Origin of the sequence: Paenibacillus sp. GP183 (genome assembly GCF_900104695.1) — a bacterium.
Taxonomy (GTDB): domain Bacteria; phylum Bacillota; class Bacilli; order Paenibacillales; family NBRC-103111; genus Paenibacillus_AI.
Map to the genome: position 1 here is coordinate 692,059 of NZ_FNSW01000001.1, position 115,343 is coordinate 807,401.

Here is a 115,343-nt window from a genome sequence, read left to right on the forward strand (position 1 = left end):
AACCTCCCAGAATTAGGCGGGCCGGACCGATCACTCGGCTGTCCAACCGCCATCGATTGTTATCGCGGAGCCCGTCATGAAGCTGGATGCATCGGAAGCCAAGTACAGGATGAGCCCCGTCAGCTCTTGCGGATCGCCCCATCGTTTCACGGGAAGGTGATCCAGGAAATATTGATTGGCTTGTGGGTTATTGATCACACTCTTATTCATCTCGGTAGCGAATGGTCCTGGACATACCGCATTGGCGGTAATCCCGAACGGCGCCCATTCCAGCGCCATGACCTTGGTCAACTGAATCAGGCCGCCCTTGCTCGAGCAGTAGGCAGATCGTTCCGGAAGCGCGATCTGTCCCAGCATGGACGACATGTTGATAATGCGACCGAACCTTTGGCGAATCATATACGGCGCGGCAGCCTTGGCGCACAGAAACGGCGCCTTCAGGTTCGTGCCCAATACGGCATCCCAGTCGCTCTCCTCATATTCGACAATCGCTCTGCGCACGTTGATCCCGGCGTTGTTGACGAGAATATCCAAGCGGCCAAAGCGGCTGACGGCCTGCTCTATCATCTCCTTAACCTGCTCGGATTGCGTAACATCTACCGCGATTCCGAGCGTCTCGGCCTCCGACTCCGCAGCCAATTGCTGCGCGCCCGCGTCAGCCTTCTCTTCGGAGCGGCTCGTCACGATGACGCTCGCTCCGGCGGCGGCTAGCGTCCGGGCGAATTCATACCCGAGTCCTTGCACGCCGCCTGTAATGAGAGCGACTTTCCCCGTAAGATTGAACATGTCGTTTGCCACTTCTGCAGCACCCTTTCGCGATAAGCTAATTTTATCCCGCTTTCATCGGCCCGTTGCGCCAGTAGGAGCTTACCGTGGCCGTCTGCCAGATGTCTTCAAAGCGCTGTGGATCTTTGCCGATCAGGAACGGCTTCAGGTATTCATCGATGGCCGTCGCCACAGCCAAATAACGCTGGATAAAGGTGGCGCAGCCGAGTCCGTACAAGCCGGGCTCGGACGTTTCGATCTTGACGAAGACAGATTAATGCCGTCCGGAGCCGTCAGAATCGTCTTCACATCTCGTATCGTTAGCGCGGGCTCATGGCTCTTGATCTCTTCTCTTATTCGATTGATGGGCTCCCCAATAACTGACTCCGTCCTCCGGCATTCCCGGCACGATCAGTCCGCCGTCGACGCGCAGCGTCGTCCCGGTTACATAGGACGCGGCGTCAGAGACGAGCCACGCCGCCGCTCGGCCGATATCATCGGGCAGTCCCATTCGGCCGAGCGGAATCGCTTCGCCGAGCTTGTCGTGACGCGGCGTCCGCTCGCGAACGAGAATGGCGCCGGGAGCGAGGCAGTTGACCCGGATCCCGTAAGGGGCGAGATCCATCGCCGCGGATTCGGAGGCTCTCTTCAAACCGGCCTTCAAGCCGCCGTATACAGCATCCCGAGGGTAGGCTCTCTCCGCGCGGGACGACGTGATATTGACAATACTGCCGCGAATGCCGAGCCGGATCATATGCCGGGATACGTTTCTCATCAGAAGAAGCGGCGCGCGGAAGTTCAGGAATATCGTGTCGTCCAGACGCTCGACGGATAGCTCATCGACCGGATCGAACAGGCTGATGCCGGCATTGTTGACCAGGACGTCGATCCGTCCCATCACCTCTATCGCCGCTTGAACCGTCGCTTCGACAATGCCGAGGACGCGGAGATCGCCGGGAAGGACGAAGCAGTCTTTCCCCGAAGCGAGCCGGACTTCTTCCGCAGTCGATGCGGCCGGCCCGTCGTCCCCGTAATGCGTAATCGCAAGCGTATATCCTTCATGGGCCAACGAAAGGGCGATGCCGCGTCCGATCCCGCGGCTGCCTCCCGTTACGAGAGCGGTTCTTCCGTCTCCGGTGCTTCTCGCCATACGGTCACTCCTTCGCCTCTGTCGGATGGCTTTGCCGCAATACCTGCTGACCAGCATTCAAAACTTCGAGTATCCGGTCCACATCGTAAATGCTTCCTCGCCAGGTGCCGCCGCTTGCGGCCTGCAGCGCCGCCCACAAGCGCGTATCGTCCGGAAGCTGCGGATCGGCGGCCATGGCAGGATGGGCGGTCCTTTTGGCAAGAATTCGTGCTCCTTCTTCGGGAGAGACCCGGGACTCTGCGATGCCTACGAAATGGATCGTTCCCTCGAGCCGGTTCAGGTCGATCTCGATTTCCACGATATCGCCGTCGCACAGCTTGCCGATCGGGCCTCCGGAAAGCCCCTCGGGCCCTACGTGCCCGATACAGGCACCTGTGGATACTCCCGAGAACCGCGCATCCGTTATCAGCGTCACATGCTTGCCGAACGGCAGCACCTTTAACGCCGACGTCAACTGATATGTCTCTTCCATGCCGGTGCCGGACGGCCCTCTTCCGATCAGCGCCATAATGTCTCCTGCGGCGATGCCGCCGTCCTTGATCGCCTTCACCGCCGCCCGCTCTGTCGTGAACACTTTTACCGTCCCGGTATGTCGATATACGCCGTCCGCCCCGACAACGGACGGATCGATCGCCGTAGACTTGATGACCGAGCCCTCCGGCGCAAGGTTCCCCATCGGGAACGTAACGGTCGAGGTCAATCCCCTCCGTTTAGCCTGATCCGGACTCATAATGACCTGGTCTGCCTGAACGTTGTCCAATTCGAGCAAACGCTTCTTCATCTCGAACCTGCGCTCCGACTGCTCCCACCAATCCAGCACAGCGGACAGCTTATCGCCGCCGGCCGTGTTCACCGATTCGTCGAGCAGCCCGAGCTTGCGCAGGTGCAGCATCACTTCCGGAACGCCGCCGGCCATAAACACCCGCACGGTCGGATGATGCTCAGGACCGTTCGGCAACACGCTGACAAGACGCGGGACGCTGCGGTTGACCCGGTTCCAGTCGGCGACATCGGGAATGCGGAGCTTGGCGGCATGAGCGATCGCCGGAATGTGAAGCAGCAAGTTCGTTGATCCGCCAAACGCGGCATGGACGATCATTGCATTCTCGATCGATGCATCCGACAAAATATGCTTCATAGCGATGCCGTTCATCGTCATCCAATGCACAGCTCTGGCCGATTGCCGGGCGATGTTCAGCCATATCGGCTGCCCCGACGGTGCCAAGGCGGAATGGGGGAGCGCCATGCCGAGCGCTTCGGCGACGACCTGGGCTGTGCCCGCCGTCCCGAGAAATTGGCAGCCGCCTCCGGGCGTCGCGCAGGCTCGGCAGCCCATATCCGCCGCTTCCTGCAGCGTAATTTGGTCCTGCGCATAACGGGCGCCGATCGTCTGAACCTTCGCCGCATCCTCGCCGTGCGTCGGGGGCAGTGTGACGCCTCCGGGCACGATAACGCAGGGCAGCTCGTGCATCGCCGCAAGCGCGATCATCATCGCCGGCAGCCCTTTGTCGCAAGTGGCGACCCCGATGACGCCGTTACGGGTCGGCAGCGAGCGGATCAAGCGTCGGTAGACGATCGCCGCATCGTTGCGGTAAGGAAGCGAATCGAACATCCCGGTCGTGCCTTGCGTACGGCCGTCGCACGGATCGCTGACATACCCGGCGAATGGAATGCCGCCAAGGGCTCTGATCTCCAGCGCCGCCTCCTTCGTCAGCAGACCGACTTCCCAGTGGCCGGTATGGTATCCAAGCGCGACGGGCGTCCCGTCCTCGGCGCGCAAGCCGCCCTGCGTGCTGAGGATGAGCACCTGCTTGCCGTTCAGCCGGTCCGCCTGCCACCCCATACCGACGTTCTGGCTGAGCCCGAACAGATCGCCGCTCGGAGCATGCAGCAGCATCTCGTCGGTCAGGGGCAAAGATCCCGGAGGTCCGGCGGCATGCGTCTGAAGCGAGTACATCGTGCTATCTTCGTCCCCGATTATGTACGATAAGCCCGATTTCATACTTCACCCCTCCATGTTATTTCCAGCATACGATCGTTTCTCCCGAGAGCGCATCCGACTGCGGGCCGCACAGGAACATAACGATATCCGACATATCCTTGGGCTCTGCGATTCGCTGCAGCCGGGATAGCTCCTCTTGCCCGCGCACCGTCCGCGTCGCGAGGAAACGGGCCGTATACGTCGGCGCTGGCGCGATGCAGTTCACATTTACATCGAAAGGGCGAAGCTGTTCGGCAAGGGAACGCGTATATTGCGAAATGCCCATCTTTGCTGCGGCGTAAATAATGCCCTGTTTGACGGGAATATGGCCGGCGATTGAGCCGACATTCACAATTTTGCCGGCACGTCTGTCGCGCATATGCAGACCCGCGTATTTGCAGGCATACATCGTGGACAGTAAATTCCGTTCCACGACCGATTGGATATCCGCGATCGGGATATCCAGCGCATCGTTCGGGTCCGGGCGAGGCGCCGCCGCACCGATGTCGCCGCCCGCATTGTTAACCAAGATGTCGATCGACCCCAGCAGCTCGATGGAGCTGTCGATGAGCCGCTTCACTTGCGATGGATCGGCCAGGTCGGCGGCGAGGAAAACCGCCTTCACCCCGAATCGCTCGGCAATCTCCGCGGCCACGGCGCTGCCGGACTCCGCTTCGTCAAACTGTGCGGCCGCTTCTTCGTTGACGTCGTGAATGACAACATTGGCGCCGGCATCGGCGAGATCGAGCGCATACTGCTTTCCCAGGCCCCGGCTGGAACCGGTAACGAGCGCATTTTTGCCGCTCAAATCAAATCCTTTCATCAACATCACCTCAAAGACGGAATGTGAAACGTCCAAGCGAATTATGGATAAAGGAGAACCTAAGCCGTCATAGGAGACTTAGGTTCTCACTTTCGAATCGACGCAATCAATCAGAACGACTTACTTGCCGATCTCATCCATATATTTTTTCCACTGTTCAATGTAGGCTTTCTGGATTTTCTCGAGACCGGCAGCCTTGGCTTTCTCCATGAATTGCTTCAGACCGGCTTCGACATCCTCCACATTGCCTGCTTCAAGAGGCTTGAGATACTGCGTACTGACTTGCTCCAGCGCGGCTCTCTCCGCTTGATAGGACGAGTAGTCTTCTGCGAAACCGCTGAAGTAAGCAGGCTTATACATCGTATCCATCTTCTTGAACATATCCAGCACTTGATCGAAGCTCTTATCGAAAAGCATGTAATTGGGATTGCGCCACGCCCAAGAATTCATCCCCTCGCGAGGAAAGCCGTTCGTGCTGCTGTCGCCGATCATCTCGTAATGGCCGTCGACCACCTTGTAGTTCTTTCCTTCGATGCCGTAGGACGTCAGCAGATTGTACCTCTTATCCGTAACAAGCTTCTCGTAGAACGCAAGCGCTCTTTCCGGATTTTTGCTGCTCTTTGGAATGGCGTAGCCGTTGCCGATCGGCGGGTTCGGTACAGCGAAGCCGCGAAATTCCGTATAAGGGAAATACCCGATCTCCCAGTCCGGATGGACAGATTTAATTTTCGTCACACTGTCATTGAAGCGGACCGGGTTCTCGCCCTGAAGGGCAATTGCCGCTTTGCCGCTGGCGAATACATCGTGTCCGCCGGCAGTGGCGTTCAATTGATTGCGGGACCAGAAGCCTTTGTCGGCCCATCGTTTGTACAGCTTCAGCATTTGCAGATGCTCGGGCGAACCCCAGTACGAATTGATGCCGCGCGGATTGTCGTAGCTGAACTGCAGTCCGTAATTTTTCAGCCAATCACCAGTCAAATTGTTCTTGAGCGCCGGCAGCAATTGGTACAATCCGAGCGCGAAGGCGTTCTGTGTGTCTGATACCGGAATAAGCCCCGGCTCGTTCTTCTTGATCCCGTCCAGATAAGCCTCGATCGTCTCGAGCGATTCCGGCTTAGGCAAATTGTACTTCTTGCGAAGATCTTCCCTGTACGGGGCGCCGTCCGGTGTGTATTCCTTGAAGGTGGACGGTACGGTGAAAATTTTACCGTCGATCTTGGCGTTGTTCCACATCTCGGGAGTCACATGTTTATTCAGAACCGGCGCTATCTTCGGCAGCATTTCATCGAGCGGCAGGAATGCTCCTTTCTTGGCATACGTCTGGTATTGCAGCCAGGTCGCCGTATAGATCAGATCGATCGGCTGGCCGGAAGTGAGCAGCAGCTTGTATTTTTGCTCATATTCGGTCCAAGTCGTGTAGTTGAATTTCACGGTCGCGTTCAGATCCGCCAAGGCCAGCTTGTTGACCTCCGCTTCAATGACCGGCAAATCCTTCGGGGCATCCCCGACCATATAAAATTGCAGTTCCACCCGCTTGGATTTATCCAGATTCGACGATCCCTTGGTACTGCTTTGTGCCGTTCCCGTTGTCGGTGTATTGTTCCCGCTGCAGGCTGCCAGTACGCCCATCAATACCGAGGCTGCCAAACCCGCCAGCAGAAGCCTGGAAAACTTGCGTCCCATTGTTTACCCTCCCGTAATATGCTTTTTTATGTTAGCCACCGGTCCCGCGCTAGGATCGACGGTTCTAACCTTTCACAGCTCCGATCGTCAAGCCTTTCACAAAATAACGCTGGACGAACGGATAAATCAGAATCGCCGGGCCTGTTACGATGATGGACATCGCCATCTTGACCGTTTCCGCTGGCACGTCCCTGGTAATGGACACACCGCTTTGCGACAGCTGGTTCATGGCGGTCACGTTGTTGATGAAATTGTACAAATAGAACTGCAACTGATATTTGTGCGGGTCGTTGATGTATAAGGACGACAGGAACCAGTCGTTCCAGTAGCCGATAGCCAGGAACAGGCCGATCGTAGCGATGCCGGGCATCGCGATAAAGATGATGATCCGGTAAAAAATAACGAAATCGTTGGCCCCGTCGATTTTGCCGGATTCGATAATTTCATCGGGGATCGTCGATCTCATGAAACTCTTCATCAAGATGATGAGGAACGGATTCATCAGCAGCGGCATAATCAGCGCCCACATGCTGTCGGTAAGCATCAAATATTTGGTGATCAGGATGTACCACGGAACGAGACCGCCGCTAAACATCGTCGTAAAGTAGATGAAGAACGAGAAGCCGTTGCGGTATTTGAAATCTTTGCGCTGCAGAACGTAGCCAGCCATCGTGATGCACAGAAGGCCGATGGTGGTGCCGACTAAGGTTGTAAAGATCGTAACGCCGTACGCACGCAAGACGGTATCTGGAAAGGCGAACACGGTAGCGTAGCCATCCAGGGAAAACACTTTCGGAATCAAGTGGTAGCCGTCCTTTAAGATAGAGTTGTTATCGGTAAGCGAGCCAGAAAGAATCAGGACTATCGGAAATAAGCATGCGATGCTGACGATCACGATGACGAAGACGGCAACGATATTGAACGCCCGCGTATAGCCCGAAGCTCGAATCTTCATGCCGGCGGTCACTCCTCTCTGCAATGGACTAGAATAGCGCGTAATCTTCGTTAATTTTTCTGACGATGTAATTCACGGTCATAATGAGCACGAAACCGAAAAAGGATTGGTACAATCCAGCTGCCGTCGCGCTGCCGATATCGAAGTTGACCCTCAGGGAGCGGTATACGTACGTGTCGATAATGTCGGTGACGTTGAAGAGCAAACCGTTCTGCCCGACCAGCTGGTAGAACAGCTCGAATTGTCCTTTCATGATGCTGCCCACGGAGAACAGCAGTAGAATAATAAAGGTCGGCTTCAGCATCGGTACGGTGATGAACCAGATTTTCTGAAAAATGTTTGCTCCGTCCAGATCGGCAGCTTCATAATAATCGTGGCTGATACCTGTGATTGCCGCCAAGTAAATGACGGAGTGGTAACCGATCGTTTTCCACAAGTAAAAGGAGGTGATCAAGTACGGCCACATCCAGGGCGTGTTGTAAATATCAACGCGCTCCATTCCCAGCGTTTTCATGGTAGCGTTTACAAATCCCGTTTCGAAATTGAACGTATTGTAAGCGATCGCGCTCAGCAGGACAAACGACACGAAGTAGGGCAGGAACATAATCGATTGGGATATTTTCTTGAACCACTTACCGGTCACGTCGCTGAGCATGATGGCGATCACCATCGCGAGTACGTTCCCGAGAATAACGAAGACAACGTTGTAGCCGACCGTATTGAACGTGATGCGCAGCAGATCACCTGACTTTGTCAGGAATTTGAAGTTTTCAATGCCGACGAACGGACTTCCGAACAAGCCTCCGTTAAAATCGAAACGGGTAAACGCGAAATAGATGCCCGCCATGGGAAGGTACGAATTGATAATAAAAAATACGAGGGTTGGCAGCAGCATCAGAAACATGATTTTGTTCTTGTTGAGCTCGTACCAGAAGCCTTTCTTCGGCATTCGCGAGCTCAGGTCCACCGGACGGCTCAGGCTTGCGGGCTTGGTTCCCATTGTCCGACTACCTCCACAGTTTGGATTGGTGTTGTGCACATCATAGCGATTGGGGGGCGGATCTGTACACTGTACAATTCTCGTATTCGTGTACAATCCGTGAAAATCGAAAGTGAATTATTGTGGATTTTATAAAGAAAGCCGCGTTTTTTACGACCTGGTCGTCGGACAGCGGCAATCGGCAGGTACCTTGTATTCGGAACTGAAGTTATTTGTTCGGTAAGGCACCCCGATGCATCTTGCGATAATCGTTGGGCGTAATGCTGAAGGCTCGTTTGAACATTCGAAAAAAATAAGAAGGCGTGGCGAATCCGGCTTTCTCGGCCAGCTCGGCGACGGGGATATCTGTCTTCAGAAGCAGCTCCTTCGCTTTGCTCAGCCTCACATCATTGATCGCGTCGGTCATCGAGTGTAGCGTAAACTGTTTGTACAAACGGCTTATGTACGCCGGCGTCATCCCCATTTTATCCGCAATCACATTTAGATTCAGGTCCGGGTTCATATAATCTTGCTCGATCCAATGGTTAATATTGCGAATAAGATCGTCGTGCTTCAGATTCCGCTTGGCCTCTAGCTTGCAGCCGATCTCCTCGAACAAACGGTAAAACAGCTCCTTGATCTCTTCCACACTCTCGAACTGCTGCAGCAAGATAAGCGTAGAATCGAGCTCCGACTCGACCCGGAAGGCGTTGTTCGTCTGAACCGCTTGAATGATGCCGTTCATCGTCACGCATAGATGGGAGACGGCCAGCTGCAAGACCGCGTAGGAATATTTCCCGGTTTCGTCCAGTATTTCAGTTAACAGCAGCTTCGACTCATCAACCTTGCCGATCATGACCAGCTCCGCGAGCTGCTTCTCCTTAGCAGCCGGATATGCGTAAGATTTGCTCTTCAGAGCCAGAATCGTCTCCGCATGCAGCTGGCACCCTCTTCCCTCGAACATTCGATGAAAGGATGCTTCGTACACTTGCTTATACAGATTGTTGATCTGGCCGATCTCGGTACAGACGGGACCGATGGTGATCGAGACCGACAGGTTCAGGTAGTCGTTCAAGGCGAGCAGCAGCTTGCTGCAGGCCTCTTTTGTGTATACGCTTTCATTAATTTCGATGTTTTCAGTCCCTACATGATACGGCGTGAGCAGCAGAAGAACGCAATCCTCCCCCATATCGACGCTCTCTATCTCGCAGAAAGGGCGCCAAATTTCCCCCGCAATGTTTTGTATAGCGAATTTCATCAGCCTTTGTTCATTCGTATCGTATTTCTCGCAAAACTGCGCAAATCGATCTACTCTTAGCATCATGATGCGGAACCGATGGCGTAAGTTGACGTTCACTTGATAGTAGGCGAGCTTCTTCTGAAGGGTCGGACGGAGAAGCGTCTCTCTGCCTAGGAGTATATTCCGAAGAAATTCCTGCTTAAGCAATTGATGATTTGTTCTTGTCTCCGCTTCGAGAAATTTGAGTTTCTCCAACGCTTGAGAGATCGGACTGTACAATTTGCGTGATAGAATCAAGGAGATGATCAAACCGGCCAAAATAATCGATAAGCTGATCATCGCGGTCGTCAGGCGCATGGAGGTAATTTTGCTCGTAATAGCTTGGTAGGGGTTCACTCGGACGAATCGCCATCCGATTTCGTTCGGTGCGGTGTAGGAGATCAACGACTTCGTACCGTCTATGGTGTCCACGAAGTAATCGGAGGATGCCGTGAAGCCGAGCAGCTTGCGGATATAAGGGAGCGGCGTCTGCGACTCGTCGCCAGGTCCAGCAACCAGCCTTCCCTTTGGATCGACGATAAGCGTATACGCCGACCTGTTCGGATCGCTCATATTTTGGTTCAGCCATGCTTCGGAAATATTCACGATGACGGCGTTATCCAATCGCTCTCCGTTGGATAAATTGTCATAGCCCAGATATGTGTAGCTTCGTGTCTTCGTTTGCTTGTCTTCGACCTGGTACGTTCGCGGGATTGGCACATAAGGCAAATACTCTTTGTAACGGTTCAATATGTCCAATATTCCGCTATCGTCCAAGTTGCCGATTTCCTGCCTGCCGTTTCGCTGCGAATAGTTGGAGCATATGTAGAACGTTCCGAGATGTCCGTTATACACGTACACTGATTCGATGAACGGCATCGACATGCTATAATTGCGCAGCTGAATCATGGCTGCAGCCTCGTCATACACGTTCATGTCCGTGTAATACAGCAGCTTGGATATAGTCAAATCATTGTATATTTGCGAAGTCAGCGACTTGGCGATCTGCGTCATATTATCGACCTCACGGCTGATCTGGTTCAAGCTATTCACGTCGGATCGGTACACTTGGCTGAGTGCGATATTCTCGAAGTTGTAATACAAGATCATCGACGAGACCAGCAAGGTGCCGGCAATGGAGACGAAGATGGAGATCAACAGCTTTTGGAAGTAGCTTTTGTTTCGTTTCATGACGAACGAGCGTTTCAGGATTTTCTCCTCCTATCCCTTGGGAAAGCGTGCATTCCTGCTCATGTGAACTCACAAAATATTGATCTATGTATTTATTCGCGAAGTTCGTAAAATATCCTCTTAAGGATAAATTTATGACTCCTTTAGATCATATTTGATGCCAGCACCAGCGGACGAACCCGCTTAATAAGTTCATCCAGAAATTGATCTGTTCGGGCAAAAGCCGCAAGATGGCCAGCATTCTTAATAAGCACAAATTCCTTATAAGGAGTTTCAATTTCGTCAAAGTACTCCTTGGCTATTGCTGTAGGTGTTACTGAATCGGTATCACCTTGGAAGATGAAGAACGGCAGTTCAAATCTTAGCCCTAGTTTGTGGACATCAAAGGCCAGTAGTTCGTCAAAGAGTAGATTAAGGGAATAGTTCATGCCTTTGAAGATATCAATGAAATCATGTATCGTGTGGTCTGGTGACGAGAGCATAGCTGGCAAAATTATGTCCGTAATCATATTGGGAACAGTTGTGATGGCTTTGATAGTCCATTGGTTCTTTTGGTTGAAGTCTTTTCGACTCCAGCGAGTTGGATCTGGTCCAATTCTCTCAACTGCCTGCACACCCTTTGTATTACCCGCAGCACGAAGCCCGTCCAGTGTCATCTGGTACGAAAGCTTTTGAGATTCTGGGCTGACGTTCTGATCAGTACCGACATAGGCATGAAATAAGTCAGGGCGTCGTTTTGCCATAATTGTACCTATAAAGCTACCCACGGAGCTGCCGACAAGAATTAATTTTTCTTGGTCGAGATGATCAAGCAGGTGTTCTGCGACCTCGATCCCATCTAGGGTGAGGCGGTCAAAGGTAATTGTGCCGCTGCCATCCTTGCCGTTTTTGCGGAACGTTTTACCTGCACCACGCTGATCCCACTGGACGATGGTAAAGTGCTTCTCCCATGATCGCAGCAACGGACTGAAGATGGAATAAGTTGCTGCTGGCCCACCATGTATAAAGAACAATACAGGGTTGTTGCGATCTTCGCCACGTATGGTGACCCATTGGTCAATGCCGCCAATCTTAACGAATCGTTCTTCAACGATGCAATTTGGCGTATTAATGATAAGTTTCTGAGCATTCTTGCGTTGATTGCTCTTACGTAGGACTAGCTCCATAAATATATTGTTTTTACTCATAATTCTTTCTCCTCTTCAATGATTTTAAAATAAGTGCTTATGTTCTTCTTACTATGGTGAGATCTTTTTATTTGTAATGGCATTCCGATTCTACCTTTTTCTCTTCACTCTTCAAGTATAGATCCACATGGCGAATCAATCGTCAGACGCAGGATTTAATTGTTCTCAGTCTAGAGAAGTAATTTATGCAACGAAGCGAAGGGCGGCCATGTGGTCATACCCCAGTCAAGTAGACAAGTAAAAAAGATCATTTAGGCTACGATCGCTTTCCGGTATTCAACTGGTGAGCGATCTTTTAATTTTTTCTGGAACCGTCCGTAGTTGTAAAATTGGATATACTCTTCTACGGCTTTTCGGTCTTTAGGTGAGAGAAGAAGGATTCGATGCAGGCATTGTCTAGACAGTTGTCCCGTCTGGAATGACTGCCGATGAGCACATGCTTTTGCAACATCCCGTTGTACGGCTTGGTCAGAATGTAGAATGGTTTACGTATCTTTGGAAGCGAACGCAAAAGGCCTTGTAGCCGGGAACGTATCGTCCCGGACAGCAAGGCCTTGTCCGTTTACTCTTACCTCATTATGTTTACGGTTTAGACTAGGTGCGCGCCACCGTCGATAATCACCGTCGTGCCTGTCGTAAACCCGTTTTTCGCCAGATAGACGTAGGTTTCGCCGATATCCTCCGCCTGCGCGATCCGGCCGACAGGCAACTGGGCCCCCATCCTTTCGAACATCGCCTTGCGGTTCTGCTCGGGAATGCCGGCATAAGCCGGTGTTTCTACGATGCCCGGCGAGACGACGTTGATCCGGATCGGAGCTAGATCGACCGCAAGGCCTCGCACGAGACCCTCGATTGCCGAGTTGATTGCGGCAAGCGTCGACGCACCTTTTGACGGACGTCTGCCGTATACGCCCGAAGTCAAAGTGATGGATCCGCTTTTATGTAGATAAGGAAGCGCGGATTTAACGACGACATACTGTCCCCAGAACTTGCTTTCGAATGCTGCTTTGGCTTTGTCCAGTGGCAATTCGCTAAATGGGCCCATAGCGCCTTCCCCGGCCGTAACGACCAGGTGATCGAAGGTCCCGATTTGACCGAACAGCTCGGCTGATTTCGCAGTGTCTCGGAAATCGAGCTCATAGCCTTCCACCCTGCCGCCCAGCGACTGCTTCGCCTCCGCCAGCTTGGAAGCGGATCGGCTGGCGATGACAACGTTGGCGGATTCTGCGATAAACGCTTTCGCGGCAGCCAAACCGATTCCGGACGTACCGCCAACGACGACGACGCGTTGTCCTTGCATTGACATGGGACTACCTCCTTAAAATTCTTTTTTTAGCCAGATGATTTAGTGGGTTTCAAATTCAGTATACATTTTAAATCCACAATATGTAAAATATTCTGCGCAGCGAAGACAGCCCTGTCATTGTTCAACTTTGTATTCGTTTAAGCAATTACCTCAATTATCTATTATCCGAAAACGATGATATAACCATCAGGATCTTTTATGTAGATATTCTTAAATGTCACGCCGTTGCTATGAGTGTTTTCAATTGGCCCCAAAATAATATTGGCTTCATTCGTTCTCAATTCTTCTAATAAAGAATCAAACTCGTCATAATTGATATGGATAAATGTGTCCCATGCTAGATCGGGTCCTTTCCAATCAGTTGGATAATTGTCCCGTTTTTCCGATGTTTGATTGGGCATGACATCGCTCGATTGCTTAGCTTGTTGGATGATTAATTTCATTCCGCCTCTGATCGCATGCCCCCAGTAGTTGACTTCACAACCTAGTACATCTCGATACCATGATAACGATTTTTCAAAATCTGATACAATCCTCACTTGCAAACTATCGTAAAACGTTGCTTTCGTCTTGATATTCTTCTTTTGTTCATTCATAGCCGCAGCCTCCTGAAAGAATATTGTCCCGTTTCCTCCAATCACTTTTAATGCATTTGGTACAGCTTTTGGTTTGTAACCGTCGAAATTTCGATTGTTTACAAAATTACTCTGTTTGAGTTCCTTAGCACTCTCTCCCATCAATAATTACCTCCCCTTCATTATCAGCTTTTTTAATTTTATAGTTTTGTTCCATCTTTTGTTCTCCCTCAGTAAACCCTAATGCTATTCGCGGCAAATCATTAATTTGTTGCCGTCCGGATCCTTCACGACGAACCAATGGTCGTGTTCAATTTCCGTCACGAGCTCCACACCGAGCTCTTTCATAAATTCAAGTGAACCCTTCAAATCTTCGGTTAACAGCATAAAAGCAGGGGTCTCGATTGAGGGCGCTCCACCAGGCCGGTCACCACCCCACTTCGGCATCGTATCCAGAATGACTCCGGTCCCTTCCATTGGCAAAGGGCACAAATGGCCTGAAAGAATTTCGCAATCATCCTCATTCAGCCCGAGAACCCGGCAGTACCAGCTGCGGGAATTCTCAATATTTCTAACCGGGATAAAAATACTTCCTACTTTGTTCTTGATCGGGCTGTTATGAGCGGAACCATCTTTGGCTAGCTGTTGCTCGTTCATCGATTTCCCTCCATGAATTATTTTTAGCGCTTTCGGAACAGCAACAGGTAGGTAACTTTCCGACGTCTCTTTTCGATTTGGCACTTTGCTCATGGTCCATCCTCCGACTTTTTTCGTAAAATAACAGGCACATAGCACTCCACATTCACCGATCGTTCAAAGTCCGTACTCGCCCACGCATTTTTATCGAAATTGCTATAAGTAACGTAGTATGCGTACCAGGATCGCTCTCCATCTGGCACATAATCGGTGGATGTACCGAGCCAGCGGTAAATCCGCTCGAGAATGCCCGTCATCGTGCCGTAAGCGCCAGTCCTCAAGCAGGCATATATCCCGCCTTTCAACTGGGAGATTCGGTGCGCCTCCTCTTGGGAAAAGACAAATCCTTCCGGTGGCCCGATGGAGACTTCATACGCATAGCTTTCACCTGGTGGAATGCCGTAGCTGCAAGTCATAAATACTTGAAGACGACTATCGCCGACAAACCCACTGCGAATTAGCCAATCAACTGAAGCCTCATCGGCCCGTGCTGCACAATTTATGCCTTCGGCTCGAAAGGATATCACCTTAACCGGTGGACGCTCCACGACCTCGATCGTCTCCGTCTCCTGACGTCGCCTTACGGGAAGAAAAAGCTTCAAGCGAGTGATCTTGCCGCAATATTGCTGGTATTCCTCCAGGAATCCATGTTCTCCGAGCTCGAACGTACTCCGCGGTAACCATTCCGATAGCAGAAGGTTCCAAGCGGCGATGATAGTTGAACCGGACCCAGCCGGAGTTCGGGTCACCGCATAAAGACCGCCAGGCAGTTCCACTGGCCGTAAGTCCGGATGCTCAACATTGCCCTCTGTCTCACTCACAGCAACTATTTGATAACCATAAATCTGTGATCTCACATTTAGATTGATATTCAAGCCGAACAGCTTCATCTTGTTTGCGTCGAGTCCGCTCTGTGCCAAGAAGGCTCGAAACTGACTAAGTGCCGCATCTTCCAAACCATCCTCCCGATTGGCGGTATGCAAATAACCGACACCCTTTTGGGGAGTGAGCCGTATGACCCTCACGTCCGGGTAACGTTCGGATACCTCACGATCTTCAAAGTAAGGTACACGTTCGTGCAGGTTAATTCGTTCGAAACTATAAATTAACTCCGATTTTCGGTACAAGCCTGGGGTTAATCCGGTGTACCGTTTGAATGTTTTGATAAAGGTCTGGTATGTATCAAAACCGAATCCGAACCCGACGTCGATAGTTGGAAGGTCAGTTTGACGCAGGAGGAAGGCCGCCTCATTTGTTCTTCGTTTGCGTATGTATTCTTTGATGGGGTGACCCGTCATGGCATAAAACATGCGGTATAAATTGGGCACCGACATTGCGGCTGCCTCGGCAATCTGCTCCAGTCCAAGGGGCTCGTTAAGGTTTTCCTCAATATAATCGATCGCTTGCTGGACAATTTCGGCTGTATGCATATCAGCCCCCTTTTCATATCGTTGTTGTTGTTGTATGGAATATATTCTTTCGCTGAACTTATCATAGCAAATTGTTTTTGCAATGGAGTGTATTATTTTATCAAAAACATAAGAAATTGATTAAAAAAGTAGGTGTACAATGCAACTACCCATTCGCAGAATAGGGCTACCTCGCTGCAACCCTTACCACCACTAACGTTATCCGTTATCTTAAAGAAATACTTATTTATTTGAATGCTCTGCTGGTGAAAAAAACACCAGGGTAGTTAGGTCTTCATTGACATCATAGAATCTATGTTCTTTGTTAGCTTCTACGAATAGGATATCACCTTTACTAATTTCAATAATTGTATTTCCATTCTGAAACGAAGCTTTACCTTCAATTATTAGATAAATCTCATCTTCTGTATGTGGCTTTTGTTTATCCTTTTCGCCTTTATTCAGTTTGTAAAGACCTACACTCATTGAAGATACCCTCAAAAATTCATAATACGAAGTGCTTTCTAATTCTTTTAACTGATTTAGATGATTATGTAAGTCAACTATTTTAAAATTCAAAGTATACTCCCCTTTTATTCATTTGTAAGGCCAATTTATACGCAACTTCTGTAGGCAATCAGCCTAAATCGCCGAACAACTTGACTTGTGGTGCATTTGCTAGTTTTTAAATCTGCATAACCTCTCACTCCACACGTCCATTAGTCAATTTATGATACAAAAATCATGAACCTACTCTTTTGCTCCAAAGAATTTTTCCAGCTTCCACCTTGGATAGGTGACTCAAATCATAACTGGACCCGGTCTCTTTGGCCTTCTGACGAATTTCCTCAATTTGCGTCTCAGTAGCAGGTTGGTTACGAATGATGGAGTCGAGGTTATTGTGTGCGATTTTTTGTGCCAGTGCAGGGTCGCCAAGCTTATCTAATACCTGATACATCGCACCAATTGCAGCCTCCTCACTTTCAACACCGTACCCAGAGTCCGTACTCAACATAAACCGATCAGGAAATTGTTTCATGACAGGAATAAAGTCCTCCAACTTATTGCTGCTAGCTGGATTAAGAGTAGTAAAACCCGCAAAAAAATCCGCATACAAATTTGGGTGCTTTTCAAGCAAATATTTAATATTCTCCGGAGAATTAAAAGCGTTAGCATGACCGAAAATGATGTTTGTGTTAGGATGCTTGTCGAGTGCCTCCTCCAACTTTTCCATAACCATTCCATTCGGCGGGTCAATATGCAACAAAATAGGAGCTTTGTACTTTGCACATATATCATAAATATCCGGTAAATAACCATCCATCGGATCTTTACCTTTCCATACCACTTTCGAAACCACAGGTGAGTATAAAGAAGCAGCTGCAATTTCACCTAAACCAAAATATCCTTTCTCCAGGTTTGTCCTAACAACATCAAGACTCGACTTATCATGCATATCGAAGCCTGAGAAGTAAGGAATAATCACCTCAGGATTCGCTTGATAAGCTTCCCATGAGGTCTGGTCGGTCATTATCGCACTCGGCTCTGATACATCTCCAAAGAGTACAACTTGATTAACAAAATCACGTTTCCAAACTTCCTGCATACTTAGATACTTGGAACCTGACGCATCATGATTATGAGAATCGATGAGTTTCAAATCACGGTATTGCTCGACTAACTCAAGGATTGTTTTCTCTGTCGATTTCTCAACGGGTACAAGAGTGCTTAGGGTAGGTTCTGCTTTTATCGGGTTGAAATTTTTTTCTGGATTCGAAGAGAATAGCCAAATCCCTAGCATTATGCTTCCCGTCACCATAATCGCAATTAGAAGAAGATGTTTCTTCATCCTTAATCCCCATTTCTAGAGTTACAAGTGCTAGTAAAACATAGAAAAATCATACCATATTTTACCTATTTTTAAATACAACAAATTTTATATAACAAAATGGACTTCTATCTAATGATATCAGCCTATACCATTTTGGCTACTTCACATTATATAAATATGAATCTCAAGACAAGGAAAGGTTGTTGCCATCTATGTACAAAAGAATTCAACAGAATGGAAAGAGTTGTTACGGTAAGCATTTGCTGCTGCACATGGTGAACTGTAACGAGAATTTAACCAGCATTCAAGCAGTAAAAGAATTTATCACTCAACTTGTACTGGATATTGATATGGTTCCGTTTGGCGAATGCCATTGTTATCGATTCGGAGAAGGGGAAGAAATCGGTTTGTCAGCCGTTCAATTGATTTATACCAGCAGTATTACGTTGCACACCAATGATTTACATCGAGAGGGGTATTTAGATGTCTTTAGTTGCAAAGATTTTTCAGAAAATCAAGTTACCGAAAGCGTTAAACAAGTATTTTCACCTGAACGAGTTGAGTATCAAACGATTATCAGAGAATAACAGATTTTATCCCGGACACATTGCGAAACATAAGGATGAGCCGGTAAAAGATAAATTTCAGATTGCTCATCACCCTGTCTACGGAGAAGGAGTAGTATCAAAGGTATTCTTTAGCTGTGGTCAGCTATTATTTCGTTTTGACGGAAGCTTACGTCATGATCAGACTTTATACACACTGCAAATAGAGCCAGGACTTTATATTGAAGACCTCTACTTTATGGGTAAGGTTTTACATTCATGTGAGCCTAACACTTTTATCGATATGAAGAGTCAAGAGTGCTGGTGTAGCAGACCGATCCAGCCTGGGGATTTTGTCACCATCGATTATGAAGCTACAGAAGATGAACTTTTTCGAAGTTTTCAATGCCAATGCGGATCCAGTAATTGTCGTGGACAAATTGTAGGTCGAAATAAAATCACAATTACTGCACTAGCAGTTCCCTTAACAGACTCTAAAGTCACATAACTTTGGAAGTAACAAACTCTATCGCTTCTTCCGCCAAAAAGAGCCATTCCTTCAGTGACGTTGGTTCCAAAGTTAACCATTCTTTCATTAAACGGCCCTGGCCTGTGTCAAAGCGTTCGATGCCCCACTTCATAAATTCAAACAAGATTGGCAATAAATCAATTCCCTTTTGCTTATTGCTTTCTTTTTTCAAGTTATTTTTCTTTCTTGAAGCAGACGTTTTATTGAACTATGAGTTATCTCACAAATTCTTTACTTTCATTTCAATATCTCTTCCGATAAAATCTGTACTAATTTGTGTTATTCCTAATTCTCTTGCCCAAATTGATAACTGACCAATATGATGAATTTCATGAGCTATTACATGCCGTAGTAGTTCTCCTTTTTTATAGGTATCACTCATCCATGATGGTTTTACAATTTCATTTTCGTTATCTATTTTCCATTGTTCAAGATATTCTTTTAATTCATTCCTATAATTATTAGATAACTCTATGACAGAGTTCAAATCTCTACATGCAAGGCGGCCCACTCAACGCTACAGAAGAAGAACTAGCGGCCTTTGAAGAAATGCGGCCGATGGTACAGCAAGGTTTCGGCGGCACGTTCGATCAACTTGAAGGTTACCTGGAAGCCAGAAATAATTCGCTACAGCTATCGAATGCATCCGGAGATAATGGCAACCGCCGTTTCTTCGTGGTGCTTTTATTTTAAACAACTTATTGAAAATGCTGGAGGCGTGTGGAAACTTATTTATTTGAAAGTCGAACCAATTGAATTACGTCAACGACTTAGTATCCGAAGCCAACGATTTGACGCAAATGCTGCTTTTACTATTAAAGATGCAATTCTTTAGCAAAGTCTTTCCATCTTCTTCGGTGAGAGTCAAGATGTTAATGATCTCTAGGCAGATCCAATCGGTCTTCCCACATACTGCGGAATGAAGCCAGCCAGGAGTCCATTTCTTGAAGAGGCTCTGGCCGCAGTTTGTAGATTCGGCGATTTGCAATCGGACTCACCTCGACGATATGGGCTTCGTTGAGTACTTTCAAATGCTTGGAAACCTGCGGTTGTCGAACATGAAGCCGATCAGCGATTTCTCCTACGGTAAGGGGACCGTCTCGAAGCAGTTCGACCATTTGTAATCGGTTGGGTTCGGCGAGCGCACTCAAAGTTGTAGAATTCATATCTTCCCACTCCGATCTTTTCTTTAGAGAGCAGCGGATGCCTGAACAAGAAGCCCGGCCAGCATGCTGTAATCAGGCAAATCCCCTTCACGAATTTTGAGCCATTTCCGCTCTGCGGGGCCTTCAAAACCCTTCGGGACTTCCAGACCGGTAGCATTCATAATCATAAACGCAATGGCGTCCTTAGAAGCGGAAATCACCGCGGCGTAATGCCCATTCTTAAGGAAGTGCGGTTTCTTGTATTGAATCCGTTCTTCGACCTGAGGAATGGATTCATGGACCATCTGGCGAAGTTGGTTGGACACTTCAACCTGCCACGGCTGATTAAGGCTTTCGATAAAAGTGGTGACCTCTTGGTTCATTACTGCACATCTCCTTGCTTCTAATTTGTGATCTCAAATCTTGGCTAGTTGTTCGGCAAACAGTTCCGTGGAATAGATCGCGCCTTTTTCCCATTCCGGATGTTCATCCTCCTCATAGAATATTTTTCCATAATACAAATATACTGTATAAAGAATATTCCCGTCAAGGAATTTAGTTCGTGCAATAAAAGGCTGCCGCAGCAGCCTTTTATTTATTAAGCTATCGTTATCCGTATTTTATGATTTTCTTGCAAGCTTAAGGAAGTGGTTTAGAATTCCTGTAAAACGAATCATCTGGTCTTTGCAAAAAAACGAGAGCCTCGGTACGATGGGATTGCGCACGAGGTCAAAGCCTCAAAAAGCCCCTCATCTAGGAGGTCACTCTACTATGAAGTTTAAATCGCAGAACAAGCAAAATCATCTTTCAAGCTGAGCAAAGTCATCGTCGGCAAGGAACCTACCGGCCACTTCTGGCTGAGCCTGGCTCGCTGGCTTTCAGGCAAAGGAATTGAGGCTGCCCTCGTGAATCCCCACAGCCTGCTTGATCATTGTTATGGAGCTATCGTACCCGTTAGTTTTGTCTCAATTAGTAAATTTCCTTTGCATCTTGGGGAAGAATTCTTATGTGCTGAAGAAAATTACTTACACGTTTGTCATCCATAGCAGGATAATCATATTGATAATAGTTTGCCACATCCAAGGCAATTTCTCTAAATAGATCACACATTATAAAAAGTGCTTGCCAAATGTTTTCGTATTCTGCATCAGGATAGCTTTTAACAAAAGCCTCCCAATGCTTAGGTTCCAGAAACTTCTCATAGTATTTCCCCAGTTTACCGGAATCAACAGCAAAATTGGTACGTAAACCAATATGCCACTTAAGCATTAATATGAGCATATCTCGTACTGGTCGATCATACATAAACTTCACATAAGAAAGCTCTCGACGCCATAACCCTTTTGCAATATACGTACTAACCCACCAGAATTCGTTGCAACATTCGGCAAATTGTTGAGCTGTTGGTGGCTTGGCCAAATAATCTTTATTACTTGGGGGAGATAGGGTTCCAACTATGTCATCCTTATCAAGGAGTAGTAGACTTAGGCTGTCATGTTCAAAACTAGAAATTTTTTCGACAGGATAAAGGGTAAGATCAATGCGGTTTCCATCCGTAAATAACATGAGAAAAGCAAAATTGTTATTAAGATCCAGTGAGGGAACCCCATGTTCATCCGGCGTTTGCATAATGATCAATTCACCGAAGTTACTACCAATCCAGCTACGCTCAACTACAAAGCCTTCAACTGAGGACACAATAAACTCGATGTCATAATCCTGAAATATATCACGATGCACTTCCGGATTGACACGTGAACCATTTAAAATAACAGCTCGTACTCGTTCGTCATCATTTGCAAATCTAAGAATTAAATCAAGCATTTCCTTTTCGCTTCTCATTCACTTTTACTCCTCATATTATTTTTTTAAAGATGTCTATCGGCAATTCACAAGGTAGAGACAAAACTTATAAAAGCCCAGGTTAAAGCTCTGAAATCTTAAGCATAATTAACAGAAATAGTCCTTGTGTAACCACTTAACTACTGGGGCTGCCCCAGCACCAAATATGAGAAGATGGCTGAACATCGGCTGTTGAATCACGACTTGTATCCCGAAAAAGTGGACAATTGGTAGATCAATCCATAGAGTCTTATGATAAAATATTCTTCAGGAGGTGTCCCCTATGCAAAAAATACTTGTTTTGGGCGGAACGAGGTTTTTCGGAAAAAAATTGGTAGAGCAATTGATTCGCGAAGAAGAGGATGTAACCATCGTAACAAGGGGGCAGGTCTCCGATCCGTTCGGCGACGCCGTGAAACGGCTGAAGGCCGATCGTACGGATCGAACCGCTCTGGCCAATGTATTGGGCTCTTCGACGTATGACGTTGTCTATGACAACATTTGCTATACGCCGCAAGAGGCTGAGGATGCGGTGGAATTATTTGCGGGGCGCACAGGGAGATACATTTTAACTTCAACGCAAAGCGTTTACCCGTCCGGCGAGTATCGAAAAAGTGAGAACGATTATAACCCATACCGCTATCCTCTCCCGGAACCTTATCCGTTAGAGGTAGAGTACGGGGAAGGAAAACGGCTGGTCGAAGCTGTCATGTTTCAAAAAGCGCCGTTCCCGGTGGCCGCGGTACGGATTCCCATCGTTCTGGGGTATGACGATTATACTCGGCGGCTGCATAAACACATTGAGTCCGTACAACAAGGGCTGCAGCTTGGAATACCGAATCCGGAGGCGTGGATGTGTTTCATCCTCTCGGATGAAGCAGCCTCGTTTCTCGCCTGGCTGCGCCAATCCAACCTGGAAGGACCGGTGAACGCCTGCTCTGAAGGGGATCTGTCCGCCGGGCAAATTCTCTCTCTCATCACGGAAGCCGCGGGCAAGCAGGCGAACATTCTCAGCGAAACGGAACAGAAATCGCCTTTCGGTCCCGCCGTTTCAAGGTATATGGATACGGCCAAAGCGGTGCAAGCAGGCTACACGTTCCAGCCACTGACCGATTGGATGCCGAAATTGATCCGGGAGATAATTGCGTAACCGAACGATTTCATGTTTCATTCCCCTGACGAAAATCAAGGAGCTGCCCTCGAGAGTCCTACCTCACGGGGCTTTTTCCTTGAATTCCCGATGTAGTGGATCTCAAACTAATTTATGCTTATACCACTTTTTCCCCTGGTAACGCCATAGAAATAAAGCGCCCCGCACGCCCCATTCGCAGTTCATCGCAATCCAAACACCAATGATGCCAAAACCCAGCATGATTCCAAGAACATACCCTAGCACAATACGGAAAAGCCACATTGTCAGCATCGAAGTAAGTGAAGTGAAGCGCGAGTCTCCCGCCGCACGCAATCCCGAAGGCAGGATAAAGCTGATCGACCAGAGCGGAATCTGTGCCACTGCGTTGATTAGCAGCACCCAAAAGATATCCTTGACGATTTCAGCAGGTGGATGAAACAAACTTACCAAAGGGTAGAAAAGCGGCATCAGGATGATAGTCATCAAAACAAACGAAAAGGACGCCAGCCAGAGAAACGATTTGATGAACTTTCGGGCATCTTCAATATTTCGTCCGCCCATGCATTGACCGACCACCGTCACGAGGGTCATGGACAAGGCCACGGCTGGAATTTGGTACACCATGGCAATGGTGCCGCTAATGGCGTTGGTTGCTATGGCGTAGGTACCAAGACTAACAATGAAAACCTGTGTCAGCATTTTTCCCCCGTTAAAAAACATCTGCTCTGCAGCAAACGGAAGTCCGATAGCCATAATTTTCTTGAGCATCGTCAACGGTACATAGAAAAGTTCACGAAGACCCAGATGAAGCGATGCATCCATTTTGAACACATAAATAAGGGCGCATATTGCCGCCGCAAACCGCGCGACATTCACCGCGATTGTCATGCCCAGTACACCCATGTGCAGTTGGTTAATGAAGACGAGATTCAAAAGCACGTACAAAACATTCATGATCAGAGAAAGAACCATCGACACCCGGGATCCCCCGATCCCTCGCATTACTCCGCTAACCGCCTGGACAATTCCTATGCCTAGGAATGAGGTACAGCTGCCGATCAGGTATACTTTGGCATTTGCCAACACATCCGCCGATGCGGATCCCAGGAGAAGCTCTAACAAAGGGTTATACATTACCATCACCAGTAAGCCGATACCTAAGGCAATAATGGAAACCGAAGAGATGCTTGCGCTAGCTGCTTTGGAAACCATTGAATCATTGCCGCTGCCTTTGTACTGCGCAACAACAACCGTTCCACCGGTAGCGATGGCGACGAACACATTAATTAAGAAAATATTCAGCGAATCAATGGTGCTAACCGCGCTGACCGCCGCTACCCCCGCTGAGCTGATCATAGCTGTGTTCACCAAATTAAGTCCAATAATAAAGGCCTGATCGATCAATATCGGAAGATAAAGGGCGATTACTTTCCTGTAATCCATCGAGGCCCCGGATAAATACTTATCCAGCAAGCCTTGTGTTCGTACCCATACTTGAGGTTGAGACACTGACATCACATTCTTTTCTGCGAAATATGTAATTCATTTACCTAGTTAGTATTTTTCTATAATATCATATTTCGCTCGAGTCATTAGTGAAATCTGCCCGTTAGAGTCATTCTATACTGCATGCTCTGGCTGTCACGACCAGACAAGTATCAATCCGCCGGAGTATACTTTATTTGAGAAGGGTGAAAACTAAGCATGTTGTTAAAATATTCTTAGATTCGGAGATGTGAATTTTGCATGACGAAAGAACGAATTATAGAAGCTTCAGTATGGGTCATTATGATAATTGCCCTCTTGATATTCGTTCCAAAAAATAGAATACGCGAAGCTCAGGTTGTATATCTCTTTAAGTTGTTTTTGACTTGGGGCTTGGGACTTTTCGTCGTACAAATGAAATGGATTGAATATCCCATTCGATTCATTTTCCCATACTGGCTCACCCTCATAAGACGGCAACGGTGTTCCATCCCCGGTATAAGTGGAAATACAGTGTCCTACACCGGATAAAGCCTGGTTGTAAGAAAATATACTCCTCACACACACGGATGGATTATTATACAAAGATTTTATTATCGATAGCTTGTATATGTTGTATTTGTCATTTAGATCAACAATTCCAGAAATTCGGGGTGTGTAATTTGGGGCATCAGGTTCAAACTCACGTTTATTTATTGCCTCTTCGAATGTTCCACCCTCTGAAATATTATCAAATATTGTGTTAGTCTGATCTCCGTTTGAAACAATATGTATATTATCTTTTGATTTAATTGGATGATAAATGATTAGTGAAGGATCCGTCAGCTTCTTCTCATCAAAAGCTTTATTCCTCACATCCAAATTTTCCTCGAGTACAAACACTCTGTTGCGACTATTTTTACTTCGTCCCATAATCCAATAAATCTGATAGATTGTCATTTCATCAGGTGATAGACCAATAATAATCCCCCTTCCAGGGTATGAGTTTAACCTCAGATTTTCAACATTCTTCCTTAATGTTTTCTGCATCATTAATGTCCCTTCTGTTTTAGGTTCTCAAACAATATTATCAACCGTATTTTACCACATTATGGGGTTGCACTAAGGATTGCTTGTTCCCAATTGGATTTGTCTAATCAGCATAGTATCTTTTTAATAGCTCTTCTACTTTTGCTTGCATGGACAGCAAGGTTGTTTTCCTATATTGAATACCAAGCCGAAGTACCTTCATTTGCTGTCTACGGGAAAGCCTTCGAAAACGATGTTCCTGTTTCAGAAAAGTACGAATGATAGACCAGCTGTTGATTGCAATCCGATCCGGTTTAATGTAAGGAACATCATAAGGCAGTTGTCGTTTCCGGAAACGATGAACAAGTGTTCCAACGATAGCTGAAATCTTGCTTTCATCTACAAGACACACTGCGCATTTTTTATTTGTGTGTTTTTGGAGGTAATCGAAATGATGATGTCCGTCTAGGATGATATAACCACCTTCTTTTCTGCTTTTACGCACAACCAATAGGTGCATAAGATCCTGTGAAACTTTTTTTAATTCCTTTTTTCGTAGTGAGGTCTTAGTGGTGATATTTTCAGTCCTAATCTTACTTAGAGGTATATATTGCAATGTATATCTCAACGGTAGCCCCCCTTAAAGTAATTTATTCCAAGCACCTAATTCACAGTTTGCAATAACAATGTATGTGTGTCAGAGAAAGTGAGATGCTTGCCTAATCGAATTGGGCCGGAAAATCAGGCACTAGCGGATGAAGGGGCCAATCGCCTTACACTCTTTCACTGATTATTGGTAAACCAGCAGCAAAAAAATGCCAGCCAGAAAACACTGGCTGACCTGATAATCATTCTGACTGGATTGCATAGATTCGTTAAGTACCGGTGGCAATTTTATTACTTCCTGAATCGACAAGATCCGAATCAACAGTAGCAGTAGCACTGAAAAGATTACTGTCTATGCGAAAGTCGCCAACATTGCTGCTGCCAGAGCCCTCATAAGTTTTGAGGCTGACGGTAGGTGAAACTACTAAGTTATCTCCGTAAATAAAGCTTCCCACATTACTCACTACTTTAACAGCTCCCGCAAAAGATGGCATAGCTTAATCAGCTCCTTTTCCTAATGTGCTATAGTCTATGCCCAGAAGAGGGAAGGGTGCTTTTGCGTTTTGGCGGGATTCATTCCCCTTGTAAACTAAATCTTCTCTTGAGTCGATTCGCGAATGACAATTTCCGGCCATAACACTGTTCTTTGCTTCAATTGCTTTTTTTCTTTTATGCTTTCTACGATGAGATCAACCGCCAGCTTGCCCATTTGCTCCATGGGCTGGGCAATGGTCGTCAAAGGAGGATTCGTTACCGAGGAAAGAATTGTATTGTCAAAGCTGATAATAGAAATTGCACTTGGAACGCCGATATTCATTTCTTTTGCTGCCTGCAGCGCGCCTATGGCAAGCATATCATTACAAGCAAAAATTGCAGTTGGTCGTTCAACTCCCTGTAAAAGCTCCAACGCTTTACTTTTCCCGTCCTCTACTTTATAATCACAAATCTTTAAAAACTGCTCTTTGAATAACAGTCCTGCTTCCGACATGGTTTGCTTAAAGCCTCTCATCCGTTCACGGCTGCTGTTCACCTTCTGGCTTTCTGCTAGAATGGCGATATCCGTATGTCCCAGTTCCAGCAAATGCTTGGCCGCCATACAACCGCCAATATAATCGTCGACAACAACTGTGTCCACAGCGAGCATGGGCAATTCTCTCGCAATGAGCACAATCGGTAGTCCCCTTGCCATCAATTGCTCCAGAATTTCCTTCTTCTCAATACCAGTGGCAATAATAATGCCGTCTACGCTTTTTTGAAGCAGTAAAGATATATATCTTTCTACCTTTTCGTCTTTATTGTCTGTATTGCACATGACAACGCTATAGCCGAGTTGATGGCCCTGATCCTCAATGGCACGGGCAATTTCAGCGAAAAAAGGGTTCGAGATATCAGGGACCAGAAGACCCAAAGTAAACGTCTTTTTCCCCGTCAATGCAGAAGCAATGACACTGGGTTGAAAATCAAGACGTTCCATGATGGCAAACACAGCATTTCGCGTTTCTGCACTAATCTTGCCCTTACCGTTGATAACCTTGGAAACCGTTGCAATCGAAACTCCGGCTTCGCTGGCGATATCATAGATCGTTGCTTTCATTCCTTTTCCTCTTCTACTTTACTGGTTTAGGGGGAGTCATTATCCAAGCGTGTGCAGGATCATTTTGAAATTTCCATATCCGGTTAGGGCCAGCCATCACATTTAAATAGTAGACCTCATAGCCTGGAGGCGCCGATACCGGATGATAGCCTTTTGGAACAAGTACAGCCTCCCCATCTTTCACAATCAATGTTTCGTTTAACGATTCATCATCAGTATATACTCGCTGCACCGCAAAGCCTTGCTTCGGTTCAATGTGATAGTAATACGTTTCTTCCAATAAGGATTCGACTGGCAGCCGATCCTGGTCATGCTTATGCGGGGGATAACTGGACCAATGCCCGCTTGGAGTGAACACCTCGACGACCAATAAACTATCCGCTGGCTCGGAATCTGGCAGAATATTGTGAATTTGCCGTTCCAAATTGCCGTAACCTCGAGTTTCCACACTCATATGCTCCGGATGAATAAGTCGAGCTTCATAGGTTTTATTCCCAGGAGCACGGCAAACCGCAATTTCCAATGCAGTAGTCGCTTTAATCTCAAAAAAGTCGCCGGCGGGTACATAAACAGCATATGGAGGAATTTTCTCAAAAACGTTCATTCTCCTCCCAACTTGTTTCCAAGCTGCTCGACTCGTCGAGACGTCACCTATTCCCGATAAAAACACAAGACATACTTCGCATTCAGCCGTATTTTGATACAGCAGCTGATCTTCTTTTAATAAAAAAACCTGAAATCCAACATAATCCCAGCCTGCTGAATCAGGGGTAATCGTCATCACATTACCATGGTCGTCGGGAACTTTTTGCCCGCTTACAATTAAATCCGCCACTGAAATTCCTCCTTTACAATGTAACCTGTGATAAGGCGATAACATCCTTCAGCTTCACAGGCTTACCCAATCTACAGGAGAGCTGAGCCGCTTTGGCAATAAGCTCTGCTTGCAATCCATCATTACCATTTACTTTTACATCAGTATTCCTTTGAATCGATTCGATAAATAATTGCGTTTCTTCAATATAAGCTTCATTATATCGTTCCAAAAAGAAATTTAGCGGTTTATCGCGATAAATTTTGTCCGCTGTGCTAATTTCAACCGTATTGGGAAAATCATTATTGGCGGCCAAGCTCCCCTTGCTTCCAAAAACCTCAACACGTTGATCATATCCATACACAGCCTGACGGCTGTTATCAATGACTCCAATAGCTCCATTAGCAAACTTTAGGGTGATGATAGCCGTATCCACATCCTCGTATTGAGCAAACACAGGGTTGACCAATACAGTTCCAATCGCAAACACTTCCTCCACATCGCTGCCGCATACGAAACGGGCCATATCAAAATCGTGAATAGCCATATCCATGAAAATTCCGCCGGACCCTTTAATGTAACCTTCATCGGGAGGGTTTGGATCTCTGGATGTAATCTTAACAATATGCGGAGTACCGATCTCCCCTGCTTGCACTCCAGCCTGGATACGTTTGAAATTATGATCAAAGCGCCGATTAAAGCCAATTTGCAGCTTGACTCCGCATTCACGCGCGGTATCTACTGCTTTTTGGGTTTGCGCAATATCCATGCTTACTGGCTTTTCGCAAAAAATATGCTTTCCGGCTCTTGCAGCTTCCATAATCAATGGCCCATGCGTATCCGTAATGGAACAAATAAAGATGGCATCAATCTCCGGATTGTGGATGATCTCCATATTGTCCTTCGTCACATGAGGAATACCGCGCTCATCGGCCCAATCTTGTAAGGCTTCATTCGCATACAAATCAGCAATGCCTATCATTTTCACTCGGGGTAATCTGAGCAGATTGGCCGCGTGTATTTTACCAATTCTGCCAGCTCCGATAACACCAACTTTAACACTATTCATCCCGCTTCATCCTTTCATTTTTCCAGAGGAGCCTAGCCCATGATTACCAACGTGCAGTGACCATCTTCTTTCGAGTATAAAATTCAACACCATCTGTCCCATTGGCATGGAGATCGCCGTAAAACGAGTTTTTCCAGCCCGAGAAAGGGAAGAATGCCATGGGTGCAGGCACGCCTAGATTAATGCCCAGCATCCCGGCATCGATTTGTTCACGGAACTGGCGAACGTTGCTGCCATCCTGCGTAAATAAACAAGCGCCATTGGCAAATTCCGAACGATTCGTAAGCTCAATCGCCTCCGTTAAGTTTGCTGCCCTGACGACTGACAAAACGGGAGCAAATATTTCATCCTTCCATATTTTCATGCCCACTTGTACGTTATCAAAAATGGACGGTCCTACGAAGTAGCCCTTGTCTCCTGCAGCCGCATCCTTACGGCCGTCACGAACAAGGCTGGCCCCTTCACTTTCACCTATTTTAATGTATTCCAGGGCTCTATCCTTTTGCGAACCGCGGATAACGGGGCCGAGGAAAATATCCTCATCCATCCCGTTTCCGATCCGGATTTGATCACTGGCTTCAATCAATTTACGCACCAGTGGATCGGCAACTTCGCCAACAGCAACGACAACCGCACAAGCCATACACCGTTCCCCTGCCGAACCGAATGCTGCTGTGATGATTTGCTGTACTGTGTTGTCTAAATCTGCGTCTGGCATGACGATCGAATGATTCTTGGCTCCCGCAAGCGCTTGAACTCTTTTGCCGTGCGAGGTTCCTGTCTTGTAGACATATTCCGCTACAGGCTGTGAACCGACAAAAGATATTGCTTTCACCTGCGGATGCTCGAGCAATCCGTTAACTACATCGTGAGCGCCATGTACAACGTTTAACACGCCTTGGGGCAGTCCCGCTTCCGTAAATAACTCAGCAAGCCGATTCGCCAGCATCGGGGTGCGTTCGGACGGCTTTAATACGAACGTATTCCCACAGGCGATGGCCAGGGGAAACATCCAGCAAGGGACCATCATGGGGAAGTTAAACGGGGTAATCCCGCCAACGACGCCAATGGGATAACGATACATGCCGGATTCTATATTCGTGGCAATGTCAGGCAGCTGCTTCCCCATCATTAAGGTTGGTGCTCCGGCTGCAAACTCAACGCATTCGATGCCGCGAAGCACTTCTCCAAACGCTTCGTTGTAGCTTTTTCCATTTTCCAGGGTCACAATCTTGGCCAATTCTTCCCAATGCTCAACGAGCAGCTGCTGGAATTTGAATAGAATGCGAGCCCTGCGCGGCACAGGAGTTTGACTCCAGCTTTTAAAAGCTTCTGCCGCCGAAGCGACTGCCGAATTCACATCTTCTTTGGAGGAAAAAGGTACATGTGCGATAATCTCTTCCGTGGCTGGGTTAAAAACGGGCTCGGAGCGTATCGAACTGGATTCACCCCATTCGCCGTTGATAAAATTTTTCAAAGTAGGTATGTTAACTGACATAATCTTCATCTCCTCTAAACATTGTTCAAACCATTTCACCATTCCGGCATTGCTGCATGTAGGAGTTCACCTGATCCACTGTTGGCATCGCGTCCGAACAGCTGTGGCTGGATATGACTATGGATGCCGCAGCTCCGCCAAATGCCATGCAGTCGGAAATCTCCCAGCCTTGCATGAGCCCATATAAAAATCCGGCAGCATAAGAATCTCCAGCACCAAAGGTTTTAATCACTTTCGCCGGGAAAATCGAGCCTTTATGGCTTAATCCATCCTTTGTGTAAGCAATAGAACCATCTTTACCATGCTTGATGACCACAATTTTGGCGTTATAACGAAACCATTTGCTTGCTGTCGTTTCATCATCATTAGCAGTACCTTCAAAACGCTCCATCATATCGAATTCTTCTCGAGTGCCAAGGATGACATCACATTTTTCCGCTGCCAAATTATAATACGTGGCTGTTTCCTCACGGGATTTCCACGTATAAGGGCGATAATCCAGATCAAAAACAAGGATGGCACCATGCTTTCGAGCATATTCAATAGTAAGAAATACCGCTTCACGGGAAGGACTTTGCGCCAGCGCAGTTCCAGAAATCAAGACAACCTTGGCTTCCGCAACAAAGTCCTCTGAAACTTCTTCCGGCGAAAGCAATAGATCCGCTGCATTATCACGATACATCAGGATGCTGCAATCGGTTGGGCTTTTAATTTCAGTAAAAGCAAGCCCTGTTACAGCACCTGTGTGATCGGTTACTACTTGCGTGGCATCGATTTGATTTTTTTGCAAATAGTCAACAATAAAGCGGCCCATCTGATCGTTGGCGACCTTGCCGATAAAACTCGTCTTCATGCCGAGTCGCGCCATCCCGATACAAATATTAGCCGGCGATCCGCCCACATATTTCGTAAACGTCATCGTCTGTTCCATGGGCCGATTAATCTCATTGGCATTTAAATCGATGCAAACTCTACCAATCGATATAAAATCCAATCGCTTCTCCTGATTAAATTCCAGAACGTTCATACCTATTCTCCCTTCTTTGATTAATCTATTAACGAATCTATATATTCGAGCGAACGTTTTGCATATTCATAAGCTGGATGCACCGCGGGATCCTGCTCGCCCTCCAACAGCGCCCAACCGGAGTACCCTCGGTCGATAAGTTCTTTGAAAATTGGCTTGAAATCAAGACAGCCATCACCCGGAACGGTAAATACCCCTTTTCGGATACAGGTTGCAAAGTCTACCCCTTCTGCCCTTGCCTCGTCCAGCACCACTTGCCGAATATCCTTAAGATGGACATAGGCAATGCGGTCATAATGCTTTCGCAGCAAGTGGAGCGGATCGCTGCCGCCATAATACGCATGCCCGGTATCATACAACAAGTAAACCAAGCTTGGATCTGTCAGCTCCAACAATCGATCGATTTCTTCCGGCCTTTCAACTACAGTACCGCCGTGATGATGGTAGGTTAATTTCATTCCGTGCTCCTGAGCGATTGCACCTGCAAGATTCAGTCCTTCAGCCAAGCTGCGCCAGCCCGCCTCATCCAAACGCGCAACCTCACGCTCATTCGGTGTTCTTCTGGGATCCCAATGTAAGGAACCGCCAATTTCCGCTGTACTGATTACTTTACTGCCCATCTCCTTGAGAAACAGCACATGCTTTCGATAATCCTCTAATTCTGCATCGCGACGGGATGGCTCAGAGAAAAAAACGGATTTCCACTGGGAGACAAGCTGTATATGCTTATCTTCAAGCTTCTTCTTGAGCACAGCGATATCAGTTGGAAATTTCCGTCCCATTTCCGTCCCTTTCAGTCCCAAAGCCTCAATATCCGTAATAATCTGCTCGAATGTACAAGCGTCTCCATGCTCCTTTACATCTTCACCCACCCAATTGATAGGATGAATGCCCAAGCTAAACGGCAGTTTTCTCAACCTATAGCCACCCCTTTGGTTAAATTGTTTTCGCTGATTGGATGTCATGCTGCATTTGTTGATGTGATTCAAGCACATCTGTGCTCTTGGAAACCTCGGGTACGCCAACTCTCCACCAGGATTCGTAACCCGAGGTGTTTGTATTTGGAAGCACAGGGATATGGATAAGCGTTGAAATCTTCTCGCCTTTTGCTTGATTTAACGCTGTCTGAAGCTCTGCTGGCGTAGATGCCGTATACGCTTTAGCTCCCAAGCTGCGAGCATGTGCTGCGAAATCTATGGGCATATAACCTTCCGTCAATAATCCGGTATCTTCGGAACGATAACGAAATTCGTTGCCAAAGCCCCGGCTTCCATGACCGCGCTGCAGATTATGGATGCATTGAAAGCCATGATTGTCTAATAAAAGAACCGTCACCTTCGTCCGTTCTTGTAAGCTGGTAAAGAGCTCCGAGTGCAGCATGAGGTAGCTTCCGTCACCGACAATGGCGTATACCTCTCGATCGGGTTCTGCCAATGAAACGCCGAAGGCTCCACTAACCTCATAACCCATACATGAAAATCCATACTCCATATGATAGGTTTTCGGTTCTGCGCAGCGCCATAAACGGTGCAAATCTCCAGGCAGACTTCCCGCTGCACAGACCACAACATCCCTCGGATCCACAAAACGGTTGATTTCACCAAGTACACGGGTTTGAGATAACCCTTCTTGAAGCTCCATCTCATATAAACGATCTGTCTCTTGATTCCAAGCATCTCTAAGAGCACCAATCGTTTCAATCTCATGAGCCGAACGATACTGCCGCTGCTCCAATGCCGATTTTAAAGAAATCAATGCTTCTTTAGCATCCGCCACAAGCTGAATCCCATTAAGTTTAACAGTATCAAAAGTACTCACATTTATATTTAAGAATTGAACATTCTCATGCTGAAAAGCTGATTTGGAAGAGGTTGTAAAATCGGAATATCTCGTGCCGACGCCAATAATTAAATCAGCTTCTTTGGCCAATCGATTGGCAGCCAGGGCTCCGGTCACTCCGACTCCCCCAACATACAGGGGATGATTCCAAGCCACTGCGCTCTTGCCAGCTTGAGTTTCAGCTATTGGAATTCCGAAAGCTTCAGCAAACGCGATAAGCTCCTGAATTGCGGCCGAATAATGAACCCCGCCGCCTACAATTAGCAGAGGTTTCTTTTTCTGTATGACAAGCGCCGCTGCCCTTTCTACGGCATCCTTGACGGGTGGCCTTCTTTCCAAATAATGAACTCTCTTCATAAAAAACTCTTCCGGGTAATCATAAGCTTCTGCTTGAACATCCTGGGGAAAAGCAAGCGTCACAGCTCCTGTTTCTGCAGGGTCCGTCAAAACACGCATAGCTTGAATCGCTGAGCTCATCAGTTGTTCGGGACGTTCGATGCGGTCCCAGAATTTACTAACCGGTTTGAAAGCGTCCGTTGCAGATACCGTATAATCATGCGGCACTTCCATTTGCTGCAGCACGGGATCAGGCTGTCTGCAGGCGAAATTATCTCCCGGCAGCAGCAAAACCGGAATCCGGTTGACGGTGGCAGTCGCCGCAGCGGTAACCATATTGAGCGCACCTGGTCCGATTGAGCTGGTACACGCATAGATTTGCAAGCGATTTTTCTGCTTGGCATAAGCTGTGGCGGCATGAACCATTCCTTGTTCATTTTTGCCTTGAATGTAGACCAGTTCGCCAGCGTCATTCTCTAATGCTTCCCCAAGCCCCGTTACATTGCCATGACCAAAAATGCCCATGACGCCTTTAAAAAACTTGGTTTCCGTACCATCATAGCTGATATATTGCTGATCCATAAAACGTAATAAGGCTTGTGCAGCTGTAAGTCTGATTTTATTTTTATTCACAGGCCAATCCTCCTTGATACTAGGCATGAATAGGTAAAGCGCTTTCCCTGATACAAATATTTTTTCATAATTTTTTTAAATCGTCAATATATAAAGATATATTGAAATTGTAAATCGGTCTCGCATTTCGATTGATTGCCAAACCATTCTCCTCCTTAAAATGCTGCTTGTCGTGACTCTAATTAAGCGTTGCCAACGTTGTTTAGCACTTTTTTCAATTCGGATACATAATCAGAAATTCGTACTGTTTCACCTGTCATTCTTGAATGCTCTGCAGCAAAGACACTAAGGTGTCCCTGTACAGACTCGGCAACAGAATCCGGTTGTCTGCCCTGGGCGATTTCCTGAAGCTGTTTGACAAAATATTTCATGATCCCTTCGTCGCCACCGCTGTGTCCGCTCTCAGAGTTTTCCGGGGTTATAGATTCTTTGCGTCCATCGAATCGGGAGATTTCTATCTCATTTTTCTCAAGGTGACCTCGGATCTCGCCTTCAGTTCCCATAATTTTGAATGTTCGGGTGTTTTCATAGGACAACCCGCTTAATGTAAATGCAACAGTAACTCCATTTAAAAATTCGAAATTCACCACCTGGTGATCGGCTACATCATTATCGCAGCGGTATACACAGCGACCGTACGGCCCTTCCTGAATGGCTTTTAGCCTCGCTTCCAAGCTCGTATCCACGCTTATTGCTTTTTGTATAAATGTCGATTTTTCGTTGTAATACCATTTAAGGGCCGAATATGGTCATTCTGCTTCTAACGCACAGCCATCCGTGCATCTTGCCGTTGAGCCCGCCGGGGCATGCTCCTCATTAAAATAAGCAAGGCCTCCAAAGCTAGACACTTTATGAACATCGCTCCCAACCAACCAATGAAGCAAATCGATATCGTGGCAGCATTTTGCCAGCAGGATCGGACTTGATTCCGCCGTATTACGCCAATTCCCCCGTACATAGCTGTGGGCGAAATGCCAGTAGCCGACATTTTCATTCCATTGAATCGTAACCGGTTTGCCAATCGCCCCGCTGCTCAAAAGTTTCTTTAACTCTCTAAAATAAGAGGTATATCTCAATACATGCCCTACTAGGAGAAGTTTCCCGGCTCTATTAGCCGCTTCTTCCAGTTGAAGAACCTCAAGTGGATTTGGAGAGATCGGTTTTTCAAGAAGAACGTGATAGCCTTGGGACAGAGCTTTCATGGCAGGCTCGAAATGCATCCGGTCTGATGTGCAGATAATGACGGCATCGCAAAATTTCGGTTGTGCAAGCAGGTCCTCCCATGATGCAAATTGGTTGGTAACGGCAATCTGATGCTCTATAGAGAAAATATTTCTTTTCCTTTCATCAAGGTCTGCAACAGCGACTATGTTAATCTCGCTTGGTCGATTTTTGGCATATGCGCCGTAAGCAAATCTTCCCCGGTTGCCGGCTCCAATCACTGCGGCTTTTATCAAGATTATTCCTCCGTTTCCTATCTATCCATTTCCTGTTCGGATTCCGGCTGGACGAATCCCATTGGTTTGCCATCTGATAAGGTTAATAACACAAACTCCATACCGGTGATCTGCTCAATCGCGGTCATAAATTTTATGGGATTGTGCACCTTTAAGCCAAAGCGAAGCAGCATGGTTTGCTTGAGACCATACTCAGGTGTTGCCTCCTCAGGGATCATAGCTACTTTGATGATCTGAATGCCCTGGTGACCTAATGCAGAAGCAACTTTCCCTAACATACCTGGATGATCTACAACTTTGACGGTAAGTTCATGGTTCCTGCGATTGCGCATCAAATATTTTTCCCATTTGTTCAATACAAGCAGACTGATCAACACAAGTGCTGTTGAGAAGACAGCTGCGTACAAAAAACCTGCCCCGACGCATAACCCAATCGCTGCTACTGCCCAAACCGAAGCAGCTGTGGTCAAGCCGCTGACCGCAGAGCCGTTGCGCAGAATGGCCCCTGCACCCAGAAAGCCAATACCGCTAATAACCTGAGCGGCAAGACGAGCCGGATCAATTCTTACATTGGGTTCATTGACGAATTCAGAAAAGCCATAAATCGAAAGAAGCATAATGGTTGCTGAACCGAGACATACCAAAATGTGAGTGCGAAACCCGGCTGGGTGGTTGTGCCATTCCCGTTCCATCCCTACGAAACCTCCAAATAAAACCGCCAATACCATACGGAGCAGCAATTCTCCATGGCTTATAAACCATATACTCGATATTCCAGCCATGTTAATCCACCTCTTCAAAGTAAATTGCATTCGTGAAACCAATACGTGTATGGGTGCCGCAAAATGTACCGAATAATTCCGCCCTGACCCAGCTGATACCGGCTGCATCCAGCTTATATTCGGCATGCGGTTGTTCCGATGAAAGTTCCAAGGAGGCTAACTCTCCTTTGTTGCTCATCAGCCTCATTTTCATCAATTGATCAGGGAGGTTCCACAAACCCTCGCGAGCTGAAAAATCGATAGCAATTTGAATCACGGGTGCATGTTCAGACATGTTCCATTCCACTACATCCCCTAATTCAGCCGTATGGCCTCCGAACGATCTTACGGACATCATGGGCAATGGACCCATCGAAATAGCCACAGCACCTCGTCTTAGCGCGTTTAATGCTGCAGACACAAGATCCTGATACCCTTCCCGGATTCCTAAATAAGTTACGGAAATGGGTTCAGTCACAGGATCAGATACATGCCAATCCCTTCCGCAGGTAGCTGCAATACGATACCCTTTGTTGAGCAAATCCGTCCACATGTCGAAGGCTCGTATATTATTCCTGCGAATGGAAGGAAACAGACCTGACCAGACCTCGATATAATCCACCTGTTTCCAATCGGAAACCTCGAATTCCCAAAAACAGCCCGTACACATTGGACTGCCAACCCGAAAGGGATGAGCTATGCCCACTAGGCCTCCCTGTTTATGAACCGCTTCTATACCTCGGTGAATATGGAATGGGCTTAGATTTCGCCAATCTACATATTCCGTGATTCCAAGGGTGAGCATATGACCAAAAAAAGTCGTCCATTCTAACCCCGGGATTATTTCCACACCCGTATTGGCAACAACGGAATCCCTGTCCAATAATCCCGTCATTGTATTATGATCCGTTAATGCCACACCGCAAAGTCCCAAATCTTTGGCGGCGGACGCAAGCTCGGCTAATGATTGTTTACCATCGCTGTGAAACGTATGGCAATGCAGTTCAAAGGGCAGCCAATTTGTCACTTTGCCTCACCGGCTTCCCATACATGCAGTTGATACCTGCACTCTTCGGATACAACGCAGTGAACATTGATCATAAGCCTTAATTGCCCTCGCGGGACAATCCCCGGGATTAAGCCAGGTGATGCCTCGTCAGCTGCTATTATCATATGCTGAACAGAATCATGACGATGCCCTGCACCACGAAATCCATGCTCGTCATCAAATGAAAGTGTAAGCAGGTTTTGCAGCGGCAGGAAATCCATATAATGCTCCCTATAGGAACCCAGATGCTCCTGCAAAATAAACTGGGGCAATGCTTCCAGAATAAGTGCTTCTGCCCGCGCATCGTCTTCCAGTTTCTTTGGAGAGTAGGCAAATTCCACATGCAGCTCTCGGCATTCCTGATGCAGATGAATGGTATAAGTAATATGGCACTTTGAACAGCTTGGCGTTACAGTGCCGTTAGTCCTCAGCAATGTATTCATAGTTCTTCCCCCGTAATACCAGGACGCCGTCCTGATTAAATTCCACTAGAGCCCAGATCCGAAGCTCTGGAAAAAAGCACCTTTCCCATTAGGGAAAGGTGCACTCAGTTAAGAATGACTTGAGAGCTTATCATCTTTTATCATGGTACGAATGTAGAAATAACCCATAATGGAGCACAAGACGAACATAAAGACTGCATTGGCACTTGCCAGCTGCGTTTCCTGATAGACTGAGAAAATTTGCCGCATAGCAACTCCCAGTACTTGCGGAGAGTTCGGCCCGAGCAGATAAGGCGCTGTAAAACCGCCAATGATACCCATGAAGATAAAGGTGACAGCGACCCACATTGTTCGATAGGAAAGCGGCAAAATGAACTTGTAAAAGATTTGGAGGCGGCTTGCTCCTACATCCTTCGCGCTTTCAATAATCGCATTGGGAATACCCGACAGAGCGGATGACAGGAGCATGGTTGTAAACGGTATATTGAACCAAAGATTAGCTAAAATAATGCCTTTATAATCAAAAATTATTTTAGGGAAAGCTTCAGTGCCCATCAATGTCAAAATGCGAGACAACCAACCATGGTTGCCATACATATTGATGATCCCATAGGAAGCAATGACGGAAGGGATAAACATGGGAATCATGTACATCCTTTTGATCCATTTAACTATAGTCCCTCCGCTAAATCTCATATAAACGGCGAGAGAGTATCCGATCAGAAGCACCAGAATAACAGATATGATCGTCAGCTTAAGGGTGAACATAATGTTTTGAGTCATGACCTTATCTGTAAAAAGGTAAATGTAATATTCCATGGTGTACTGACCGTCATCATTTTTAAAGCTTTCGTTAATCGCAAGAAAGATTGGAATAATAACGACAAAACATAAGATAAGGAATGAGGGGATGACAAGCAAGAGACCAAAGATCCCTTGTTTTACATTTTTGGTCATTGTCCAGCAACATCCTTTTGCCAGCGCTTCTGAATCTCCTTGCCCAAGTCCCCAAGGCTGAATGTGCGATATCCTCCCGCTACATCTTTAAACTTGGTTTTCAATTCTTGAGGCATCTCATCCCACTTGATTCCCGGATATCCGAACATTTTTTCAACGATTACTTTTTGTGCATCCGGTGTTAATACGAAATTAAGGAATGTCGCCACAGAATCTTGATGTTCAGAAAGCTTAGGAGCCATCAAATAGGTAGGTCCGCCTGTGAAGGAAGGATCAATTTGTGTCATTTTGATTGTATCGGGCAGGAGCTTTTTGTCTAATGCCTCTAAGGCCTGATCTGACCATGCCGGAATCATATCCACCTCTCCATTATTGAGCAGGTCAAGCGTTCCCTGGTTTTTCTTCGGATAGACGCCTTTCTGGTACATATATGGATGAAGTTCCTTTAACAGTGCAAAGCCTTTATCCCATTGGCTCATCATGGAAGGATCTGAATTTGTAGTAGCCTCCGGCGGCAGGAAGTTATAAATAGCCGTCTGCACAAACGAGTCGCCGGAACCACCGGTAGAAGGATCATTATACGCAAATCGGCCCGGGTTTTTACGGATCCAATCATACAAATCATTTGCCGTTTTTGGAGGGGTCTTGACCTTCGCACTGTTATAAGCCAGAATAACCGCGGAAGCACGATAAGGAATTCCTTCTCCTTTCAAATTCTTCCATTTGTTCTCATCAATTTTACTAAGGTTAGGTATCTTTTTGGTATCAAAAGACGTCCAAAGCTCATTTTTGGTACCCTTGAGCACATCACTCAGACCTGCTTCATAAAGATCTACATCGCCGGATTTTTGATTGGCTTGTTTGGCGGCAATGATGCGGTCAAGTGTAGATGCCCCGCCTGTACCTGAGTCAATATAAACCATTTTAACCTTAATATTCGGATTTGCTTTCTCAAACATGGGAACTAGGGTTTCCCAAAGATTTTTCACGTTAAGAGAACCTGTGAAATAAAACGAAAATTCGTCTTGCTTTTTAGACGATGCTGTCTTGGCTCCCGTAGAGCCGCAGCCTGCCAAAGCGCTTGCTATTAACATTGAAGCTAAAGCCAAACTGACGCCCTTTTTTAATCCGACCATACATGATTCCTCCTTAAAATAGTTAATATTTAGGTTGTCTTGTATGAGAGTGCTTTGGTAAATGACAATCCTGCTGATTGTCCCGGAACCAAATCTTTTACAGAGTCGCGAGGCAGAAATGCTTTTATCAATCCGCTCTCGGTTTCAAAAGAAACCTCGGCATAATGCCCCAAAACCATTACTTGACGAATGGTCGCCGGAAGTCCGTTCTCGGGCTTCAAGGATATATCCTCGGGCCGAACAGCGACCGTCACATCCCCCTCCAGATTCTGGGCATTCGGAAATTCCAAGTGCTTCACATAGACTTTATTGCCATCCACCCTCCCTTTGATAAAGTTCATCTTGCCAATAAATTGGGCTACGAAAAGAGAACGAGGGTGATCATAGATTTCCTGCGGCGTCGCAATTTGCTCAACCAGTCCCGAGTTCATCACCACTATTTGGTCAGAAATGGATAGCGCTTCCTCTTGATCATGCGTGACGAATACCATGGTTAAACCAGTGGCGGACTGGATATCACGCAGTTCCTCGCGCATCTCGTGGCGTAGCTTGGCATCCAGCGCCGAGAAAGGCTCATCCAGCAGCAAAACCGCTGGCTCGAGCAAGAAAGCTCTAGCTACGGCAACACGCTGCTGCTGGCCACCGGACAGCTCACTAGGAAATTTCTTCTGAGATCCCGGAAGACGAACCAAGTCCAGCACGCGTTTAACCGCTTGTTCAATTTCATTGTTATTTTTCTTGCGGATTTTCAAGCCAAAGGCAAGGTTATTGTATACATTCATATGGGGCCAAAGGTTATAGCCTTGAAACACCATACCGGTTGGACGCTTTTCGGGCGGTAGGTTAAGGACGCTTTTGCCTTCGATCTGAATATCTCCAGAATCCGGCTCCAGAAAGCCTCCAATGCTTCGGAGCAAGGTTGTCTTGCCGCAGCCCGAGGGTCCAAGTAAAGTGACCAACTCCCCTTTTTTGACATCCAGGGATATGTTCGAAACTCCTTCTCCTGTCTTATAGCGTTTCGTGAGATTTTGAATCGATAGCTGAATCATAGGTTCCTCCCCATAGCTCAATCGCAATCTTATTTCATTTGGAATCCGCTCGACATCACGTCAGCAGAGACAAATCTTTGTGCAGCAAGCAGCAAAACAATCGTAGGTAAAGTCAAGATAATGGAGAAGACGGCACCTGCAGTGCTTGGGTAGTCAGATATGATGGAATACATGACAACCGGCATTGTGCGAAAATCCGGGATCCCGACCAGATACGTGCCTTGAGCCTCATCTAAAGAGTGAAGGAATGTAAAAATGGAAGCCACCGTGATTCCCGGTAAGGCCATTGGGAATGTAATGTTCCAAAATACGCGAAAGGGGCTGGCACCTACATCTCTCGCTGACTCTTCCTGGGCTTTATGGACATTCCGGAAAGCTGCCGATGGTATCCATGTCATGAACATCAAGGTATTCACAATATGAATCAAAACAACACCCATAAATGTGTTGATTAAGCCGATTTTGTAAAACAAAACAGCAATCGATACGTACAATCCCATTTTCGGAAAAGCTTGAGTCAGCAAAAATGAAAATAAAAAGTATTTGCTGAGCGGAAACCGGATTCTGGCAAAAGCATAAGCAGCCGGTATACAAATAACGATCGATAAAGCGGTTACAATAGTAGCAATCAAAAACGAAAGACCAATCGAATGAATGACCTCTGGCTTAGAGAGTACAAACTGCCACCAGCTAAATGACCAGGACTGCGGAAGAGCTGCAGGGTACTGCCATCTTCCTGTAAACGCTAACAACAATAGATTTAATAAAGGCCCCATAAAGAAAACGACAAATACAACAAGTATGATAAACTCGACCAGCTTGCGTTTGCCCAGCGCTTTAAAATACCATGTCATTTAAATCCAATCTCCCCTTTCATACCAAGGTTCAAAGACAATTAAAGCGATTTCATATCTAAGTTGTAAACATAAACATTTAACTCTTTTGATGAATTCTAAAAAGTGAGTTAAGCGCTTACCTGAATAATTAAAATTATAACCGATGCCCTTCAATTGTCAACAAAATTTTCCAAGCGACACCAAGGAATTTCTTGTTCTTGGCCTTGGACAAGAACTTCCATCCATAAATTAAAAAACCGCGCATGGGCGCGGGTTTCAATAGGTGTATGTTCGTAGCCATTGAGCCCTCCTCTCTTTTTTTTAAAACCGGATTATTAAACCGGTTTAATAATCCGGTTTAATACGCACTCAACCTCGCCTTTCAAGTGGAGCCCTCAACCAACTATTCCGATCACGCCCCCTAAAAAAACTTAAATTAGCTATAAGTGTTATATATATGTATTGTGTAAGCGCTTAACCTGGTCCTATAACAATTCTGTGTCGCGCATGAACAACAAGAACTTGCACCGATTGTCGAAGAAATGATATTGACAAACTCTTATCACGGCGTGTGAAGGCAGAATCACTCCTCCGCTTCTGATTTCCTAATACCAGTTCTGCCGCTCGCGAAGCTTCGTTATTTGCGCGGTATGATGAAGATTGTGCCACGCAAAAAACGAAAGGGCTGCGTCCAGCGTCCAAACGCCGTTCACTGGGTGCCGGTAGGTGCGGGCGAAATCGGCCGCAGGGGTCGAGCGCAGCAGGAACACTAAACGACAGTTCAACTGCTCGATCAGCGCAAGCGATATATCGACCGGCAAAATTTTGCTGTCCGGCAGCTCCGCCCACCCCTCCTCTTCGAACGGCTTGACCATAGGCTCGATTTCTGTCAGCGCCAGCTTCGTGCGGAAATATAAGTTCATGTTGCCGTCCGCCAAATGATGGACAACCTGCCTCACTGCTCACCCGTCCGGCCGGTAAGGCGTATCGAGCTGTCCGATCGACAGGTCGGAGACCGCCTCCGACAGCATTACGGGCGCTAACTCTAACACCGCGATGAAATCTGCCCTTGTCACTTCGTCAAGTGAATCCCGCCATTTGAACGGACCGATGGGATAACGCAGCTCCTCCATGGTTACAACTCCTCCTTTTGTTTGTGTTATCACCCATTATATCCCATCGCTGGACGAAAATGTAAGCGGACAATCTCAGCTGAATAATCGATCATTAGAGTATTCCGTGTTCCATTTATCGGTGGGAGCCCACATAACAGGAAATCCAGGCATCAAATGTTCCTTTATGACTTCATCGTTGATATCGTCGAAGCCAAGTCCGGGTTTTTCCGACACTCGTATGAACCCGTTTTTTATGACATTCCCATCAAAGCCAGTAATAATATCGTTCCACCATGGTACATCCGGCGCATTGAACTCGGTCGCGATAAAGTTCTCTGTTGCTACACCCATATGTGCTGTGGCCAGTGCCGCAACGGGTGTTTCACACATATGCATGGCCATCGCAACGTGATAACGTTGAGCCAGGTCACCTATTTTCTTGGTCTCAAAAATGCCGGAAGAACAAATGTCGGGATGTATAAGGGGTACTGCCCTATTAACAATCAGTTCTTCAAAACTTTCTATTGACGAAAGATCCTCGCCTGTGGCTAATGGTGTTGAGGTTAGCTGACTTAAACGCTTATATTCCTCCGTATATGTACAAGGCAGCATGTCTTCTGCCCACAAAAGATTGTATTTCTCCAATCGGCGCAGCAGACGTACGGCATCTTCAAGATTTAAATAGCCTAGGTGATCGATGGCTAAAGGTATTTTATATCCAAGGATTTCTCGCATATGCGCAACCTCCTCTTCATACCGGTCCAAACCGCGTTCAGTCATTCGGAATATGGTGAAAGGGGATTGCGTATTAACCATGTCATAAGCACGGTTACGTTTTTGGAACTCTGGCCCATACGGAGTATCTCGACGGTTTTTGATGAAATCAAAGTTATATTGGGCAGCCTTGAGATATTCCTGTACATAGTTGCCAGGTGCAGAAATCAACTCTTCGTCTGGATAGAGTAACTGGAGGCTTTCTACACCCAAGACGGCTTTAACCATGGTGAAACCAGCTTCATCAACAAACTGTTTCAGGCGTTTGCCCATCGAATAGCCGTCGCCTTTAAGCCCTGGCGTATTGACCCCAAGATCACAATAAACACGCACTTCATCGCGGAACTTCCCCCCCAGCATCTGATAAACCGGAACGCCGAATGCCTTGCCGGCTAGGTCCCATAGTGCAATTTCGATACCGGCGACACCGCCTGATTGCCTTCCTGAACCCATGAATTGTTTGATCCTGCGAAACAGTTTATCTACATTGCACGGATTTTCCCCCAGTAAACGGCCTTTCAGCATTTCCGCATAAGTGCGGCTTCCAAAGTCTCTTAGTTCTCCGATCCCTGTTATCCCTTGATTGGTGTAGATTTTTACGAGGGTACAATGCATCGGCGCTCCCGCTAGATCGACAAATCGCATATCTGTGATTTTGAGCTCTGAGGGTCTTGAATATGTGTTTACGTAGTTTAACGTAGATTCGAAATTATCGGACACGCTTTGTCTCCTCCTATCAATTAAATGCTGTCTACGTCTTCCCAAGTAAGGGATTCTATGGATCTGCTTACCGCATCCAAGACTTTATTGCACATCCAGCCATCATGAAAATTGGGTTGTACTTGATTCTTGGTAACGATTGCATGAATAAAGTCGGCAAATTGGTTGACAAACGTATTCTCATAACCAATCAGATGGCCCGGTGGCCACCAAGCTTTCATATATGGATGAACATCCTCTGTCGCTATGATCGTCCGGAAGCCCTGAACATCAAGTCCGTCATCCTTGGACCAAAACTCCAACTCGTTCATTCTTTCGAAATTGAATGATATGGAACCCTTGCTTCCATTTATCTCTATACGTTCATGGTTCTTCCTTCCGCTTGCCATACGCGATGCTTCAAATGTCCCTATTGAGCTGTTTTTAAATTTTGCGAGAAAAACGGTGCTGTCATCGACAGTGACATCTTCGAGCTGAATGGAAGGACTCGGATGTGATATCTGATCTCCATAAGCCTTTGCACGTTTTTTGACAAAGGTTTTTTCCATGCCTATCACTTGGTCGATTTCTCCAACAAGATACCTGGCCAAATCAATTAAATGAGAGTTTAAATCCCCGTGCGAGCCTGATCCAGCAATTTTTTTATCTAATCTCCAACTCATCGAATAATCGGGATCGGATAACCAGTCTTGAAGGTATACACCGCGAAAATGATAGATTTCTCCGATTTTGCCATCGTCTATAAGCCGCTTGGCCAGCGCGATGGCTGGAACTCTTCGATAATTGTGCCCAACCATATTCACAACGCCCGCTTGTTTTGCCGCATCCCACATTTGTTTCGCATCCACCGCGTTCATTCCAAGGGGCTTTTCGCACAATATGTGTTTTCCAGCTTTAGCAGCTGCGATTGCTATTTCCATATGTGATGAGGTCGGAGTTGCTATGCATATGACATCAATGTCGTTTCTGTCAATTACGTCTTTCCAATCTGTGGCATATTCCTGCCAACCGAAGTCTTCAGCAGCCTTTTTAAGCAAATGCTCGGTACGACCGACTAGCACCTTTTTTACAGGTTTGATTTCTTGCTGAAAAAAGAATGCCACATTTCCTATTGAATAGCTGTGAGCCTTTCCCATAAAATTGTATCCAATTAATGCTATGTTTACTTCACGCATAATATCATTCCTTTTTGTTCAGAAGGATAAGGAAAGGGCAGGTCGAATGAATGCATTCGTCTGCCCTCTCAACAATTAAAATAATCAATTTTTTCTAATCAATGTCGAGAAGTTCGAGAATGACACCCAAATCGTCTGTGCTTTCCACATAAGCATATTTATTGCCGTTTTGAATAAGCGGGAAGCCGAATTCCTCCAGCTTAGCTGCTGTTTCAAGCATTCTGTTCTTCGCTTTGAATGCGATGTGATGAACTCCAGGACCTTTTGTATTCAGAAATTCCTTCCATGTAGTCGGGTCCTCTGTAGGTTCAATGAACTCTACAACCAGATTCTCCATGTGAAAGAAAGACAGCCTTACCCTTCCTTTCGTGGGCTGCCCCATATATGAAACCGTATCACTTCCATCTTCATTTGCCATAATGACGGAAGGAGCAGGAACACCTAAAAGCTCGGCAAAGCGACGAGTAGCCTTTTCCACATCACGAACGATCATTGCAACCTGACAAACTAGGGTTGTGCCAAGAATAGTGTTATCCATTTTTCTTCTCCTTTATTTTGGTATTGTAAATTTGCATTTTCATAATAACTCCTCCCTATTCCTTCAGCTTGTAGCTGACAAAAGCCAATTGCCTGCTGTCTGGCGACCAAGAATTGACGTTGATGGTGCCCTGTCCGCCAAACAGCTTGACAAGCGTACGGAATTCGCCGCCGGAGCTGGGCATTACACGAATTTCTACATTCTTGTTTGCGGGATGGTCGCCGGGAGCTACATCGCCCTTGCGATAAGTAATATATGCCACCAAATCTCCATTAGGAGATATATGCGGGAACCAATTATTGCTCTCGTCGAACGTCATCTGGACCTGTTCGCTGCCGTCGGCATTCATGCGCCACACTTGCATCAGACCTGTTCGTACCGAGTTGAACCAAATGTGCTTGCCGTCCGGTGAATATTCGGGACCGTCATTCAGTCCGGTTGTATCCGTTAACTTTGTTTCTAAGCCGCCATTTACAGGAATGATGTAGATGTCGTACTCACCGTTCCGCTCTGCGCAATAAGCTAGCGTGTTTCCGTCCGGTGACCACCCGTGCAAATAGCTGGGGGCCATTGGCGTGATAAGGATCGGATGGCCACCCTGCAAAGGGAAAATATAGATACGAGATTGGCCATCTTCACAGGTATGATGGCTTACCGCGACTTGAGAGTTATCAGGTGAAAGCACATGGTCGTTATTGCATTGGATCGCATAACCGGAATTGATGGCCGTACTTTCCCCCGAAGTGAGGTTAAAAGTGTAAAGACGACCCAAGCTGTTATATACGAGATGCTTGCCATCGCGGGTCCAATTAGGCGCCTCAATCAGAAAATCGAATTCGGCTATGACTCTGCGTTCGCCGGTATAAACATCCACCATTTCCAGGATACTGATCACATTTCTTCCATCTACCTTGCGAGGTTCTTTTAATGTATTCATCGCTTAATCTCCATTAGTTTTATTTTTTCCCGATCCTATTCTTGGTTAGTCGCTAACCTTACGGCCTGCCGAATGGCCAGTAAATCACGCTCGACTTCCTGGTACTCATCGGAGCCGCCACGGAATTCCAATGACCAGCATCCCCGATAACCGGCCCCACACAACAGCTGTACTTTTTGAAGCAGCTCAGTTCCGGTAAAATCCACAAACGCCCGATCAAACTGGGCATGAATCGTGAAGGGCGCTACAAGCGCATCTCCGATTTCCTTGTCCATGATCCAACGGTTGACATTGAGTATTATCCCGAACCCGGGCGCGGAAATTTCATTAGAAATCCGCTTCAGGTTTCGAGGAGACTGGGCAGCCGGCTGATGTGTCTGCGGGCCTACACGAAAACCATGATCAGTGGCAATTTGTGCATATTCCCGGTATCGGTTGACGCAAAACTCAAACTGTTCATCGGTCATTTCTACCGTGTTTCCCCCCATATCGATCCGCAGCGTTTGAACTCCCCACCGGCGTGCTATATCAAGGTACAGTAGCGCCTTTTGATGGTTTCGTTCACGAACGGCGGTGTCGTGATGCCAGACGTCGGCACCGTCCACTGCGAGGTTCGCGACAGTCAATCCTTCTTCAACCAAAGTATCCTTGACGCTCTGGATATAGTCATCCTCAGTGGAGAGAAGCATTCCGTTCCAAATATCTGCATGACGGAGTTGATAGCGGTACTTCAGACTCTCCAAATAGCCAAACAAGCTCATTTTCCCCGATTTGCACAGTGCATGGAATGACCATGATCCAATTGAATAATCTGACATGTAGTTCCTCCTAGAAATATGTGATTAGCATCCCTTACTGGCAGCATCAAATGGGCATCGGTTCTCCTTTATAACTGATAAAGAAGGATTCAGGATCTATATCTTTTTTCCTCTCGACAATATCTATGATGCTAGCAGCACTTTCGGCAGGATCTCCTGGAGCTTTCTCCCCGCCCATGTCTGTCTCGATCCATCCTGGATGAATGGCATACACCCGGATTCCTCTGTTTTTGACATACTTTTTAAGCTGTTTCGAGAACATGTTGATCGCAGTTTTGGAGATCGCATAGGGATAATCCCCGCCATACGCATTGGACAAGCTGCCTGCTTCTGATGAAATGTTAATGATAGCTCGTGAGTCCCCGCCATCCGACATAAGCGGAAGTAAATGCTTGATCACCATCATAGGACCAAACAAATTAATCTCGAAAGTCTGGATGATAACCTCCATCGGCATTTCTTCTATCGCGACACCTCTGCCTAATAAGATGCCGGCATTGTTAATGATTGCATCAACCGTCTGTCGTTCTGCCAGAAGCTTTTCCGATAAGCGGGCTATCGTTTCTTCAATGCATACATCAAGTTGGACTGGGTCAATTTGATCGGGAAAACGGCCAATCAGATCCAGAAATTTTCCCTTGGGCTCAGGCGAACGAATTCCGGCTATTACCTTGTGACCTCTTTGTGCTGCAGCAAGTGTCAGCTCGTAGCCAAGACCGCGATTCGCGCCGGTAATCACAATATTCATTGCTGCTCCTCCCTCTTGGCCATGCCACGTACTCCAAATCAATTTACAACTCCAAAGTGCTCAGGTATTGAATATGCTTCTTTAAGTACTCTTCTGCCTTGAAAGCATACCCAAAGGTATTCTTGATTAGTGAGACATCTATAGGGGTGCCCTCTGGCAAGGGTCGCCCTTTGTCCACCAGTGTAATTTGACTTTTGGAACCAAAGAGGTCTACCGCCATTTCCGCGACCTGAGCCCATGTGCGGAATTCAGTGCTCACAGCGGTATAATAACCGCGATCCAATTCATCGGAATTGAGCAAAGCTGAGTATACTTTTGCCAGGTCACCCGCCCAGATAAATTGCGTTCCGTCATTTTTGGTAAAGGACATGGACTCGTTTGCCAGGGCGCTTTTTACCATATTTACAATCTTGCGGTCGGGATAGAGAGGCCCTCCCTCCACGCAGGGATTGCCAAAAGTGTAACCCGGCCGCACGACATTGGCTTTAAGGTGATACTGAGAGGCTATAGCCATGAGATAAGCTTCTGTCGCAGCCTTGGTGGCGCCGTAATAAGTATTTGGCTTTATAAAACCCATATCATTATGAGGTGCTGAACCAAAGCTGGCAATGGAAGAGGTGTAGATGATTTTTTTAACCCCTGCTTCAGCAGCCTTTTGGAACAGGCGGACAGAGGGCATAGTTTCATGGACTAACGTTTCTTCCGCAGTTCCGTCCAACCAAGATAGCGCTACATGGACGCAAGCATCCTGTCCAGCAACCGCTTTAGCGATTGCGTTGGCATCGTCCATTTGTCCTGTAACAAAACGGATATGATCATGCTCAACAAAACCTGGGACCTTGCTTGCATTTCTGGCAAAGAGCGTGATCTCGTGTCCATACAAAAGCAGCTCCTTGACAACATACGAGCCGATAAAACCGGTACCTCCGGTAACCAATACTTTCATTTTTTCACTTCTTTCTGCATCATTCTTTTACGCTGCCCATCACAAGTCCAGTTGTAAAATACTTTTGCAGGTACGGATAGATACACAGAATCGGGATCATCGCCAAAAACATTTGCGCTGCGCCTGTAGTGCGGGCGCTGACCATAGACAAATATTTGGATAAATTGCCGCTGAGATCGGTGTTGTTGCGTATAAACTCTTCCGGATTCACGACAACCGTTTGCAAGTATGTTTGGAGCGGATAGTTTTGGATCTTATTCATGTAAATCATGCCGTCGAACCAGCTGTTCCAATGATCTACAAACGAAAACAGCGTTACGGTTGCGATCGTCGGTGCACAGACTGGCAAAACAACTCTGATCAGCGACTGTACATGACTCGCTCCGTCGATGTACGCCGCCTCCAGCAATTCCTTCGGCAGGCTGCGCATATAGTTCATCACGACCAGCATGCTGAATACGGGAAGAGCGCCCGGTAAAACAAGCGACCATATCGTGTTCATCAACCCGGTATTCCTCACTACCATATAAGTAGGAATCAAACCTGCGTTGAAGAGTATGGTTACAACAAAGAACCATGAGAAAATGCTCCTGGCCCCAAAATCCTCTTTTGATTTGGAAAGAGGATAAGCTGTCAGAATGATCAACAGCAGATTGATCGGCACGCCTATCGCCACACGCTTGATTGAGACCAGGAGAGACATGAAAAACTTCGAGGTATTCGTAATAAATTGATATGAGATCGTTGTAAATCCGACAGGAAAAAATGTAACCTCTCCTGCAGCGACTGCGACTTTATCGGAAAAAGATACCGCCAGCAGGTTGATAAATGGCAATATGCATAAAAGTACAATAATCAGTAGGAAAACCGTATTGCATACAAGGAATATTTTACGTGGCATGGATTCCTTAAATCCCATTTTCCTGTCCCCCATTAGAAGACTCGATATCCGGTCAATTTGTCAGCCAAATAATAAGACACAACGATAAAAATCAATGATACTCCGGACTTAAAAAGGCCAGCAGCCGTTGAGAGAGAGTATTGAGCCTGCTCAATGCCCAGCCGGAACACGAATGTATCCAAAATATCGCCGGTGGAATAAACCACAGGGCTGTACATATTATAGATTTGATCGAATCCGCCGTTAAGGATATTGGCAAGACCCAGCACGGACATCAGCACAACAATAGATGAAATGCCAGGCAGGGTGATGTGCCATGTCTGCTTCCATCGGTTTGCGCCGTCGATAACTGCGGCTTCATAAAGAGCAGGGTCTATGCCAGTCAGGGCGGCCAGATAAATGACCGATCCGAATCCAAAGGTCTTCCAGATATCGGCCACTACCATCGTGGCTGGAAACACGTTCGGATTGCCAAGGAAAAAGATTGGTTTTATTCCAAGCATGGATAGGAATATATTGACAATGCCAGCTTCCGGTGACAAAAGATTGATCAGGATACCGGATAATATGACCCACGAGAGGAAATGCGGCAGATAGACCATCGTCTGGAAAATGCGCTTTGCTAAAACATTCTTGACTTCGTTGAGCAGCAACGCAAACACGACCGGAACAATGATGCCTGCAATCATTTTACACAATGCAATAATGATCGTATTTCGTATGACCAGCCCTATATTGGGCATAGAAAACAACGTATAGAAATTTTGAAGACCTAACCATTGCTGGTGTCCGAACATCCCTTTTGCCGGAACAAATTTCTGGAACGCGATGATAACGCCGGCCATAGAGCCATAGCTGAAGATTGCCACCAGAACGACTGCCGGGAGCAGCATGATATACAAGGGAAGCTGTCTGATCATCTTGTCTTTTCGCTTTAGACTTTCTAACACCGGTTCTCCACCACCTGTTAATGTATTAGATCGAGTTCGATTAGAATGACTTATTTTGCCGGATACATTTTGTCAAGTTCGTCGAGAGTCTTTTGACCGCCAGCCTTCAGCCACTGCTGCACAAAGGTGTCGAAATAATCGGCAGGCTTGGCGCCAGTAATGATATCAGTAAAGGTTGTTATCGTGAGCGTATCCAGCGAAGCAACGTTAGTCAACCACACGTCGGGCCTTTGAATGCCCAAGATACTCTGGACGATCGCCTTGTCGGGCAGGTACTTGTTCAATACGATTGGCAGAGAGCCTGACTTGGACATCTGGCCCCAGGTACCGAAAGCATTGTCGTCTTTGGCAAGAGATCCGTTCTCAAAGCCTGTAATGTAATCGTATAAGGGCTTTGCCGCAGGTGGAAGTCCGTCAGAGGAGCCTTTGTCGAGGGCTTTCTGAAGATCGGCTGCAAAAACCTCACCCGGTTGATCGATGTATATCGGGGAGAGCCTATACTGTTCATTCGCCCAATACTTGGTGTATTCATCCTTCGTTGAGTAATTGACAGTCTGATCGTACAGATTGAGCATCTTGATTACCGCTTCGGGATTTTTGTACTTCGCGCTGACCATCGTCATCTGGCCAACGGCATTGCTCTCGATACCAATCTTGTAATCGTAACCGGATTGTGTGGGAATGGGATATGGATGTACGATAACGCCATCCTTTTTGTAAACATTATTGTATGGATACCAAGTGCCCCAGTTGCTGCCGAAAGCCATACCGATCTTGCCGCTGGTAATATCTTCAACCAGTGCGGATTCGTTTTTGGCGGTAAAATCCTTGTTAATAAGGCCTTTCTTATACATATCTGCCAGAAGGGAAAGCGCTGCTTTCATATTTGGCTGGATCCAGGCAAAAGTCATCTTGCCATTATTATCGCGGTAGAACATACTCTCATCACGACCGGGAACGCCAAATGCGGAAACTAAACCAAGAATGCTGCCATGGTTTTGTCTGATGAGATCCTTGTTGAGGGCAAGACCGACGCCACCCATGTCAGAGAACTTCTTGGCAAGAGCGACCATTTCTTCGATGGTCTTCGGGGGTTGAGAATTGGTTTTCTTAAGCCAGTCTTCACGTATCCAGAGAAACGGCGCCTCGTGGAAGTTGTCGTTCATCCGCGGTATAGCGTAAAGCTTGCCGTTAATCGTAGCGCCCTTGAACGAATCGGCAAATCTTTTCTGATATTCCTTGATGGAATCTGTTGCATATTTGCTATAGACATCGGTGAGGTCAGCGAGCTGCCCATTCTGTGCCAACTGCAAAAATACGTTAGGATCCTGGGTTTTGAATACATCCGGCAAATCGCCTGAAGCAATAATTGCATTCAGCTTGTTTTTGTATGCGTCGGTGCTGCTGTCAGCTGTGAAGGCTATCTTGAGATCGATATTGAGCTTGTCTTTGAACAAGCGGCTCCATCGGTTATCTTCCCAGGTTTCTTTGTCAAGGAGCTTCGAAGCTGCAGCAGTTTGAACAGCCCATGTCACCGTTACCGGTTTCTGATACTTTCCAAGGGGTTCAATTTTTTCAGAAGTATTGCTGGCAGTGGCTGCATTATCTTTGGACCCTGTGGATGCGCTTTCACAAGCTGAAATAATAATCGTCATCAGTGAGGCCACCAGCACGATAGGTAGAACTTTTCTGGAATTTAGCTTCTTCACGTTCAATTCCTCCTTTATTTTTTTAATTGCTGATGTGACACAGCTCCCCTACCCTATTTTTCATGGATTAAGCGATTGAAATGATCATCACTTTTTTCGATTTTTTATCAATTGTATACGCATACAAATTACGATGATACGAACTCCCCTTCTTGAAAACATTAGCCGCTGAATACGCGCGACATCACCCCTCTCATACATTAGCATTATTGTAAACGCGCGTTTATAATTCCGAAAAAAAACTCGAAAATATACTATAAAACATACATCTTTAAACGCGCGTTTATTCCATGGTAAAAAAATTTAGATTCTTCTGCACGAGTCTCTGACAACCAGACTGCAATCAATCGTGATCTCTTTAATATCCGTCGTCCCCCGTTCGATTTTAGCAATCACGTCTGTGGTCAAATGCTTCAGCATATCGCTGAAATCGACGCGTATAGTTGTTAGTGCGGGATGATGCATTTCACTCAGCACATGATCGTCAAAACCGATGACCGAAATATCCTCCGGTACCTGCAAGCCATGTTCCTTCAGTGCGCGAATTGCACCGAAAGCTACGCTGTCATTGGCTGCAATAATGGCAGTCGGCAAGTCGCTTGTATTACGCAAAAGTGTTTGAATTGCATCATAGCCGCTTATTTTATGAAAATTGCCCGGCAATACCCAATCCGGATTGGTATTCAGATTGCACATGCTCATCGCTTTTTGGAAGCCCTCGTATTTCGTTTGGCCAGACAGGCGTTTCATATCACCATTGATGACGCCGATCCTGGTATGGCCGAGGCCAGCCAAATACGCCACAGCCTGTTTCATACCCGAATCATTGTTAAAATTGGCAACAATCCGATTGGGCTGGGGATATTCTTGATGCTTTTGATCAACGATGCCGACAACGAATCCTCCTGCTGTCAATTCTTCAATGAGTGGTTCACGTATCGCTGCGCCAATGAAGATACCTCCATCGATCCTGTTTTGGATGAAAATTTCTTTTACGCTTTTTATCGTATCCGTATTCTTGGTGTCGCGAATAATGTTTGTCAAGACATAATAGCCGTGCTCTGAAGCATTCTCTATAACGCTGACAAGTAACTTATTCGTCAGGCTATCGCTGGAAACATTGCCGGGTTCGATAAGAAACAGACCAATCGTGCACACCCGTTTGCCAGCAAGGACTTGGGCAGAAACAGAAGGAAAATAATTGTAGTCTTGAATCACTTTCATGACTTTGTCATGCGTTTCAGCAGGTACGTTCGAATATTTATTGATTACTCTGCTGACCGTACTTCTGGATACCCCGGCTATCCGGGCTATCTCCTCACTTTTAATCTTTGAATTTTTCAATGATGTTTGACCTCTTTCGTAAACACGCGTTTATGTATATATAATACATAGATCATTTAAGCGCTGTCAATCCTTATTCTTAGCACAAAATAAAAATAATTATTCATGTTTGATAAACCTTATTGAATGAACGCGCGTTTATGATATACTTGCACAAAGCGAATATTTCGTCATATCTAAACAACTGAACGAAGGATGGGATTCCAATGCGGCTTGGCGGCCAGGTGTTTCTTGAACAAAAAAATCCGGAGAGTTGGTTGAATGCGCTCAAGGAAGCGGGCTTTCGTGCAAAACCTGCCCCATTAGCGGAGATGAAGACAGCGTTGAACTTGAAGGTTATTTGAAAGCGGCTACACAAAATGATATCTTAATTTCCGAGGTTGGCGCCTGGAGCAACCCGATAAGCCGGAATGAAGACATTAGACGCAATGCCATAAACTATTGTATTAAAAGACTGGAACTTGCTGAGCGGATTAACGCTCAATGCTGCGTCAATATCGCTGGTTCGCGAGGCGAGCAATGGGATGGTCCGGATCCGGACAACTTCAGCGACGAAACGTTTGAACTGATTGTAGAGACGACGCGGGAAATCATTGATGCCGTAAAACCAGAGCGCACGATTTTTGCGTTAGAAATGATGCCGTGGGTATTCCCGGATTCTTCGGACTCCTACCTTTCGCTCATCAAGGCCATCGACCGCAAAGGCTTCGGCGTGCACTTCGACCCAGTGAATATCATCAGCAGCCCTCGAATTTATTACAGTAACAGCGACATGATACGTGACTTTTTCAAAAAGCTCGGTCCCTATATTCGAAACTGTCATGCAAAGGACATTCTTCTGAGGGGTAAATTAACAGTTCATCTGGAAGAAGTTATACCGGGTCAAGGTATTTTGGATTATCGAACATTCCTCACGGAATTGAACAAGCTGCACCCCGATACTACACTGATTATCGAGCATTTGTCGACTAACGAAGAGTATCGTCAAGCTTCAGCTTACATCCGAAGGATTGCCTCGGAACTCAATATTCCCTTGTGATGAAAGGTGTGTAAACTCATGACAGACGAACAGCTGTTGGAAGAATTGCTGCAGGAGGAGAATGAATTACAATTCGAATCTTTCTCGAATGAAACGGCGCTGCATATCGGGATGGACATTATTGACCGAGCTAAGGCTGAAGGTAAATCGATAACGGTCGATATACACATAGGCGAGCAGCAGGTGTTTCACTATGCATGTCCGGGCACTTCAGCAGACAACGATGCCTGGACCGCACGGAAAGCACGCATCGTTAATCGCTTCGGTCGTAGCTCTTACTATATGGAAGTCGAGCTAAGAGCCGCAGGCAAAACGATTTTAGATCGATATTTTCTGGATCCGTCTCGATACGCTGCATTTAACGGGGCGTTTCCTATCAGAGTTCGCGGAGCCGGCGTAATCGGTTCGGTTGTCGTTTCCGGCTTGCCCGGAGATCAAGATCATAAGCTTGTTACAGCGGTTTTGAGACAATTTATTGAAGAATCCGCAGACAGGAGGCATCATGTCTAAAAATGACGCAACATTTACTCCAATCTTTGACGGAAAAACACTCGCGGGGTGGCATTCCGTTCCTCGCCTGACTGTTCCCCGCGCCCCCGGCGAATCTGGACCGGATACTACAACCGAGAAATACCGACGCGCTGCGCAAACATCGGGAAAATGGACTGTTGAGGATGGTGCAATCACGGGACGGCAGGACCCGCCCGGGTGCGGTTACGGTGGTTATCTCCTCAGTGATGGGGTGTATGGCGATTTCGAATTGGCCTTCGAAGCAAATCCTGACTGGCCGGCGGATACCGGCATTTTGGTGCGAGCATCTGCCCTCGGCTCTCAAGGGTTCCAAATCCTTCTGGATCACCGCCGTTCGGGAAATATAGGCGGTATTTACGGCAATGGCATCGGCGGCTTCCATGGCATCAATTTTACCCTCGATGCGAAGTACGATGAGCAAGGTAATCCCACAGGGCTGAGACTGGAAGACCCAGCGACCACCATCGAGCCCATGACACCCGACAAAACGGCACTTCTTGAATATGCGGCAACCGGTGACCAGTTCTTATCAATATGGAATTGGAACAGTTGGAATGAATTCAAGATTCGCGTCGAAGGGCTGTCTCCGCGGATCATTGTCTATATCAACGATATGAAAATTTCTGAAATTGATACGGCAACCTTGAAGCACCCATTGTATAACGCTGCGGCGGTCAGGGATCTGCTGAGTCCGAAAGGACACATCGCCTTTGAAATCCATGATAACGATGTCGGTATGGGCGAAGCACGCTGGGCACCGAATGCGGCTTGCAGGTGGCGCAATTTACAGATATGCGAGATTTAGACGACCGCAGTAAGTTGGACTACTCCTTCCCCACTTCCTCATAGAGAACGATTAAACATTTTATGACTGCAAATATTTCTTAAATCCCTTACTTACTGTTCCATTAAATCCATTTGCCTCGAAAAACTTATGAGCATCTACACGAAACGAATTGCTAAGAAGCATGATCTTCGTACAATTCTGCTCCCTGCAAACCATATCAATATGATCTAACAACTTCTTGCCTATTCCTCTACCACGTACTGAATCGTCAACAACAATATTTTCAACTAAAGCATATGGTTGTAAACCAAACATGGGGTCTAAGAAAAATGACAGAAATACTGTAGCTTTCACTTGTCCATCAACATCGTAGACGTAAAGAAAGTTGTTGGTATCATTATTGATTTCAGCAATCCTCTCTGGCAAAACATTTATGGGTTCATCTGGGCAAAGGACTTCGTATAAGTGCTGAATTACATCTCTATCCTGAGGTATGGCTTCTCTAATCAAAATAATCTCTCCCTATTCCAAATAAATTATCTGCGATTTACCAACTGACGAAGACCCTCAATAAAAATATCTGCCTCCTCTTCCGTATTGTAAGGAGCAAGCCCGGCACGAACCCATCCACCCGTCCTGTTTATATCCAGTTTATCGGCAAGGGTAGTGGCATAAAAGTCGCCATCCGCTATAAAAACGCCATACTCCTCGGACATTATCTGACAAACTTCCTGAGGACTGAATTTCTCCACCCTGAAGGCTATCGTCGGTGTCCTTGGCACTTGGTCATCAGCTTGGTATAAAGTGATCCCTTTCATTTCTGAAAGAGCCTTCCGAATTTTGGCAGCTAGAACATTTTCATAATCTTCAATATTCCTAAACCCGGATTCGATTTTTTCTTTTCTTGTTGTACCTTCCCCTAGTGAAGCTATGAATTCAATGGCCGGCTTAATTCCAGCAATTCCTTCATGATTTTGTGTACCTGTTTCCAATTTATCCGGAATATATTTGGGTGCTGGGGCCAATTTATAGGTGTTAAGCTGCTCAAATAATTCTTCCCGAATCACGGCAATCCCGACATGAGGGCCAAAAAATTTATAAGCAGAACAAAGCAGTATATCTGCTTCCAATTGATCGCGGTTAATTGAGAAATGTGGAGCGGCATGCACTGCATCGACAGCAACAATGGCATTGAACTTGTGAGCTTGCGAGGCAATGTATCTTACATCATTAATAGTACCTACTGCGTTAGAAGCGAGACCAACTGCAACCAAACGGGTATTGGAGTTGATGATTTTATCCAGATCATTGAGGTCCAAAGTTAATGTTTGCGGATTCACAGGAATCCATCGAACGGTTACTCCCCGGTCAACAGCCATCGCTAACCACGGATCCACATTAGCCCGGTGATCCAATTCGGAAAGAACAATCTCATCCCCTGCTTTTAGAAAACGGCCTATCGCTCTACTAATGGCGAAGTTGAGTGTCGTCATATTGGCCCCAAAGGCAACTTCCTGTTCTTTAACTCCAAACAAGTCAGCTACGGCCAGCTTAGAATCCGAAATGATCGCCTCGGTTTCCCTACTGGATGGGAAGGAGCCATGAAGATTGGCGCCTCCTTGAGCCATGTAGCCAAAAATAGCGTCCATAGCGGATTTAACCACCTGCGAACCACCTGGTCCGTCAAAGTAAACAACTGACTTACCTTTATATACTCGATTTAAAGCTGGAAATTGGGAGCGGACTAGTTTTATTGGGAATGGCTGTTTGGTTGAGTTCATCTTTTTCTTCCTCTCATTTTTGAATTATTTAAAATCCTTTTATGATCAAGGTAATTCTCTAACTTTAGCTGAAAACCCTGCTTGTATTAAACTGCTCGTTATCTCCATTTTACTATGTTTCAGTCAAGAAGGAAGATTAATTACTTTATCCTGCCCTTACGGCATTATGGGAAGTATGCAACATTTATTTATATGCTTCGTTTAATAGTTTGAATTGACAATTAGGAGGAATTAACTTATATGAAAAAATGGCTTGTTCCTCCGTTAGTACTTATTTGCTTTTTAATATTTGTGGGTTGCAAAAATGTTTCCGAGCTGCCCTTTGTAAAAGTAAGCGACATCCAATCTTTCCAATACGAAATTGTAATGCACAAAGAGAATAACCCCGTACCACTCTTACCAAGCAATACTAAGGATAAAGTCATTATCGAAAAAATCACAAGTTGGATGGGCCAAGCCAAGTCCGAAGGGTTGGATAATCAAGTAACCACTCAGTCAATCCCACCTAATTTTCTAACAATAAAACTTACAAATGGATCTACTTACAGATTATCCCCTGGAGGCAATAATGATATCGTGTATGTTCAAATCGTGGACACAAATAAAACACTCCGTTTGCGTTCTTCTGACCTCCATACATGGTTGTGGACTGGCTGGGAAATAGACATTCAAAATACAAAAACCGATTATATACCAAAGGAACTGTCCTTCCTTCCAATATCCGAGAAAAATGTTTCCAATATTAAGGTTTGGGGACGTGGGATAGATGGAAGAGAAGCAACCTCGGAAGAGACCCAGAACATTCTAAAATGGGTTAACAGTGTAAAGCATTTTGAAAAAGAAGAGAACCTTCCAGGTGAAAGAAAAGCACCAATGTCTGAAATCAGAATTTATTTGAAAACGAACCAAGAGATTTCGATTCACCGTTGGGGCAAAAATTTAGAAATAAATTGGTCTTATCAATTCGCTCAAACAGATTTAGAAAAGTTTCTTGATGGACTTGCAAGCCCTACTACTTTGAAATAACATAAATTCCAAAGTTTATACCTCCTCAGTCGGGAGGTGTTTTTATATGTCAAAGATCAACAGAATAGTTAAACATAGATTACTTTATAAATACATAGTAAGAGGTTAGGAAAAGAACAGTAGAAAATACTTTATTTTCTTCAGACACTTGCAGGATAAAAGAAGATTCGTGTCGTATTGTGGTAATTAATATACAATAGCTAATTGATCTAGGAGGTAAAGGGTGGTGATCATGATCAAGGAAAAAAGGTTCTGGAACGGAATCAAAAAGTTACGCAAGATGAATGTCAGGTCTGTTCGATCACGGTTAATTGTATCCTTTATGTTAATTTTATTGGTGCCGAGCATATGCATCGGCTATTTCTCCTTTCAAAGCGCGGAGCAACAGCTTAGGGCTAAAATGTCAAGCGCCGCGAAATCGAGCGTGGAGCTCGTCAATAAGACGATTGATCAGTATATCGGCCCGGTTATGGCCGATGCCGACGTACTTGCCGGGCAGCTAAACGCAGCAGCGGTAGATAACAAAGATCCGGGTGTGCGCAAGCTTGTCGACGGCTTTATCGCGAAACATCCCGAACTCGAGCTGGTGACGATCGGCAACGAAAAAGGCAATTGGATGAAGGCTCCGGATCCCGGCAAGCAAGACTACGATCCGCGCAAACGGGACTGGTATATCGGCGCGATGAATAATCAAGGCAAGGTGTTTGTGTCCAAGCCCTATATTTCGGTCACAAGCAAAAATATGGTCGTTACCGTTGCGCAGGTTTTTCCCGACGGCAAAGGCGTTTTAGGGCTGAACCTGGACTTGAGTAAACTGAACGGGATGCTGAGGGACGTGAAAATCGGGGTGCAAGGCTATGTCTATCTATTGGACAGCGACAGCAAATATATCGCACACCCTACTAACGCGCCGGGTTTTGAAGCCAAAGGTCCCCAATATGAATATATGCACAAAAACGACCACGACTTTATCCAATACATATTGAATGGGGTAAATAAAGAAGCGTATTTCGCCACTAACACGCTGACCGGCTGGAAGGTCGTCGGTTCTATGATCGTCGCGGAGTACGCACAAGCGGCAAAGCCGATTCTGATTCGTACGCTTATCGTCGTTCTTGCTGCCATAATCATTTCTTCTCTTATCATCTGGTTTATCCTTCGTTCGATTCTGAACCCGATGCGGGAGCTGCAGCGCGGTACGGAACGAATCAAGGTCGGTGATTTAACCGGACGCATCCGGATCAAACATAGAGACGAATTCGGTGCACTAGCGAACGATTTCAACGCGATGGCAGAGTCGCTGTATTCGCTCGTCAGCGAAATGTCGGAGACTTCTGGCCAATTGGCCGCGTCGTCGCAGGAAATGACGGCGATCACAGATCAAACCGCCGACTCCTTGCAGCATGTCAATTCGTCGATCATGCTGGTTGCCGAAGCGACGGTTACCCAATCTCGGTCTACTGAAGAAACGTCGCGTGCGGTCGAGGAAATGTCGTCCGGCATTCAAAAAATCGCGATGGCGGCCGGTGAAATCGTTTATTCAGCGGCGAGAACGGACCAGGACGTACAGGCGGGAAGCGGTACCGTGCAGGAAGTGATCAAGCAAATGGCCAGCATTTTGCAATCCGTGGGCGAATCGTCCGCCATCATATCCAATCTGTCCGAGCTTTCATCGCAAATCCGGGACATGAATGCCGCGATTTCCGACATCGCCGGAAAAACGAATCTGCTCTCACTGAACGCCGCAATTGAAGCCGCACGCGCCGGCGAGCAGGGCCGAGGCTTTGCCGTCGTGGCCAGTGAAATCCGCAAATTGGCGGACCAATCTAAACGAACGGCAGACGAGATTCATTCGGTCATTTCACAAATGACCGGGATGATCGATACCGCTGCCCAAGTCATGAACGTGAAGGTGGTAACGGAAGTGGACAAGGGCATGGCGATTTCCGAAAAGGCGGGAGCGGCGTTCATCCAGATCGAACACTCCACCGGGCATATCGTGGAACAAATTCACGATATTTCCTCGATTGCGGAGCAAATGTCCGCAAGCTCCGAACAAGTGGCGGCTTCGATGGAAGAAATGACTTCGACAGCAATGCTTTCCGCAAGCAATGTCCAGAGCGTATCCGCTTCATCGGAGGAGCAGCTTGCTTCGATTCAAGAAATTAATTCTTCATCGGCACATCTGTCTGCCATGGCCGAGCAGCTGCAGCGGATGGTCGAGCGCTTTAAACTATAACATCATTCAAGGAAATAACAGCCTATTCGTTACTTGTAAACTTTGACCCGCAAGAAGGACATTTTGAAAAAAGTGACCCTCTTACGGGTCATTCTTTAATCATTTATAGATTTGAGCCAATAGATGACACTGGTTCTAACTTGACTCTCCTAAAGTTTTTCGAAGTGTTAAGGATTGAAAATGTGGTGTATCTGGTTTCAATGGAACAACATGGAAATCAATGACTTCAAAGAATTGTTCCACTGTATTTAATATATGTTCATCTAAGTACATGCTGAAAAAGCGTTTAGGTTCATAAGAATCATGCTCCCAAAGCCCTTCTGAATCTTGTCCTCCATAGACACCCAAGAAAAAAAGACCATCCGATTTTAAAACGCGACGAATCTCAAGTAGAACCTCACCTAAATTTGCTTTAGGTACATGAAGGAGACAATTCAATGCATAAACCGCATCGAATTTATCATCAGGAAAATCAAGCCTGTAAAAATCCATCGTCCGTGCATCGAGTCCTTTACTTCGGCAAATACTTATCATCTCTTCCGATAAATCAATACAAACGATATTTAAACCGTTATCTTTGAAATATAAACTATCACGTCCAGTACCGGATCCAATTTCTAGAAGAGATGACTTCCTTTCATCTTTCAGCAATGATAAAAAAGAATCCCGCTCTTCAGCTTTCCAAGGTTCAATCGGGACTTTATCTCTGATCTCGGCAAAATTATTATAAGCTTCCTTCAAATTGCTTTTTTCAAAATTTCCCATTTAATTACTCCCATCCTTTATACGAATCACTTGCTGCACGATTATCGATAATTCTACATGAATAGTCAATTGTCCTGCCTTTTATCGACGACTGATATTGCTTCCGTCGAACAATAGCAATAATATTTCTTTAATGTTGAAGGAAATCGAACACGACGAATGGAAATATACCTTTTGTATAGAAAAACTACAAAGATTCGGAGTGTTTCTCAGTTATGAATACCTTGTCGACCGATTTCCAAATGTTCACAGCCCGAGACGGGGCAAAGCTACCTTACAGATACTTTGGAGGACCATCCGATTGTGTGCTGATTTTTTTGCACGGCATTACCGAACCGAGCCTGTATTTAAGGGAATTAGGACAATATGTAGCAAAACATAATCTTGCCACCGTCTACCTGCCGGATCTGCGCGGTTATGGCGATAACCCGATACGTCGAGGCGACATCGATTACATCGGGCAACTGGACGATGATATCGATGATTTGTTCCGTCACGTCCAAGCTCGTCATCCGGACTCTCGAATCATTCTCGGCGGCCATTCCGCCGGCGGAGCGACTGCTCTGCGGCAAACGATCCGCCCGATTCACAAGGATATTCACGCTTACTTGCTGCTTTCCCCAGCTCTAAGTCCTAATTCGCCTCTAGAGCGCAAAGACGGCAACGGTAACGAATCCAAAGTCAACGTCACGAAATATGTGCTGCTAATGGCACTTAATGCGCTTGGTATCCATCAATTTGACCATACTGTCGTTTATCGTAGGCTGACACCTCCGGAGAAGCTCCATGGAACCGAATCCTGCAATCTTAGCTATCGCCTGGCATTGTCGCGCATGGTCGACAATCAATACGCGAAGTACCTCTCCCGGTTGACCCAACCGACCTTCGTTCTCATAGGCGAGGACGATGAAGTGTTCCGCGCCGATGCGTACGAACAAATCTACAGCAAGTACTGCAACGCTGAGGTCCGCGTCATCCCCGGCCATAATCACGACGCGGTCGTGACAACTAGTGAGGCACACACCATCGTGGGTCAGTGGCTGCAAAAGGTATTGGAGAACTGATAGAACTGCTATTCTTCCCGTTCAGCATAGAAAAAGGGATCGTTGACTGCGAAACAGCCGGCGATCCCTTTTTAATAAATTCCATTATCCTTCAATATATTTAATATCGTTAATTAGTAGTGACATTGTATCTTCTCAGTACCGTGGGAACACGGATATTTCACCTTCTCCTATAGGCTACATAAAATATATTACAGTAAAGAGAAGCTTCGAGGAGGATTATTGTGATATATCTTTGTCCCATTTGTGGTGAATGGTGTGAATACTACAGTCATGGTCATAGTAGTTACTGGCTTCAGGCAATCAACCAGGTTAGAGTAAAGGATCCAACAATCATCGATGAATGGAATTCGGTCCTCATTCCTCCTGCACCTAAATTGAAACCAGTCACAGTTGATCCCAAAACTACCGCATTATTAGTTTTAGATATGGAAACCACCATTTGCAAAAGTCCTCGTTGTGTAGCCTCTATCGTCAAGATTAAAGAACTATTGTCTGAAGCCCGCGAAATGGGGATGCTAGTGGTCTATAGCCTCACTCCTATGGGAAGTCCCTCTGATATTGCCGGGCAGATTTCTCCCTCAAAAGTTGATCCAATTGTGAAATCCGATGTTGATAAGTTTTACCAAACCAACTTAGAACAGATATTACAAAACCATGGTATTAAAACAGTGCTTATAACTGGTTTTGCCGCCAATGGTGCAGTCCTTCATACAGCCACTAGTTCAGCTTTCCGAGGTTATAATGTGATTGTTCCCGTTGATGGCATGTCCGCAAATAATCCATATGCCGAGCAGTACACAGCTTGGCATATGCTTAACAGTCCTGGAACCCGAAACCGCGCAACTCTAACGAAAATAAATATGATAGGCTTTTAAGAGCCTAAAAAATAGGTGTCCATTTCTTGCTCATTAACCGTATCATTCATATTGACTCTATAAGCCTTGGCTTTCGGCCTGGAACTTACAATTTTACTGATCTCCTGATCGATAAAATGGATGGCAACTCCGTCATCAGCAGCAAGACCAGCTTGTATTTCCCCTGTACGAATAAATTTATGGTACGCGGGTCTTCTTTCTAATTCATTATCGTAATGAGGACAATTGCTGCCTTTCAAAAAGCCTAAACATTTTAAAGGTTCAAGTCCATTGCCAAATGAATCCGTAATTCCTTCATCGAACCAACATATCGAACCAGCACTGATTCCAGCTAAAACAATGCCTTGATTCCAAGCTTTTTCTAAAATGAAATTTAGACTCCAGTCTTTCCATAAAGCTAATAGATTCTTTGTATTACCGCCACCGACGTAAATAATGTCCTTATTTAGAATAAAATCCTCCAAATCTCTTGTTGGTGGTTTGAATAATGATAAATGAGATGGCTTACAATTCTGATTTTGAAAGAAGCTATAAAACCTTGAGATGTAGTTTTCAGAATCACCACTGGCAGTTGGAATAAAACAGATGTTTGGATTATGATTATTTGATTGTTTAAGGATGTATGTATCTAACAAAGGGTTTACTGGTTCCATGGAGAACCCTCCGCCTCCAAGAGCAATTATTTGTCGCATTTTTGATCTCCCTTTCATCGCAAAAGTATCTCTGTTAGCGAATTTTTCACCAGAATGACCTGAATTACATGCCCCACTCCGGTATGAAACAGACCTTCGTCTCTCCTTTGTTCTCCGTAGAAGAAATGTAGAACCTCAAACCCGCTAGTCCACGCTAGTACTTCTTCAGGACTATAAAGCAAATCAACTGCTTTAGGGCCGCCTGTTTGATAACGAATTTGCTCTTCCGAGTAAACCTCCATCATAATAATACCACCTGGTTTCACGACGGCGAGCAATTTGTCAAACACCTTTCTTTGTTCCGCTTTTGGGAAGTGACCAAACACCATAATGGCACCGTCATAAACTTCTGAAGGCACTGGATCATAAAGCAAATCTTTTTTCTCGGTTACCACCTTTACTTGGAATCGTTCCGCCAGCTTTTCTGTTTTCTTCAATCCATTCTCCGCATAATCCCATGCCGTCACCTGATATCCTTGCCTTGCCAGAAACACGGCATTCCTGCCTTCTCCTTCAGCAAATGCCACGATTCGCTTCCCATTGAACCGGTGAGCTTGGGCTTCGATAAAGGCATTGGGTTGCTCGCCATACATGTACTCGTCCGCTCCGAAACGTTCATTCCATTGATCCAGCATCCTAACAGCTCCTAATTTTTATAAATTATTTTACTATATTATAGAGTAACATAGCCATGGGAGTCGAACCCTACAACGAACCCTTTAATGTGCCCATTTCTTTCTGAATTTTGATCGTTCAGGATCTCATTGTTTAGTTTCCAGTTTGTAGTGACCTTCTTCCCGTTTAAAACCATGTATATTGTCAATTCTCGTATACGCGATGTTATTGTTATCCACCCAGTGTTGGGGGAGAAAAGAGTAACGGGCGTTTTCTGTCAGCAAAAGATGTTCCAGTTTCAGCGTATCCAGATGGAATACGGATAAATTGAAAGTATCATCGGGATCGACAGGGGAGTTAGGAATTTTCAGACCGCTTTGGAAACCGATCGCCAAATTTTTCGAATCGGATGAAAATATAGCTTTTCCCATAAAATTGAATGAAAGTACAGTTCGCATCGTTATAGTTGAGATGAGTTGACCGAATCTGAGCGGAGATGTGCCTGAATCCGCCAGCATAAATTTGCTGTCCGGTGACCAATTAAATTCCTTTATTTGAATGCCTCCATTTATTATTTGAAAGGGTCGATCCTCATTTACTTTCCAAATATAAGCGTCCCCGGATTGGTCATTGGGATTTCCTTTTAGGAAGGCAACCATTTTATGATTCGGTGACCATGTAACCAGCATGTCGTTGACTACGCCTGAATGGTTATCGTGTCCTTTACTTGCATCATAGACTTTAGGGCTGGTTGCCAGCGCATTGATTTTCCAAACGCCATGCTCTTTGACGACGCCGACGTATCTTTCATTACTCCCCTTCCCCCATGATCCATTCTTATCAGGAACGACATCCAGATTCACAACAAAATGTACGGATGGTTTGTCCGCATTTTCTTTTGGTTCCTGAAGCCGATGGTAAGGTTCAATGGAAATCATTTTTATGGATTCAATTCCAAAATGGCCTTTTTCTGCCTCTTCTTTTGAAAAGTTCGTTGTCATAGAGGTAGACATCATCGCATATGCACCATCTACATCACGCTTCCCAATTGCGTCAAAATAGGCGGCGATCAATTTGCGGACAGCTATTTCATCGTCCATAGTGGCGGGGAAAAACTGAACAGTCGAGGTACCGCTTGCGGTTGGCGACGCTTTCGGCGTATTGATTGCATTAGGTGTAACTGTCTGCATAATCCCTGTTGTTGGAGAGTCGGTTAAGATTGGGGTTTTTCCTGGCGATGTTGTTTCCGATCGAGCATCGCAGGCTGATACAGCAAAAATAATCATCGCCCAAGCAAATATTTTTTTCCGCATGAAATCTTCTCCCTATAGCTCAGTCAACGTTAAATTATTCAGTTTGGGTTCTATCAAATTTTTTAGGGATCTAATATCTTTGCTTGCCTCAGTAATTAGTTTATTACCGTTGCAAAGAGTTGTTGATTCTTTTCCTTTCAAATTCTCTGTAAAAACTAAATATTTATTTCCTTTTTCAAATTCAGTTCCACACATTCCAAAGAAACCACTAAACACATAACCATTTGCCAGGTTGCCCTTCCAGACCTTATCCACGCTAAAAATATTATTAATATAGACGAATATTGGAAAATATAGTTGCGTGATCCTGCCAGTTTAGCATTCGTAACCTGATGAAAATAAGTATCCCTTACTTTTAAAATATTCTTCTAACTCTTCTTCAGAGAGAAAGAATGCGGTTTTTGGTCTTTTGATATTCATCATTAATAATTCATCACAATCCAAAGCATTCCATGGTTCAAGTCCGTAATACGCTTCTGCTAGACTCGTTAAAATGCCAGCTGAATATGATTGTGAACCATCTTCATGGTGCATTTGAGCCACTTGTTTTTTATCAATCTTTACTTGTGAGTTGCCAATAATTTTCCAATCAAAGCTATTCAAGCATACCGAACCTAGATTCAAAACGGAAATAACTGGTGAAGAAACGATGTTATCAATCGATGGAATGTCTTTGCCCCTACACTCAAATAGTGCGCAATGCGGTGACGTTTTGTATTTTTCCCAAACAACTTGCCCGAAAGACAAAGAACCGTCAGACAATGGAATAGAAAATATATCACCTAGCTTCCATTTTTGAGGTTTCGGTCTATTCCATGTGTTAATGATTAGTCTAACCTCTTCGAGATAAAAAGGTTCAATTTTTACCGAGTTTGTTGCAAGGTCATTTATTAATAATGCTACTTTAAGAATCTCTTCTGCTCTTTTCGAGCTGGCTTTTATCAAGACAAAGCTATCTTCATAATCAATTTTCACCATCTTGATTAATTCATTATTTAACTTTCGTAACGCCGCACGAAGTTTCTTTACTGCCTCGCTATTTGTAGATACCTGAAATTCATTTTTCAGACTTTGGATAATCATAAAACCAGGAGTATTGTGGTCAGGTAAGTGGAGTTTAATCATTCCTACTTGGATTGAAAAATCTTGCATAATCATCATTCAATGTTTCCTCATCTCAAACCATATTACTCAAAATTTCTTTTTACATAGATTAGTATTATAACCACCAAGGAGGTGAATAAATATGGCTGTTTTTTCATTAGGAGCGGTATCCAACCTTGCTGGAACTACAATCCTATCAACATCTGTTGAATTACGTGTTACCAACACAACTGCCGCGCCGCTGACTCCAATCATAGTAAATGCTTATAGCGCTCCCGGAGGAGCGCCAGGTGGTGCAGTTGAAACATTATATTTCACGACTACATTTGCATTGGGTGCACCTAATGCAGTGGTGATCCTCAATATTCCTACAACGGTACCAGCTTATGAAATTCGTGTTTCCTCTCCTGCTGCTGCTGGTTTCATAAGTGATATTTCACTATATGCCCAAGGAAAAGATAGTGCAGGAAACTTTGTACCCGTGCATGCATTTCCGTTTGGTGATTGGAATATAGTTACTACTGAATAATTATGAACGTCCAAGCAGAAATGAGAATACTTGAATATATTATTATTATTATTATTAGAAAATCGACCCATTTCTATTCACCTCGGCACCCTATATTTGATAGGGTGCTTTTCAATTTGTAAGTAGATTTGAGTTTGTTATCATTTTTTGTTATGGCAGCAGATCGTAGCAAATGCATGATTGTGTTGTGGTATTATTATTACCTATGTAAAATGTATAAAATATCCATGTAACACTTATAAAGCTCCTGCATCCTGGACAATTTTCAGCGCTTTATCATAATCATCCTCTTCTATTACAAGAGTTAATAATATGTCATACCCTGTCACCATATTATCTGGACCACCTGAGCTAAATCCGCTTGCGCTGACACTGGTTGCAGCCAAGATACCTGAGTTTCGATCTGTAAAATCTCCTCCTAGGGTTAAATTACTCAAACTCGGAAAATCGCTGGTCAATGGGTTCATGATGTGATCCATCCCATCCCCGGGATACCCGTCGAACCGATCAATCGCACTATCCACGAGCTTTAGTGATTTCACTTTTGCCAAAGCTTCTTTCGCTTGCTCCGGACTCTTGAAATATGCAAGGATACTTCTTTCTGCCACATCATTCACTCCCAATTCTATATTTAATCGGTGGAAAAATCATTTCTAAGGAGATAAGCTGGAAGGTGAAGGTACATTGCTCTTTAAATCAAAATGTTCTATTGGCGGGGTTTCTTCCTCTTGTAAGCTTTGATGCTCAATCTCACTGCTTAAATCCATTAATTTTTCGGAAATTTCTTGAGACTTATCCTTAAGAAGATTTATTTTATGAAATCTCTGTAAAGCATTATATCCATCAGGATGAGCATTTTTCTGTTCTGATTCACTCAGTTTTTCAAAAGCTTCTTTTTGATCACCTAAAGCGGAACGGTACGCATCAACACTAGATCTTAATTTTGATTCAAGCAGAGACATGCTCTTTCGTATTTCCAATCGAAGTAAGGCAAATTCATTACGAATTTCTTGAATATGTTTATTTCCTAAGTCATCATTCAACATCGGTTTGTAGCATTTACCAATGACTTCATTGATGTTAATTAAAGTGCTTGAATAGGCATACGAAATTTCGGGTTCACTTCTCAAATATTCCTGGATTTGATTGACATCATTTTCTAAACTTTTCAACTTGTTGCTGATGGTTATTATCATTATGGAACCTCCACTGCAAAAAATTCTCTAGTATTATTTTACAGATGAGAACTTTCTATGCAGGATGTGTGGAATAACAGCAACTGTCGATCAATCCACATACACTCGTATTTTATGTACGGCATTATTTGCATATCCTTTCTTATTCCAATCAGGTTCAACTCTTTGCGTATTGCCCGCAGCATCCGTTGCTTTAACCATTAGATCATATGTCCCGGCATGACGGGCATTCCATTTCCATGACCAACGTCTCCATGAAGAAGGCACAGCAAGATCTAACCATGATGCCAAGTTCCAAGTCTCCCCTCCATCCGTGCTTATATGGACCTGAACAACCGGATAAACCCCAGACCATGCTACCCCTGCTATCCAATGTTCCCCTCTCGTCAAAATCTCTTGATCAGAAGGCCGGGCAATTGTCGAATTCACTTTGATGACGTTTAAAGGTTGACCATCGGTGACCGACTCATCTTTATAAAATACATAATCTACTGCTTGAAATGGACCTGCAAATGGACGATCTGTGACATGGATTCGATGCAGCCATTTAACTGATGCCATTCCATACCACCCCGGAACGATGAGCCGAGCAGGAAATCCATGCTGGTATGGTAACGGCTTTCCATTCATATACAACGCTATGATCGTATTAAGCGGCATTGCCTCTCTAAGCGGAAGGCTTCTTGAGTATGAAAATATCCCTGGCATATCGGTGCGCTCTCCATAATCCACGGCTTCAAAAACAACCTCGACCGCGTTTTGCTGAATACCGCAATATTCGAGAACATTCTTCAGAGGGACACCGGTCCAAACGGCATGACTTATCGCTCCAAGCTCCCACTGTTCACCCCGAGTTTTCGGATGAAATAAAGCTCTTTTGTCGCCAGCACATTCTAAGGTCACAGGCAGTGTAATTTGAGGCATTCTAATTAGATTTTGATACGTAAATTGATTAGGCCAGTTCACGCATCCTTCAACACTTAAATACCAAGAGCGCATGTCTATAACCGGATACATGAAGTGATTGCGGTTGAAGAAAAGATGTTCCGGTGTTATCCAATTTGAAATTGAAAATATCGGAAACTCTTGATTTTCCGGGGCGATTTTACGCGTTATTTGATGAGGCGAATACAGCAAAACAAACCCCCCTTTCACACTGTTTCCTTACAATGTATGGGTTGCTAACTTGACTGATTCATTCCTGGCTATTCGGTTAACGGATAAATTGTTCAAATCTGAGAAAAGCTAACGCGAATAAAACTAAGTGAATGAAAGGACATACATCACATGCAGCCACAAACCTCTCCAACGCAACAACACGGACAAGCTATATTGGAACAGCCTCCACAAGTCATTACAACAAAAGATTTTCTTTATCTAAAGGATCAATTGTCATGGGAACTCCTGGCTATGAAAAAATGTCATCATTTTGCTCAAGAGTGCTCTGATCCCGATATTAGACAAGCAATTGATGAAGCTGGCCAAATGCATCAACGGCACTACCAGCTCTTTCTCAAACACATGCAAAACAATAATACTGTTGAAATGTCCAATGTTCAGCAATTGCAGGAAATCATGGAGGGGAAATCCAAATGACTCAAAATCAGAATCAAAATCAGAACCAAGACCCTTCAACTATCAAAAATCCTAAACCATCGTATGAGCCGCAAGTGAAAGGGCCGGAAATGACTGATCGAGATCGACTTAACGACATACTTGCCTTGGAAAAATATTTAACCGACAGCTTCAACATATCGGCTAGGGAAGCAAGTCACGTTTTCCTGCATCAAGACATCATGACGGTGTTAAACGAGACGCACCAATGCCAGTATGAAATGTATCTGATGATGTTCAGAAAAGGACATTACAAATTGGAAGCGGAGCAGCAGTTGAAGCTCGATAATGCCTATCAGCAGTTTAGTAACTATTCAACACAATTTCCATATCAACAAACATTTGTACAATAATAATAAAACAGTCAACTTGCTGCTTCGGGAAAATTATTAATTATGTATGATGAGGAGGTCTTTTGCATTGAAAAAAATGATGACTCTCTTTGCAACTACAAGTTTAATCGTGACAGTCATTGGGGGATGTGGAAAGGCCTCAGCACCTGACAACATAATGAAGAGCAAGTCGGCGGATCCTCCCGTTACCATGCAGGCGACAGGAGTACCTCCTGTCAGCGGATTATCTGCCGCTCAGCAGCAGTTTAGAACAGAACTAATAAAGAAATATGGCAACCAGACACCTACTCGGTGGGGTGAAAATGTGCCTGGTGTGCTTACCCGCATGGTGACAAACGACAAAGTGATCGCCCTTACGTTTGACGCCTGCGGAGGCACAGGGGGCAGTGGATATGATAGAGTGCTGATCGATTATTTGATCAAGGAAAGCGTCCCGGCCACACTTTTCATTAATGCTAGATGGATCGACGCCAACCCGCAGACTTTCATGTTGCTTGCGAAAAACCATTTGTTTGAAATTGAAAACCATGGTTATCTGCACCGCCCATTATCGGTGAAAGGTAATGCCGCTTGGGGTATATCCGGTACCAAAAATGTCGGTGAAGTTGTCGACGAAGTGCTGATAAACACAATGAAAATTCAAAAACTAACTGGCAGACGTCCAATCTTTTTTCGCTCGGGAACAGCTTTTTACGATGAGGTCTCCACTAAGATCGTTAATGATTTAGGGCTGAGCGCGGTGAATTTTAGCGTGTTGGGAGATGCGGGAGCCACTTTTAATCAGTCCCAAATCAAAAACGCGCTGTTATCATCCAAAAATGGCTCTGTTGTAATATGCCACATGAATCATCCGGAAAAAGCAACCGCAAAAGGGGTAATGGCCGCCATTCCCGACCTGAAAAGAAGAGGATTTCGCTTCGTCAAATTAACAACATACCCACTTATGTGAAATGAGAAACCGGACTATTGCTTGTCAGTCGAAGCTTCAATCGGTTGAGCGTGCCGGTTCTTCGTCCTTATGCGGCTGAATGGCATGTATAAGAGTATGAAGATAACGAGCGCGATTCCCTCTTCCGAGAGCAAATAATAAGGGTAGTTCCCCAACAAATCTAACACCGAGGCGGTATCGGGCTTGTGCAGCAAGAACATGTAGTTGGCGCCCAACAAATAATCTGTTAAGCCGACCAGAACAGCAAGTCCGTTCAAAAACAGCATGGTTAGACCGACCGAACGCAGTGTCGGTTTCATGTTCCCGATCCATGTCATGTAAAGCGGCGCCAGTATAATGGCACTGTGGACGACGAAGAAATGGAGGAACCGAAAATGAGGGAACGGATAGTCGAGATTCGGCGTTAAGATCGCCTGCATTGCCCCACCCATCCCAGCGAAAAATAAAAACTGGTAAAGAAAGTAACTGCGTTTCATTAACATCACAATGGAGAGAATCAAGCTGATACTGCATAATTCAAGTGGAAGTGTGTGCCTAAAATCCCAAATCCCGTTCAAGACATACCAGATATTCAGACCGACTTCCGGCACCAGCAAGGCAGCGATCAGCAAGTAACGGACTGCAGCTGCGCGAGAATGTATAGCCAATCGGTGCCGGCCGGCGTACAGCCCGATGATCGCAGCAGCCAGCAGCGCAATGCATATCAGATGTGAGGCTGAGAACATCACAAAATAGTTCGATATTTCCGGCCGAAAGAAAGCGTTAAACTTCATCTCTACTCCCCTCTCCTCCCATTTACACTAAATCACTGCTTCTTTGTTAATTTAAACACCAGAAACAGTTGACACGGCTCATTGGTTATAACTTCAATCTAATCCATTAAATCCTGCTAAGATAGTTCTATTTTTTGATAGTACCCCCAGACATATTTACAAAATCTAATAGTTTTGTAAAGACGAAAAAAGAGTTGCCCACGGCAGCCCTTTCGCCATTTTGTTCCTCACCTTTTTTAGAAGAAAGTCACTTCATAACATTTTTTTGCATTTTGCATAGAGTCATTAAGTACCGGTGGCAACTTTATTACTTCCTGTATCGACAGCATCTGAATCCACTACACCGGTAATACTGAAAACATTACTGGATATCCTAAAGTCGCCTACGTTGGCGCTGCCAGAGCCCTCATAAGCTTTTGTGCTTGCGGTAGGTGAAACCACCAAGTTATCTCCGTTAACAAAGCTCCCCACATTACTCACTATTTTAACAACTCCTGCAAAAGAGGGCATAGCTATCAGCTCCTTATCCTAATGTGCTTTAGTGTATGCCTTAATGCTGGGAAGGGTGCTGTTTGTCTTTTGAAGTAATTTTGATGTCTAAGTGTATTCTAATGTTCTTTTCTTCTTACAAACCCAGCTCTTCTTGTACGGCCATCTTCATGTTTCGTGATTTTTGCGCCAAGCCGAAGTAAGCCAGCAGCGCTAACACACTTGTCGACAGGATAATCACGCCCATGGGAACGGCTGAATATTCTCCGGCAATGCCAACCAACGGAGAAGTGATTGCGCCAAGCAGGAACGGAAGCACACCCAGTATCGCCGATGCGCTTCCCGCCATATGGCTTTGAGATTCCATGGCCAGCGAGAACGAGGCTGTGGACGTCATCCCGATCGACGTGACAAAACAGAACAGCGGCGCAACCAGGGCGATCAGCGGACCGTGCAGCAGAATAACCATCAGGGCCGTCAGGCTGGCCGCGGCTGACAATAGCAGTCCGAAAACAAGGAACCGGCGCTCCGAAATGAGGTGATTCAAGCGGCCCACAAGCTGGGAGCCAATGATCAAGCTGATCCCGTTCGAGGCGAACAATAACGCAAACAGCTGCGGCGATGCCCCATAAATCTTCTGGTAAATAAAAGGCGTCCCGGAGACATACGCGAAGACGCCACCGATCATAATACCCTGAGCCAGTGCGAACCCTAGAAATTGACGATCGCCAATCAGGGATTGAATCCCTTTAAACAGCTCGACAAAATTGCTGGAGATCCGTTTCTCTGGAAGGAGTGTCTCTTTCAGTCCAGCGGTCGCCAAAACAACCAGCACGATCCCCACCACACCCAAAACGATAAAAACGCCAACCCAAGTCGTAAACGAGATAACACCGCTTCCCGCTAGCGGCGCAATGAGCGGAAATAGATTGTTCACCAGCATTAGCAAGGAAAAGAAGCGGGTCAACTCTGGTCCACTGTACAAATCGCGAACGACCGCCCTTGAAATCACAATACCTGCAGAGGCGGCGAAACCCTGTATAAAACGCGCGACAATAAAAAAATAAATATTCGGTGAAATCGCACAGACAAATGAAGCGGCCAAATAAAGAATCAGCGATAAAATAACGGGTCTGCGCCTTCCATACATATCGCTAAGTGGGCCCATAATAATCTGCCCCAGTCCGAGGCCGATCAGGCAGGCCGTCAAACTCAGCTGCACCAATGATGCCTGCGTTCCGAAAAATGCCGTAATTTCAGGAAAAGAAGGCAAATACATATCGATCGTCAGCGGCCCCAAAGCCGAAAAAGCGCCTAACAGCAGGACAAGTCTCCAGCGGTTACTATTTTTCTCTTGTTGCATGTTTTGATTTTCTCCAATCCTTTTTCTTTATCTGTATATAGAGGTTTATGTTCTCAGTGATTATACATCAGTCGTTCGACGCTTTGAAAGTTAATTTTGCGTAGACAGCTTGGATTTACCTTGCGATTTAAGTCACCCAGGCTACAATTTGATTTTATTTTAAATAAGGTGCTGCAAGCTTTCTTACGCGCTCAATGCCTTCCCACATATCGCCAGATCCGTCAAAAACAAGAGTTATAGGACCTTCATAGCCAGCTTGCTTGGCAATTTCCATACAGCGAATAAACTCAGCTTCATCCGGATATCCATCCGCATTCGTTTGTGCTTTTGCATGGATCGACTCACTGCGTGGAATCGTTTTGGTAAGTTCACCATATTTCTCTGGTCCTTTGAAATTGCCATAATCCGAGGTTAGCCCAAGGAACTCCCCGCATCCTTCTAATAAAGCAAGGCAATTATCCGCGATTGATGTTAATGAGTGAAAGTTTTCTGTAACAACGCGTACTCCTTTCGCTGCAGCATAATGACTTAGTTCCCGAAACGCATTAACTGATCTCTTCAAGGCTTCTTGATCCGTTGGGTCCGCATAACCGGCTATCACGCGCACTCTTTCAGCTCCTGATCGTGCAGCAATATCGATCCATCCTTTGATCCACACGATGTCCGATTGTCTGCGGAACTCATCCGAACTGGAAATATCACCGTATTCAATCAGCAGTGTGTAAAACCGGAGGCCTGCTTCCATGAATGAGTGTTTCAATCCTTGCAAATAAGCTTCACTTGTATCCGGAAAATGAAAATGACACACTTCCAGTGATTTAAACCCTTTCTTTGCAAGAACCGCCGGTAATTCCAGGAGAGAGATGAGTTCAGGTTCTTCTTGGGTATCTGTTATTTGAGTACGTGTTTTTTTATCCCAGCGGGTCCAATGCAATGGCCCTAGATTCCGATGTAAGCTCCAACTTGTTAATGATAAAAATGGCATACCTTCCACCCTTTCGTAACTATTGTTTGGTAGTATCTTATCAGAGCATTGCGGTGATCACAATATTTGAAAACACAGATATATCTCTTATTGTGCTGTATTTGTACCGATCGTGGGAAATGAACTACTACATGACAAAACAGACCGCCTTCAGCGGTCTGTTCATAACTGCTACTGATGATCTTCTAATTGAAATAACATTAGAGTTCAATGATCTTTGTAGCAATATTTTTGCAAAATTCATGGTCATGCTCTACAAAAAGAATGGTTGGTGAGTATTCAAGCAGTAACTCTTCAATTTGCATGCGAGAAATAACATCAATAAAATTAAGCGGTTCATCCCAAATTTGCAAATGAACCTTCTCACACAGACTTTTTGCAATCAGCACTTTCTTCTTTTGACCGCCGCTAAAAGCTGAAATATCCTTTTCAAATTGAACTCTTGAAAAATCAAGCTTTCTTAAAATAGATTTAAAAAGGCTCTCATCAATTCCGTTGCTTATAGCGTAGTCCGTTAAATTGCCCTGCAAGTGTGAGGTGTCCTGTGAAACAGAGGATATTTTAAGCTGACTTCCCCTTCTGAAAGTGCCTGTATAGTTTATATTCTCGCCGCAAATAAGTTTGATAATACTTGATTTTCCGGAGCCGTTTTTACCTTTAAGCGCAATTCGATCACCTTGCTCAATAGTAAAACTTATATCTGTGCAAACCATCTTCTCCCCGTAATAAATCGAAACTTTGTCAAGTTCAGCTAGTTGGCTTTTATGATAAGCAAGTTGTTTGATCTTTAAGCTGTCTGAGCTTTCAATATTATTAAGGAGCTTAGACCTTTCATCAATAGCTGCTTGTTGTCTATGCTCAATTGATTTAGAACGTTTCATCATTTTAGCAGCCTTGTGGCCAATATACCCTTTATCTACCCTGGAACCGGAATTTCTTGTACCGTTTTTAGTTTTTTCCACTTCATCTGACCAGCTACTCGTACGTTTTGCAGAATCCGACAAGCGTTTAATGTCTTTTCTTAGCTTTTCATTCTCTGTAAGCTCAAAGTCATCTTGTCGCTTTTTATTTTCCCACCAATCGGAGAAATTGCCTTTTTGTACTTCTATGTTGGTCTTATTGATGGAAAGGATGTGATCTACGCAGTTATCAAGAAATGATCTGTCGTGAGAAACCAGAATAAATCCACTTTTGGAATTAAGATAATCACTGACCAGTTTTCTTGCATTCATGTCCAGATGATTGGTTGGTTCATCTATTAATAAAAAGCTATTTTCCTTAAGAAATAATGCAGCGAGCAGCACTTTCGTTTGCTCTCCGCTCGACAATGACTCAAAGGGCCGATATAAAACATCTTCAGAAACCTTTAGCAATGAAAGTTCACGCATTAATTCCCAGTGATGATAGTCCGGATAAATGGCGTTGATCACATCAATGGTATTATTTTCCTTGTATTCGACATGGTAAGGGAAATATTCAAAACTGACATTAGCGGAAATATTTCCGCTGTATTCATAATTACCATGGAGCAAGCTCAGAAATGTAGTCTTACCTCTACCGTTTCTTCCCGTAAATCCTAATTTCCAATCGGTATCCAATTGAAAATTCACGCTTTCAAATATGTTATCGTAACTGCCATCATAGGCAAACGTCAGGTTTGTAACATTGATTAATGACATTAAATTATCCTCCTGCATGATAAATATAAAGCTACAAGAAAATTACTTTCTTGTAGCTCAAATAAATACAGTTAATCCAACCCACTATGGAGCAAGATAAGGATATATTGTTTGAGTGAAAAGATTTAGTAATTTTCTTGCATATAAAGAATAAAACATGCGAAAAAAACCGCTTTTATTGTTTTATTATTTTATGTAATTAGCAAGAAAAATACATTATCCTTTTCAACTCCAATCTTTAAATAAAAGTAATCTTATCATACCCATTTTTTAATTTCAATAAATTTATGAGTATTTACTATCTAATAAGTAGTGAAGATTTTCTTTTACATTTGGCCATTCTGTATCAATAATGCTATAAAATATATTGTCATGAATGGTACCGTCCGGTTTTATTCTGTGCTTGCGAAAGACTCCTTCTTTTTTGGCCCCTATTCGTTCAACAGCTCTTTGCGATCTTAAATTTTGGCCGCTAATAGAAAACTGTACGCGGATAACTTTCAGATCCTCAAAACAATATTGAAGCAGAAGATACTTACATTCTGTATTTACACTTGTTCTCCAAAAAACGGGTGATAACCATGTCCATCCTATTTCGACATTCATATTGTTCAAATCTATATCACCAATACGAGTTGTTCCAATAATCTTTCCAGAAGCTCGTTCCACAATCGTAAAAGGAATTTGAGAATCTTTGCTTTTATTTTCTAACGCATTAGTTAACAGATGATCTATTTCTTCGGATGTATTAATTGTTCTCCATGTATATTCCCATATTTCAGGGGAAATCAATACATTAGATAACTCTGGTTTATGACTATCCTCCATCGGAACAAGGTGAATGGTTTTGCCTTCCAAAATGCCATTGGTACTTATTTGCATACCGAGCAATCTCCTTTAGATTAGTTTTGCTATAAGTTACTCCAAGTTTAACCCCCACCAAACAGCAATCAAATAGATTCTACTGCTCTTTTTTTGTGTTGTACAACATATTTAATCTCATTAAGTATCTAGCCTCATATTTTCCCATAATAAAAACCGGCTATAGGCGCCGGCAAAAATCAATATCAACCACAGAAAAATCAGATATATCCAGCCCATTCTACATGAATTACATCGTTTTCCTCTTCTGCAGCTTCTTCCTCTTCCGCGCCCGCCACTTCTTGACCCTCATTTAGATCTGAAGGTTCAGCCGATTCAAGATCATCGGATTTCATACAAAACCTCCTTCTGCTTTTAGATAGGTACAATGTTAGTATTTACAATTTATATTTATCGAATGCTGATCCAAAGATGAATTGATCTATAACTTATTATCATCATATGTAATAGTTACCTGATCCCTTACCGATACTGCGGTGATCTTCCAACCGTTTGAGATTGATATCGAAATTGGATCGAAAGCATCGACTAGCACATCCCAATAGATCCTCCACCTTTAGTTCAAGCAAATGCCTATTTCGCGCACACAAAAACCCGACCTCTTGCGGTCGGGTTTTTTGAAGTAACAGCCTGTTCTCATACTGCAGATTTTTTTGGGTGCTTCTCGCTCGTTTGCTCCATGAAAATTTGATGCAGATAATCCATCAACTGCGGCCTTAGCTCCTCCCGCCGCAATCCCATTTCAACGATTGCTTTCATGTACCCGAATTTATCTCCGATATCGTAGCGGCTTCCCTTCAGTTCCAGTGCGAGCAATCCATCTCGATGGCAAGCTTCGCGCAAAGCGTCGGTGAGCTGATACTCATTGCCCGCTCCTCTTTCAATTGTTTGCAAGATCTCAAATATCGAAGGGTTCAAAATATATCTACCCATAATCGCCATATTGGATGGGGCTTGGTGAGGAGCGGGTTTTTCGATTAAATCCTGCACCGTATAGATCCGATTCTGCTGACCTGAAGCCGAAATGATTCCATATTTGCCCACTTCCGACAAAGGTACATGCTGAACACCTACGACTGGCTGTTGACAGGTATCAAAGAGTTGGATCATTTGCTGCAAGGCGGGTGGATCAGACACCATGATATCATCTCCCAGCAGAACGGCAAACGGCTCATCGCCGATAAATTGTTCAGCGCAAAGAATGGCATGGCCCAAACCGAGCGGTTCCTTTTGGCGGATAAAATGAATTTTGGCCATGTCGTGAATGCTCCGGATTTCTTGCAGCATGTCCAGCTTTCCTTTTTCGAGAAGGGTCTGTTCTAATTCCACGGATTTGTCAAAGTGGTCTTCAATCGACTTTTTATTTCTTCCGGTGACAATAATGATGCTTTCAATGCCGGATAGAACCGCTTCTTCTACAATATATTGAATCGCCGGTTTGTCAACGATAGGCAGCATTTCCTTAGGTTGGGCTTTGGTCGCCGGTAAAAATCTCGTGCCTAGTCCTGCTGCAGGGATTACTGCTTTTCTTATTTTCATGATAATTCACTCCTCTTCATCTGGTTAGTCTCTCGAAACACCCATAAACGGCTGCCTGCAAAATTTACGATTAAGCTCATTCCTGTTGCGATAAGTTTACTGAAAAGCATAGACCATCCTACATACCGGTTAAACAAGACCAGCAAGCCGTACGTGATCAGCATCATGAGCAAATATACAGCGATAAACTTGATCAATTGCCCAGTATATTGGCCGCGGTGTTGAAACGTCCAAGTACGGTTCAAGATAAAACTGTTCAATACCCCGTAGGCGTAGGATATGCATTGCGCGATCAGCAAAGGCACATCCCACAGGGTAAGGACGGTAAAAACCGCAAAATCGACTCCCGTATTGAGCAGGCCTACAACCCCGAATTTGAGCATCGCAGCCATTCGGTTATTCATAATCGATTACCCGCTTTTTTACCGTCAGTTCTCCTTTCGTCAAGCCGTGGCATTCCCGCACAATGTAGAGCGGCCGCCCTTTGGTCTCATCATAAATCCGTCCGACATATTCGCCAAGAATACCCAGCATAGCCAGAACAAATCCGTTAAAGATCAGCATGATCCCTATGAGAGACGGCCAGCCTTTGTTGGTAGCATCTGTAAAAAGAGCGAGATACAGCACATAAATCAGGTACAGAAACCCCGCGCCGGATAAAATTCCTCCCGCGTATCCCGCCAGCTTAAGCGGTTTGTAGGAAAATGAAGTGATGCCGTCCAGACAAAGCTTGAGCATTCGTTTAAGCGGATATTTCGTTTCGCCCGCAAGCCGTTCGTGGCGTTCGTACTCAATGGCAGTTTGACGGAATCCAACCCAGCTTACGAGTCCTCGAACAAAACGATTGTTTTCGTTCAGGCGTTTCATCTCATCGCAAACCTTACGGTCCATCAAGCGAAAATCGCCAGTATCAACGGGAATGTCAATCTCGGTTGATGCGCGCAGCACCCGGTAAAAAAGGCTTGCAGACCATTTCTTGAACCACGTTTCTCCTTGGCGCTTTACCCTTTTGGCGTAAACAACCTCATAGCCTTGCTTCCATTTATCGATCATCTGCAAAATGAGTTCCGGAGGATCCTGCAGGTCAGCATCAATAATGATGACCGCATCGCCTGCCGAATAGTCCATACCGGCCGTTATCGCGATTTGGTGTCCAAAGTTGCGGGAAAAATCGATTAACTTAACAGTCTCGTCCCAGTTGCCGTATTCCTTGATCATTGCAGCGCATCGATCTTGGCTTCCGTCGTTGACAAAGAGAAGCTCATAGGATTCTCCCGTTGCATTCATAACTTGCTTCAGCCGTCTGTATGTTTCCTGGATAACGGCTTCTTCGTTATACATCGGAATGATAATGGAATAGCGCACTTTAACTCTCATTGGTAATCTCTCCTTTATCATAACTTCACTTCATAGAGGGTCATATTGCCCCCGCCATCTATGGATCCGGCATTGCCGTTACCACTGCTCGTTGACTGCCAATTCGCGGGCGGGACTATCGTTCCGTGCTGGGAAATCCATTGCGTCAGTTCGGAATTGCTGTCGCCTGCCATGCCTCCGCCACCTCCGCCGATAACGAAATATTTCACTTCGCCTTTGGCCACCATAGCTTCTAATTTAGCTGCTGTATAGACCGGGTCCGAGGCCTTGAAACCTTGCAAGATAACGACCGATGCTCTCGCGTCGATCATGTAAGGAGCCGCCGTTTTGTAGTTCATCGCGGCAAACAAATACTTTTCTCCCGTGTTATTCGTTTCTAAATAAGCCAACAATTTTTCGTCTACACCGCTTTGATTGTTGTCCATGCCGGGCACGCCGTTTTGGCGCATAGCGTCTTGATTCGTACCGCCTTGGTTCATATCGACAAGACTATTACCCCCTGGGTTCGTACCCCTTTGTTTTATACCGCCAGGACCATTGCCCCCTGGGTTCATGCCCCCAAAGCCTTTGCTTGTTCCTGGACCGGCTATGGGCGTCTGACTGTTTATGCCGTAAGTGATCGGCGTCGCCGCCCAATACAGCGGTCCGATAAACAGCACCAGCAATCCGGCTATCGCCGTGAAACGGGAGATTTTCAAATTACTTGGCTTCAGCTTCAACATAACTAGCAGAATCGTTAAAATCACACCTGCTCCCGCAATCCCGATCGACCAACCACTGCCGATTTTGCTGTCAAAAGGATGAATAATATACCATTGTAGAGGCACAGTGAGCGCTACTGCAGCCGGCAGCAGCCAAGATTTCCATCCCGACCGGTTACGGTAGCTATCCCAAAGCTCGGACCAGCCCGCACCGACAAGCGCCGCGACCGGAGGAGCAAGCATAATCAGGTAATATTGATGGAAGAAGCCGGCCATACTGAAGAAAATCATTCCTGGGATCAGCCATGCGAGCCAGAATAGCGTTTCCTTATGCTTTTGGGTAAGGTTCCTTCTTCGCAAACCCGCTAGCAATAAGACAGAGCCGATCGCCGCGAACGGAATGAGCCAGCTGGCTTGACCTGACAAGCCAGATTGGAACAAACGGAGCGGACCTTTCTGTCCAGTGCCGAACGAGTTGCCTCCTGGGCCACCTGGGCCACCTGGGCCACCCGGTCCACCGTTTCCGCCTTGACCTCCTGGACTACCAGTACCGCCGTTTCCGCCCTGACCGAATTTTCCATTTGGTCCGCCGCTGCCTCCTGGACCGCCAGAACCACCGTTTCCGCCCTGACTGAAATTTCCATTTGGTCCGCCGTTGCCTCCTGGACCGCCAGAACCGCCGTTTCCGCCCTGACCGCCAGAACCACCCTTTCCGCCTGGAGCTTGATTGCCGTTCTGAACCGCAGAGCCGCCATTTCCGTTCGCTCCAGCTGCACCGTTTCCGCTTAAATTCTTCGTACCATCGCTCTGGCTTGGCGTGCCTCCTGCATTGCCCCCGCTTCGATCGCCTGTTAAACGGGAAATCCCGTTATAGCCCAGGGCAAGCTCCAATACCGAGTTGGTGTTACTGCTTCCGATATATGGACGCGCACTCGCCGGAATGGAATCCACGATGATGGCCCACGACAAGGATATGACCAACATGATCGCCGTGGCTCCAGCAAGAACGCCGATTTTCTTTTTCCAACCCATTTTTACAGCCAAGAGATAGAGGAGATACAAGGCCGGAAGCACCATGTAAGCTTGTATCATTTTCATATTGAACGCCAATCCGACCACTGCGAAAGCGCCCAGCAAACTCCATGAGCTGCTTCGCTTGATGCCTCTGTATAAGAGTGAGGCTGCGACTAACAGTGTGAATACGAGCATGCTGTCGATATTGTTCGTTCGGCTAACAGCCGCTGCAACAGGGGTACATGCCATCGCGAGCGCGCTGATTCTGGCTGCCGCCAAACCGAAGGTGGGCTTCACCATTCGATACAAGAGCAGCACGCAGCCTACACCTGCCAACGCTTGCGGCAGGATCACACTCCAGCCATGCAGACCGAAAATATAGGCGCTGATCGTTTGTATCCAGAAAGTGAGGGGCGTTTTATCTATCGTGACAGAGCCTGCGGAGTCAAGGGAAGCAAAGAAAAAATTATGGAAATTTTCCAGCATGCTTGCAACCGCGGTAGTGTAATACGTATTGACATACTTATCTGTCCAAATATTGTACCCATTCAAAAATGCCGCGAGCAGTACGATCAGTATCAATGGAATATCCGCTCGGATTTTTTTTGCTAAGTTCATTTTAATAACCACTCCTTCATTTATTCTGGTTGTATTTCGAACCCTTTCTTTGCCACTAGTTTGCAGGTTCGTTTGATATATCTCATATTGTCATACGTTGCTTAACTGCTTCTGAGCGACCGCTGAATGTTTGCTGAGTGTTGATAGATTAAATGTTTTGTTTCTTACGGTAATGTCCCATACAACTTTAACAAGATAAAAAAAGAAAACTACGTTAAGAAGCGAAGTGATGAACAATGGAAAATTATAAGGGACGCCTCCATTTGGAGATCCATAGTAAATCGTATACGTATTGATAAAAATAGTGGCGCTGTATCCTGCCGATAACCATAGCAGTCTTTTATCCCTGAGTAAGATACAAGAGATTAGAGCCAATGCAGCGGCCGGAAACAAGTATCTCTCGTGCATGCTGCTAGAGAACGTAAATACGCCGGCAATCTGGAGCAGCGCTGCAGCGGAGGCATATGTCGCATTTCGTCCCTTGATATAAATAAAGAATGAAAGAGCGGTAACCAAGACGATAAAAATCATGCCCCATGTATGATAGCTGAATATAAACAGCGTAGACGAAGCCTGCTTATAATTCGCTCTTAGAAGGCTGAAGAAATTGAACGCATTGACAGAGGCATAAGGATATTCTCCTAACGTTTTGGAAAAAAGCTTAATGATCCAAAGCGGTTGTTGATTATATGAAAAGGGCAAAATGATGACAAGCGCAGTGCCTAACATAGTAACAGCCGCCGTCAAAAAACGTTTTACACTTTTCAGCCGTACCAGCTCGAAGAACAACACCGGCAGGAAAATGATCCCTTGTGGTTTCATGAGCACGGCTGCCGTAAACAATGCGGCTGACAAGCTTACCTTTTTCTCCGTTAATAGGAGTACCGCTAAGACAACGATCATTGCAAAGAATGAATCCACCTGTCCCCAGAACGTGGAATTAATGAAAACGGCCGGATTAAAGATATATGCCGCGGATATCATTAGGCTCCATTCTAGAGAGAGATACTTGACCGCCAACCTGTAGATGAAATACGCGGTTGCAATATCCGCTAATATGGAAGGCAATTTGATAAGCAAAGTAAAATAAGAGCTCAATGCGGGCAAGGAAGCCAATTTTCCTACTAAAAATAAAACGTAGATATAAAAAGGCGGGTAATCGCTGAAACCGTGGGTATAAAATCCGCCAAGATTTTGGGCCGCTGAAGTTGCCCAACTACTAAAGAGTCTGATGTCCGTTGGAAACCCGCCGATCCATGGAGCGGCAGCAACTCTCAAGAAAAGTCCTGTTCCCAATAGGGTAAATACGATTATCTTTTTATCAACGTGCCTGATTTTAAGGTTTTTTCGGGAAATCAGATAGTATGAACCGGCCAATAGCCCGAAAAACAGCAAACCATATACAGAAAGAGACGTTGCGTATTTTGTTTCTGAATTTGCCGAGCCTCTAACCATATTCCCATTCGATTTACCTTTCGGATTACCGTCCGAATTGCTATTCGGCGGATTCATATTTCCCTCCAGGAGATGCCCTGCCGCGTTTTGAATTTTGGGAAGGAACGTTATTTCCGGGAGGTGCTGGATTCGTGTCATTGAAGTTATTATCTTGCCTGAACCCTTGCTGCGGCCTCTGGTTTGCCATGGATGTAGTACTGCTGCCTTGATAATGCCATATAGAATAAATACTCAATAAAACTGTGATGATAAGGATCAAAAGCAATCCTATATTTTTATACGCAAGTTTATAATCGATTTTGTTCTCCATTTGTTTACTCGACCTCCATTCTCAATACAATAAAGGCTTTTAATTAATCGGGCATTAATGCCAACTGAGCGTTGACTGAAGGAATGCTGAAAATTCGCTGAAGAAATAACAAAAAAACGGCTCTATTCGCCGTGTTAGCGAACAAAGCCGTTTTCCAAATTCTAATCGTGTTTCCGTGTATCGTTTCCCGTTCTTTGATGGATTAAGGATAAATTTTTTCGCCCTTCTCAAGCATCAATACAAACTGTTGAATTCGTTTTGCCCGTGTTTCTTGCTTCTTGACATTATGGATTCTGAACAGGATTGCATATTTATTTTGTCTATCCAACTTATCATAGAATGCCTTCTCCTTTACATTACGCTCCAGTTCAATTGCGAAATCTTCTGGCATAGAGGCGTTACTTTGCGATTCATAGGCCTTATCCCATAATCCGTTCTGTTTGGCAGCTTCAATCACTTTGAATCCAGAGGGCTTCATTCTTCCATTTTTGATAAGCAGCTCAGCTTTTTCTTTATTAATTTTTGACCATATGCTCTTTGCCCCACGCGGACCAAATCGTTGAACCCACATTTTATCATCAAACTTTTCCTTTTGGCTGTCTACCCATCCATAACACAATGCGCTTTCGAGAGCTTCATCATAGGATACAGAAACCACGCCGGAATTTTTTTTCGCGATTTGCAACCGGATTCTCAGTGAAGTGTCATGATTGTTCTCAAGCCAATTCTCGAAAGATTGCTGGTCGCCAAAAAACATATGCGGTATTTCATTGGATTTATGGTTCACTTGATTCGCCTCCTAATTGTAGTGTATAACAGTTCCCCATATCCTAAATTTATTTCAGCTGAATTAACGTTTCCTCACACCACTGTATGTTTGCGCGAACTTGCAATAATCCATAATTAAGTGTTATTAACCAATATTTGCTGTTTTCATCCTGAGGCTCGCAGTCAAGTATGTTTTTTTGAACATCCAGATAGACTGACAATAGTGTTTTTAATTTCTCCAAAAACTTTTCAATATGCAGGATATTCACTTCTCCCGGTACGTTTAACCCAAAAAACAATTTCAGCAGCAATTCATTTTTTTGTTCTATCGGATATTGTCCTATTGGCCCAGAAAGCCAATCTATTAAAGTTTGTCTGCCTTTCTCATTAATCGAATATACTTTACGGTCAGGTTTTCCTTCCTGTTCAATGACCTGCATGGTCACATCGTTCGTTTTCAACAATTGATTTAAGGCAGGATAAATCTGACCGTAATTTTCACTCCAAAAATACCCTGTACTCTGTTCCATAAGTTTCTTAATATCATAGCCAGAATGGGGTCCTAAGCTCAATATTCCCAAAATAGCGTTTGTGGTGTTCTCATTTGCCATTTTTCACTCACCTATATTCTAATTGGATTGCGGGTTATCAGGGGTTGGAACAGCAGGCACATTATCTCCGCCTAGTCGTTTTCTTGCTGTTTCCATTTTGCCGGTTGCCGATACATGCTCTCCTGCTTTGGCTAAACCAAACTTTGGCATATTCCCATAAATAGATTCATATTTACCGCTTTCGATTATATATGATTCGTGATAAATGCCCACTGTTCCTTCCGTGCCGATCGATTGATTGAATTTTTTCCAAGCTGTTAAATGAATTCCTCCTCGTGAATATTTCTCCAGATGCTCGTAGGATTTCCAATATTGAACCAGCGTAATTCCTCGCCAATTGAAGAAAAACTCTGTGCTTAGAAATCCAGTTTCAGGGTTATTGTACAGTTCATTGATCATTGGCCCCATTGCCTTGACAACGGGAACCCATTTTTGAAAAGCAAAAAGTCGATTCACCCTCATCCCAATAATAAAAACGACAAAGGAACCGTCCATGCGTGCCGCAAATCTTCCAGGAATAACTTTAGCCACATTCATCACTCCATATATATATTTAATAAATATATATTATTATAATATATGATTAAATGCTACTAATAATTTGGTCTTTATTCAATCAGGCAATAAAAAAAGTCGCGATTTAAGCGACTTTAGTGAGACATAAATATCTTTATGCTAAAGCTAGATCAGGTAGCGATCGAGCCTCCATTTACGAAAATAATTTGCCCCGATATGTATGAAGCATCGTCCGAAGCCAGCAGTACATAAGCAGGAGCCAACTCAAACGGTTGCCCCGGGCGCCTCAATGGAACCTCCGTTCCAAATGTTGTCACTTCTTCTGCCGTAAACGCAGATGGGATTAAAGGCGTCCAAATCGGTCCTGGGGCTACCGCGTTAACTCGAATGCCTTGATCGGCAAGCGAGAGGGATAAAGAGCGGGTAAAGGAAACAATGGCTCCTTTGGAGGCCGTATAATCAATCATGAAGCCCATTCCTGAAAAGGCGGTATCTGAGGTCGTATTAATGATGGAGCTACCTGCGCGAAGATGGGGCAAAGCGGCTTTCGTCATATCAAAAAACGAAATAATATTGGTTTGGAACGTATTCATCAGCTGCTCTCTGGTAATATCCATAATGCTTCTTTGATGAAACTGTACACCGTGATTGTTAACTAGAATATCGAATCGTCCATAGTTTTTTATCGCTGTTTGCACAACAGCATGGCAGTTTTCCTCCTGTCTTAAATCTCCAGCAATGGGCACACATTGACGCCCGAGATTGTTAATGATTTGCCTCGTTTCTGCCGCATCCTGGTGTTCATCGAGATAGGCAATAACCAGATCCGCACCTTCCTTGGCAAAAGCTATAGCGACCGCCCGTCCAATCCCGCTATCCCCCCCTGTAATAATCGCCACTTTATTTTTCAACTTCCCGCTGCCTGTATAGGCAGGATTATCTGATAACGGACGAGGATTCATCAAATATTCAAACCCTGGATGCCTATTTTGATGCTGCGGCGGAAAGACGACAGGGATGTTGGTACTTTGCTGCTTCCAACCGATATACGGATATATGAAATAAGTCATAATCATCTCTTCCTCTCGGTTTCGATTTCATATCACACTTTATTCCATTGGATTTAAAAAATGCCTGCTAACCATGATTAAACTGTCCCAATGCTTTCGTTTTTTCAGAGTTCGAAAGATCCGTAAATATGTAATCATAAAGACAGAAAAAAGCCCCGAATCAGTGATTCGGGGCGAGAATTAATTTCATTTAAGTTGTAATAGTCGCTCGATAACAATCGCAGTTTGGGCCCGCGTTACAACATCTCCTGCCGCAAGATAGGCAGTGCCTTTTGAGTCTGCCTTACCGCGAATAATCCCTGTGTAAGCTACAATCGCCCAATCGCTCTTTGTATTAACATTCAGCTTTTCTTTATCAGCAAAGGAATCCAACGATTTCAAAATATCACTGTTCACCGATGGTTGTTTATTAATTACCTTCATTGCTTTGGACAGCAGAACAGTCATTTGCTCTCGAGTTAATTTTACGTTTGGATCTGACGGGTCAGCTTCCTTGAGATCAAATGAATTGAAATTTAGAGCTTTACGAAGGACTTGGATGAAGTCACCTAATGAAATTTCTTTTTCCGGTTGAAATTGGTTTGTACCTTGAGCGGCGCTTAATATGGCTTTGTTTTGCAAGTCCATTTCAGCTAAAACGGCTTCAAACGGTTGCCCGTTTAAATCCGAGTAAAGATTGGACGGAGTATCTGAAGAATCTTGAATTCGGCCTTCGATTTTAGGAGCCACAGTTCCTTTTTGCTGAATGTAATCCCCAACTACTTTTGACAATACTGGACCGGCATTTTTGTCCAGCAGTACCTTGGACCCCTTCAAGACATCGTAACCGTCTCCGCCCTCTGCGACAAAATCAACGACCGAAATCGTGTAACGAGCTTTACGATCAATTGCCTTTCCATTGACTTTAACGTCAATTATACGAGCCCCAGGAGTCAGTTTGGGGTTATACACAAACTGAATACCGCTCACCTGCGGGAACCGCCCGGCACCGCTTTCGATTTGGCTAACGCCATTTTCGAGCGCTTGATAAAGCTGATCTCCCGTTATCTCCAGCTTTTCAACATAGTTCGTGAAAGGCATAGCGTCCAGGATGTCCCTCTTGGTTAGCGGACCTACCGGGAAAATACGTTCTGCACGTATGCCCCCGCCATTAATGAGCGCTATGTCTGCCTTCGTATAATCTTTCATTGCGTCTGCTACCAGGTTACCGATAGCCGTTTCCTTTTTTCTTTGGGTTGATTTCATGACATCCAGTTCGGTTTGTGTGGAACCGATTTGCACTTCAAGCTCTTTGCTCAGCTTTGAATTGTAGCTGTCCATTACAGCTTTGACGTTCGGATCCGGCTGATAGCCTTCCTTAACCACATCTGTTTTTAGTGCGTAACGATGATAATTAAAATCAGCCACTTTGCCATTTTGAAAGTTAAAATTAATTTCACCAAGGTATGTAAATTCGTCTCCAATGAACCAAAGCAGAGTGTTATGAATTTTTTCCGGGCTGTCATAGGCAAAAGCGGCATGGTCTCCAACAATCAGATCGATTCCATCCACTTTTTCTGCGACGATTCGAGCATCAGGGCTCGTGAGATGCGAAGTCACGATGATAAATTGTGCGCCTGCTGTCTTCATTTCAGGGATAATCTTTTTCATCGCTTCAACAGGATTTAATACGACAGCGTTTGGTCCCATAGAAGTAATTTGTGGTGCTTCCTCGTTAATGAGTCCGGTGATCCCTATTTTGACTCCATTTACTTCTTTAATAATAAATCTTTGTGCTCCAGATTCCTTTGCAAAAACATCTCCCGTTCTTTTGTCTACGGCGTTTGCGCTGACCCAAGTAAATTTACTTGCTTTCACCAATTTGGACAGCTGGTCCGGTCCCATGTCAAAGTCATGGTTGCCAAACGTATCCACATCGAGCTTGCCTGCATTAAAAGCATCTACGATGGGTTGTCCTTGAAAAGTGGAAGAAATAACAGATGTGCCAAGATCATCGCCGTTACCAATGAACAAAGAATTTGGCTTATCCGCCTTGATTTTGTTCGCGATACCAAAATAATTGGCAATATTATTGGGCTCTTTCGGATTTCCAAAGTTCCCGTGAAAATGTGTGTCATGAATGATCGTAAAGCTGGTTTGTGATAACGCATGTTGGGATTTTTCAAAAGTCGGTCCTACAAATTCGGACTTTACAGGACTTGCACCTGGGGCAGAACCGTCATGAGCAAAAATGGTAAGCGGAACAGAAAGCCAAATTAATCCTGATAATACCGAAACCAGACCTTTCTTTCTAATCGTTAAGGAAATTTTCATAGTTTAACGTCTCCTTCATTTAATAGATTAACTCCTACATTGTACAAAAGAATAATTTTCTTTATAACATGATATTGTAAAGTAATTGTAAATTTTGACCATGTCTCTTTGTATTCCTAACAACATCAAAACGTATTCATTTTTATTTGACCGCTTCGAATCGCGAGCCGTTGAAACAGCGGGATTGACAGCAGGCAGCCGACGGTGACGGCAATCAGGAACAGAAACCAGGCACCGCGTAAATCCTTCAGGACAAACGTCATGCTCAGCATAACGCAGCGGGTGGCAACGAGTGTAATTTCCCGCCAGACGAGGAAGGACGCCTGCTCTGCTTTCTTGAAATGCTGGATGGCGCGGAACTGCTGCGAATTCCATACCGTGCCGAAATAAAACATGCCGACGGACGTCAGAACATTGGAGAACACCATCGTCAACGGGACCGGGATGATGGCGATGAGAAATCCTAAGGCAAGCAGCGCTGTACCGATCCATAGCCAATAGTCTTCATTAATTTTGAAGCGTCGATATAGCCACAAGCCGAGCAAGGCGGACATCGTATACAACAGGTTAAGCATAGCAATGTGCAGCTTGTTTTGCGTCACAGAGAACGTAAAAAGTAGCGTGAACAAGTTCTGGAACTGCATGAAAATGCCCGCTGCGAGCAATGAAAGAAGCATCCAACCGGCGCCGCTAAACGAGAACCCGAGCCGAAAGCTGAGCATGGGTGGGAGAACTGGCTCCTGCCGCAGCTCCTTCATTGCTGAGACTAGTGAGATTTTCGGCATGAAGAATGAGTAGACAAGCAGCGCAAGCAGGAACAAGAGCATAAGCACGAATGTGCTGCCATAGCCGAACCAATCAATCGCTTTCGCCGCAATAAACGGCACCGCAATCGAGAGCGCTTGTGAAATGACGTTTACTGCCGCAAAGTAGGCGCTGAACTCACCCTCTTTGCCGTTCAGCGAGATGCCGAGATTTTGAATCGATTGGAACAGCCCGAACATAAGACCGACTGGGATGCCGAGCAGCACGATCCACAGATAGCGATTTTCCAGCTGGACCGTCATCAAATAAGTAAAGGCCGCTCCTCCGCTAATGGCAGACAGGCAGAGCGGCAGCCGGATGGTGAAACGCGTCAGCAGCTTTGCGCCAATATAGAAAGCAAGTCCCCAGCAGACGAACATCACCAGGTTGTAAAATGCGACTTCGGCAACTTTATGGTTTTTCTCCCATATATACAAGTTTACGAATATGCCGATATAGATTGAAATCATGGAGCTCATGACGTTCAGCATCAGCATTTTGCGAAGATATTTGGACACAAGACAGCACCTCTCCGAGATCACCCGGGTTGTTCCGGATCAGATTTAGCGCACAAAGAAACAACCTTAGTCTGAAGCACTGACTAAGGTTTGCCGTTCCGAGCGCTTATTTACATCTTAGGGGGAAATTCCTTTTTTCAGAATAGAATATCTTCCTAGAAATCTTGAATTATTTCTTGAAATATAATTTTTCCTCCATTAAGGCACTTTTACTGTAAAAGGCACGGTGAATACTTTACCGTTTTGCTGGAATTGACCCCAGATCTTATATACGCCACTTTGCGGGAAAGTGGTCATAAATTTCGCGTCAGGCCCTTTGGCCCTCTCTTCCGTTGGATGTACATGCAGGTAATTCTCGGCATCCTGGCTTAAAATGACGACGTGTCCTACTGCACCGAGGTAAGGCTGAAGATCTGTCACAGGCTGCTTCGTTTGTGCATCTTTGATGTTAAAATTGAGGTTCAATTCCATATTGGCCATCAAATGACCAAACGAAAGGGTCACTTCTTTGCCGTCGACGACTTTGGTGAGGGATGCATCGGGTTCGATCGGTTTGGCTGCCGGAGCACTACCTAGAGCGGTGAACCACTGGCTTTTGTTCATCGCCGTCATGCCGGATGGCGTGAAATCAGCAATGACTTTGTAGTCTCCGGCTGCCGGAAACTGCGTGGTCACGGTGAACTGGCCCTTGCCTTTGTAATCTGGGTGAATGTGGTTAAAAAACGACAGGTCTTTGCTCACCACAATTAGATGAAGCTGCTTCTCATGTACCGTATCAAATTTTTCGATTGCCTTGCCGTTTTTGTCTTGGATTTGGATCGTTACCGTTGTGTCTTGGTTAGGTTGAGGTTTAATCAATAGATAAAGCAAACTTTGCTTGAACGTCGCTGCCTTGTTTTGCATCTGTACCATGTCCTGCTTGTGGGCTTCTGCTGTGATCCATTCCCGGCATGTCACCATGTGAGCTTCCGCCGCCTGATTTCCCACATGCCGCCAATAATAAGGCGGTAATAATAAGTAATAAAGCTATCTTTTTCACAATGAAATCCTCCTAAAAATCTGGTTCGTTTTCTATAGGTTGCTTGCTTCACGCAGTGTTTCCATGGCTATTCGCTGAGTAAATTTTGAAAATTTCTCTTTCTTTTTCCCGTGATTCTTAAAATAGTCGATGAGCCCTAACACAACAGGGATTAGTTTATCCGCCGGCACGCCTGAAGCGAACATCATCGCAAATGACGGCTTTATGGATTTCGGCTCACCGCCGATATAGACATCAAAGTTGTCTTTCATTTTCACAACGCCGATATCCTTTAACAGCGGTTCGCTGGTACCTAGAGCACAACCAGCGTAGCCAATTTTAAGCGGTGATGGTGTTTCAATACCTGCAATCGCTTGATTTAGCCTCTCAGCTATTTCAAGCCCCGCGTCTTCGGCTCCTCTGCAAAAATTACAGGTGATTAAACTTTTAGTTACAAAACCAGCAGGATAAATTTCTAGACCAACCTCTTTTAACTTCCTTGTAAATTCCGCAATCCGTTCTTCTTGCATCTCGACATACAACTGCTTAAACGTGGTGAGTTCAATTTTGGCATTTTCACCTGCGTACAATCCAATCTGAGCCAGCTGCTCTGATGTAAACAAGCTGCCACCCACTTCGAAACCCGGTGTTACCGCAATTTTTACCAGTCCCAAGATCTCACCTCCCAAGTCGTATTCGCTGCAGTCGTAGCGCGTTTAGTACAACCGATACGGAGCTAAGAGCCATAGCAGCTCCAGCAACCCATGGAGCCAGAAGCCCTACTGCTGCAATGGGAATACCAAGTGTATTGTATCCAAGGGCCCAAAACAGATTTTGCTTGATATTCGTCATTGTTCTTCGGCTCATGTATATGGCTTCAGCAATGCTTGTAAGTTCCCCACGCATCAGCGTGACATCAGCTGCTTCCATGGCAATGTCGGTTCCTGTGCCGATCGCAATGCCGACATTTGCAGTGGCAAGAGCTGGTGCATCGTTAATGCCATCCCCCACCATCGCTACGATACGGCCACTTTCTTGAAGTTTCCTCACTTCTTCGGCTTTACCCTCTGGAAGCACCTCGGCAAGCACGCGCTCAATTCCTACCTGTTTGGCGATTGCTTCCGCGGTACGTTGATTGTCTCCGGTCATCATGATCACTTCGAGGCCCATCTGCTTAAAACGCGTGATCGCTTCTTTGGACGATTCCTTAATCGTATCCGCGACAGCCACCATGCCAACGTATTGTTTATCAATGGCTGCCATCATCGCCGTTTTGCCTTCGGATTCGAAACGTTTCATGGCAGCTGCCGCATCATTGAATGAGATATTTTCCATCAGAAGCAGTTTACGCGTTCCGACGAGTACTTCTTTTCCTTCCACGACGGCCCGAATGCCATAGCCAGGGATGGCTTCGAACTGCTCCGTGTGCGTAAGCGTAATCCCTTTTGCGATAATGCCAGCGACAATGGCTTCCGCGAGTGGATGCTCGGATGGCTTCTCGGCGGATCCCATCAAGCGAAGAGCTTCATTTTCGTCCATGCCTACTATATGAACATCTGTGAGCTCCGGCTTGCCCTTTGTGACTGTTCCGGTTTTATCAAGGATGATGGTTTGCACCTTTTGCATTGATTCCAGATGCTCGCCGCCTTTAAACAAGATCCCATACTCGGCGGCCCTGCCCGAACCTGCCATGATGGAGGTCGGCGTTGCCAGTCCTAATGCACAGGGGCATGCGATGACAAGAACCGCAATGGACTTTTCAAGTGCCGCTGCGAATTCGCCCGGATTAATCCATACAAACCAAACCAAGAACGTGACGATCGCGATACCTACAACAATCGGTACAAAAATGCCGGAAATCACGTCGGCCACTCGCTGGATCGGAGCTTTCGAGCCCTGTGCTTGCTCCACCACTTTGATGATTTGGGCAAGAGCAGTTTCCTTACCGACTCGCGCCGCTTTCAATTTTAGGCTGCCGTTTTTATTAACCGTTGCTCCTATGACGCTATCTCCAGCTTTTTTATCGACAGGTATACTCTCGCCAGTCAGCATGGACTCATCTACCGACGAATTCCCTTCCAATACTTCTCCGTCTACCGGGATCTTTTCACCTGGTTTTACAAGCAGCACATCGCCGATAATCACTTGGTCAACCGGGATCGAAATTTCAGTACCGTCCCGAATGACAAGAGCGGTTTTAGCTTGAAGTCCCATCAGTTTTTTGATCGCTTCCGACGTGCGTCCTTTTGCCAGTGCTTCAAAGAGCTTTCCTAGAACAATCAAAGTAATTAAAATCGCACTTGTTTCGTAGTACATATCCGGAGCATGATGGGCTTGCTTATTTGCCGACCATTCAAGCGTTAAATACAAGCTGTAGAAATACGCGGCGGATGTTCCCAGTGCAACCAGCACGTCCATATTCGCACTTTTATTGCGGAGAGCTTTGTATGCCCCGACATAAAATTGTCGGCCGATGATGAACTGAACCGGTGTCGCAAATGCTAGCTGCATCCAAGGATTCATGAGAAATTCCGGTAAATAAATCCATGAGGTAAACGAAAAGTGAGCAACCATCGCCCAAAGTAGAGGTAGAGAAAGAACAGCGGATATCAACAACTGCCTTTTTTTGTGTGAAATCTCTTTTTGTTTATAATCTATTGGATTTGCTTCCTCTACTTTTTGGAAGGCTTTGTAGCCGAGTTGTTCTACTTTTTTTGTCATATCGCTGACCGAGACTTGGGACGCGTTGAATTCGACATGGGCCGTCTCTAAGGCGAGATTGACAGAGACTTTACTGACCCCAGGCATCTTGCTGAGTCCCTTTTCGATGCGAGTGGCACAAGCAGCACACGTCATACCGACCAGTTCAAAATCGGTTTGTTCTTGTTCTTGCTCTAATGGTTTTTCCATGGATATTACCCCTTTACCTATATACCCATATGGGGTATATTTTTGTGAAAAAAAATAGGTGATGCGAAAGAGCCGCGGAGCTGGCGGCCCATTATTTTACACAACGACATCGTATCCTTGATCTTCTATCGCATCTTTAATTGCTGCTAGCGTTACTTTGGAATCATCGAATTCGACCTCCACGGACCCCGCACCAAGATCCACTTTACCGGAAGCACCCAGGTTTTTAACCGCAACTTCGACTGAATTCACGCAGTGACCACAAGACATTCCTTCAACTTTCAGAGTTACAGTTCGCATATCCAACACTCCTTTAGATTATTTAATCAATTTATTCATCGTGGTCATGAGTTCTTTAACAACTTCAAAATCACCTTCCTGAATTCGCTCAATGACACAGCTGTTCATGTGATTTTCAAGAAGCAGCTTGCCCACACTATTAAGAGCTGACTGGATGGCAGCGATTTGATTAAGTACATCATCGCAATACGTATCCTTCTCGATCATCCCTTTAACCCCGCGAACTTGGCCTTCAATCCGATTGAGTCTGGAAATCAAATTGCTTTTGGTTTGATCAGAATGGTGGCTTTTTCTTTCAGAGCCTGTATGGCAATTTTCTTCTTGCGATTCATTATGTTGATGTATTTCCATTAGTTTTACCCCCTTACAAGTAAAATATAACATACCCCCATAGGGTATGCAAGCATTTTTTTAGAAGCAGTAATCACCTTTATTTTAAGTATTAATTGGGGTCGCGCCAACATTTTAACGAAAATATACGCTAAGCCTTAGATCGTGACTGATTGGCGTTTTTTCTTACTCTAAGCCCCAATAGTAGGGGTGGCTAACTGGATTTACGATCATTCAACTTCCTGTTCTTTAAGCGGCCGTTATGAATTGAGAGATGTGTTCTGCCTGAATTTGAACTTATATTCACCGCTGTTACACGGGCAAATGGGACCTACACTGCTTACGACTACGACTCAGCTAACCGGTTACAGTCAGTAAATAATTATAATGCTTCCGGGTCCTTGCTCGATTCTTATTCGTATAAGTATGATGCAAATAGCAAACGGACGAGTATTGTGACAAACAACGGGACTATTTCGTATCAATACGATGCATTAAATCAGTTGACCCAGGAAACACTGATAGATGGTAAAATCATTGCCTACACGTATGACAAAGTGGGTAACCGGACATCGAAGAGTCAATTTCATAAAGTTGTCCAGGCTTACAGAACACGCGAAAGCACTTTGGTGACTGCTTCAACTACCTCAGATTGTCATAAGGAATTCTTTGACAAGGACCCAAGATTCTCGTTGCAGTATCGGGTTCTCGCATCCTCGTTCTCAGGGAATTTGATCCTCAAAATTGGTTCTGCTTGTTCCAGTTCGTCGAGACTGACCTCCTGCCTCTCTTGAAGCAGAGTTGACAAGAGTAAGCGGATATGGTTTAATCTACTTAACCGGTTAACGATATAACGAATAAGATTGGACGACGAAGGATGAAAACAGAATCGTTTCTACAAGTGTTCGCGCATCTTTCAAGGAGATCCAAGGAGGCTTTGGGGCAACAGCTTCAACGTTCTGGAGTTCACTCCGGTCAGCAGTACCTCCTCGAACTCCTCTGGGAGACACCCGATGGTCTGACGGTCGGGGAAATAGCCGAACGACTGGCTGTTGAAGCCCCTTCGATCACCCGAACCGTTCAACGGATGGCCCGCCAGGGATTCGTGGAGAAACATCCTCATCCCACTGACGCTCGATTGGTCATTGTGAAACTGACCATGAAAGGGCAGGCGCTTCAGCAGGTCATCCCACAGGCCATGAGCCATTTTGAGGACCAAATGCTTGCCGGTCTCTCTGAGGTCGAACGGGCATTTTTGATGCGCCTGCTCAAACACATGCATCAGAATCTTGAAGACATCCCTCCAGCACCTTGACGAGCGCAAGCAGAGCACCTTGAAGCCGATCTGTTTTGCTCATTTAATTAACCGGTTAACGATTTCAGGAACCTGCTTGACCGCTTCCTCCCAGAAACGGTTTGGCCAATCTCTCAAAGAAAGGAACATTTATTATGGAAATTCGTGATAAGGTCGTTCTTATTACTGGAGCATCCGCTGGTATCGGCTTAGCCACAGTACGCCGCTTTGCCACTGCTGGTGCTAAATTAGCACTGGTAGCTCGATCTGCCGATGCACTCAATCATCTCGCTGAGGAATTGCAGAGCCAGGGAAGTGACGCTGTCGCTCTGCCTGCTGACGTGAGCGATCCGAAGCAAGTTCAACGAGTCATTGAGGAGACGGTGCGCCACTTTGGTCGCCTGGATGTGGTCATCAATAACGTAGGACAAGCTGCAGTTGGCACGATCGCTGACCTCAATCCTGATGACTTCCGTAAGATCCTTGACCTCAATGTGTTTGGACCATTAGCAGCTATGCAAGCTGTGATCCCTATCATGCGAGAGCAAGGGGGAGGACTGATCATCAATGTAAGTTCGGTGGTCTCCAAGATGAGTATTGCTGGAATGGCAGCCTATGCAGCTACCAAAGCAGCTTTGAACATGCTTTCCGATACGGCACGAGGTGAATTAGCCTCAGAGCATATCCGGGTGATTACCGTCTATCCGCGCTCAACCGCAACGGATTTTGGCAAAAACGCTCTGGGCGTTCGCCAGCAGCAGCGACAAGGTTCTCCCAATCCTACTGATAAAGATACTCCTGAATTGGTCGCAGAGAAAATCTTAGCTGCAGCTTTACATGAGCCAGATGAGCAATATATGGTTTAATGAGCTTTTGCTGTTCTTGCACATGGGTTGCGCGGAGCATTTTTGCCTGCCGGACGCGCTCATGATTTTCGACAAATGAATCTGGCTAGAGCTACGGGCCCGCTAAAGCGGGTCCGTACACCCGATGAGTTGATCGTAGCACACCAGATGATAGGCAAGCCGGGCTACCGACCACTTGTCGGGTTTCGGTTGCAGAAACTGTCTTTCTTGAGGAATTTGTTCGGCAGCCCAGAGAAAGCCTTTGGTGCTTGTTTGAAGTTGGTAGTGAAACCACTGAGAAAGTTGCATGTGCATTTCCTTCGAAGGTTAATTGGAGCATTCTGCGCATAGATGTACAGAAGCGTTTCATTTTGTTAGCGTATCGCCCAGGTTGTCCCTTGCCTGATCCACAAGGGACCCTTTTGCGAGCGTTTGAGAAGCAGCGGAGTATGAGTTGGGAATGTAATGGTTTCCCCTCGGAACATTGCCTTTCTGGCTGAGCCACACTCAGGACACTGAAGTTTCTCAACCCCTGCCGCTGCTAATTGCGGTGGCTGAAGTGCCACTGATGCACCTGAAAATGAGCAGTTCTCCGTGCGCTCTCTGCTTTTCGGTTCTCCGACTTCAAGGCGCACTGGTTGTTGAGTTAAAAAAAGCAGCGGCAGTCTAGGTCTTTCGGGTTCCTAGTCTGTCACTGCTTTTTTTAACGAGTCAGTCTAAAAATGGAATTTGATACTCGGCTTATCAGGTGATCGTACCGTTTCAGCTTAGAGTAAGAAAAAACGCCAAGCCGGATGAAATTCAGGGCTTAGCGTATATTCTCGTTAAAATGTTGGCGGGACCCTGGCGGGACCCCTATTAAAGATAAAAAATCATCAATATATTTTGGATTGCACGCGATAATATATGGTTCCGGATTCATGCCTTCAAAATTGTTTCCTGAGAAATCTACAACTGTTGCTCCTGCTTCTTTAGCCATCAATATACCTGCGTATAAATCATCGCCTTCGGAATTATATAGCACAATACCATCCAGATCACCTCGAGCCAGCATGCACCACAGCAGCGACGGGGCCCAGAGACGTAAAACTCGTTTAAAAGTTAAATCCAGTTTTTGTTTCAAATCCAAGGCTCTTGCCTCTTTCTGTACGTGATGCCCTTGAATCCAGCCGACCGTCATCCCTCTGAAACCTTTTCTCTTGAATGCTGTACTTACTTCAGATATAGGTACTCCGTTGCGGCTTGTTCCTTTTCCCTTCTCAGCTATATAAAGATCCTCCAAATGGCTGTCGTATATGACCCCAAGAACCGGCTGTTTGTTATAAATAAGCGTTATGGACACTCCATAGATCGGAAGACCAATTGCATAATTATTGGTACCGTCTAGAGGATCAACCAGCCAAAGCCATTCGCCTTCTTCGCCTGTCCATCCCATTTCTTCACTCCGAATTTGATGATTTGGAAAATGACGCAATATTTCTGATAATATCTCTTTTTCCGCCAGATGATCCACCATTGTGACTAAATCACCATGTTCCTTCTCAGAGATTTCTTTGTCTTTATCAAAATAGTGTTTCGCAAGCTTCCCTGCCTTTATTGCCGCTTTTATTGCGAGTTCTCTAGCAATGGGTAGAATTTTCTCCAATGTCGGCCTCCAATGATCTGAATATACGAAAGTCGTTTGTTATACAACTATTTTAATAATCCGTAAATGTTTAATCCACCAATTATAAGGATTATTCCTCCCGAGAAACGGTTCACTATTGCTAAGGCTTTCTTATTTATTCGATGCTTAAACAATCCCACACCACTACTGAGGAGGATCCACCAAACAACCGAACCTACAAATACTCCTAAAACCAGTATCAGCGCTGTGATCGTATTATTTTGAGAAAGTCCTAATCCTGCAAAAATACCCATAAAAGATAAAATGGTGATCGGGTTGGTTAGAGTGAGAAATAAAACAGATAAATATGCACCAATTAAATGTGAACCTTTAGCTTCAGCAGGAGTTTCTGAGGCTTTAGATATAAATATTCTAGTTCCTAGATAAAAAAGGAACAATCCTCCACATAATTGAAACCAAAACTGGTGTCCAGTTAAAAAATTAATTATGAAGTTTAGACCAAATCCTGCAATAATACCATATACCGCATCAGCACTAGCTGCTCCTAATCCCGATACAAAGCCATAAATTCGTCCCTGTGCTAATGTTCTTCTGATACAGAGAAGACCGATAGGTCCTACGGGTGCAGCAATTGAAATACCGATAAGCAAACCTTTTATAAACACAATAAACTCCATATGATTTAAATGCTGCTCCCTTTTATATCATTGCTTGCCTTTTCAAAACATATATTTTAATTGACTGTATTCGACAATGGAACGAAATAACCTTGTTCCTCGATTTGCTCAATTAGATATGTCATTAAAAAACATTTTGCTCGAGACACCTTTCATATAATGGAGTACCGGAAAGGGTTGATATTTAATGAATGACTTGAGCGAAGCAGACAGGGAAATCCAGCGCCTTACAGATGAGCTTATGCGGCTGCAAAAAGAAGATGGGTCGTGGCGTTTTTGTTTTGAAAATGGAACGTTGACAGATGCTTACATGATTATTATCCTTCGAATCTTGCAGATTAACGATGAAACTCTAATCAGACAATTACATGATCGAATCTTCGCGGCCCAGCAAGACGACGGTTCTTGGAGAGTGTTTTATGATGAAGATGAGGGAAACTTGTCTGCCACTGTGGAAGCCTATTATGCGCTTTTATTTACGGGATATAGTAAAAAAACGGATGAATCGATGAGAAAAGCAAAGCGTTTCATTTTGTCAAAAGGCGGATTCCAAAACATTACCAGCATACTAACCCAAATGCTTCTCGCTGTCACCGGCCAATTGCCATGGCCGACTTCATTGATGATTCCACTTGAATTTTTACTCCTTCCTGCTTCATTTCCAATCAACTTCTTCGATTTTTCCGCATATGTGAGAGTTCATCTAGCCCCTATTCTTCTTTTAGTCGATCGCAAATTCGTCGTAACAACGGACGCTTCGCCTGATTTGTCCGATCTTATCGGCACCAGTTCTAACGGTCAACGCCAATATTCCCGAGGTTTTCAAGATCTACTCGAAGAAATAAATACCAGCATGGGAAAACTCATCGGTGTCCCCCAGCGTCTCCACGAAGCTGCCACAAAATGGGCAGAAAAGTACATACTGGAACGGATTGAACCTGACGGAACGCTTTATTGTTATGCAAGCAGCACATTCCTGATGATCTTCGCCCTGCTCGCGCTCGGGTATGACAAACGGCATCCGGTTATAACACGTGCGGTTCAAGGCTTAAAAATCATGCTCTGCAGCTCGGATGGGAAGGTGTTTTTACAAAATTCGCCCTCAGCTGTTTGGGATACCGCATTGCTGTCACACGCACTGCAGGAGGCCGGCACAGCTTCCGATAGTATAGCGATTCAAAAATCAGCAGCTTATTTACTCTCCAAACAACAGCGAAAATTCGGGGATTGGAGCATCCATAATCGGAATCCAGTTCCTGGCGGTTGGGGGTTTTCAGACTCCAATACTATCAATCCAGACGTAGACGATACGACAGCGGCCTTAAGATCGATCAAACGGCTGTCTCTGAATGAGCCAATTTATCGGGATGCCTGGAACCGAGGGCTCAATTGGATTTTAAGTATGCAAAATAAGGATGGAGGATGGCCTGCTTTCGAAAAAGATACGGATAACGAAATCCTCACCTGGTTACCGATCGAAGGGGCCAAAACGTCGGCAACGGATCCTTCCGCGGCCGATCTGACCGGGCGAACCTTGGAGTTTTTAGGGAACACTGCGGGTCTTGGCTTACGCCATACTTTTATTCGACGCGCAGCGGATTGGCTCATCGATCATCAAGAAGAGAATGGGTCGTGGTACGGGCGTTGGGGGATTTGCTACATCTATGGGACATGGGCTGCACTTACAGGAATGATGTCGGTAGGAATAGAACCCGATCATCGAATAGTGAAAAAAGGCGTCCATTGGCTTTTAAGCACCCAAAATTCGGACGGAGGCTGGGGAGAATCATGCAAGAGCGATCAGCTTATGCGGTATGTTCCGCTCGGAGCAAGTACCCCATCTCACACTGCATGGGCGCTAGATGCTCTGATCGCCGTTCATTCGAAACCGATTCCAGAAGTGGAAAAAGGCATATGCAGGCTAATCACCACACTGCATGAAGACAATTGGACGACCACTTATCCTACCGGAGCGGGCCTTGCGGGTACCTTTTACATTCATTACCACAGTTATCGTTACATTTGGCCGCTTCTTGCGTTAAGCCATTTCAGAAGGAAATACGGTGTGTAGTATCTATTTTATCTCGTTTATTGCAGCAGCATATGCTCATGATATTTTTGCCAGTCACCTTTTGGAAAATCCATAAAACGACCATCCAGTAAAGCAGACAAAACAGCGAGACATACATGCCAACCTGATAAATCTTTTGATGTATGATCAATTAAGGTGCCAATAAACTCTTTCAACACTAATAGACAGCCATTAGGCTTTGGGTATAATTCAAATCGAACTCGATCCTTACCCCATGTGAATTCCAAGACGGAATTTAGTTCGAAATCTAAAATCTCAATGTCAATGAATGTCCCGGAACCGTCTTTCATATCAAATTTTATAGTTCCTCCTTTTCGAAGTTCTTCTACTTGGAGGTTTGGCATCCAACTTATAAGCTCATCATTCTCCGTTAAAGCAGCCCAAACTTTTTCTACGGAATGGTTTAATGGACGATCAAATCGAGCGACATAGCCATCCTCAATTTTTTGGATTGACGCTAACATTAAGTAAGCTCCTCCTCTATCGTTATCCGAAAGCAATTATTAGTTTTTCGTGCCTGATCCAAAACCAATTAGATAGCCATCCAAATCTCTTACTGAAAACTCTTTCCATGATCCCCAATCTTGCTCGGTTGTTATAGGTTCGGAAGCGATTATAGCTCCATTTGCTTTTAATTCCTCATACAAGGCATCAAGTACTTTAAAGTCCTTCGTGTAAGCATATGTATTCCATGTACCTTTGTTAGGTATTACATCTTGTATATCACCTGCTTGGATTAATTTAAATCCTAAGCCGAAATCATCTCGTACAGCCCAGTGTTCTTCAACTTCACAACCCAACGCATCGCGATAATATTGCTTCGACTTCTCTAAATCAGAAACCAATAATACGGTTAGTGAATTTTCAATTTTGGCTTTTATTTGTTCAGTCATGTAGTATTCTCCTTCGCTATTGTATTTAAGTAAATGATTTCGATATACGTTGGAAAATCCCTCTATTTGGTAAAAAAACACAACCAGGATTGCCCGACTGTGTTTGTTCAAGTGAGTTGTTTAAGGCTTCCATATCTTATGTTCAATTAATTCATAAATGTGGATTAAACCATCCGTTAACCATTTCAACACTTGCCAACGCATAAGCTTGCCAATCAAGACCGCGAGAATAACCCCTAAAATCGCTCCCCCGACAATATCCGTCGGATAGTGAATACCGGACCAAATACGGGAGAAGCCGATGAGTGCAGCAAGTATGAACCAAACCCATCCGTCTTTCCGCCGCCATAGCCAGATCGAGGTTGCAACGGCAAAAGCGGCAGCCGCGTGATTACTAGGGAATGAGGCGGATGCCTCGTGTTGAACTAATTGGATGACATGATGAGACACGAATGGACGATCCCGATGATAGATGGCGCCGATGATGCCGTTTGTTCCTAACGCAGCTGCGGCAGATATCAGAGAATTCACCACCATTCGGCGATTTTCCGGGGTTCGTATAAACCAATAAACGACAATGCCCAGGTAAAACAGGTAATCCAAGTTCACGGCACAGAAAGCCATCACAGAATTCAAAGCGGGTACTCTATCGGCAAGTTGATTGATCGCTTGAAACCAATGGTAGTCTAATTGAGAAAAATTCATAATTTGCTCCTTATATAGTCAAATAACCATCGGTTTGTAATCATACTATACCTATATTAAAATCTGATGAGAAATCAGATCATCCTGTTTATTTTTAATCTCTTTAGATTCTTGAATATCTGTTCCAATTCTGTATCTTTAATCAGTAATCTTCTCTCCTTTTTAGCTGCTTATACATATTTCAACGCATTCTAACAAAATAAACAGTTTTGAAATATTACATTGCTAGAATATAAGACATATGTAAGCAAAAAGGAGTTTTTATTTTCAATATTTTCGCGAAACAACGACTGATTTCCTTTTGCTTCTTAGTCTAACCGGACAAATCCCAACCCCTCCATATTGGACATTAAAGCGGGTGTTTGTATAGTTCAATCACATTGCCATCGGGATCGCATAAGTGAGCCACCCTGGCATTCCAGGCTTTCCTATCTTGGGGCTCGTTAAGGAGTACCACTCCTTTATCTTTCAAGCGGGTACAAAAGTCATCGACTTGGTCAACAGAAAAAGCGAGTAAGAATTTCGATTGTGATGCTCCATCGGTTAGTAGATTGGTTTCCCCCATCAATTCTGCTATGTTTTCATGGGAAAAAATTTCGATTTTGGTTTCGCCAGTATTAAAGGATGCGAACTGCATCTCCTCTGAGGAAAATCCTAATGGAAACTCCATCACGTCTCTGTAAAAGGCTACACTTTTCTCAAAGTTTTTTACCAACAGTCTAACTTGTGACAGTTTCATTTATCCCACTACCTTTCTTAATTTAATGAAGGAAACCTAATATGACAAGGCTTTCCTATACTCAGTTTAACAAAAACATGAAAACTCGTATTGTAATAACACGACAAAGTGTTCAAATGATTTATTCAGAAAAAGGGGAATCCGGATTTGAACCGGACTCCCCTTTTATAATCCATAAAATCGGATTGCAGTTTCACCAAGCACGGCATCAATTTGTGCTTGAGAACGTCCTCTTAGCGCTTTGTTCGTCTCTTCCCAAACCTTGGCATAGTCCCCTGCCAAGTTTGCTACAGGCCAATCGCTGCCGAATAGAAGCCGGTCCGCGCCAAAAATGTCAAAGGCATAATTGATATAAGGCTTGATATCTTCTGCTGTCCAGCTTTCCCAATCGGCCGCGGTATTCAATCCGGATAATTTAGCGTATACATTGGGATAAGCAGCAGCTTTCTTGATCAGATTTGCCCAAGGCTCCATTTGATTATCTTTAATTGGCGGCTTGCCGAGATGGTCGATCACCAGCTTTAAAGTTGGTATTTGTTCAGCCAAGGCAGCAACATGCTGCATATGCTCAGGCAATACGGCCACAACATCAAATGTAAGTCCAAATGAAGCCAGCACCTTCAGACCCTCAATGACTTCTGACTGAACGACCCAGTTTGGATCTTGTTCGTCGTGGATCAAATGGCGTACCCCTTTGAACAACGGATTTTTCGTATATTGCTCCAGCTTTTTCACGGCTTCATCCGGTTTATTCAGAGGTACCCAGCCGACTACTCCGGCCACCCAATCATACTGAGCCGCCGTTTCCAACATATAATCCGTATCTTCATACGAATTAGCGGCTTGCACAATGACCGTTTTATCAATGCCATTCGCTTTAAGCTGCGGTTCAAGCTCCGCTGCCTCAATAGTCCGATAGATCGGACCATATGCAGGAACAAGCCAAGGGTATTTCACTTTCTCCAGATTCCAAAAATGCTGGTGCGCATCGATTCGCATGAATTCAGTCCCCTTTTAATCATTTTATTTGAATATCAAGTTAGCTCCGCATCGTCATATGGTAAGTTCTTGGTAAGTAATGGTATCGGTAGAAATACAAGCGGATAAAAGCCGATTGAACAGTTGTCCTTCAAACTGTCTGAGGTTGGTACGAAAGCAAAATTCATTCAAGTAGGCTTGCAGATGCTTGGGTGCCAAGCCGTGAAACGTACCGCCAATAAAAGCTTTGGCGTTTGAGATCATCGTATGAAGCCACTTCAAATGATCCGGGTTTTCTTTGACGTTGAATTTGAGCGGCTGATGGTTGTATTCTTTCGCAAGCGCGTTGTAAGAATGGTAAGCGTCGCTGCTGATCGTTGCGCCGGGATCGATATGACGCTGTGCAAAATCGATCAGCGTTTTCCCTTTTACATCCGGTATCACTTGCATCTTGACGTATTGCGGTGCTCCCTGTTTGTTGAGTGAAACGCCTACGAGCACGGGCGTTTGTTCGGTGCCACGACCGCGTTTGCCGCCTTCTGTTGGTGCGCCAAAGAAGGCATCATCGAGTTCAACCAAGCCGGCCAGTCGATAGTTGGCATCGCGATCACCCATAGCTTTCCTGACTTTCTGAAGGAGCAACCAGGCTGTCGGATAGGTCAATTCAAGTTCTCGAGCGATATAGGTTGCAGAGATGCCGCGTTTATCATGGGCCATTAAAAAGATCGTCCAAAACCATGTCAACAAAGGCGTGTGCGTTTTATGCATAATGGTACCGGCCGTCACGGAAGTTTGATGCTTACAAGCCACACACTGGTAAAGCTTCCGCGTCTCTAGGAAATAGAACGATTGGCTTTGGCATTTCGGACAGCAAAACCCTTCTGGCCAACGAATCTGGAACAGATGATCGTGACATGATTGTTCCGTATCGAACTTCTCTTGAAACCTCTTGAGCGTCATCGTTTCTTGTTGAGCCACGTCAATCACTCCCGAACATTCGTTTGTATTTATTATATCAAACAAATGTTCGTATTTAAAGACCTTGCTGAAACAACTTGATATTCAAATCATTTTATTACATTTTCGTTGATCATGTACGATTCTCCTTCTAGTTGAGCTTAAAATATCTCTTCGCTTACTTTACGTTTTTTACCAGTCATCAAATAGATTACGGGGACAACGATCAGAGTTAGCAAGGTTGAAGTGAATAGTCCACCGATGACAGTAATGGCCAATCCGCCTGAGATCAGGCTCGAGCTTGATTCAGATAATGCCAAAGGCATAAGGGCTAAAATCGTGGCGCTGGCTGTCATCAGAATCGGTCGAACACGATTTTTCGAGCCTTCTACAATCGCCTCGGTCATCGGCATACCTGATTTCCAATTCTTCTCCACTCGATCCAGTAAAACAACGGCGTTGGTAACAACAATACCAACCAGCATAAGCATACCGATCATTGCACTCATGGATAAGGTTTGTCCCGTTGCCAGCAGTGCACCCAATGAACCTACAGGTACAAATAATAGTGAGGATAGGATGATCAATGGTGTCTTTAAACCGCCAAACGTCACGCTCATCACTAAAAATACCAGGAATACTGCTGAAGCCATGGCAATCCCAAGACTGGTAAATCCGCTGGTAATCATCGCGAGTCCACCGCCAAAGCTTACTTGAACACCCTCAGGCAAAGATAAGCTTTTGATATCTGTTTGAACCTGCTTCGTAACAGCGGAAGTACTGGCATCTCCTTTGATGGTGCCGCTAATTTTCGCGTATGTTTTCCCGCCATCATGGTTAACGGTTACAGGCGCATTGGATTCTGTCAAATCGGCAATTTCCTTCAACTTTTTGGGTCCGCTCAGCGTTTGAATATTGATATTTTCTAGCTGCTCTTTAGTGGAGATCGGTTGTAGGTAAGCCATAGTAATGCTCGACTCCTTATTGTCGAGCGTATAAGTTCCAGCATTTACAGGCCTTAGCTGTTCATTAACCGCCAGCATCACCTGGGAAGCAGATACGTTGGCATCGATTCCCGTCTGATTCAACGATAGTACCCATTTCGGTGTGACATCCTTTAAATTATTCGTAATATCCTTCAGGCTGCTGTTCATCATCATGAGATCATTCACCTGTATCGCGGCCTTCGACAATGCATCAAGATTGCTTGAATATAAGCTGACATCTATTCCGTTTCCGGAAGGCGGACCTTGTTGGGCCCCTGCTTTAACATTAAATGTTGCATCTGGAACAGCACCAACAATGATTGGCTTTAGATCAAAATTGGCTTTATCTATTGTCGCATTCATATTCGTTGTTTTATCAAATTGCACATTTATCGTAGCCTTATTATTGTTATTTGCAGAGGATTGCAACCTATTGTTACCGGCTCCGCCAATGGAAACCTGGTAGCTCGTAACGCCTTGAAGACCTTTTACGTAATTCTCCACTTTTTGCGTCAAAGCGTCTGTTTCAGCAAGACTGCTTTTGGGCGGCAAAATCAAACCAATTTCAGCTGCCGGTGTACTGCCAGCAGGAAGAAAAGACACACCCAGTAAAGGAATCGTACAAAGAGAAGCAATCAACAAAGCACAAGCGATGCTGAGTACTGTTTTTTTGCGCTTCAGCGAGCCTCGAATCCATCGCTCATAGATCTTGATCATTTTACCTTCTGTGTTATGCGGCTTGACGTTATTGAAAAATTTAGCGCCAAGCACCGGTATTAACATCATAGCCACAAAAAGCGAAGCGATAATGGAACTGACGACCGCAATGGCAAATGGACGGAAAAATTCACCGATAATTCCGCTGACAAAGGCAAGCGGCAGAAATACAACCACCGTAGCAATCGTGGAAGAAGCAACTGCGCCTATGACTTCCTTGGTTGCTCGATAGGCAAGCTCCCTTCCTTTCAACTCTGAACCTTTTTCTTGACGCCACCTATATATATTCTCGATAATGACAATACTATCATCAACGATCCGTCCGACGGATACGGCTATTCCACCCAGTGTCATGATATTGAGCGTTAAGCCCATCTGATTCAAGAGGGCAATAGTAGCGAATATGGAGATAGGCAGGGAAAGAATCGATATGATTGTTGCACGAACATTTCGCAGAAATAAGAAAATGATGATGATACAGAAGAGAATGCCGTATGCACCTTCTCGTATCAAATCAGAAACGGATTTTTCAATGGAAGCCCCTTGATCTTCAACCACATGAATATCCAGATTCGCTTGCTGTTTATATTTGGCCAAAGCATCCTTGACTTTATTAGCTACATCAGCTGTGTTGGCATTTTGAGATTTGGATATATCAATCAAGTAGCTCTCTTTACCGTTAAATCGGGTAATTTGATCCTGTGTTCCTACAGTAGTAAAGGTCGCGATATCCGACAGCTTTACTTTTGGCGCTGCTGTCTGAGGTGCTTGAGCCATTCCTTGCGGACCTCTGTTTGGAATCGCGCTGTTATTGGCCGAAAGCGGTAAATCCTTGATTTGCTGAAGCGAATTGATTTTACCCACCAACCGAATGGGAATCGTCGTTGAATTTTGATTAATAGAGCCGAGCGGCTGCGCGTAGTCGAGCGATTGTATCGCGCTTTGAATGGTATTCAAGGATATTCCAAACTGGCTTGCCTTGTTCTTATCGACTTCAATGTTTAAATTATCGGATTTAGTCCCTTTTAAGGTAACTGCGCTGACGCCGGTGATTTTGCTTAGCTTGGGAACAACTTCATTTTGCAATACGTTTTGCAAATCAACAGATTTACTGCTGTCTGCTGCAAATATGGCCGCCTCATAAATCGGTTGAGAGCCCGCGGAAAACCGATTGACGGTGATTTTGGCTTTACTTGGCAAATTCAGCTTTGAAATAGCACTTTCTACATCCGTAGTGATCTTGTCCATGTTAGTCCCGAACGCAAAGCTTAAAACAAGGTTTGCTGAGTTCTCCGAAGATGTACTCGTTAACGAATCGTAGCCTTTGAAATTCAGCAAGCTCTGTTCGATCGGTCCGGTAATCTCAGTCTCTACCTCTTCAGTAGATGCTCCCGGATTTACAGCTTGAATGAACACAGACGGGAAACTGACATCAGGAAAGGTTTGCTGCTTGATCTGCGTAGATGAATAAAGTCCATATCCCAATACAAGCAAACATAAAATGACTACGGCTGCTCCATTTTTTAAACTAAATCTACTTATCCCGTTCATATGATTCTCTCCTTTTTTATATATAGCCGTTACTATACAGGAGGAATTTAAACTCAATATAAACGGATGTTAACAATTAAAATTAAGAAACTTCATAACTAAACGGGAGCTTAATCTTAATGGTCGTACCTTCACCTGGTATGCTGATCACTTCAATGTCTCCATGATGAATATCGACAATACGTTTGACAATCGAGAGGCCAAGTCCGCTTCCGCCGATGGAGTCAGTTCTGGATTTATCTACTTTATAGAAGGGTTTAAAAATATCATGGATCTCCTCGGCAGGAATACCTGAACCTGTATCTGTAATGGTTACTATTGCGTTATCGCTTTTAACCTTTAAATCTATACGAATCTCCCCATGCTCAGGAGTAAACTTAATGCTGTTATGAATTAAATTTAACCAAACCTGGTTTAATTGATCTATATCTGCTTGAATGGTGACTTCCTCCAGTTGAAGGTCAATAACCTGCTTTTTCAATGCCCAGAGCGGTTCACAGGTAATCACTACTCCTCTCAACTGTTCGTCCAAGCTTAAATTTTGCGGATGAAAAGGATGATGCTCATATTGCAGCGAAGATAAATTCAATAAATTTTCGCTTAAACGAGAAAGTCGATTACTTTCTTCTTCAATTATGGTTAAATAATGGATTCGCTTTGCTTCATCCATGGTCTTATCCCTCAATGCTTTGGAGAAACCGGAAATGGAGGTTAGCGGTGATTGAATTTCATGGGATACATTCGCTACAAAGTCCTGGCGCATTTGATCCAGCATCCCCAATTCTTTAGCCATATCGTTGATACTTGCTGTTAAAATACCAATTTCATCTTTACGCTTGGACTGAACACGGATACTGAAGTCACCCTTGGCCAAACGTCGGGTTGCATCTGTTAACAGATGCAAGGGCTTAACTAAATAGCGAGCAGCTATCGCAAGAATTAAGCTTCCGATGATTAATACTATAATCAACACGGTTTTCAGAAATTGACCAAATTCCCTTGTTATATCCGTTATATCCGGTGAAATAAATAAAGCATGCGGAGCATTATTCACCTGAAATGGCAGACCAATTAACTGAATGACGGAAGCTTGCCTATTTTGGGATTCCTGCAGCTTTCCTCGGTAAACTCCCCCACTCAAAACATACTGAATCTGCTCATTATTAATGATTAGCTTTTGACTTGTTGGATTTTGAGTTAGAACAGCTTCTCCCTTATTGTTGTAAATCTGCACCCGATAATTGAAAAGCAAGCTCACACCCTGAATAAAGCTTTCTAAATCTTTCGTTGGTGATTGCTGATAGCTTTGGATAATTTGTTTACCGCTTGTAATAAGCTGTTTCTCCGTAAGGGAATTTATCTGATTCTGGTAAAGTAAGGTAGCCAAGAAAAAGGCTAATATCAAGCTGAGGATCACTGCTGCAATAAACGTGATAACAACACGAACATATAAGGATTTAATCATGATAAACCTCCAGCTTGTAGCCTAAACCACGCAGCGTTATGATTTTGAAGAAAGCGGAATAGCCTTCGAATCGATCTCGCAGCCGGTTAATATGCACATCCACCGTTCGCTCATTTCCTTCAAATTCGACTCCCCACACTTGCCCAATGAGATGATCTCGCGTAAAAAGCTGACCGGGATAGCTTGCCAATGTATAGAAAAGCTCAAATTCTTTAAGCGGAAGCGTCACCGCTTCGCCTAAATCTCCAAATAAAACCTCATATTTATTTCGGTCTAATTTTACAGGACCCAGCTGTATATGCTTGGAGACGGATATCCGGTATCGCTTCAGAAGCGCTTTGACCCGCATGACCATCTCCTGAGGGTCAAATGGTTTGACGAGATAGTCATCCGTCCCCAGCTGAAACCCCTTTATCCTCTGAGTAGATTCTCCTTTGGCCGTTATCATTAAAATAGGCATTTCACTCAATTCCCGTAACTTACGGCAAAGCTCCCAGCCATCCATTCGAGGCATCATGATGTCCATGATCGTCATATCCACAGGAAAATCAGCAGCATATTTCAAAGCTTCTTCACCGTCCGCTTTTTCGACGATAGTAAAGCCCTCATCCGTCAAATATAAGCTTATCAATTCACGAATATGCGAATCGTCATCCACTACCAATATCGTCGTCATGCCCTATTTCCCCAATCAACTCGATTTGTGGTAATACCTCAAGTTTACCATCTTTCCATAAAAAAATAACAACGACCGATCCCCCATAAAATAAAGGGAAGCGATCGTCATTACTTGGGAGCTCGAATCATAATTTTCTCGCCGTCAAATTCCATAGAAGCCTTGCCGCTTATTTGCAGCGCTTCAAGATAAGCCTTCGGCACCTGAAGCCGCCCGGCTCGATCCAGTACGATATACTCCTCATGCCGATCCTGTGTGACCTGCTGCTCTTTTTCACTCTTGAATGAACTGGACTCATCCACCTCACGACGTATCAGTTCCGAGCTAGTTTGTCCGTCACGTATCGCGACAACCCGGTTTACCTTATGGGCAAGGGAAAGGTCATGGGTTACGATCACAATGGTCACGCCCAGCTCTCTGTTTAAGGTTCTGAAAATATCCATGATCCGCTCAGCCGTCTCCGAATCAACCGAACCGGTTGGCTCGTCTGCCAGCAGCAAAGCAGGGCGGTTAGCCAAGGAAATCGCAATTGCCACACGCTGCTGCTCCCCTCCGGAAAGCTGCTGCAGTTTACTGTGTATTCTATGCGCTAAACCAACCCGTTCCAATAGCTCCTTGGCATAAATCCGATCCAGCTTCCCGCTTAACATCATCACAGTCTCTACATTCTCGAGAGCGGTCAAATATGGAAGCAGGTTGCGAGCATTATTTTGCCAGATGAAGCCAACGGATTCTCGTTTATACTGGACCAATTGCGCATCTGTGATTTTGAGAAGATCCCATGGACCGACCCCAACCATACCCGCGGAAGGTCGATCAAGTCCGCCTAATATATTCAGCAAAGTGGATTTTCCGCTGCCGCTGTTGCCGATAATCGCCATCATCTCTCCGGCTTCAATCGTTAAATTCAGGCCCTGCAGGGCAACCACTTCAATTTCCGTGGTTTTATAAATCTTGACCAGACCGTCGCAGCGAATCATGCCGTGTCATCGCTCCTCTCCTAATTTAATCGCCTGATGTACGCGCAATTGACGGATATGATTCAGCAG

General features: G+C 45.1%; 121 protein-coding genes and 5 pseudogenes (1 of these 126 running past the window's edge). 22 read left to right on the plus strand and 104 right to left on the minus strand.

Translation table 11 applies throughout. From position 1 onward, the window contains the following. Nucleotides 1-30: 30 nt before the first annotated feature. The 17 genes and pseudogenes from BLV33_RS03445 to BLV33_RS03525 all read right to left on the minus strand — a co-directional run bounded on the left by BLV33_RS03445 (nt 31) and on the right by BLV33_RS03525 (nt 17,828). The gene (locus BLV33_RS03445) at nt 31-798 is read right to left on the minus strand and encodes an SDR family NAD(P)-dependent oxidoreductase (RefSeq protein WP_171908997.1); all 768 of its coding nucleotides are present in this window, start codon (nt 796-798) and stop codon (nt 31-33) included. A gap of 31 nt (nt 799-829) precedes the next feature. Further along, entirely contained in the window at nt 830-1,003 is a 174-nt protein-coding gene (locus tag BLV33_RS29820) for a hypothetical protein (RefSeq protein ID WP_253186957.1), read from the minus strand. 93 nt (nt 1,004-1,096) lie between these two features. Beyond that, on the minus strand, nt 1,097-1,915 hold the full coding sequence (locus tag BLV33_RS03455; RefSeq protein WP_090788305.1) for an SDR family NAD(P)-dependent oxidoreductase: 819 nt from the start codon (nt 1,913-1,915) through the stop codon (nt 1,097-1,099). Between the two features lie 4 nt (nt 1,916-1,919). Then, a complete protein-coding gene (locus BLV33_RS03460; protein WP_090788306.1) occupies nt 1,920-3,917 on the minus strand; it encodes a YjhG/YagF family D-xylonate dehydratase in 1,998 nt (665 codons plus the stop codon). A gap of 16 nt (nt 3,918-3,933) precedes the next feature. Continuing rightward, entirely contained in the window at nt 3,934-4,719 is a 786-nt protein-coding gene (locus BLV33_RS03465) for an SDR family NAD(P)-dependent oxidoreductase (RefSeq protein ID WP_090788308.1), read from the minus strand. 120 nt (nt 4,720-4,839) lie between these two features. Beyond that, nucleotides 4,840-6,402, minus strand: coding sequence for an extracellular solute-binding protein (locus tag BLV33_RS03470; RefSeq protein WP_090788310.1), 1,563 nt, complete (start codon nt 6,400-6,402; stop codon nt 4,840-4,842). Between the two features lie 64 nt (nt 6,403-6,466). Beyond that, entirely contained in the window at nt 6,467-7,357 is an 891-nt protein-coding gene (locus BLV33_RS03475; RefSeq protein ID WP_090788312.1) for a carbohydrate ABC transporter permease, read from the minus strand. A 28-nt stretch (nt 7,358-7,385) separates the two neighbouring features. Continuing rightward, a complete protein-coding gene (locus BLV33_RS03480; RefSeq protein WP_090788314.1) occupies nt 7,386-8,357 on the minus strand; it encodes an ABC transporter permease in 972 nt (323 codons plus the stop codon). Between the two features lie 208 nt (nt 8,358-8,565). Further along, nucleotides 8,566-10,806 carry an AraC family transcriptional regulator gene (locus tag BLV33_RS03485; RefSeq protein WP_090788316.1) on the minus strand — a complete coding sequence of 747 codons (2,241 nt, stop codon included), beginning with the start codon at nt 10,804-10,806 and terminating at the stop codon, nt 8,566-8,568. 143 nt (nt 10,807-10,949) lie between these two features. Continuing rightward, on the minus strand, nt 10,950-11,993 hold the full coding sequence (locus tag BLV33_RS03490) for an alpha/beta fold hydrolase (RefSeq protein ID WP_090788318.1): 1,044 nt from the start codon (nt 11,991-11,993) through the stop codon (nt 10,950-10,952). Between the two features lie 251 nt (nt 11,994-12,244). Continuing rightward, nucleotides 12,245-12,417 (minus strand): annotated as a pseudogene (locus BLV33_RS03495) (IS3 family transposase); the annotation flags it as partial. 165 nt (nt 12,418-12,582) lie between these two features. Continuing rightward, complete coding sequence (locus tag BLV33_RS03500) at nt 12,583-13,299, minus strand: SDR family oxidoreductase (RefSeq protein ID WP_090788320.1); 717 nt, start codon at nt 13,297-13,299, stop codon at nt 12,583-12,585. Between the two features lie 161 nt (nt 13,300-13,460). Continuing rightward, complete coding sequence (locus BLV33_RS03505; protein ID WP_090788322.1) at nt 13,461-14,036, minus strand: VOC family protein; 576 nt, start codon at nt 14,034-14,036, stop codon at nt 13,461-13,463. 84 nt (nt 14,037-14,120) lie between these two features. Further along, on the minus strand, nt 14,121-14,624 hold the full coding sequence (locus tag BLV33_RS03510; RefSeq protein WP_253186958.1) for a VOC family protein: 504 nt from the start codon (nt 14,622-14,624) through the stop codon (nt 14,121-14,123). Continuing rightward, the gene (locus BLV33_RS03515) at nt 14,621-16,000 is read right to left on the minus strand and encodes an AraC family transcriptional regulator (RefSeq protein WP_090788324.1); all 1,380 of its coding nucleotides are present in this window, start codon (nt 15,998-16,000) and stop codon (nt 14,621-14,623) included. Before BLV33_RS03515 ends, BLV33_RS03510 begins: the two co-directional genes overlap by 4 nt. Before the next feature lie 222 nt (nt 16,001-16,222). Next, complete coding sequence (locus BLV33_RS03520; protein ID WP_090788326.1) at nt 16,223-16,558, minus strand: cupin domain-containing protein; 336 nt, start codon at nt 16,556-16,558, stop codon at nt 16,223-16,225. A 163-nt stretch (nt 16,559-16,721) separates the two neighbouring features. Beyond that, entirely contained in the window at nt 16,722-17,828 is a 1,107-nt protein-coding gene (locus BLV33_RS03525; protein WP_090788328.1) for an amidohydrolase family protein, read from the minus strand. A gap of 194 nt (nt 17,829-18,022) precedes the next feature. Here BLV33_RS03525 and BLV33_RS03530 point away from each other — a divergent pair, with 194 nt between their 5' ends. Further along, on the plus strand, nt 18,023-18,397 hold the full coding sequence (locus tag BLV33_RS03530) for an S-adenosylmethionine decarboxylase family protein (RefSeq protein WP_090788330.1): 375 nt from the start codon (nt 18,023-18,025) through the stop codon (nt 18,395-18,397). Continuing rightward, complete coding sequence (locus BLV33_RS29825; protein WP_139305678.1) at nt 18,294-18,863, plus strand: SET domain-containing protein; 570 nt, start codon at nt 18,294-18,296, stop codon at nt 18,861-18,863. Before BLV33_RS03530 ends, BLV33_RS29825 begins: the two co-directional genes overlap by 104 nt. On the opposite strand, the gene BLV33_RS03535 is transcribed toward BLV33_RS29825, so the two are convergent. Both BLV33_RS03535 and BLV33_RS03540 read right to left on the minus strand, forming a co-directional pair. Then, complete coding sequence (locus BLV33_RS03535) at nt 18,856-19,056, minus strand: hypothetical protein (protein WP_090788332.1); 201 nt, start codon at nt 19,054-19,056, stop codon at nt 18,856-18,858. The genes BLV33_RS29825 and BLV33_RS03535 overlap by 8 nt on opposite strands. Before the next feature lie 48 nt (nt 19,057-19,104). After that, entirely contained in the window at nt 19,105-19,371 is a 267-nt protein-coding gene (locus BLV33_RS03540) for a DinB family protein (RefSeq protein ID WP_253186959.1), read from the minus strand. A gap of 8 nt (nt 19,372-19,379) precedes the next feature. Between BLV33_RS03540 and BLV33_RS29830 the strand changes: the two genes are divergently transcribed. Beyond that, on the plus strand, nt 19,380-19,577 hold the full coding sequence (locus tag BLV33_RS29830) for a hypothetical protein (RefSeq protein ID WP_253186960.1): 198 nt from the start codon (nt 19,380-19,382) through the stop codon (nt 19,575-19,577). Between the two features lie 179 nt (nt 19,578-19,756). Here BLV33_RS29830 and BLV33_RS03555 read toward each other — a convergent pair whose 3' ends face one another. The 3 genes from BLV33_RS03555 to BLV33_RS03565 all read right to left on the minus strand — a co-directional run bounded on the left by BLV33_RS03555 (nt 19,757) and on the right by BLV33_RS03565 (nt 21,871). After that, the gene (locus BLV33_RS03555) at nt 19,757-20,050 is read right to left on the minus strand and encodes an ArsR/SmtB family transcription factor (RefSeq protein ID WP_090788337.1); all 294 of its coding nucleotides are present in this window, start codon (nt 20,048-20,050) and stop codon (nt 19,757-19,759) included. Between the two features lie 23 nt (nt 20,051-20,073). Further along, on the minus strand, nt 20,074-20,412 hold the full coding sequence (locus tag BLV33_RS03560) for a DUF1801 domain-containing protein (RefSeq protein ID WP_090788339.1): 339 nt from the start codon (nt 20,410-20,412) through the stop codon (nt 20,074-20,076). Between the two features lie 586 nt (nt 20,413-20,998). Continuing rightward, complete coding sequence (locus tag BLV33_RS03565; RefSeq protein WP_090788341.1) at nt 20,999-21,871, minus strand: aminoglycoside 6-adenylyltransferase; 873 nt, start codon at nt 21,869-21,871, stop codon at nt 20,999-21,001. Nucleotides 21,872-22,015: 144 nt separating this feature from the next. On the opposite strand from BLV33_RS03565, the pseudogene BLV33_RS28675 reads away from it, so the two are divergent. After that, nucleotides 22,016-22,105 (plus strand): annotated as a pseudogene (locus tag BLV33_RS28675) (NADPH-dependent 7-cyano-7-deazaguanine reductase QueF); the annotation flags it as partial. Nucleotides 22,106-22,154: 49 nt separating this feature from the next. After that, complete coding sequence (locus BLV33_RS03570; RefSeq protein WP_090788343.1) at nt 22,155-23,021, plus strand: NAD-dependent epimerase/dehydratase family protein; 867 nt, start codon at nt 22,155-22,157, stop codon at nt 23,019-23,021. A 102-nt stretch (nt 23,022-23,123) separates the two neighbouring features. Here BLV33_RS03570 and BLV33_RS03575 read toward each other — a convergent pair whose 3' ends face one another. Continuing rightward, entirely contained in the window at nt 23,124-24,512 is a 1,389-nt protein-coding gene (locus BLV33_RS03575; protein ID WP_171908998.1) for an MATE family efflux transporter, read from the minus strand. 279 nt (nt 24,513-24,791) lie between these two features. Between BLV33_RS03575 and BLV33_RS30595 the strand changes: the two genes are divergently transcribed. Then, complete coding sequence (locus BLV33_RS30595) at nt 24,792-25,019, plus strand: CBO0543 family protein (protein WP_366414844.1); 228 nt, start codon at nt 24,792-24,794, stop codon at nt 25,017-25,019. Here the strand turns inward: BLV33_RS30595 and BLV33_RS03580 are convergent. The 32 genes and pseudogenes from BLV33_RS03580 to BLV33_RS03725 form a co-directional block, all read right to left on the minus strand. After that, nucleotides 24,984-25,520 (minus strand): annotated as a pseudogene (locus BLV33_RS03580) (IMP cyclohydrolase); the annotation flags it as partial. The gene BLV33_RS30595 and the pseudogene BLV33_RS03580 sit on opposite strands and share 36 nt — an antisense overlap. Nucleotides 25,521-25,620: 100 nt before the next feature. Continuing rightward, nucleotides 25,621-26,124, minus strand: coding sequence for a hypothetical protein (locus BLV33_RS03585; protein ID WP_090788345.1), 504 nt, complete (start codon nt 26,122-26,124; stop codon nt 25,621-25,623). A 247-nt stretch (nt 26,125-26,371) separates the two neighbouring features. Then, nucleotides 26,372-26,596 carry a spore germination protein gene (locus BLV33_RS03590; protein ID WP_090788347.1) on the minus strand — a complete coding sequence of 75 codons (225 nt, stop codon included), beginning with the start codon at nt 26,594-26,596 and terminating at the stop codon, nt 26,372-26,374. A gap of 95 nt (nt 26,597-26,691) precedes the next feature. Then, nucleotides 26,692-27,696, minus strand: coding sequence for a LacI family DNA-binding transcriptional regulator (locus BLV33_RS03595; protein WP_090788349.1), 1,005 nt, complete (start codon nt 27,694-27,696; stop codon nt 26,692-26,694). A 13-nt stretch (nt 27,697-27,709) separates the two neighbouring features. Next, entirely contained in the window at nt 27,710-28,531 is an 822-nt protein-coding gene (gene iolB, locus BLV33_RS03600) for a 5-deoxy-glucuronate isomerase (RefSeq protein WP_090788350.1), read from the minus strand. Between the two features lie 13 nt (nt 28,532-28,544). Beyond that, nucleotides 28,545-29,579 (minus strand): inositol 2-dehydrogenase, encoded by a 1,035-nt coding sequence (gene iolG, locus BLV33_RS03605; protein ID WP_090788352.1) that lies wholly within the window; start codon nt 29,577-29,579, stop codon nt 28,545-28,547. 43 nt (nt 29,580-29,622) lie between these two features. After that, a complete protein-coding gene (locus BLV33_RS03610; RefSeq protein ID WP_090788354.1) occupies nt 29,623-31,077 on the minus strand; it encodes a CoA-acylating methylmalonate-semialdehyde dehydrogenase in 1,455 nt (484 codons plus the stop codon). Between the two features lie 25 nt (nt 31,078-31,102). Beyond that, nucleotides 31,103-32,104: a 5-dehydro-2-deoxygluconokinase gene (iolC, locus tag BLV33_RS03615; protein WP_090788356.1), complete on the minus strand. Its 1,002-nt coding sequence runs from the start codon at nt 32,102-32,104 to the stop codon at nt 31,103-31,105. A 20-nt stretch (nt 32,105-32,124) separates the two neighbouring features. After that, a complete protein-coding gene (iolE, locus tag BLV33_RS03620) occupies nt 32,125-33,021 on the minus strand; it encodes a myo-inosose-2 dehydratase (protein WP_090788358.1) in 897 nt (298 codons plus the stop codon). A 19-nt stretch (nt 33,022-33,040) separates the two neighbouring features. After that, nucleotides 33,041-34,912: a 3D-(3,5/4)-trihydroxycyclohexane-1,2-dione acylhydrolase (decyclizing) gene (gene iolD, locus BLV33_RS03625; protein WP_290439038.1), complete on the minus strand. Its 1,872-nt coding sequence runs from the start codon at nt 34,910-34,912 to the stop codon at nt 33,041-33,043. Between the two features lie 182 nt (nt 34,913-35,094). Beyond that, on the minus strand, nt 35,095-35,586 hold the full coding sequence (locus tag BLV33_RS30600) for a hypothetical protein (protein WP_366414705.1): 492 nt from the start codon (nt 35,584-35,586) through the stop codon (nt 35,095-35,097). 75 nt (nt 35,587-35,661) lie between these two features. Beyond that, nucleotides 35,662-36,369 carry a Gfo/Idh/MocA family protein gene (locus BLV33_RS30605; protein ID WP_366414706.1) on the minus strand — a complete coding sequence of 236 codons (708 nt, stop codon included), beginning with the start codon at nt 36,367-36,369 and terminating at the stop codon, nt 35,662-35,664. Between the two features lie 17 nt (nt 36,370-36,386). Continuing rightward, on the minus strand, nt 36,387-37,151 hold the full coding sequence (locus tag BLV33_RS03635; protein ID WP_090788362.1) for an MgtC/SapB family protein: 765 nt from the start codon (nt 37,149-37,151) through the stop codon (nt 36,387-36,389). A 1-nt stretch (nt 37,152) separates the two neighbouring features. Beyond that, nucleotides 37,153-38,157, minus strand: a complete 1,005-nt coding sequence (locus BLV33_RS03640; protein WP_090788364.1) for a CehA/McbA family metallohydrolase — start codon at nt 38,155-38,157, stop codon at nt 37,153-37,155. Continuing rightward, complete coding sequence (locus BLV33_RS03645; protein WP_090788366.1) at nt 38,154-38,621, minus strand: Clp protease/crotonase-like domain-containing protein; 468 nt, start codon at nt 38,619-38,621, stop codon at nt 38,154-38,156. Before BLV33_RS03645 ends, BLV33_RS03640 begins: the two co-directional genes overlap by 4 nt. Before the next feature lie 108 nt (nt 38,622-38,729). Continuing rightward, on the minus strand, nt 38,730-39,578 hold the full coding sequence (locus BLV33_RS03650) for an ABC transporter permease (protein WP_090788368.1): 849 nt from the start codon (nt 39,576-39,578) through the stop codon (nt 38,730-38,732). Further along, nucleotides 39,575-40,714 carry an extracellular solute-binding protein gene (locus BLV33_RS03655; protein ID WP_090788370.1) on the minus strand — a complete coding sequence of 380 codons (1,140 nt, stop codon included), beginning with the start codon at nt 40,712-40,714 and terminating at the stop codon, nt 39,575-39,577. The genes BLV33_RS03650 and BLV33_RS03655 overlap by 4 nt, the downstream gene beginning before the upstream one ends. Before the next feature lie 29 nt (nt 40,715-40,743). Beyond that, entirely contained in the window at nt 40,744-41,763 is a 1,020-nt protein-coding gene (locus BLV33_RS03660) for an ABC transporter ATP-binding protein (RefSeq protein ID WP_090788372.1), read from the minus strand. 29 nt (nt 41,764-41,792) lie between these two features. Beyond that, the gene (locus BLV33_RS03665) at nt 41,793-42,617 is read right to left on the minus strand and encodes an ABC transporter permease (RefSeq protein WP_090788374.1); all 825 of its coding nucleotides are present in this window, start codon (nt 42,615-42,617) and stop codon (nt 41,793-41,795) included. A 136-nt stretch (nt 42,618-42,753) separates the two neighbouring features. Then, a complete protein-coding gene (locus tag BLV33_RS29175) occupies nt 42,754-42,900 on the minus strand; it encodes a hypothetical protein (RefSeq protein ID WP_171908999.1) in 147 nt (48 codons plus the stop codon). Nucleotides 42,901-43,204: 304 nt separating this feature from the next. Continuing rightward, a pseudogene (locus tag BLV33_RS03670) lies at nt 43,205-43,732 on the minus strand (YfiT family bacillithiol transferase). Between the two features lie 75 nt (nt 43,733-43,807). Beyond that, a complete protein-coding gene (locus BLV33_RS03675; RefSeq protein ID WP_253186961.1) occupies nt 43,808-45,208 on the minus strand; it encodes a mandelate racemase/muconate lactonizing enzyme family protein in 1,401 nt (466 codons plus the stop codon). 20 nt (nt 45,209-45,228) lie between these two features. Further along, entirely contained in the window at nt 45,229-46,383 is a 1,155-nt protein-coding gene (locus BLV33_RS03680; RefSeq protein ID WP_090788376.1) for a Gfo/Idh/MocA family protein, read from the minus strand. Nucleotides 46,384-46,477: 94 nt separating this feature from the next. After that, nucleotides 46,478-46,921, minus strand: coding sequence for a VOC family protein (locus tag BLV33_RS03685; RefSeq protein WP_090788378.1), 444 nt, complete (start codon nt 46,919-46,921; stop codon nt 46,478-46,480). A gap of 55 nt (nt 46,922-46,976) precedes the next feature. After that, complete coding sequence (locus BLV33_RS03690; RefSeq protein ID WP_090788379.1) at nt 46,977-47,858, minus strand: TolB family protein; 882 nt, start codon at nt 47,856-47,858, stop codon at nt 46,977-46,979. 35 nt (nt 47,859-47,893) lie between these two features. Continuing rightward, nucleotides 47,894-48,676 carry a sugar phosphate isomerase/epimerase family protein gene (locus BLV33_RS03695; RefSeq protein ID WP_090788381.1) on the minus strand — a complete coding sequence of 261 codons (783 nt, stop codon included), beginning with the start codon at nt 48,674-48,676 and terminating at the stop codon, nt 47,894-47,896. Nucleotides 48,677-48,722: 46 nt separating this feature from the next. Then, nucleotides 48,723-49,424, minus strand: coding sequence for an SDR family oxidoreductase (locus tag BLV33_RS03700; RefSeq protein ID WP_090788384.1), 702 nt, complete (start codon nt 49,422-49,424; stop codon nt 48,723-48,725). A gap of 43 nt (nt 49,425-49,467) precedes the next feature. Continuing rightward, nucleotides 49,468-50,370 (minus strand): NAD-dependent epimerase/dehydratase family protein, encoded by a 903-nt coding sequence (locus BLV33_RS03705; protein WP_090788386.1) that lies wholly within the window; start codon nt 50,368-50,370, stop codon nt 49,468-49,470. Nucleotides 50,371-50,389: 19 nt separating this feature from the next. Then, entirely contained in the window at nt 50,390-51,289 is a 900-nt protein-coding gene (locus BLV33_RS03710; protein ID WP_090788388.1) for a carbohydrate ABC transporter permease, read from the minus strand. A 14-nt stretch (nt 51,290-51,303) separates the two neighbouring features. Beyond that, a complete protein-coding gene (locus tag BLV33_RS03715) occupies nt 51,304-52,191 on the minus strand; it encodes an ABC transporter permease (RefSeq protein WP_090798652.1) in 888 nt (295 codons plus the stop codon). Between the two features lie 80 nt (nt 52,192-52,271). After that, on the minus strand, nt 52,272-53,930 hold the full coding sequence (locus BLV33_RS03720; protein WP_090788390.1) for an extracellular solute-binding protein: 1,659 nt from the start codon (nt 53,928-53,930) through the stop codon (nt 52,272-52,274). A gap of 303 nt (nt 53,931-54,233) precedes the next feature. Then, nucleotides 54,234-55,274 carry a LacI family DNA-binding transcriptional regulator gene (locus BLV33_RS03725; RefSeq protein ID WP_090788392.1) on the minus strand — a complete coding sequence of 347 codons (1,041 nt, stop codon included), beginning with the start codon at nt 55,272-55,274 and terminating at the stop codon, nt 54,234-54,236. Between the two features lie 206 nt (nt 55,275-55,480). Here BLV33_RS03725 and BLV33_RS29835 point away from each other — a divergent pair, with 206 nt between their 5' ends. From BLV33_RS29835 to BLV33_RS03740, 4 genes are read left to right on the plus strand one after another with little or no spacing between them, the layout of a single operon-like run. Then, nucleotides 55,481-55,618 (plus strand): hypothetical protein, encoded by a 138-nt coding sequence (locus BLV33_RS29835; protein WP_253186962.1) that lies wholly within the window; start codon nt 55,481-55,483, stop codon nt 55,616-55,618. Beyond that, nucleotides 55,615-56,313: a sugar phosphate isomerase/epimerase family protein gene (locus BLV33_RS03730; RefSeq protein WP_253186963.1), complete on the plus strand. Its 699-nt coding sequence runs from the start codon at nt 55,615-55,617 to the stop codon at nt 56,311-56,313. The genes BLV33_RS29835 and BLV33_RS03730 overlap by 4 nt, the downstream gene beginning before the upstream one ends. 18 nt (nt 56,314-56,331) lie before the next feature. Continuing rightward, complete coding sequence (locus BLV33_RS03735; protein WP_090788394.1) at nt 56,332-56,823, plus strand: heme-degrading domain-containing protein; 492 nt, start codon at nt 56,332-56,334, stop codon at nt 56,821-56,823. After that, complete coding sequence (locus BLV33_RS03740) at nt 56,816-57,649, plus strand: 3-keto-disaccharide hydrolase (RefSeq protein WP_090788396.1); 834 nt, start codon at nt 56,816-56,818, stop codon at nt 57,647-57,649. Before BLV33_RS03735 ends, BLV33_RS03740 begins: the two co-directional genes overlap by 8 nt. A gap of 60 nt (nt 57,650-57,709) precedes the next feature. Here the strand turns inward: BLV33_RS03740 and BLV33_RS03745 are convergent, their stop codons facing one another. Both BLV33_RS03745 and BLV33_RS03750 read right to left on the minus strand, forming a co-directional pair. Further along, on the minus strand, nt 57,710-58,141 hold the full coding sequence (locus tag BLV33_RS03745) for a GNAT family N-acetyltransferase (RefSeq protein WP_090788398.1): 432 nt from the start codon (nt 58,139-58,141) through the stop codon (nt 57,710-57,712). Nucleotides 58,142-58,167: 26 nt separating this feature from the next. After that, nucleotides 58,168-59,412 (minus strand): cysteine desulfurase-like protein, encoded by a 1,245-nt coding sequence (locus BLV33_RS03750; RefSeq protein WP_090788401.1) that lies wholly within the window; start codon nt 59,410-59,412, stop codon nt 58,168-58,170. Between the two features lie 240 nt (nt 59,413-59,652). On the opposite strand from BLV33_RS03750, the gene BLV33_RS03755 reads away from it, so the two are divergent. Then, nucleotides 59,653-60,438 (plus strand): hypothetical protein, encoded by a 786-nt coding sequence (locus BLV33_RS03755; protein WP_090788403.1) that lies wholly within the window; start codon nt 59,653-59,655, stop codon nt 60,436-60,438. 232 nt (nt 60,439-60,670) lie between these two features. Beyond that, complete coding sequence (locus BLV33_RS03760) at nt 60,671-62,677, plus strand: methyl-accepting chemotaxis protein (RefSeq protein ID WP_253187198.1); 2,007 nt, start codon at nt 60,671-60,673, stop codon at nt 62,675-62,677. A gap of 135 nt (nt 62,678-62,812) precedes the next feature. Here the strand turns inward: BLV33_RS03760 and BLV33_RS03765 are convergent, their stop codons facing one another. Beyond that, complete coding sequence (locus BLV33_RS03765; RefSeq protein WP_090788407.1) at nt 62,813-63,442, minus strand: class I SAM-dependent methyltransferase; 630 nt, start codon at nt 63,440-63,442, stop codon at nt 62,813-62,815. 215 nt (nt 63,443-63,657) lie between these two features. Between BLV33_RS03765 and BLV33_RS03770 the strand changes: the two genes are divergently transcribed. After that, nucleotides 63,658-64,506 carry an alpha/beta hydrolase gene (locus BLV33_RS03770; RefSeq protein ID WP_090788409.1) on the plus strand — a complete coding sequence of 283 codons (849 nt, stop codon included), beginning with the start codon at nt 63,658-63,660 and terminating at the stop codon, nt 64,504-64,506. Between the two features lie 224 nt (nt 64,507-64,730). Beyond that, nucleotides 64,731-65,384, plus strand: coding sequence for a cysteine hydrolase family protein (locus tag BLV33_RS03775; RefSeq protein ID WP_090788411.1), 654 nt, complete (start codon nt 64,731-64,733; stop codon nt 65,382-65,384). Here BLV33_RS03775 and BLV33_RS03780 read toward each other — a convergent pair. The 4 genes from BLV33_RS03780 to BLV33_RS03800 all read right to left on the minus strand — a co-directional run bounded on the left by BLV33_RS03780 (nt 65,381) and on the right by BLV33_RS03800 (nt 69,165). Beyond that, nucleotides 65,381-66,076 carry a Type 1 glutamine amidotransferase-like domain-containing protein gene (locus tag BLV33_RS03780; RefSeq protein WP_090788413.1) on the minus strand — a complete coding sequence of 232 codons (696 nt, stop codon included), beginning with the start codon at nt 66,074-66,076 and terminating at the stop codon, nt 65,381-65,383. The genes BLV33_RS03775 and BLV33_RS03780 overlap by 4 nt on opposite strands. 14 nt (nt 66,077-66,090) lie before the next feature. Then, complete coding sequence (locus BLV33_RS03785; protein ID WP_090788415.1) at nt 66,091-66,711, minus strand: class I SAM-dependent methyltransferase; 621 nt, start codon at nt 66,709-66,711, stop codon at nt 66,091-66,093. Between the two features lie 126 nt (nt 66,712-66,837). Then, the gene (locus BLV33_RS03790; protein ID WP_090788417.1) at nt 66,838-68,004 is read right to left on the minus strand and encodes a hypothetical protein; all 1,167 of its coding nucleotides are present in this window, start codon (nt 68,002-68,004) and stop codon (nt 66,838-66,840) included. A 315-nt stretch (nt 68,005-68,319) separates the two neighbouring features. Beyond that, nucleotides 68,320-69,165: an Imm26 family immunity protein gene (locus BLV33_RS03800; RefSeq protein ID WP_090788421.1), complete on the minus strand. Its 846-nt coding sequence runs from the start codon at nt 69,163-69,165 to the stop codon at nt 68,320-68,322. Between the two features lie 85 nt (nt 69,166-69,250). Between BLV33_RS03800 and BLV33_RS03805 the strand changes: the two genes are divergently transcribed. Beyond that, entirely contained in the window at nt 69,251-69,637 is a 387-nt protein-coding gene (locus tag BLV33_RS03805; protein WP_090788422.1) for a hypothetical protein, read from the plus strand. Nucleotides 69,638-69,873: 236 nt separating this feature from the next. Here the strand turns inward: BLV33_RS03805 and BLV33_RS03810 are convergent, their stop codons facing one another. From BLV33_RS03810 to BLV33_RS03820, 3 genes are all read right to left on the minus strand, one after another. Further along, nucleotides 69,874-70,245, minus strand: coding sequence for a hypothetical protein (locus tag BLV33_RS03810; RefSeq protein WP_090788424.1), 372 nt, complete (start codon nt 70,243-70,245; stop codon nt 69,874-69,876). A gap of 45 nt (nt 70,246-70,290) precedes the next feature. After that, nucleotides 70,291-70,833, minus strand: a complete 543-nt coding sequence (locus BLV33_RS03815) for a hypothetical protein (protein ID WP_090788427.1) — start codon at nt 70,831-70,833, stop codon at nt 70,291-70,293. Nucleotides 70,834-70,923: 90 nt separating this feature from the next. Next, on the minus strand, nt 70,924-71,970 hold the full coding sequence (locus BLV33_RS03820) for a sulfite oxidase (RefSeq protein ID WP_090788429.1): 1,047 nt from the start codon (nt 71,968-71,970) through the stop codon (nt 70,924-70,926). A 150-nt stretch (nt 71,971-72,120) separates the two neighbouring features. On the opposite strand from BLV33_RS03820, the gene BLV33_RS03825 reads away from it, so the two are divergent. From BLV33_RS03825 to BLV33_RS03835, 3 genes are all read left to right on the plus strand, one after another. Beyond that, the gene (locus BLV33_RS03825) at nt 72,121-72,429 is read left to right on the plus strand and encodes a spore coat protein (protein WP_090788431.1); all 309 of its coding nucleotides are present in this window, start codon (nt 72,121-72,123) and stop codon (nt 72,427-72,429) included. Beyond that, complete coding sequence (locus tag BLV33_RS03830; protein WP_090788433.1) at nt 72,426-72,800, plus strand: spore coat protein; 375 nt, start codon at nt 72,426-72,428, stop codon at nt 72,798-72,800. Before BLV33_RS03825 ends, BLV33_RS03830 begins: the two co-directional genes overlap by 4 nt. A gap of 76 nt (nt 72,801-72,876) precedes the next feature. Then, entirely contained in the window at nt 72,877-73,749 is an 873-nt protein-coding gene (locus BLV33_RS03835) for a polysaccharide deacetylase family protein (RefSeq protein WP_253187199.1), read from the plus strand. A gap of 14 nt (nt 73,750-73,763) precedes the next feature. Here BLV33_RS03835 and BLV33_RS03840 read toward each other — a convergent pair whose 3' ends face one another. The 25 genes and pseudogenes from BLV33_RS03840 to BLV33_RS03950 all read right to left on the minus strand — a co-directional run bounded on the left by BLV33_RS03840 (nt 73,764) and on the right by BLV33_RS03950 (nt 98,113). Further along, a complete protein-coding gene (locus BLV33_RS03840; RefSeq protein WP_090788437.1) occupies nt 73,764-74,522 on the minus strand; it encodes a YwaF family protein in 759 nt (252 codons plus the stop codon). Nucleotides 74,523-74,807: 285 nt separating this feature from the next. Then, nucleotides 74,808-75,032 (minus strand): spore germination protein, encoded by a 225-nt coding sequence (locus tag BLV33_RS03845; protein WP_090788439.1) that lies wholly within the window; start codon nt 75,030-75,032, stop codon nt 74,808-74,810. A gap of 115 nt (nt 75,033-75,147) precedes the next feature. Continuing rightward, entirely contained in the window at nt 75,148-76,374 is a 1,227-nt protein-coding gene (locus BLV33_RS03850) for a multidrug effflux MFS transporter (RefSeq protein WP_090788440.1), read from the minus strand. Nucleotides 76,375-76,528: 154 nt separating this feature from the next. Next, nucleotides 76,529-77,359 (minus strand): sugar phosphate isomerase/epimerase family protein, encoded by an 831-nt coding sequence (locus tag BLV33_RS03855; protein WP_090788442.1) that lies wholly within the window; start codon nt 77,357-77,359, stop codon nt 76,529-76,531. Between the two features lie 200 nt (nt 77,360-77,559). Further along, complete coding sequence (locus BLV33_RS03860; protein WP_090788444.1) at nt 77,560-79,038, minus strand: Lsa family ABC-F type ribosomal protection protein; 1,479 nt, start codon at nt 79,036-79,038, stop codon at nt 77,560-77,562. A gap of 285 nt (nt 79,039-79,323) precedes the next feature. After that, the gene (locus tag BLV33_RS03865) at nt 79,324-79,920 is read right to left on the minus strand and encodes a GNAT family N-acetyltransferase (protein ID WP_090788446.1); all 597 of its coding nucleotides are present in this window, start codon (nt 79,918-79,920) and stop codon (nt 79,324-79,326) included. Between the two features lie 200 nt (nt 79,921-80,120). After that, the gene (locus tag BLV33_RS30385) at nt 80,121-80,255 is read right to left on the minus strand and encodes a hypothetical protein (RefSeq protein WP_290439039.1); all 135 of its coding nucleotides are present in this window, start codon (nt 80,253-80,255) and stop codon (nt 80,121-80,123) included. A gap of 301 nt (nt 80,256-80,556) precedes the next feature. Beyond that, the gene (gene galU, locus BLV33_RS03870) at nt 80,557-81,459 is read right to left on the minus strand and encodes a UTP--glucose-1-phosphate uridylyltransferase GalU (RefSeq protein ID WP_090788448.1); all 903 of its coding nucleotides are present in this window, start codon (nt 81,457-81,459) and stop codon (nt 80,557-80,559) included. Continuing rightward, entirely contained in the window at nt 81,456-81,863 is a 408-nt protein-coding gene (locus BLV33_RS03875; protein ID WP_090788450.1) for a GtrA family protein, read from the minus strand. The genes galU and BLV33_RS03875 overlap by 4 nt, the downstream gene beginning before the upstream one ends. Then, nucleotides 81,856-82,836 (minus strand): glycosyltransferase family 2 protein, encoded by a 981-nt coding sequence (locus tag BLV33_RS03880; RefSeq protein ID WP_090788452.1) that lies wholly within the window; start codon nt 82,834-82,836, stop codon nt 81,856-81,858. Before BLV33_RS03880 ends, BLV33_RS03875 begins: the two co-directional genes overlap by 8 nt. Before the next feature lie 17 nt (nt 82,837-82,853). Next, nucleotides 82,854-85,169, minus strand: a complete 2,316-nt coding sequence (locus BLV33_RS03885) for an ArnT family glycosyltransferase (protein ID WP_090788454.1) — start codon at nt 85,167-85,169, stop codon at nt 82,854-82,856. A gap of 90 nt (nt 85,170-85,259) precedes the next feature. Then, nucleotides 85,260-86,681 carry a glycosyltransferase 87 family protein gene (locus BLV33_RS03890; protein ID WP_090788456.1) on the minus strand — a complete coding sequence of 474 codons (1,422 nt, stop codon included), beginning with the start codon at nt 86,679-86,681 and terminating at the stop codon, nt 85,260-85,262. Continuing rightward, the gene (locus BLV33_RS29180) at nt 86,665-86,934 is read right to left on the minus strand and encodes a hypothetical protein (RefSeq protein ID WP_090788458.1); all 270 of its coding nucleotides are present in this window, start codon (nt 86,932-86,934) and stop codon (nt 86,665-86,667) included. The genes BLV33_RS03890 and BLV33_RS29180 overlap by 17 nt, the downstream gene beginning before the upstream one ends. Before the next feature lie 202 nt (nt 86,935-87,136). Then, nucleotides 87,137-87,721 carry a YdeI/OmpD-associated family protein gene (locus tag BLV33_RS03900; protein WP_090788460.1) on the minus strand — a complete coding sequence of 195 codons (585 nt, stop codon included), beginning with the start codon at nt 87,719-87,721 and terminating at the stop codon, nt 87,137-87,139. A 49-nt stretch (nt 87,722-87,770) separates the two neighbouring features. Next, nucleotides 87,771-88,313, minus strand: a complete 543-nt coding sequence (locus tag BLV33_RS03905) for a PadR family transcriptional regulator (RefSeq protein ID WP_090788461.1) — start codon at nt 88,311-88,313, stop codon at nt 87,771-87,773. Nucleotides 88,314-88,331: 18 nt separating this feature from the next. After that, nucleotides 88,332-88,844, minus strand: coding sequence for a DUF4188 domain-containing protein (locus BLV33_RS03910; protein ID WP_090788463.1), 513 nt, complete (start codon nt 88,842-88,844; stop codon nt 88,332-88,334). A gap of 155 nt (nt 88,845-88,999) precedes the next feature. Next, on the minus strand, nt 89,000-89,899 hold the full coding sequence (locus BLV33_RS03915) for an SDR family oxidoreductase (RefSeq protein WP_090788465.1): 900 nt from the start codon (nt 89,897-89,899) through the stop codon (nt 89,000-89,002). A gap of 186 nt (nt 89,900-90,085) precedes the next feature. Further along, nucleotides 90,086-92,212 (minus strand): bifunctional metallophosphatase/5'-nucleotidase, encoded by a 2,127-nt coding sequence (locus tag BLV33_RS03920; RefSeq protein WP_090788467.1) that lies wholly within the window; start codon nt 92,210-92,212, stop codon nt 90,086-90,088. 125 nt (nt 92,213-92,337) lie between these two features. Then, nucleotides 92,338-93,534: an MFS transporter gene (locus tag BLV33_RS03925; protein WP_090788469.1), complete on the minus strand. Its 1,197-nt coding sequence runs from the start codon at nt 93,532-93,534 to the stop codon at nt 92,338-92,340. A 198-nt stretch (nt 93,535-93,732) separates the two neighbouring features. After that, nucleotides 93,733-94,446, minus strand: coding sequence for a hypothetical protein (locus tag BLV33_RS03930; protein ID WP_171909001.1), 714 nt, complete (start codon nt 94,444-94,446; stop codon nt 93,733-93,735). Beyond that, nucleotides 94,385-94,573, minus strand: a complete 189-nt coding sequence (locus BLV33_RS28680) for a hypothetical protein (protein WP_139305683.1) — start codon at nt 94,571-94,573, stop codon at nt 94,385-94,387. Before BLV33_RS28680 ends, BLV33_RS03930 begins: the two co-directional genes overlap by 62 nt. 32 nt (nt 94,574-94,605) lie before the next feature. After that, a complete protein-coding gene (locus BLV33_RS03935) occupies nt 94,606-95,226 on the minus strand; it encodes a nitrite reductase (RefSeq protein WP_090788471.1) in 621 nt (206 codons plus the stop codon). Between the two features lie 4 nt (nt 95,227-95,230). Then, nucleotides 95,231-97,435, minus strand: a pseudogene (locus tag BLV33_RS03940) (heavy metal translocating P-type ATPase); the annotation flags it as partial. Between the two features lie 123 nt (nt 97,436-97,558). Next, the gene (locus BLV33_RS03945; RefSeq protein WP_090788475.1) at nt 97,559-97,762 is read right to left on the minus strand and encodes a copper ion binding protein; all 204 of its coding nucleotides are present in this window, start codon (nt 97,760-97,762) and stop codon (nt 97,559-97,561) included. A gap of 18 nt (nt 97,763-97,780) precedes the next feature. After that, nucleotides 97,781-98,113, minus strand: a complete 333-nt coding sequence (locus tag BLV33_RS03950) for a metal-sensitive transcriptional regulator (protein ID WP_090788477.1) — start codon at nt 98,111-98,113, stop codon at nt 97,781-97,783. 380 nt (nt 98,114-98,493) lie between these two features. Between BLV33_RS03950 and BLV33_RS30610 the strand changes: the two genes are divergently transcribed. The 3 genes from BLV33_RS30610 (at nt 98,494) to BLV33_RS03965 (ending at nt 100,252) form a co-directional block, all read left to right on the plus strand. Then, complete coding sequence (locus BLV33_RS30610) at nt 98,494-98,886, plus strand: hypothetical protein (RefSeq protein WP_366414707.1); 393 nt, start codon at nt 98,494-98,496, stop codon at nt 98,884-98,886. 83 nt (nt 98,887-98,969) lie between these two features. Then, complete coding sequence (locus BLV33_RS03960) at nt 98,970-99,407, plus strand: MarR family winged helix-turn-helix transcriptional regulator (RefSeq protein ID WP_090788480.1); 438 nt, start codon at nt 98,970-98,972, stop codon at nt 99,405-99,407. Between the two features lie 134 nt (nt 99,408-99,541). Continuing rightward, complete coding sequence (locus BLV33_RS03965) at nt 99,542-100,252, plus strand: SDR family NAD(P)-dependent oxidoreductase (protein WP_090788482.1); 711 nt, start codon at nt 99,542-99,544, stop codon at nt 100,250-100,252. A gap of 102 nt (nt 100,253-100,354) precedes the next feature. Here BLV33_RS03965 and BLV33_RS03970 read toward each other — a convergent pair whose 3' ends face one another. From BLV33_RS03970 to BLV33_RS03980, 3 genes are all read right to left on the minus strand, one after another. Further along, nucleotides 100,355-100,540, minus strand: a complete 186-nt coding sequence (locus BLV33_RS03970) for a hypothetical protein (protein WP_090788484.1) — start codon at nt 100,538-100,540, stop codon at nt 100,355-100,357. Nucleotides 100,541-101,039: 499 nt separating this feature from the next. Beyond that, complete coding sequence (locus BLV33_RS03975; protein WP_090788486.1) at nt 101,040-101,876, minus strand: inositol monophosphatase family protein; 837 nt, start codon at nt 101,874-101,876, stop codon at nt 101,040-101,042. A gap of 47 nt (nt 101,877-101,923) precedes the next feature. Then, nucleotides 101,924-102,535 (minus strand): LysE family translocator, encoded by a 612-nt coding sequence (locus BLV33_RS03980; RefSeq protein ID WP_090788488.1) that lies wholly within the window; start codon nt 102,533-102,535, stop codon nt 101,924-101,926. Nucleotides 102,536-102,722: 187 nt separating this feature from the next. On the opposite strand from BLV33_RS03980, the gene shc reads away from it, so the two are divergent. After that, nucleotides 102,723-104,606 carry a squalene--hopene cyclase gene (shc, locus tag BLV33_RS03985; RefSeq protein ID WP_090788490.1) on the plus strand — a complete coding sequence of 628 codons (1,884 nt, stop codon included), beginning with the start codon at nt 102,723-102,725 and terminating at the stop codon, nt 104,604-104,606. Between the two features lie 17 nt (nt 104,607-104,623). Here the strand turns inward: shc and BLV33_RS03990 are convergent, their stop codons facing one another. From BLV33_RS03990 to BLV33_RS04040, 11 genes are all read right to left on the minus strand, one after another. After that, nucleotides 104,624-105,091, minus strand: coding sequence for an SRPBCC family protein (locus tag BLV33_RS03990; RefSeq protein WP_090788492.1), 468 nt, complete (start codon nt 105,089-105,091; stop codon nt 104,624-104,626). A gap of 39 nt (nt 105,092-105,130) precedes the next feature. Then, nucleotides 105,131-105,520, minus strand: a complete 390-nt coding sequence (locus BLV33_RS03995; protein ID WP_090788495.1) for a VOC family protein — start codon at nt 105,518-105,520, stop codon at nt 105,131-105,133. A 120-nt stretch (nt 105,521-105,640) separates the two neighbouring features. Beyond that, complete coding sequence (locus BLV33_RS04000; protein WP_090788496.1) at nt 105,641-106,225, minus strand: undecaprenyl-diphosphatase; 585 nt, start codon at nt 106,223-106,225, stop codon at nt 105,641-105,643. A gap of 349 nt (nt 106,226-106,574) precedes the next feature. After that, entirely contained in the window at nt 106,575-106,964 is a 390-nt protein-coding gene (locus BLV33_RS04005; RefSeq protein ID WP_090788498.1) for a VOC family protein, read from the minus strand. A 165-nt stretch (nt 106,965-107,129) separates the two neighbouring features. Beyond that, nucleotides 107,130-107,963 (minus strand): amidohydrolase family protein, encoded by an 834-nt coding sequence (locus tag BLV33_RS04010; protein ID WP_090788500.1) that lies wholly within the window; start codon nt 107,961-107,963, stop codon nt 107,130-107,132. 54 nt (nt 107,964-108,017) lie between these two features. Continuing rightward, complete coding sequence (locus tag BLV33_RS04015; RefSeq protein WP_139305684.1) at nt 108,018-108,920, minus strand: IS1595-like element ISPaen7 family transposase; 903 nt, start codon at nt 108,918-108,920, stop codon at nt 108,018-108,020. A 140-nt stretch (nt 108,921-109,060) separates the two neighbouring features. Further along, nucleotides 109,061-112,153, minus strand: coding sequence for an efflux RND transporter permease subunit (locus BLV33_RS04020; protein ID WP_090788502.1), 3,093 nt, complete (start codon nt 112,151-112,153; stop codon nt 109,061-109,063). A gap of 82 nt (nt 112,154-112,235) precedes the next feature. After that, nucleotides 112,236-113,618: a sensor histidine kinase gene (locus BLV33_RS04025; RefSeq protein WP_090788505.1), complete on the minus strand. Its 1,383-nt coding sequence runs from the start codon at nt 113,616-113,618 to the stop codon at nt 112,236-112,238. Continuing rightward, the gene (locus BLV33_RS04030; protein ID WP_090788508.1) at nt 113,611-114,294 is read right to left on the minus strand and encodes a response regulator transcription factor; all 684 of its coding nucleotides are present in this window, start codon (nt 114,292-114,294) and stop codon (nt 113,611-113,613) included. The genes BLV33_RS04025 and BLV33_RS04030 overlap by 8 nt, the downstream gene beginning before the upstream one ends. A 110-nt stretch (nt 114,295-114,404) precedes the next feature. After that, nucleotides 114,405-115,274 carry an ABC transporter ATP-binding protein gene (locus BLV33_RS04035; RefSeq protein ID WP_090788510.1) on the minus strand — a complete coding sequence of 290 codons (870 nt, stop codon included), beginning with the start codon at nt 115,272-115,274 and terminating at the stop codon, nt 114,405-114,407. A 6-nt stretch (nt 115,275-115,280) separates the two neighbouring features. Continuing rightward, nucleotides 115,281-115,343 carry the final stretch of an ABC transporter permease gene (locus BLV33_RS04040; protein ID WP_090788512.1) on the minus strand. It continues 2,733 nt past the right edge of the window, so the window shows 63 of its 2,796 coding nt (coding positions 2,734-2,796); the start codon falls outside the window, past its right edge; its stop codon occupies nt 115,281-115,283.

What these genes read in the sequence shown, in the direction of transcription:
- BLV33_RS03455 (WP_090788305.1), bottom strand. Translation starts at nt 1,915, where the DNA reads ATGGCGAGAAGCACCGGAGACGGAAGAACCGCTCTCGTAACGGGAGGC.
- BLV33_RS03460 (WP_090788306.1), bottom strand. Translation starts at nt 3,917, where the DNA reads ATGAAATCGGGCTTATCGTACATAATCGGGGACGAAGATAGCACGATG.
- BLV33_RS03465 (WP_090788308.1), bottom strand. Translation starts at nt 4,719, where the DNA reads ATGAAAGGATTTGATTTGAGCGGCAAAAATGCGCTCGTTACCGGTTCC.
- BLV33_RS03470 (WP_090788310.1), bottom strand. Translation starts at nt 6,402, where the DNA reads ATGGGACGCAAGTTTTCCAGGCTTCTGCTGGCGGGTTTGGCAGCCTCG.
- BLV33_RS03475 (WP_090788312.1), bottom strand. Translation starts at nt 7,357, where the DNA reads ATGAAGATTCGAGCTTCGGGCTATACGCGGGCGTTCAATATCGTTGCC.
- BLV33_RS03480 (WP_090788314.1), bottom strand. Translation starts at nt 8,357, where the DNA reads ATGGGAACCAAGCCCGCAAGCCTGAGCCGTCCGGTGGACCTGAGCTCG.
- BLV33_RS03485 (WP_090788316.1), bottom strand. Translation starts at nt 10,806, where the DNA reads ATGAAACGAAACAAAAGCTACTTCCAAAAGCTGTTGATCTCCATCTTC.
- BLV33_RS03490 (WP_090788318.1), bottom strand. Translation starts at nt 11,993, where the DNA reads ATGAGTAAAAACAATATATTTATGGAGCTAGTCCTACGTAAGAGCAAT.
- BLV33_RS03500 (WP_090788320.1), bottom strand. Translation starts at nt 13,299, where the DNA reads ATGTCAATGCAAGGACAACGCGTCGTCGTCGTTGGCGGTACGTCCGGA.
- BLV33_RS03505 (WP_090788322.1), bottom strand. Translation starts at nt 14,036, where the DNA reads ATGGGAGAGAGTGCTAAGGAACTCAAACAGAGTAATTTTGTAAACAAT.
- BLV33_RS03510 (WP_253186958.1), bottom strand. Translation starts at nt 14,624, where the DNA reads ATGAGCAAAGTGCCAAATCGAAAAGAGACGTCGGAAAGTTACCTACCT.
- BLV33_RS03515 (WP_090788324.1), bottom strand. Translation starts at nt 16,000, where the DNA reads ATGCATACAGCCGAAATTGTCCAGCAAGCGATCGATTATATTGAGGAA.
- BLV33_RS03525 (WP_090788328.1), bottom strand. Translation starts at nt 17,828, where the DNA reads ATGAAGAAACATCTTCTTCTAATTGCGATTATGGTGACGGGAAGCATA.
- BLV33_RS03530 (WP_090788330.1), top strand. Translation starts at nt 18,023, where the DNA reads ATGTACAAAAGAATTCAACAGAATGGAAAGAGTTGTTACGGTAAGCAT.
- BLV33_RS29825 (WP_139305678.1), top strand. Translation starts at nt 18,294, where the DNA reads ATGTCTTTAGTTGCAAAGATTTTTCAGAAAATCAAGTTACCGAAAGCG.
- BLV33_RS29830 (WP_253186960.1), top strand. Translation starts at nt 19,380, where the DNA reads ATGCAAGGCGGCCCACTCAACGCTACAGAAGAAGAACTAGCGGCCTTT.
- BLV33_RS03555 (WP_090788337.1), bottom strand. Translation starts at nt 20,050, where the DNA reads ATGAATTCTACAACTTTGAGTGCGCTCGCCGAACCCAACCGATTACAA.
- BLV33_RS03560 (WP_090788339.1), bottom strand. Translation starts at nt 20,412, where the DNA reads ATGAACCAAGAGGTCACCACTTTTATCGAAAGCCTTAATCAGCCGTGG.
- BLV33_RS03565 (WP_090788341.1), bottom strand. Translation starts at nt 21,871, where the DNA reads ATGAGAAGCGAAAAGGAAATGCTTGATTTAATTCTTAGATTTGCAAAT.
- BLV33_RS03570 (WP_090788343.1), top strand. Translation starts at nt 22,155, where the DNA reads ATGCAAAAAATACTTGTTTTGGGCGGAACGAGGTTTTTCGGAAAAAAA.
- BLV33_RS30595 (WP_366414844.1), top strand. Translation starts at nt 24,792, where the DNA reads ATGATAATTGCCCTCTTGATATTCGTTCCAAAAAATAGAATACGCGAA.
- BLV33_RS03590 (WP_090788347.1), bottom strand. Translation starts at nt 26,596, where the DNA reads ATGCCATCTTTTGCGGGAGCTGTTAAAGTAGTGAGTAATGTGGGAAGC.
- BLV33_RS03595 (WP_090788349.1), bottom strand. Translation starts at nt 27,696, where the DNA reads ATGAAAGCAACGATCTATGATATCGCCAGCGAAGCCGGAGTTTCGATT.
- iolG (WP_090788352.1), bottom strand. Translation starts at nt 29,579, where the DNA reads ATGAATAGTGTTAAAGTTGGTGTTATCGGAGCTGGCAGAATTGGTAAA.
- BLV33_RS03610 (WP_090788354.1), bottom strand. Translation starts at nt 31,077, where the DNA reads ATGTCAGTTAACATACCTACTTTGAAAAATTTTATCAACGGCGAATGG.
- iolC (WP_090788356.1), bottom strand. Translation starts at nt 32,104, where the DNA reads ATGAACGTTCTGGAATTTAATCAGGAGAAGCGATTGGATTTTATATCG.
- BLV33_RS03635 (WP_090788362.1), bottom strand. Translation starts at nt 37,151, where the DNA reads ATGGCTGGAATATCGAGTATATGGTTTATAAGCCATGGAGAATTGCTG.
- BLV33_RS03645 (WP_090788366.1), bottom strand. Translation starts at nt 38,621, where the DNA reads ATGAATACATTGCTGAGGACTAACGGCACTGTAACGCCAAGCTGTTCA.
- BLV33_RS03650 (WP_090788368.1), bottom strand. Translation starts at nt 39,578, where the DNA reads ATGACCAAAAATGTAAAACAAGGGATCTTTGGTCTCTTGCTTGTCATC.
- BLV33_RS03655 (WP_090788370.1), bottom strand. Translation starts at nt 40,714, where the DNA reads ATGGTCGGATTAAAAAAGGGCGTCAGTTTGGCTTTAGCTTCAATGTTA.
- BLV33_RS03660 (WP_090788372.1), bottom strand. Translation starts at nt 41,763, where the DNA reads ATGATTCAGCTATCGATTCAAAATCTCACGAAACGCTATAAGACAGGA.
- BLV33_RS03665 (WP_090788374.1), bottom strand. Translation starts at nt 42,617, where the DNA reads ATGACATGGTATTTTAAAGCGCTGGGCAAACGCAAGCTGGTCGAGTTT.
- BLV33_RS29175 (WP_171908999.1), bottom strand. Translation starts at nt 42,900, where the DNA reads ATGGCTACGAACATACACCTATTGAAACCCGCGCCCATGCGCGGTTTT.
- BLV33_RS03680 (WP_090788376.1), bottom strand. Translation starts at nt 46,383, where the DNA reads ATGCGTGAAGTAAACATAGCATTAATTGGATACAATTTTATGGGAAAG.
- BLV33_RS03685 (WP_090788378.1), bottom strand. Translation starts at nt 46,921, where the DNA reads ATGGATAACACTATTCTTGGCACAACCCTAGTTTGTCAGGTTGCAATG.
- BLV33_RS03690 (WP_090788379.1), bottom strand. Translation starts at nt 47,858, where the DNA reads ATGAATACATTAAAAGAACCTCGCAAGGTAGATGGAAGAAATGTGATC.
- BLV33_RS03695 (WP_090788381.1), bottom strand. Translation starts at nt 48,676, where the DNA reads ATGTCAGATTATTCAATTGGATCATGGTCATTCCATGCACTGTGCAAA.
- BLV33_RS03700 (WP_090788384.1), bottom strand. Translation starts at nt 49,424, where the DNA reads ATGAATATTGTGATTACCGGCGCGAATCGCGGTCTTGGCTACGAGCTG.
- BLV33_RS03705 (WP_090788386.1), bottom strand. Translation starts at nt 50,370, where the DNA reads ATGAAAGTATTGGTTACCGGAGGTACCGGTTTTATCGGCTCGTATGTT.
- BLV33_RS03710 (WP_090788388.1), bottom strand. Translation starts at nt 51,289, where the DNA reads ATGGGATTTAAGGAATCCATGCCACGTAAAATATTCCTTGTATGCAAT.
- BLV33_RS03715 (WP_090798652.1), bottom strand. Translation starts at nt 52,191, where the DNA reads ATGATCAGACAGCTTCCCTTGTATATCATGCTGCTCCCGGCAGTCGTT.
- BLV33_RS29835 (WP_253186962.1), top strand. Translation starts at nt 55,481, where the DNA reads ATGCGGCTTGGCGGCCAGGTGTTTCTTGAACAAAAAAATCCGGAGAGT.
- BLV33_RS03735 (WP_090788394.1), top strand. Translation starts at nt 56,332, where the DNA reads ATGACAGACGAACAGCTGTTGGAAGAATTGCTGCAGGAGGAGAATGAA.
- BLV33_RS03740 (WP_090788396.1), top strand. Translation starts at nt 56,816, where the DNA reads ATGTCTAAAAATGACGCAACATTTACTCCAATCTTTGACGGAAAAACA.
- BLV33_RS03750 (WP_090788401.1), bottom strand. Translation starts at nt 59,412, where the DNA reads ATGAACTCAACCAAACAGCCATTCCCAATAAAACTAGTCCGCTCCCAA.
- BLV33_RS03755 (WP_090788403.1), top strand. Translation starts at nt 59,653, where the DNA reads ATGAAAAAATGGCTTGTTCCTCCGTTAGTACTTATTTGCTTTTTAATA.
- BLV33_RS03760 (WP_253187198.1), top strand. Translation starts at nt 60,671, where the DNA reads ATGATCAAGGAAAAAAGGTTCTGGAACGGAATCAAAAAGTTACGCAAG.
- BLV33_RS03765 (WP_090788407.1), bottom strand. Translation starts at nt 63,442, where the DNA reads ATGGGAAATTTTGAAAAAAGCAATTTGAAGGAAGCTTATAATAATTTT.
- BLV33_RS03770 (WP_090788409.1), top strand. Translation starts at nt 63,658, where the DNA reads ATGAATACCTTGTCGACCGATTTCCAAATGTTCACAGCCCGAGACGGG.
- BLV33_RS03780 (WP_090788413.1), bottom strand. Translation starts at nt 66,076, where the DNA reads ATGCGACAAATAATTGCTCTTGGAGGCGGAGGGTTCTCCATGGAACCA.
- BLV33_RS03785 (WP_090788415.1), bottom strand. Translation starts at nt 66,711, where the DNA reads ATGCTGGATCAATGGAATGAACGTTTCGGAGCGGACGAGTACATGTAT.
- BLV33_RS03790 (WP_090788417.1), bottom strand. Translation starts at nt 68,004, where the DNA reads ATGCGGAAAAAAATATTTGCTTGGGCGATGATTATTTTTGCTGTATCA.
- BLV33_RS03800 (WP_090788421.1), bottom strand. Translation starts at nt 69,165, where the DNA reads ATGATGATTATGCAAGATTTTTCAATCCAAGTAGGAATGATTAAACTC.
- BLV33_RS03805 (WP_090788422.1), top strand. Translation starts at nt 69,251, where the DNA reads ATGGCTGTTTTTTCATTAGGAGCGGTATCCAACCTTGCTGGAACTACA.
- BLV33_RS03815 (WP_090788427.1), bottom strand. Translation starts at nt 70,833, where the DNA reads ATGATAATAACCATCAGCAACAAGTTGAAAAGTTTAGAAAATGATGTC.
- BLV33_RS03825 (WP_090788431.1), top strand. Translation starts at nt 72,121, where the DNA reads ATGCAGCCACAAACCTCTCCAACGCAACAACACGGACAAGCTATATTG.
- BLV33_RS03830 (WP_090788433.1), top strand. Translation starts at nt 72,426, where the DNA reads ATGACTCAAAATCAGAATCAAAATCAGAACCAAGACCCTTCAACTATC.
- BLV33_RS03835 (WP_253187199.1), top strand. Translation starts at nt 72,877, where the DNA reads ATGATGACTCTCTTTGCAACTACAAGTTTAATCGTGACAGTCATTGGG.
- BLV33_RS03840 (WP_090788437.1), bottom strand. Translation starts at nt 74,522, where the DNA reads ATGAAGTTTAACGCTTTCTTTCGGCCGGAAATATCGAACTATTTTGTG.
- BLV33_RS03845 (WP_090788439.1), bottom strand. Translation starts at nt 75,032, where the DNA reads ATGCCCTCTTTTGCAGGAGTTGTTAAAATAGTGAGTAATGTGGGGAGC.
- BLV33_RS03850 (WP_090788440.1), bottom strand. Translation starts at nt 76,374, where the DNA reads ATGCAACAAGAGAAAAATAGTAACCGCTGGAGACTTGTCCTGCTGTTA.
- BLV33_RS03855 (WP_090788442.1), bottom strand. Translation starts at nt 77,359, where the DNA reads ATGCCATTTTTATCATTAACAAGTTGGAGCTTACATCGGAATCTAGGG.
- BLV33_RS03860 (WP_090788444.1), bottom strand. Translation starts at nt 79,038, where the DNA reads ATGTCATTAATCAATGTTACAAACCTGACGTTTGCCTATGATGGCAGT.
- BLV33_RS03865 (WP_090788446.1), bottom strand. Translation starts at nt 79,920, where the DNA reads ATGCAAATAAGTACCAATGGCATTTTGGAAGGCAAAACCATTCACCTT.
- BLV33_RS30385 (WP_290439039.1), bottom strand. Translation starts at nt 80,255, where the DNA reads ATGAAATCCGATGATCTTGAATCGGCTGAACCTTCAGATCTAAATGAG.
- galU (WP_090788448.1), bottom strand. Translation starts at nt 81,459, where the DNA reads ATGAAAATAAGAAAAGCAGTAATCCCTGCAGCAGGACTAGGCACGAGA.
- BLV33_RS03875 (WP_090788450.1), bottom strand. Translation starts at nt 81,863, where the DNA reads ATGAATAACCGAATGGCTGCGATGCTCAAATTCGGGGTTGTAGGCCTG.
- BLV33_RS03880 (WP_090788452.1), bottom strand. Translation starts at nt 82,836, where the DNA reads ATGAGAGTTAAAGTGCGCTATTCCATTATCATTCCGATGTATAACGAA.
- BLV33_RS03885 (WP_090788454.1), bottom strand. Translation starts at nt 85,169, where the DNA reads ATGAACTTAGCAAAAAAAATCCGAGCGGATATTCCATTGATACTGATC.
- BLV33_RS03890 (WP_090788456.1), bottom strand. Translation starts at nt 86,681, where the DNA reads ATGAATCCGCCGAATAGCAATTCGGACGGTAATCCGAAAGGTAAATCG.
- BLV33_RS29180 (WP_090788458.1), bottom strand. Translation starts at nt 86,934, where the DNA reads ATGGAGAACAAAATCGATTATAAACTTGCGTATAAAAATATAGGATTG.
- BLV33_RS03905 (WP_090788461.1), bottom strand. Translation starts at nt 88,313, where the DNA reads ATGGCAAATGAGAACACCACAAACGCTATTTTGGGAATATTGAGCTTA.
- BLV33_RS03915 (WP_090788465.1), bottom strand. Translation starts at nt 89,899, where the DNA reads ATGACTTATTTCATATATCCGTATATCGGTTGGAAGCAGCAAAGTACC.
- BLV33_RS03920 (WP_090788467.1), bottom strand. Translation starts at nt 92,212, where the DNA reads ATGAAAATTTCCTTAACGATTAGAAAGAAAGGTCTGGTTTCGGTATTA.
- BLV33_RS03930 (WP_171909001.1), bottom strand. Translation starts at nt 94,446, where the DNA reads ATGGTACAGATGCAAAACAAGGCAGCGACGTTCAAGCAAAGTTTGCTT.
- BLV33_RS03945 (WP_090788475.1), bottom strand. Translation starts at nt 97,762, where the DNA reads ATGCGAACTGTAACTCTGAAAGTTGAAGGAATGTCTTGTGGTCACTGC.
- BLV33_RS03950 (WP_090788477.1), bottom strand. Translation starts at nt 98,113, where the DNA reads ATGGAAATACATCAACATAATGAATCGCAAGAAGAAAATTGCCATACA.
- BLV33_RS03960 (WP_090788480.1), top strand. Translation starts at nt 98,970, where the DNA reads ATGAAAACAGAATCGTTTCTACAAGTGTTCGCGCATCTTTCAAGGAGA.
- BLV33_RS03965 (WP_090788482.1), top strand. Translation starts at nt 99,542, where the DNA reads ATGGAAATTCGTGATAAGGTCGTTCTTATTACTGGAGCATCCGCTGGT.
- BLV33_RS03970 (WP_090788484.1), bottom strand. Translation starts at nt 100,540, where the DNA reads ATGCAACTTTCTCAGTGGTTTCACTACCAACTTCAAACAAGCACCAAA.
- BLV33_RS03980 (WP_090788488.1), bottom strand. Translation starts at nt 102,535, where the DNA reads ATGGAGTTTATTGTGTTTATAAAAGGTTTGCTTATCGGTATTTCAATT.
- shc (WP_090788490.1), top strand. Translation starts at nt 102,723, where the DNA reads ATGAATGACTTGAGCGAAGCAGACAGGGAAATCCAGCGCCTTACAGAT.
- BLV33_RS03990 (WP_090788492.1), bottom strand. Translation starts at nt 105,091, where the DNA reads ATGTTAGCGTCAATCCAAAAAATTGAGGATGGCTATGTCGCTCGATTT.
- BLV33_RS03995 (WP_090788495.1), bottom strand. Translation starts at nt 105,520, where the DNA reads ATGACTGAACAAATAAAAGCCAAAATTGAAAATTCACTAACCGTATTA.
- BLV33_RS04000 (WP_090788496.1), bottom strand. Translation starts at nt 106,225, where the DNA reads ATGAATTTTTCTCAATTAGACTACCATTGGTTTCAAGCGATCAATCAA.
- BLV33_RS04005 (WP_090788498.1), bottom strand. Translation starts at nt 106,964, where the DNA reads ATGAAACTGTCACAAGTTAGACTGTTGGTAAAAAACTTTGAGAAAAGT.
- BLV33_RS04010 (WP_090788500.1), bottom strand. Translation starts at nt 107,963, where the DNA reads ATGCGAATCGATGCGCACCAGCATTTTTGGAATCTGGAGAAAGTGAAA.
- BLV33_RS04020 (WP_090788502.1), bottom strand. Translation starts at nt 112,153, where the DNA reads ATGAACGGGATAAGTAGATTTAGTTTAAAAAATGGAGCAGCCGTAGTC.
- BLV33_RS04025 (WP_090788505.1), bottom strand. Translation starts at nt 113,618, where the DNA reads ATGATTAAATCCTTATATGTTCGTGTTGTTATCACGTTTATTGCAGCA.
- BLV33_RS04030 (WP_090788508.1), bottom strand. Translation starts at nt 114,294, where the DNA reads ATGACGACGATATTGGTAGTGGATGACGATTCGCATATTCGTGAATTG.
- BLV33_RS04035 (WP_090788510.1), bottom strand. Translation starts at nt 115,274, where the DNA reads ATGATTCGCTGCGACGGTCTGGTCAAGATTTATAAAACCACGGAAATT.